The organism is Micromonospora sp. WMMA1996 (assembly GCF_002573675.1).
Classification (GTDB): domain Bacteria; phylum Actinomycetota; class Actinomycetes; order Mycobacteriales; family Micromonosporaceae; genus Micromonospora; species Micromonospora sediminicola.
Window position 1 is genome coordinate 1 of sequence record NZ_PDHU01000005.1, and the last position, 113347, is coordinate 113347.

Annotated in this window: 106 protein-coding genes, 1 tRNA gene and 3 pseudogenes (1 of these 110 cut by a window edge); 68 read left to right on the plus strand and 42 right to left on the minus strand. The window is 73.6% G+C overall.

The window, feature by feature from the left end:
• From COO58_RS31000 to COO58_RS25515, 3 pseudogenes are all read right to left on the minus strand, one after another.
• Nucleotides 1–301, minus strand: a pseudogene (locus COO58_RS31000) (hypothetical protein); the annotation flags it as partial.
• A 27-nt stretch (nucleotides 302–328) separates the two neighbouring features.
• Nucleotides 329–957 (minus strand): annotated as a pseudogene (locus COO58_RS31290) (hypothetical protein); the annotation flags it as partial.
• Nucleotides 867–2276 (minus strand): annotated as a pseudogene (locus tag COO58_RS25515) (type VII secretion protein EccC); the annotation flags it as partial. The pseudogenes COO58_RS25515 and COO58_RS31290, both read right to left, overlap by 91 nt.
• Nucleotides 2277–2375: 99 nt before the next feature.
• Between COO58_RS25515 and eccD the strand changes: the two are divergent.
• Entirely contained in the window at nucleotides 2376–3764 is a 1389-nt protein-coding gene (eccD, locus tag COO58_RS25520; protein ID WP_098747588.1) for a type VII secretion integral membrane protein EccD, read from the plus strand.
• A 56-nt stretch (nucleotides 3765–3820) separates the two neighbouring features.
• Here the strand turns inward: eccD and COO58_RS25525 are convergent, their stop codons facing one another.
• Complete coding sequence (locus tag COO58_RS25525; RefSeq protein ID WP_013288994.1) at nucleotides 3821–4327, minus strand: inorganic diphosphatase; 507 nt, start codon at nucleotides 4325–4327, stop codon at nucleotides 3821–3823.
• Nucleotides 4328–4693: 366 nt separating this feature from the next.
• Between COO58_RS25525 and dacB the strand changes: the two genes are divergently transcribed.
• From dacB to tilS, 3 genes are all read left to right on the plus strand, one after another.
• A complete protein-coding gene (gene dacB / locus COO58_RS25530; protein WP_176558992.1) occupies nucleotides 4694–6205 on the plus strand; it encodes a D-alanyl-D-alanine carboxypeptidase/D-alanyl-D-alanine-endopeptidase in 1512 nt (503 codons plus the stop codon).
• 66 nt (nucleotides 6206–6271) lie between these two features.
• Nucleotides 6272–7339 (plus strand): zinc-dependent metalloprotease, encoded by a 1068-nt coding sequence (locus COO58_RS25535; protein ID WP_098747868.1) that lies wholly within the window; start codon nucleotides 6272–6274, stop codon nucleotides 7337–7339.
• A gap of 61 nt (nucleotides 7340–7400) precedes the next feature.
• Nucleotides 7401–8351 carry a tRNA lysidine(34) synthetase TilS gene (tilS, locus tag COO58_RS25540; protein ID WP_091576850.1) on the plus strand — a complete coding sequence of 317 codons (951 nt, stop codon included), beginning with the start codon at nucleotides 7401–7403 and terminating at the stop codon, nucleotides 8349–8351.
• Between the two features lie 20 nt (nucleotides 8352–8371).
• On the opposite strand, the gene COO58_RS25545 is transcribed toward tilS, so the two are convergent.
• Nucleotides 8372–9331 (minus strand): GlxA family transcriptional regulator, encoded by a 960-nt coding sequence (locus COO58_RS25545; RefSeq protein ID WP_091568625.1) that lies wholly within the window; start codon nucleotides 9329–9331, stop codon nucleotides 8372–8374.
• Between the two features lie 150 nt (nucleotides 9332–9481).
• Between COO58_RS25545 and COO58_RS30395 the strand changes: the two genes are divergently transcribed.
• The 4 genes from COO58_RS30395 (at nucleotide 9482) to folE (ending at nucleotide 13380) form a co-directional block, all read left to right on the plus strand.
• Nucleotides 9482–9619, plus strand: a complete 138-nt coding sequence (locus COO58_RS30395; protein WP_172967895.1) for a hypothetical protein — start codon at nucleotides 9482–9484, stop codon at nucleotides 9617–9619.
• Nucleotides 9620–9718: 99 nt separating this feature from the next.
• A complete protein-coding gene (gene hpt / locus COO58_RS25550; protein WP_091568626.1) occupies nucleotides 9719–10294 on the plus strand; it encodes a hypoxanthine phosphoribosyltransferase in 576 nt (191 codons plus the stop codon).
• A 378-nt stretch (nucleotides 10295–10672) separates the two neighbouring features.
• Nucleotides 10673–12679, plus strand: coding sequence for an ATP-dependent zinc metalloprotease FtsH (gene ftsH / locus COO58_RS25555; protein ID WP_091568628.1), 2007 nt, complete (start codon nucleotides 10673–10675; stop codon nucleotides 12677–12679).
• An 83-nt stretch (nucleotides 12680–12762) separates the two neighbouring features.
• Nucleotides 12763–13380 carry a GTP cyclohydrolase I FolE gene (gene folE, locus COO58_RS25560; protein WP_091568630.1) on the plus strand — a complete coding sequence of 206 codons (618 nt, stop codon included), beginning with the start codon at nucleotides 12763–12765 and terminating at the stop codon, nucleotides 13378–13380.
• Nucleotides 13381–13443: 63 nt separating this feature from the next.
• Here the strand turns inward: folE and COO58_RS25565 are convergent, their stop codons facing one another.
• Together COO58_RS25565 and COO58_RS25570 are read right to left on the minus strand one after the other, a co-directional pair.
• Nucleotides 13444–14145, minus strand: coding sequence for a hypothetical protein (locus COO58_RS25565; protein WP_098747592.1), 702 nt, complete (start codon nucleotides 14143–14145; stop codon nucleotides 13444–13446).
• Nucleotides 14146–14200: 55 nt separating this feature from the next.
• A complete protein-coding gene (locus COO58_RS25570; protein ID WP_176558973.1) occupies nucleotides 14201–16729 on the minus strand; it encodes an FtsK/SpoIIIE domain-containing protein in 2529 nt (842 codons plus the stop codon).
• A gap of 224 nt (nucleotides 16730–16953) precedes the next feature.
• Between COO58_RS25570 and COO58_RS25575 the strand changes: the two genes are divergently transcribed.
• Nucleotides 16954–17514: a hypothetical protein gene (locus tag COO58_RS25575; RefSeq protein WP_098747595.1), complete on the plus strand. Its 561-nt coding sequence runs from the start codon at nucleotides 16954–16956 to the stop codon at nucleotides 17512–17514.
• 7 nt (nucleotides 17515–17521) lie between these two features.
• Here the strand turns inward: COO58_RS25575 and COO58_RS25580 are convergent, their stop codons facing one another.
• The 7 genes from COO58_RS25580 to COO58_RS25610 are packed head-to-tail and all read right to left on the minus strand — an operon-like array spanning nucleotide 17522 to nucleotide 25948.
• Nucleotides 17522–18121, minus strand: coding sequence for a hypothetical protein (locus tag COO58_RS25580; RefSeq protein WP_091568637.1), 600 nt, complete (start codon nucleotides 18119–18121; stop codon nucleotides 17522–17524).
• A 10-nt stretch (nucleotides 18122–18131) separates the two neighbouring features.
• Nucleotides 18132–19307, minus strand: a complete 1176-nt coding sequence (locus tag COO58_RS25585) for a M23 family metallopeptidase (RefSeq protein ID WP_098747597.1) — start codon at nucleotides 19305–19307, stop codon at nucleotides 18132–18134.
• A complete protein-coding gene (locus tag COO58_RS25590; protein ID WP_098747598.1) occupies nucleotides 19304–19864 on the minus strand; it encodes a hypothetical protein in 561 nt (186 codons plus the stop codon). The genes COO58_RS25585 and COO58_RS25590 overlap by 4 nt, the downstream gene beginning before the upstream one ends.
• On the minus strand, nucleotides 19861–21804 hold the full coding sequence (locus tag COO58_RS25595) for an MFS transporter (protein ID WP_098747599.1): 1944 nt from the start codon (nucleotides 21802–21804) through the stop codon (nucleotides 19861–19863). The genes COO58_RS25590 and COO58_RS25595 overlap by 4 nt, the downstream gene beginning before the upstream one ends.
• Nucleotide 21805: 1 nt before the next feature.
• Nucleotides 21806–25207 carry an ATP-binding protein gene (locus COO58_RS25600; protein WP_098747601.1) on the minus strand — a complete coding sequence of 1134 codons (3402 nt, stop codon included), beginning with the start codon at nucleotides 25205–25207 and terminating at the stop codon, nucleotides 21806–21808.
• 49 nt (nucleotides 25208–25256) lie between these two features.
• Nucleotides 25257–25619, minus strand: a complete 363-nt coding sequence (locus COO58_RS25605) for a hypothetical protein (protein WP_091317037.1) — start codon at nucleotides 25617–25619, stop codon at nucleotides 25257–25259.
• Between the two features lie 14 nt (nucleotides 25620–25633).
• Complete coding sequence (locus tag COO58_RS25610) at nucleotides 25634–25948, minus strand: hypothetical protein (protein WP_091568645.1); 315 nt, start codon at nucleotides 25946–25948, stop codon at nucleotides 25634–25636.
• A 357-nt stretch (nucleotides 25949–26305) separates the two neighbouring features.
• On the opposite strand from COO58_RS25610, the gene folP reads away from it, so the two are divergent.
• The 7 genes from folP to COO58_RS25645 all read left to right on the plus strand — a co-directional run bounded on the left by folP (nucleotide 26306) and on the right by COO58_RS25645 (nucleotide 30885).
• On the plus strand, nucleotides 26306–27181 hold the full coding sequence (gene folP / locus COO58_RS25615) for a dihydropteroate synthase (RefSeq protein ID WP_098747870.1): 876 nt from the start codon (nucleotides 26306–26308) through the stop codon (nucleotides 27179–27181).
• Nucleotides 27178–27537, plus strand: a complete 360-nt coding sequence (folB, locus tag COO58_RS25620; RefSeq protein ID WP_091568647.1) for a dihydroneopterin aldolase — start codon at nucleotides 27178–27180, stop codon at nucleotides 27535–27537. The genes folP and folB overlap by 4 nt, the downstream gene beginning before the upstream one ends.
• Entirely contained in the window at nucleotides 27534–28061 is a 528-nt protein-coding gene (gene folK / locus COO58_RS25625; RefSeq protein WP_091568648.1) for a 2-amino-4-hydroxy-6-hydroxymethyldihydropteridine diphosphokinase, read from the plus strand. The genes folB and folK overlap by 4 nt, the downstream gene beginning before the upstream one ends.
• A gap of 38 nt (nucleotides 28062–28099) precedes the next feature.
• On the plus strand, nucleotides 28100–28588 hold the full coding sequence (locus COO58_RS25630) for a DUF3180 domain-containing protein (RefSeq protein WP_172968059.1): 489 nt from the start codon (nucleotides 28100–28102) through the stop codon (nucleotides 28586–28588).
• A gap of 116 nt (nucleotides 28589–28704) precedes the next feature.
• Nucleotides 28705–29934: an ABC transporter permease gene (locus COO58_RS25635; RefSeq protein ID WP_091568652.1), complete on the plus strand. Its 1230-nt coding sequence runs from the start codon at nucleotides 28705–28707 to the stop codon at nucleotides 29932–29934.
• Nucleotides 29935–30009: 75 nt separating this feature from the next.
• Nucleotides 30010–30312 (plus strand): hypothetical protein, encoded by a 303-nt coding sequence (locus tag COO58_RS25640; RefSeq protein WP_091568655.1) that lies wholly within the window; start codon nucleotides 30010–30012, stop codon nucleotides 30310–30312.
• An 81-nt stretch (nucleotides 30313–30393) separates the two neighbouring features.
• The gene (locus COO58_RS25645) at nucleotides 30394–30885 is read left to right on the plus strand and encodes a hypothetical protein (RefSeq protein WP_098747603.1); all 492 of its coding nucleotides are present in this window, start codon (nucleotides 30394–30396) and stop codon (nucleotides 30883–30885) included.
• 63 nt (nucleotides 30886–30948) lie between these two features.
• Here the strand turns inward: COO58_RS25645 and COO58_RS25650 are convergent, their stop codons facing one another.
• Nucleotides 30949–31947, minus strand: a complete 999-nt coding sequence (locus tag COO58_RS25650) for an ABC transporter ATP-binding protein (RefSeq protein ID WP_091568659.1) — start codon at nucleotides 31945–31947, stop codon at nucleotides 30949–30951.
• A gap of 2 nt (nucleotides 31948–31949) precedes the next feature.
• On the opposite strand from COO58_RS25650, the gene COO58_RS25655 reads away from it, so the two are divergent.
• The 4 genes from COO58_RS25655 (at nucleotide 31950) to COO58_RS25670 (ending at nucleotide 36668) form a co-directional block, all read left to right on the plus strand.
• Nucleotides 31950–32636, plus strand: a complete 687-nt coding sequence (locus COO58_RS25655) for an ABC transporter permease (protein ID WP_091568662.1) — start codon at nucleotides 31950–31952, stop codon at nucleotides 32634–32636.
• Complete coding sequence (locus tag COO58_RS25660; RefSeq protein WP_091568664.1) at nucleotides 32633–33355, plus strand: ABC transporter permease; 723 nt, start codon at nucleotides 32633–32635, stop codon at nucleotides 33353–33355. The genes COO58_RS25655 and COO58_RS25660 overlap by 4 nt, the downstream gene beginning before the upstream one ends.
• A 211-nt stretch (nucleotides 33356–33566) precedes the next feature.
• Nucleotides 33567–34571: a glycine betaine ABC transporter substrate-binding protein gene (locus COO58_RS25665; RefSeq protein WP_098747605.1), complete on the plus strand. Its 1005-nt coding sequence runs from the start codon at nucleotides 33567–33569 to the stop codon at nucleotides 34569–34571.
• A gap of 129 nt (nucleotides 34572–34700) precedes the next feature.
• Nucleotides 34701–36668 (plus strand): hypothetical protein, encoded by a 1968-nt coding sequence (locus COO58_RS25670; protein ID WP_098747606.1) that lies wholly within the window; start codon nucleotides 34701–34703, stop codon nucleotides 36666–36668.
• 13 nt (nucleotides 36669–36681) lie between these two features.
• Here COO58_RS25670 and COO58_RS25675 read toward each other — a convergent pair whose 3' ends face one another.
• Both COO58_RS25675 and COO58_RS25680 read right to left on the minus strand, forming a co-directional pair.
• On the minus strand, nucleotides 36682–37851 hold the full coding sequence (locus COO58_RS25675; protein ID WP_176558974.1) for an NADH-quinone oxidoreductase subunit D: 1170 nt from the start codon (nucleotides 37849–37851) through the stop codon (nucleotides 36682–36684).
• Nucleotides 37848–38813, minus strand: a complete 966-nt coding sequence (locus tag COO58_RS25680; protein ID WP_098747871.1) for an SAM-dependent methyltransferase — start codon at nucleotides 38811–38813, stop codon at nucleotides 37848–37850. The genes COO58_RS25675 and COO58_RS25680 overlap by 4 nt, the downstream gene beginning before the upstream one ends.
• Nucleotides 38814–39069: 256 nt before the next feature.
• Here COO58_RS25680 and COO58_RS25685 point away from each other — a divergent pair, with 256 nt between their 5' ends.
• From COO58_RS25685 to COO58_RS25715, 7 genes are all read left to right on the plus strand, one after another.
• Nucleotides 39070–39999, plus strand: a complete 930-nt coding sequence (locus COO58_RS25685; RefSeq protein ID WP_098747607.1) for a Rossmann-like and DUF2520 domain-containing protein — start codon at nucleotides 39070–39072, stop codon at nucleotides 39997–39999.
• Nucleotides 40000–40054: 55 nt separating this feature from the next.
• The gene (gene panC / locus COO58_RS25690) at nucleotides 40055–40903 is read left to right on the plus strand and encodes a pantoate--beta-alanine ligase (RefSeq protein WP_091568673.1); all 849 of its coding nucleotides are present in this window, start codon (nucleotides 40055–40057) and stop codon (nucleotides 40901–40903) included.
• Nucleotides 40904–40932: 29 nt separating this feature from the next.
• Nucleotides 40933–41361: an aspartate 1-decarboxylase gene (gene panD, locus COO58_RS25695; protein WP_091568676.1), complete on the plus strand. Its 429-nt coding sequence runs from the start codon at nucleotides 40933–40935 to the stop codon at nucleotides 41359–41361.
• 212 nt (nucleotides 41362–41573) lie between these two features.
• Nucleotides 41574–42467, plus strand: a complete 894-nt coding sequence (locus COO58_RS25700) for a septum formation family protein (RefSeq protein ID WP_098747609.1) — start codon at nucleotides 41574–41576, stop codon at nucleotides 42465–42467.
• A gap of 61 nt (nucleotides 42468–42528) precedes the next feature.
• Complete coding sequence (locus COO58_RS25705) at nucleotides 42529–44217, plus strand: L-aspartate oxidase (protein WP_098747610.1); 1689 nt, start codon at nucleotides 42529–42531, stop codon at nucleotides 44215–44217.
• Nucleotides 44214–45110: a carboxylating nicotinate-nucleotide diphosphorylase gene (gene nadC, locus COO58_RS25710; protein WP_098747612.1), complete on the plus strand. Its 897-nt coding sequence runs from the start codon at nucleotides 44214–44216 to the stop codon at nucleotides 45108–45110. The genes COO58_RS25705 and nadC overlap by 4 nt, the downstream gene beginning before the upstream one ends.
• 70 nt (nucleotides 45111–45180) lie before the next feature.
• The gene (locus tag COO58_RS25715) at nucleotides 45181–45939 is read left to right on the plus strand and encodes a type III pantothenate kinase (RefSeq protein ID WP_091568686.1); all 759 of its coding nucleotides are present in this window, start codon (nucleotides 45181–45183) and stop codon (nucleotides 45937–45939) included.
• Between the two features lie 52 nt (nucleotides 45940–45991).
• Here the strand turns inward: COO58_RS25715 and COO58_RS25720 are convergent, their stop codons facing one another.
• On the minus strand, nucleotides 45992–46732 hold the full coding sequence (locus COO58_RS25720; RefSeq protein ID WP_098747613.1) for a class I SAM-dependent methyltransferase: 741 nt from the start codon (nucleotides 46730–46732) through the stop codon (nucleotides 45992–45994).
• 94 nt (nucleotides 46733–46826) lie between these two features.
• Between COO58_RS25720 and lysS the strand changes: the two genes are divergently transcribed.
• The 3 genes from lysS (at nucleotide 46827) to COO58_RS25735 (ending at nucleotide 51808) form a co-directional block, all read left to right on the plus strand.
• On the plus strand, nucleotides 46827–48335 hold the full coding sequence (lysS, locus tag COO58_RS25725; protein WP_091568691.1) for a lysine--tRNA ligase: 1509 nt from the start codon (nucleotides 46827–46829) through the stop codon (nucleotides 48333–48335).
• A 117-nt stretch (nucleotides 48336–48452) separates the two neighbouring features.
• Complete coding sequence (locus COO58_RS25730) at nucleotides 48453–48803, plus strand: Lsr2 family protein (protein WP_172967898.1); 351 nt, start codon at nucleotides 48453–48455, stop codon at nucleotides 48801–48803.
• A gap of 467 nt (nucleotides 48804–49270) precedes the next feature.
• Nucleotides 49271–51808 (plus strand): ATP-dependent Clp protease ATP-binding subunit, encoded by a 2538-nt coding sequence (locus tag COO58_RS25735; RefSeq protein ID WP_091568696.1) that lies wholly within the window; start codon nucleotides 49271–49273, stop codon nucleotides 51806–51808.
• Between the two features lie 223 nt (nucleotides 51809–52031).
• Here COO58_RS25735 and COO58_RS25740 read toward each other — a convergent pair whose 3' ends face one another.
• On the minus strand, nucleotides 52032–52931 hold the full coding sequence (locus COO58_RS25740) for an A/G-specific adenine glycosylase (RefSeq protein ID WP_091568699.1): 900 nt from the start codon (nucleotides 52929–52931) through the stop codon (nucleotides 52032–52034).
• Nucleotides 52932–53027: 96 nt separating this feature from the next.
• Here COO58_RS25740 and COO58_RS25745 point away from each other — a divergent pair, with 96 nt between their 5' ends.
• The 3 genes from COO58_RS25745 to COO58_RS25755 all read left to right on the plus strand — a co-directional run bounded on the left by COO58_RS25745 (nucleotide 53028) and on the right by COO58_RS25755 (nucleotide 54977).
• On the plus strand, nucleotides 53028–53540 hold the full coding sequence (locus COO58_RS25745) for a glycine cleavage system protein R (protein ID WP_091568702.1): 513 nt from the start codon (nucleotides 53028–53030) through the stop codon (nucleotides 53538–53540).
• The gene (locus COO58_RS25750; RefSeq protein ID WP_091568705.1) at nucleotides 53537–54100 is read left to right on the plus strand and encodes a peptide deformylase; all 564 of its coding nucleotides are present in this window, start codon (nucleotides 53537–53539) and stop codon (nucleotides 54098–54100) included. The genes COO58_RS25745 and COO58_RS25750 overlap by 4 nt, the downstream gene beginning before the upstream one ends.
• 130 nt (nucleotides 54101–54230) lie before the next feature.
• Nucleotides 54231–54977: a hypothetical protein gene (locus COO58_RS25755; protein ID WP_091568708.1), complete on the plus strand. Its 747-nt coding sequence runs from the start codon at nucleotides 54231–54233 to the stop codon at nucleotides 54975–54977.
• A 6-nt stretch (nucleotides 54978–54983) separates the two neighbouring features.
• Here the strand turns inward: COO58_RS25755 and disA are convergent, their stop codons facing one another.
• The 4 genes from disA to COO58_RS25775 all read right to left on the minus strand — a co-directional run bounded on the left by disA (nucleotide 54984) and on the right by COO58_RS25775 (nucleotide 59626).
• Complete coding sequence (gene disA, locus COO58_RS25760; RefSeq protein WP_091576858.1) at nucleotides 54984–56174, minus strand: DNA integrity scanning diadenylate cyclase DisA; 1191 nt, start codon at nucleotides 56172–56174, stop codon at nucleotides 54984–54986.
• A gap of 141 nt (nucleotides 56175–56315) precedes the next feature.
• On the minus strand, nucleotides 56316–57767 hold the full coding sequence (gene radA / locus COO58_RS25765; RefSeq protein ID WP_091568710.1) for a DNA repair protein RadA: 1452 nt from the start codon (nucleotides 57765–57767) through the stop codon (nucleotides 56316–56318).
• A gap of 103 nt (nucleotides 57768–57870) precedes the next feature.
• Nucleotides 57871–58644 (minus strand): hypothetical protein, encoded by a 774-nt coding sequence (locus COO58_RS25770; RefSeq protein ID WP_091568713.1) that lies wholly within the window; start codon nucleotides 58642–58644, stop codon nucleotides 57871–57873.
• Nucleotides 58645–58786: 142 nt separating this feature from the next.
• Nucleotides 58787–59626 carry a UbiA family prenyltransferase gene (locus COO58_RS25775; protein WP_098747615.1) on the minus strand — a complete coding sequence of 280 codons (840 nt, stop codon included), beginning with the start codon at nucleotides 59624–59626 and terminating at the stop codon, nucleotides 58787–58789.
• Nucleotides 59627–59671: 45 nt separating this feature from the next.
• Here COO58_RS25775 and COO58_RS25780 point away from each other — a divergent pair, with 45 nt between their 5' ends.
• The 4 genes from COO58_RS25780 (at nucleotide 59672) to COO58_RS25795 (ending at nucleotide 63472) form a co-directional block, all read left to right on the plus strand.
• Nucleotides 59672–60427 (plus strand): methyltransferase domain-containing protein, encoded by a 756-nt coding sequence (locus COO58_RS25780; RefSeq protein WP_091568718.1) that lies wholly within the window; start codon nucleotides 59672–59674, stop codon nucleotides 60425–60427.
• 42 nt (nucleotides 60428–60469) lie between these two features.
• Nucleotides 60470–61636 carry an acyl-CoA dehydrogenase family protein gene (locus COO58_RS25785; protein ID WP_098747616.1) on the plus strand — a complete coding sequence of 389 codons (1167 nt, stop codon included), beginning with the start codon at nucleotides 60470–60472 and terminating at the stop codon, nucleotides 61634–61636.
• Nucleotides 61637–61790: 154 nt separating this feature from the next.
• Nucleotides 61791–62840 (plus strand): type III polyketide synthase, encoded by a 1050-nt coding sequence (locus tag COO58_RS25790; protein ID WP_091576860.1) that lies wholly within the window; start codon nucleotides 61791–61793, stop codon nucleotides 62838–62840.
• Nucleotides 62841–62872: 32 nt separating this feature from the next.
• Nucleotides 62873–63472: a hypothetical protein gene (locus COO58_RS25795; protein ID WP_091568723.1), complete on the plus strand. Its 600-nt coding sequence runs from the start codon at nucleotides 62873–62875 to the stop codon at nucleotides 63470–63472.
• 7 nt (nucleotides 63473–63479) lie between these two features.
• On the opposite strand, the gene COO58_RS25800 is transcribed toward COO58_RS25795, so the two are convergent.
• Nucleotides 63480–64169, minus strand: coding sequence for a hypothetical protein (locus COO58_RS25800; protein WP_091568727.1), 690 nt, complete (start codon nucleotides 64167–64169; stop codon nucleotides 63480–63482).
• Between the two features lie 327 nt (nucleotides 64170–64496).
• On the opposite strand from COO58_RS25800, the gene COO58_RS25805 reads away from it, so the two are divergent.
• The 5 genes from COO58_RS25805 (at nucleotide 64497) to COO58_RS25825 (ending at nucleotide 68653) form a co-directional block, all read left to right on the plus strand.
• Nucleotides 64497–64982 carry a CarD family transcriptional regulator gene (locus COO58_RS25805; RefSeq protein ID WP_013288937.1) on the plus strand — a complete coding sequence of 162 codons (486 nt, stop codon included), beginning with the start codon at nucleotides 64497–64499 and terminating at the stop codon, nucleotides 64980–64982.
• Nucleotides 64983–65035: 53 nt separating this feature from the next.
• Nucleotides 65036–65731 carry a 2-C-methyl-D-erythritol 4-phosphate cytidylyltransferase gene (gene ispD, locus COO58_RS25810; RefSeq protein WP_098747619.1) on the plus strand — a complete coding sequence of 232 codons (696 nt, stop codon included), beginning with the start codon at nucleotides 65036–65038 and terminating at the stop codon, nucleotides 65729–65731.
• 207 nt (nucleotides 65732–65938) lie between these two features.
• Nucleotides 65939–66421, plus strand: coding sequence for a 2-C-methyl-D-erythritol 2,4-cyclodiphosphate synthase (ispF, locus tag COO58_RS25815; RefSeq protein ID WP_091568732.1), 483 nt, complete (start codon nucleotides 65939–65941; stop codon nucleotides 66419–66421).
• Nucleotides 66422–66463: 42 nt separating this feature from the next.
• Complete coding sequence (locus tag COO58_RS25820) at nucleotides 66464–67462, plus strand: tetratricopeptide repeat protein (protein WP_098747621.1); 999 nt, start codon at nucleotides 66464–66466, stop codon at nucleotides 67460–67462.
• A 150-nt stretch (nucleotides 67463–67612) separates the two neighbouring features.
• Nucleotides 67613–68653 (plus strand): NAD(P)-dependent alcohol dehydrogenase, encoded by a 1041-nt coding sequence (locus COO58_RS25825; RefSeq protein ID WP_091568738.1) that lies wholly within the window; start codon nucleotides 67613–67615, stop codon nucleotides 68651–68653.
• Between the two features lie 54 nt (nucleotides 68654–68707).
• On the opposite strand, the gene COO58_RS25830 is transcribed toward COO58_RS25825, so the two are convergent.
• Nucleotides 68708–69874 (minus strand): homogentisate 1,2-dioxygenase, encoded by a 1167-nt coding sequence (locus COO58_RS25830; protein WP_091568740.1) that lies wholly within the window; start codon nucleotides 69872–69874, stop codon nucleotides 68708–68710.
• 94 nt (nucleotides 69875–69968) lie between these two features.
• On the opposite strand from COO58_RS25830, the gene COO58_RS25835 reads away from it, so the two are divergent.
• From COO58_RS25835 to COO58_RS25855, 5 genes are all read left to right on the plus strand, one after another.
• Nucleotides 69969–70835, plus strand: a complete 867-nt coding sequence (locus COO58_RS25835) for a hypothetical protein (protein WP_176558976.1) — start codon at nucleotides 69969–69971, stop codon at nucleotides 70833–70835.
• A gap of 53 nt (nucleotides 70836–70888) precedes the next feature.
• Complete coding sequence (gene fahA / locus COO58_RS25840; protein ID WP_098747873.1) at nucleotides 70889–72088, plus strand: fumarylacetoacetase; 1200 nt, start codon at nucleotides 70889–70891, stop codon at nucleotides 72086–72088.
• 148 nt (nucleotides 72089–72236) lie between these two features.
• Entirely contained in the window at nucleotides 72237–72446 is a 210-nt protein-coding gene (locus COO58_RS25845) for a DUF397 domain-containing protein (protein ID WP_091568746.1), read from the plus strand.
• A gap of 111 nt (nucleotides 72447–72557) precedes the next feature.
• Nucleotides 72558–73040 (plus strand): SRPBCC family protein, encoded by a 483-nt coding sequence (locus COO58_RS25850; protein WP_091568749.1) that lies wholly within the window; start codon nucleotides 72558–72560, stop codon nucleotides 73038–73040.
• A gap of 68 nt (nucleotides 73041–73108) precedes the next feature.
• Entirely contained in the window at nucleotides 73109–74362 is a 1254-nt protein-coding gene (locus tag COO58_RS25855) for a PQQ-binding-like beta-propeller repeat protein (RefSeq protein ID WP_098747624.1), read from the plus strand.
• A 119-nt stretch (nucleotides 74363–74481) separates the two neighbouring features.
• Here the strand turns inward: COO58_RS25855 and hisC are convergent, their stop codons facing one another.
• The 4 genes from hisC to hppD form a co-directional block, all read right to left on the minus strand.
• Complete coding sequence (gene hisC / locus COO58_RS25860; protein ID WP_091568753.1) at nucleotides 74482–75585, minus strand: histidinol-phosphate transaminase; 1104 nt, start codon at nucleotides 75583–75585, stop codon at nucleotides 74482–74484.
• Nucleotides 75582–76598, minus strand: coding sequence for an RDD family protein (locus COO58_RS25865; RefSeq protein ID WP_098747626.1), 1017 nt, complete (start codon nucleotides 76596–76598; stop codon nucleotides 75582–75584). The genes hisC and COO58_RS25865 overlap by 4 nt, the downstream gene beginning before the upstream one ends.
• A gap of 82 nt (nucleotides 76599–76680) precedes the next feature.
• Nucleotides 76681–77394, minus strand: coding sequence for an RDD family protein (locus tag COO58_RS25870; protein WP_098747627.1), 714 nt, complete (start codon nucleotides 77392–77394; stop codon nucleotides 76681–76683).
• Nucleotides 77395–77404: 10 nt separating this feature from the next.
• Nucleotides 77405–78610 (minus strand): 4-hydroxyphenylpyruvate dioxygenase, encoded by a 1206-nt coding sequence (gene hppD, locus COO58_RS25875; RefSeq protein WP_098747629.1) that lies wholly within the window; start codon nucleotides 78608–78610, stop codon nucleotides 77405–77407.
• A gap of 140 nt (nucleotides 78611–78750) precedes the next feature.
• Here hppD and COO58_RS25880 point away from each other — a divergent pair, with 140 nt between their 5' ends.
• From COO58_RS25880 to COO58_RS25905, 6 genes are all read left to right on the plus strand, one after another.
• Nucleotides 78751–79257, plus strand: coding sequence for an Lrp/AsnC family transcriptional regulator (locus COO58_RS25880; protein ID WP_098747630.1), 507 nt, complete (start codon nucleotides 78751–78753; stop codon nucleotides 79255–79257).
• A 139-nt stretch (nucleotides 79258–79396) separates the two neighbouring features.
• Nucleotides 79397–80794 (plus strand): PQQ-binding-like beta-propeller repeat protein, encoded by a 1398-nt coding sequence (locus COO58_RS25885; RefSeq protein WP_369700224.1) that lies wholly within the window; start codon nucleotides 79397–79399, stop codon nucleotides 80792–80794.
• A gap of 76 nt (nucleotides 80795–80870) precedes the next feature.
• Complete coding sequence (locus COO58_RS25890) at nucleotides 80871–82538, plus strand: fumarate hydratase (protein WP_091568770.1); 1668 nt, start codon at nucleotides 80871–80873, stop codon at nucleotides 82536–82538.
• A gap of 265 nt (nucleotides 82539–82803) precedes the next feature.
• Nucleotides 82804–85785, plus strand: coding sequence for an AfsR/SARP family transcriptional regulator (locus tag COO58_RS25895; RefSeq protein WP_098747632.1), 2982 nt, complete (start codon nucleotides 82804–82806; stop codon nucleotides 85783–85785).
• Nucleotides 85786–85828: 43 nt separating this feature from the next.
• The gene (locus tag COO58_RS25900; protein WP_176558977.1) at nucleotides 85829–87238 is read left to right on the plus strand and encodes a class II fumarate hydratase; all 1410 of its coding nucleotides are present in this window, start codon (nucleotides 85829–85831) and stop codon (nucleotides 87236–87238) included.
• Nucleotides 87239–87301: 63 nt separating this feature from the next.
• The gene (locus COO58_RS25905; protein ID WP_091568777.1) at nucleotides 87302–87895 is read left to right on the plus strand and encodes a GNAT family N-acetyltransferase; all 594 of its coding nucleotides are present in this window, start codon (nucleotides 87302–87304) and stop codon (nucleotides 87893–87895) included.
• Here the strand turns inward: COO58_RS25905 and COO58_RS25910 are convergent.
• The gene (locus COO58_RS25910; protein WP_091568780.1) at nucleotides 87862–88407 is read right to left on the minus strand and encodes a CGNR zinc finger domain-containing protein; all 546 of its coding nucleotides are present in this window, start codon (nucleotides 88405–88407) and stop codon (nucleotides 87862–87864) included. The two genes, COO58_RS25905 and COO58_RS25910, sit on opposite strands and share 34 nt — an antisense overlap.
• 72 nt (nucleotides 88408–88479) lie before the next feature.
• Here COO58_RS25910 and COO58_RS25915 point away from each other — a divergent pair, with 72 nt between their 5' ends.
• From COO58_RS25915 to COO58_RS25925, 3 genes are all read left to right on the plus strand, one after another.
• Nucleotides 88480–89442 (plus strand): EamA family transporter, encoded by a 963-nt coding sequence (locus COO58_RS25915; RefSeq protein ID WP_091568782.1) that lies wholly within the window; start codon nucleotides 88480–88482, stop codon nucleotides 89440–89442.
• The gene (locus tag COO58_RS25920; RefSeq protein ID WP_091568784.1) at nucleotides 89439–90137 is read left to right on the plus strand and encodes an HAD family hydrolase; all 699 of its coding nucleotides are present in this window, start codon (nucleotides 89439–89441) and stop codon (nucleotides 90135–90137) included. Before COO58_RS25915 ends, COO58_RS25920 begins: the two co-directional genes overlap by 4 nt.
• 88 nt (nucleotides 90138–90225) lie before the next feature.
• Entirely contained in the window at nucleotides 90226–91914 is a 1689-nt protein-coding gene (locus COO58_RS25925; protein ID WP_176558978.1) for a S8 family serine peptidase, read from the plus strand.
• Nucleotides 91915–91982: 68 nt separating this feature from the next.
• Here the strand turns inward: COO58_RS25925 and COO58_RS25930 are convergent, their stop codons facing one another.
• Nucleotides 91983–93038, minus strand: a complete 1056-nt coding sequence (locus COO58_RS25930) for a hypothetical protein (RefSeq protein WP_172967903.1) — start codon at nucleotides 93036–93038, stop codon at nucleotides 91983–91985.
• Between the two features lie 268 nt (nucleotides 93039–93306).
• Entirely contained in the window at nucleotides 93307–93954 is a 648-nt protein-coding gene (locus COO58_RS25935) for an IclR family transcriptional regulator (protein ID WP_091568796.1), read from the minus strand.
• Between the two features lie 62 nt (nucleotides 93955–94016).
• Here COO58_RS25935 and cysS point away from each other — a divergent pair, with 62 nt between their 5' ends.
• Together cysS and rlmB are read left to right on the plus strand one after the other, a co-directional pair.
• Complete coding sequence (gene cysS / locus COO58_RS25940; protein ID WP_091568798.1) at nucleotides 94017–95432, plus strand: cysteine--tRNA ligase; 1416 nt, start codon at nucleotides 94017–94019, stop codon at nucleotides 95430–95432.
• A complete protein-coding gene (gene rlmB / locus COO58_RS25945) occupies nucleotides 95432–96547 on the plus strand; it encodes a 23S rRNA (guanosine(2251)-2'-O)-methyltransferase RlmB (RefSeq protein WP_091568801.1) in 1116 nt (371 codons plus the stop codon). Before cysS ends, rlmB begins: the two co-directional genes overlap by 1 nt.
• Before the next feature lie 60 nt (nucleotides 96548–96607).
• On the opposite strand, the gene COO58_RS25950 is transcribed toward rlmB, so the two are convergent.
• A complete protein-coding gene (locus COO58_RS25950; protein ID WP_098747634.1) occupies nucleotides 96608–97699 on the minus strand; it encodes an ABC transporter ATP-binding protein in 1092 nt (363 codons plus the stop codon).
• A gap of 364 nt (nucleotides 97700–98063) precedes the next feature.
• Between COO58_RS25950 and COO58_RS25955 the strand changes: the two genes are divergently transcribed.
• A tRNA-Thr gene (locus tag COO58_RS25955) sits at nucleotides 98064–98140 on the plus strand.
• Between the two features lie 303 nt (nucleotides 98141–98443).
• Here COO58_RS25955 and COO58_RS25960 read toward each other — a convergent pair.
• From COO58_RS25960 to COO58_RS31295, 3 genes are all read right to left on the minus strand, one after another.
• Entirely contained in the window at nucleotides 98444–99106 is a 663-nt protein-coding gene (locus COO58_RS25960; protein ID WP_098747635.1) for a hypothetical protein, read from the minus strand.
• A 783-nt stretch (nucleotides 99107–99889) separates the two neighbouring features.
• Entirely contained in the window at nucleotides 99890–101026 is a 1137-nt protein-coding gene (locus COO58_RS25970) for a hypothetical protein (RefSeq protein ID WP_141561955.1), read from the minus strand.
• Nucleotides 101027–101514: 488 nt separating this feature from the next.
• Nucleotides 101515–102021 carry a tyrosine-type recombinase/integrase gene (locus tag COO58_RS31295; RefSeq protein ID WP_369700225.1) on the minus strand — a complete coding sequence of 169 codons (507 nt, stop codon included), beginning with the start codon at nucleotides 102019–102021 and terminating at the stop codon, nucleotides 101515–101517.
• 40 nt (nucleotides 102022–102061) lie between these two features.
• Here COO58_RS31295 and COO58_RS25980 point away from each other — a divergent pair, with 40 nt between their 5' ends.
• On the plus strand, nucleotides 102062–102442 hold the full coding sequence (locus COO58_RS25980; RefSeq protein ID WP_098747640.1) for a hypothetical protein: 381 nt from the start codon (nucleotides 102062–102064) through the stop codon (nucleotides 102440–102442).
• 214 nt (nucleotides 102443–102656) lie between these two features.
• Here COO58_RS25980 and COO58_RS25985 read toward each other — a convergent pair whose 3' ends face one another.
• From COO58_RS25985 to COO58_RS25995, 3 genes are all read right to left on the minus strand, one after another.
• The gene (locus tag COO58_RS25985) at nucleotides 102657–103550 is read right to left on the minus strand and encodes a tetratricopeptide repeat protein (RefSeq protein ID WP_098747641.1); all 894 of its coding nucleotides are present in this window, start codon (nucleotides 103548–103550) and stop codon (nucleotides 102657–102659) included.
• A 41-nt stretch (nucleotides 103551–103591) separates the two neighbouring features.
• On the minus strand, nucleotides 103592–104296 hold the full coding sequence (locus tag COO58_RS25990) for a hypothetical protein (protein ID WP_098747643.1): 705 nt from the start codon (nucleotides 104294–104296) through the stop codon (nucleotides 103592–103594).
• Nucleotides 104297–104544: 248 nt separating this feature from the next.
• Nucleotides 104545–105009 (minus strand): carboxymuconolactone decarboxylase family protein, encoded by a 465-nt coding sequence (locus COO58_RS25995; RefSeq protein WP_218012424.1) that lies wholly within the window; start codon nucleotides 105007–105009, stop codon nucleotides 104545–104547.
• Between the two features lie 125 nt (nucleotides 105010–105134).
• Here COO58_RS25995 and COO58_RS31300 point away from each other — a divergent pair, with 125 nt between their 5' ends.
• The 4 genes from COO58_RS31300 to COO58_RS26015 all read left to right on the plus strand — a co-directional run bounded on the left by COO58_RS31300 (nucleotide 105135) and on the right by COO58_RS26015 (nucleotide 106897).
• The gene (locus COO58_RS31300) at nucleotides 105135–105347 is read left to right on the plus strand and encodes a hypothetical protein (protein WP_255292775.1); all 213 of its coding nucleotides are present in this window, start codon (nucleotides 105135–105137) and stop codon (nucleotides 105345–105347) included.
• Nucleotides 105344–105745: a helix-turn-helix domain-containing protein gene (locus COO58_RS26005; RefSeq protein ID WP_091568979.1), complete on the plus strand. Its 402-nt coding sequence runs from the start codon at nucleotides 105344–105346 to the stop codon at nucleotides 105743–105745. Before COO58_RS31300 ends, COO58_RS26005 begins: the two co-directional genes overlap by 4 nt.
• Before the next feature lie 35 nt (nucleotides 105746–105780).
• On the plus strand, nucleotides 105781–106215 hold the full coding sequence (locus tag COO58_RS26010) for a VOC family protein (RefSeq protein ID WP_091568982.1): 435 nt from the start codon (nucleotides 105781–105783) through the stop codon (nucleotides 106213–106215).
• A 67-nt stretch (nucleotides 106216–106282) separates the two neighbouring features.
• On the plus strand, nucleotides 106283–106897 hold the full coding sequence (locus COO58_RS26015) for a histidine phosphatase family protein (protein ID WP_098747874.1): 615 nt from the start codon (nucleotides 106283–106285) through the stop codon (nucleotides 106895–106897).
• Nucleotides 106898–106957: 60 nt separating this feature from the next.
• Here COO58_RS26015 and COO58_RS26020 read toward each other — a convergent pair whose 3' ends face one another.
• Complete coding sequence (locus COO58_RS26020) at nucleotides 106958–107614, minus strand: type 1 glutamine amidotransferase domain-containing protein (RefSeq protein WP_091568986.1); 657 nt, start codon at nucleotides 107612–107614, stop codon at nucleotides 106958–106960.
• Nucleotides 107615–107685: 71 nt separating this feature from the next.
• On the opposite strand from COO58_RS26020, the gene COO58_RS26025 reads away from it, so the two are divergent.
• The gene (locus COO58_RS26025) at nucleotides 107686–108570 is read left to right on the plus strand and encodes a LysR family transcriptional regulator (RefSeq protein ID WP_098747645.1); all 885 of its coding nucleotides are present in this window, start codon (nucleotides 107686–107688) and stop codon (nucleotides 108568–108570) included.
• 9 nt (nucleotides 108571–108579) lie between these two features.
• Here COO58_RS26025 and COO58_RS26030 read toward each other — a convergent pair whose 3' ends face one another.
• A complete protein-coding gene (locus COO58_RS26030; protein ID WP_141561957.1) occupies nucleotides 108580–109035 on the minus strand; it encodes a protealysin inhibitor emfourin in 456 nt (151 codons plus the stop codon).
• Nucleotides 109036–109207: 172 nt separating this feature from the next.
• Between COO58_RS26030 and COO58_RS26035 the strand changes: the two genes are divergently transcribed.
• The 3 genes from COO58_RS26035 (at nucleotide 109208) to COO58_RS26045 (ending at nucleotide 113123) form a co-directional block, all read left to right on the plus strand.
• The gene (locus COO58_RS26035; protein WP_098747648.1) at nucleotides 109208–111607 is read left to right on the plus strand and encodes a M4 family metallopeptidase; all 2400 of its coding nucleotides are present in this window, start codon (nucleotides 109208–109210) and stop codon (nucleotides 111605–111607) included.
• Nucleotides 111608–111684: 77 nt separating this feature from the next.
• The gene (locus tag COO58_RS26040) at nucleotides 111685–112452 is read left to right on the plus strand and encodes an enoyl-CoA hydratase/isomerase family protein (protein ID WP_098747649.1); all 768 of its coding nucleotides are present in this window, start codon (nucleotides 111685–111687) and stop codon (nucleotides 112450–112452) included.
• Between the two features lie 59 nt (nucleotides 112453–112511).
• Nucleotides 112512–113123, plus strand: a complete 612-nt coding sequence (locus COO58_RS26045) for a hypothetical protein (RefSeq protein ID WP_098747651.1) — start codon at nucleotides 112512–112514, stop codon at nucleotides 113121–113123.
• On the opposite strand, the gene COO58_RS26050 is transcribed toward COO58_RS26045, so the two are convergent.
• Nucleotides 113098–113347: the end of a peroxiredoxin-like family protein gene (locus COO58_RS26050; protein ID WP_098747653.1), read on the minus strand. It continues 302 nt past the right edge of the window; only the last 250 of its 552 coding nucleotides appear in the window; its start codon lies beyond the right edge, outside the window; it ends in the stop codon at nucleotides 113098–113100. The two genes, COO58_RS26045 and COO58_RS26050, sit on opposite strands and share 26 nt — an antisense overlap.

The following is a 113347-nucleotide window of genomic DNA, read 5'->3' on the forward strand; positions in this document are numbered from 1 at the left end:
CGCGATCATCAGGTACGGGTCCTTGGACAGGCATCCGCCGCCGACGTAACCCGGCCGGGCCAGGTCGGGTCGGGGTAGTCGCGTTGGCGGCGGCGATCACCTCCAGCGGATCGAGGCCGTGTCGTCCGGCGATCAGCGCCAGTTCGTTGCCGAACGAGTAGATCAGATCCGTGTGGCAGTTGTTGGCGAGCTTCACCAGCTCCGCCGCCTCGAGGCTGGACACCGGCACGAGCTGGCGGACGAGCCCGCCGAGGAACGCCTGTCCCGCCTCGACGCTGGCGTCGTCCAGCCCACCGACCACCTGCGGCAGCTCGACCAGTTCCCGCAACGCCTGACCCTGGATGGTCCGCTCCGGCGCCATGACCAGCCGGACGTCGGCACCCCACGCCTCGGTCAGCACGGGCAGCACGACCCGCCTGGTGGTGCCCACCGGCACGTGCTCCGCACCACGACCAGGGTGCCGGGCCGGCAGGTCCGTGCGACGTACGCCGCCGCCTCGGCCAGGTTCTCCAACCGGGGCTCGTGGGTGTCCTCGTCGACCGGGGTGGAGACACAGAGCACGACGGCGTCCACCTCGGCCGGGAGGTGCTCGTCCACCAGCAGGGTCCGCCCCACGTGCCGGGCGAACACCTCCTCCACGCCGGGCTCGTACAGATGCGGACGCCCCGCGCGCAACGCCTGCCGGACCCGGGGCTGGGCGTCCACCCCGTGCACCGGTAACCCTTGTCCGCCAACGCGGCGGCGAGCGTCACACCGACGTAGCCAAGCCCGACGATTCCGATTCTGCGGTACACGATCATCCCTTCGAGGAGGTGAGAGAAAGGTCGTCCGACGCCTCGGTCCAGACGGCACGGACGGTCTCACGCCGACTCCTTCAGGTCGAGGTCGATCGCCCCGCCGTCGGCGCCCACCCCGATCGGCACCCGCAGCCGGTCCCGCGCGGCCCGGGCCGCCCACCCCTGCTCGGCGGTGAAGCCCTCCGGGTCGCCGAGGCCGAGCAGCTCGGGCAGGCCCGGCTCGGCGCCGGGCGGCGCGTCCGGCCCGCGTACCGTGCCGGCCAGCCGCAGCGGCGCGAGTCGCCGGGCCACCGCCTCGGCGTCGGCCGCCGGCAGCGCGTCGGCGGCGCCGACCTCGGCGTGCCCCTCCACGGAGTGCGAGTGCAGCCGGCCGTCGATCAGGTCGAGCAGCAGCGCGTAGCGGTCGAGCAGCCGTGGGGGCGGGGTGTCCAGGTCGAGCACGGTGACCGCGTCGATGCCGCCGTCGCCGGCCAGGTCGGCGGCGCCGGTCAGGTCGCCGCCGTCGAGCACCACGACCACGTGCGGCCCGTCCGTGGCCGGGCCGTGCGGGCTGAACCGGGACCGGCTGCCGAGCACGTCGGCGAGGAGCCGTTCCAGGTCGGCGGCGGAGCTGGTGACCAGGCGCACCGCGCCCAGGGCGTCGGTGCGCGTCGGATGGTGGGCGTGCGGCAGCCACTTCACCCACTCCCACCGGTCCCGGCGCTCCGGCCCGGCGCAGACCGCGACCAGCAGCTCGTCCGGGGCGTGGAAGACCGCGAGCTGGGTGAGCACCGCCCGGGCCAGGGCCTGCGCGGCGGGCGAGCCGGCCCCGCGCACCGGGCCCGCCGGACCGCGCACGAAGACCCGGGCGAAGCTGCGCAGCGACAGCGCCACCGGCAGGTCCGGCACCACCGAGTACGCGTCCAGGAAGCGCCGCAGCGCCCCGGCCGTCATCGGCTCCAGCTCCTCCAGCGGCCGGGTGACCGGCGGAACCAGTGGCGTGGCCAGCGTCTGCGGCCCGACACCGACCCGGACCACGGCGAAGTCGGGGTCGGCCGGCCGGCGCTCCCAGACCCGGTGGCTGTCCACCGTGGACCAGAGCCGGCCCGGCTCGGGGTGGCGGTAGGAGAGCCCGGCCCGCTGGGCGCCGGCGGTCTCCCGGACCCGGCGGCGCAGCGTGGCCAGGTGGCGCAGGTATTCCCGGCGGGCGGCCATCAGCTCGGACTTCTTCGGGCCGGCGCTGCCCCAGGTGGTCACCAGCATGGCCAGCGAGGAGAGCCCGAACATGCCGCCCACCGCGTACGAGTAGGCCCCGCCGCCCCGGCCGAACATCATCGCCATGGCCACCGTCCCGCCGAGCATCGGCAGCACCATCAACGCCTGCTGCCAGCGCCCCCCGGTCGCCACCGGGATCTCCGGCGGCGCCTCGACGGGCAGCTCGCCGACCGGGATCTCCGGGGCCGGGCGGCGCGGCGGCCGCTTGATGACGACAGTGGACAACGATCCTCCCATGGCTCTCGGTAACCCGAGCCTGGCTCATAGTAGGTAAAGTCCTGTCGTCCGTCAGCCACCGATCCGGTCCGGGATGGAGATACGTCGATGACAAGCGGCCTTGCCCGGGTCACCATCAGCGCGCCCCGGCGCCGCGTCGACGTGGCCCTGCCGGAGCAGGTCCCCCTGGCCGAGTTGCTGCCCGAGGTGCTGCGGCACGCCGGCGAAGGGCTGGCCGACGACGGGGAACGGCACGGCGGCTGGCTGCTGCGCCGCACCGACGGCGCGGTGCTCGCCACCGCCCAGGCGCTGCTGCCGCAGGGCGTCCGGGACGGCGAGGTGCTGCACCTCGTGCCGGCCCGCGCCGAGTGGCCCGAACTGGAGTACGACGACGTGGTCGAGGCGATCGTCGACGGGGCCCGACGCCGGGGCGCCGCCTGGTCCGCCCCGGCCACCCGGGCCGCCGCGCTGGCCGGGGCCGGCGTGCCGCTGGCCGTCGGGCTGGTTGCCGTGCTGACCGCCGGCGCCGGCGCCGGGGGCCGGGACTGGCCGGTCGCCGCCGCGGTCGCCCTGATCCTGGTGCTCGCCGCCACCGCCGCGTCCCGGGCGTACGGGGACGGCCCGGTCGGCGCCACCCTCGGCGGGTATGCGCTGCCCTGGGCGGCGACGGCCGGCGCGCTGGCGGTCGGCTCGGGCGACCCGGTCGGTCCGATCCCCGGGCTTCGCTGGATCGGCGCCCCCGAACTGCTCGTCGGCTCGGTGGCGCTGCTGCTGGTGGCGGTGCTCGGCCTGCTCGGGGTGGCCAGCCGGTCCCGGGTCTTCGTGGCCGGCGTGACAGTGGGCGCGGCCGGGGCGGTGGCCGCGCTCGGTGGGCTGCTGCTGACGCCGGCCGGCACCGCGGCCGTGCTGCTCGCCGTCCTGGTCTTCGCGCTCGGCGGGCTGCCGCTGCTGGCCATCCGGGTCGGCAAGCTGCCGCTGCCGCCGCTCACCCTGCCCGCTCCCGCCGGCACCCGTGACCTGCCCGACCGGGGACGGGTGCACGCCGCCGTGGCCCGCGCCGAGGAGGTGCTGACCGGGATGCTGCTCGGGCACGCCGCGCTGGCCGTCGGCGCGATCGGGGTGCTCGTCGCGGTCGGCGGGACCGCCGCATGGCTGCTGGTCGCCGTCGGCAGCGGGGTGCTGCTGCTGCGCTCCCGGCTCTTCGTGGCGGTGCGGCACCGGCTGCCGGCCGTCGTCGCCGGGCTCGCCGGGTACGCCCTGCTCGGCGCGGTGCTGGCGGAACGGGCCGGTCCGGGCGGGCGACTCGCGCTGACCGTCGGCGGGCTGGCCCTGGCCCTGGTGGCGGTGACCGCCGGCGCCACGTACGCCCGGCGACCGGTGTCCCCGTACCTCGGCCGGCTGGCCGACCTGACCGACACCGCCCTGGTGGTCGCGGTGGTCCCGGTGGCCTGCGCGGTGCTCGATCTCTACGACCGGGCCCGCGGCCTGCTCGCCTGAGTACGCGACGGCCCGGATCGCGACGTGCGACCCGGGCCGTTCGAGAAACCTGACCGTCAGTGCAGCGTCTCGCCGCGCTCCTCGGCCTCCTTGGCGCGCCGGTAGGACGCGGCGATCTCGGCCTCGGCCTCGACCCGGCCGACCCAGGTCGCGCCCTCGACCGACTTGCCCGGCTCCAGGTCCTTGTAGACCTCGAAGAAGTGCTGGATCTCCAGGCGGTCGAACTCGCCCAGGTGGTGGATGTCCCGCAGGTGCTCCTGGCGCGGGTCCTCGTAGGGGACGCAGAGGACCTTGTCGTCGCCGCCCTTCTCGTCGGTCATCCGGAACATGCCGATGGTGCGGCAGCGGATCAGGCAGCCGGGGAAGGTCGGCTCGGGCACCAGCACCAGCGCGTCCAGCGGGTCGCCGTCCTCGCCCAGGGTGCCCTCGATGAAGCCGTAGTCGGCCGGGTACTGCGTGGAGGTGAAGAGGGTGCGGTCCAGCCGGATCCGGCCGGTCGCGTGGTCCACCTCGTACTTGTTGCGGTGACCCTTGGGGATCTCAACCGTGACGTCGAAATCCATTTCCCACGCTCCCTCGTTTGCCCACGCTGGCTAACGGAAACCAGCGGCTCGCCGCCCGCACGGGTGAACGCCCCCCGCCGGCTCCGGCCGCCGCATAGTGTTCGGACCGAAGTAGTGTCACCCAAGGTGATTTCGAGCGGGGAGGAGGGGGCCGTGGGGAGGGAAGATTCACACTACCGCCCCGAGGGGGTTGACGGGCGACGGTCCGTCGGATCCGGTTCCGGTGGAGCCACCGGGCGGGTGTCCGTCCCCGGCGCCAACGTTCCCCATCGTCCGGCCCCGGCCAGCGGATCGGCCCGGGTCACCCCGACCGGCGACCCGGCGGCGGCCCCGGTGAGCTGGCCCGGCGCGCCGGGTCCGATCCCGGTGAGCCCGCCGGTCCCGCCGGTCGGCGCCGCCCCGCCGCCGCCCCCGCCCGCCGTTCCGCCGCGCCGCCGTCGTGGCCGCCTGGTCGCGGCGCTGGCGGGCGTGCTGGTGCTGGTCCTCGCGGTGGCCGGGCTGGCGGTGCTCCGCCCGGGTCCGGTCGCCCGTCTGCTGGGCGGCGAGGCCACCCCGTCCGGTGCCACCGCCGCGCCGCCCGAGCCGGACCCGCCGGCCGTGCTCGCCGGCCCCGACGGCAACGCGCCGCTGCCCACCGAGGCCGGGATCCGAGCCGCGTTGGAACCGCTGGTGGGCGCCGCCGCGCTCGGCGACCGGGTGAACGTCTCGGTGGCGGACGTGGCCACCGGCGAGACGCTCTACGGCAAGGGACCGGACGCGCCGACCGTGCCCGCCTCGGTGACCAAGCTCGCCACCGGTGTCGCGGTGCTCGCGGCGCGTGGCCCGGCTTACCGGATCCCCACCCGCGCGGTGGCCGGCCCGAACCCCGGCGAGGTGGTGCTGGTCGGTGGCGGCGACCCCACGCTCGCGGTGGACAAGAACGGCTTCTACCCGGGCGCGGCCCGGCTGGACGACCTGGCCGCCCAGGTGCGCGACGCGCTCGGCGGCACCGCACCGACCAAGGTGATCGTCGACTCGTCGCTGTTCAGCGGTCCGGTCTTCGAGCCCGGCTGGGACGCCGACATCCCCACCGGCGGCTTCGGCGCGGCGATCACCGCGCTGATGACCGACGGCGCCCGCAAGGACCCGGCGCTGGCGCGGCGCACCGCCGAGGAGACCAACCACGCCGCCGAGCGGGTGCCCCAGCCGGACCTGACCGCCGGCCGGCAGTTCGCCAAGCTGCTCGGGCTCACCGGTGGCGCCGCCCAGGTGACCCGGGGCGCGGCGCCGACCGCCGGGGGTTCCGGGTCGGCCGGCCCGGCGCCCGGCACCGAGCTGGGCAAGGTCGAGTCCCTGCCGGTGATCCGGCTGGTCGACATCATGATCAGCGACAGCGACAACGTGATCGCCGAGGCGATGGCCCGCCAGGTGGCGCTGGCCAAGGGCAAGCCCGGCTCGTTCACCGGGGGTGCCGCCGCCACCGACCAGGTGCTCGGCGAGCTGGGACTGCCGGCCGGCGAGATCAGCCTCGCCGACGGCAGCGGGCTGTCGCGCACCAATCGCATCAGCCCGTCCCTGCTCACCGAGCTGATCACGCTCGCCGGGAACGGCAGCCACCCGGAGCTGGCGGCGATCTTCGGTGGGCTGCCGGTCGGCGGCTGGTCCGGCACGCTCGACGAGCGCTACCGGGCGGCCGCCACCGCCGCCGGGGCCGGTGTGGTGCGGGCCAAGACGGGCACGCTGACCGGGGTGAACGCCATCGCCGGGACAGTCCTCACCGCCGACGGGCGGCTGCTCACCTTCGCCGTGCTCACCGACCGGACGCAGGGCTCGCTGGACGAGACCCGGCAGGCGCTCGACCGGATCACCTCCGCGCTGGCCGGCTGCGGCTGCCGCTGACCGACCGACGTCGATCGGCCGACGCGAGCCCGGGTGGGGGTGTCGCGGCGCGGGTACGGTGGGTTCATGGCGCAGTTCGTGGACTGGGATCTGGCCGCCGCGACCGCGGGGGCGCTGGGCAAGTCGGGCCCCCGCGTGTCATACGCGGAGGCCACCGACGTGGTGGGCGACCTGCGCCGGCTGACCGAGGAGGCCGCCGGTCACGTGGCCGACTACACCGGGCTGCGCGCCCAGGTGGCCCACCCGCCGGTGCGCGTGGTCGACCGCCGGGACTGGGCGGCGGCCAACATCGCCGGGCTGCGCGAGGTGGTCACGCCACTGGTCGAGCGGCTCTCCGGGGACAAGCGGCCCGGCGCGCTCACCGAGGCGATCGGCTCCCGGCTCACCGGCGTGCAGGCCGGCACCGTGCTGGCCTACCTCTCCGGCCGGGTCCTCGGCCAGTACGAGGTCTTCGCCGGCGACCCGGGCCAACTGCTGCTGGTGGCCCCGAACATCGTCGAGGTGGAGCGGAAGCTCGGCGCGGACCCGCGCGACTTCCGCCTCTGGGTGTGCCTGCACGAGGTGACCCACCGGACCCAGTTCACCGCCGTGCCGTGGATGCGCGCCTACTTCCTCGGCGAGGTGCAGGCGTTCGTGGACGCCTCGCAGGGCGGTGAGCACCTGCTGGAGCGGCTGCGCCGCGGCGTGGCGACACTCTCCGACGCGGTGAAGGACCCGGAGAGCCGGGCCAGCGTGCTCGACATCGTGCAGACCCCGGCGCAGCGCGCCGTGCTGGACCGGCTGACCGCGTTGATGACGCTGCTGGAGGGGCACGCCGAGTTCGTGATGGACGGCGTCGGCCCCGAGGTCATCCCCAGCGTCGGCGCGATCCGGGGCGCGTTCAACCGCCGCCGGGAGTCCGGCAACCCGCTGGAGAAGGCGATCCGCCGGCTGCTCGGCATCGAGGTCAAGATGCGCCAGTACGCCGAGGGCCGCAAGTTCGTGCACGGCGTGGTCGACCGGGTCGGCATGGCCGGCTTCAACAAGATCTTCTCCTCCCCGCTCACCCTGCCCCGGCTCGACGAGCTGGGCGATCCGGACGCCTGGGTGAACCGGGTGCACGGGCCGGCCGGTGCCACCCCGGCCGCCGGCTGACCCGGCCGCTCCGGCCCTCCGGCCGCCGGTCGGCCCGGCGCCCGCGCCGTCCGTGGCCGCCGTGCGGCTCGCCGTGCGGCGCCTGCTGACCGACCTGCCCGCCGCCGGACCGGTCCTGGTGGCCTGCTCCGGCGGGCCCGACTCGCTGGCGCTCGCCGCCGCCACCGCGTTCGTGGCTCCCCGGCTCGGCCGCCCGGCCGGACTGGTCACGGTCGACCACGGCCTCCAGCCCGGCTCCGCCGAGCGGGCCGACGCGGTCGCCGCCTGGGCCCGCACGGCCGGGCTCGACCCGGTCGAGGTGCTCCGGGTGCGCGTGGACGGGCGGCCCGGCGGTCCCGAGGCGGCCGCTCGCGAGGCCCGCTACGAGGCGTTGGTCGAGGTCGCCCGCCGGCACGGCGCGGCCGGGGTCCTGCTCGGGCACACCCGCGACGACCAGGCCGAGACGGTGCTGCTGGCGCTGGCCCGGGGCGCCGGCCCGCGCGGACTGTCCGGCATGCCGGAACGGCGCGACCTCGACGGGGTGCCGCTGCTGCGCCCGCTGCTCGACGTCGCGCGCGACGACACCCGGTCGGCCTGCGCCGCGCTCGGGCTCGACCCGTGGAGCGATCCGCACAACACCGATCCCGCGTACGCCCGGGCCCGGGTGCGGGCCGACGCGCTGCCGGCGCTCGTCGCCGCGCTCGGCCCGGGCGTGGTGGCGAACCTGGCCCGGACCGCCCGGCTGCTCGCGGCGGACACCGCCGCCCTGGACGCGTTGGCCGACGCCGCCTTGGCCGACGTCCGGGCCGGCGATGAGGGGTTGTCGGTCGACGGGCTGGCCGCGCTGCCCGCGGCGGTGCGCACCCGGGTGCTGCACGCCTGGGCCCGGGAGCTGGGGGCCGCCCCGGCTGCCCTGTCGCAGCGGCACGTGGCGGCGTTGGACGCCCTGGTCACCGGCTGGCGGGGGCAGGGGCCGGTGCACCTGCCCGGCGGTCGTCCGGTCCGCCGTCACGCCGGCCGCCTGCTCGGCTGACCGTCGCGGCGGGGCGGCGGTCAGGCGTCGGCGCGCTCGCGGAACGTGGTCCGGTAGGCGTGCGGGGTGGTGCCGACCCGGCGGGTGAAGTGGTGCCGCAGCGCTGCCGCGTCGCCGAAGCCGGCCTGGTCGGCGACGCTCTCCACGCTGAGCCGGGTGTCCTCCAGCAGTCGTCGGGCCAGCAGCACCCGTTGGTTGGTCAGCCAGTCGTGCGGGGTGGTGCCGGTCTCGGCCCGGAACCGGCGGGCGAAGGTCCGCGGTGCCATGTCGGCCCGGGCGGCCAGCTCGTCCACGGTCACGGTGCGGTCGAGGTGGCCCATCAGCCACTCCAGCACCGGTTCGAGCGTGGGGGCCTCCGGCGCGCGGGGGATCGGCGCCTCGACGTACTGGGCCTGCCCGCCGTCGCGGTGCGGCGGGACGACCATCCGCCGGGCCAGCCGGGTGGCCACGGCCGAGCCGTGCGCCTGGCGGACCAGGTGCAGACAGGCATCGATCCCGGCGGCGGTGCCGGCGCTGGTGAGCAGCCGGCCGTCCTGCACGTAGAGCGAGTTGCACCGGACCCGGGCCGCCGGGAAGCGCTGCTGGAGCTCGTCGACGTGCCGCCAGTGGGTGGTGCAGTCGCGTCCGTCGAGCAGGCCCGCCTCGCCCAGCACGAACGCGCCGGCGCAGACGCTGAGCAGCCAGGCGCCCCGGTCGGCGGCGCGGCGCAGCGCGGCGAGCACCGGCTCGGGCACCGGCGTCCCCTCGGCGTGCGCCGGCACCGCCACCAGGTCGGCCTCGTCCACGGGCGCGAGGTCGGCGGTGGGGGTGAGCAGGAAGCCGGAGCGGCTGCGGACCGGCGCGCCGTCGGCGGTGCAGACGTCGAACCGGTAGCCGGGGAAGCCGTCGACCGTGCGGTCGGTGCCGAACACCTCGGCGACGACGCCGAGTTCGAACGCGGCGACCTCGTCGAGGGCGATGACGGCGACGGAGCGGAGCATGTGACGAGGGTAACCCGAGAGGTGGCAGGAAATCGAGGCCCGCTGGCATTCCTGCCACTGTCCGGACCGGACGGCGGGCCGGAAACTAGGTGGTGTCCGGTGCGCACCGGCGGCGAAAACCATCCGAACCACGCGAAAGCGAGCGCCGCCATGACCGTTCTTCTGCTTCTGCTCTTCCTGCTCCTCCTCGTCGGCGCCAGCGCCCTCGGGCTCACCGCCGACACCCGCGACTCGGCCGACTGGAAGCCGACCGACGACGGGCGGCGCTGGCGCTCCCGCACCTGCTGAGGTGATTTGCCTCGTTCGCGCCGAAAATCCCCGGCGGGACCGCGCCAAAAGGGGCGGCCCCGCCGACGGAGGCCATCCGGCGTACGGCAGGCTAGGAGCATGGCTGACGGCTCCTGGTACGACGCCGACATCGACCACGTGATCATCTCCGAGGCGCAGATCCGCGAGAAGACCGCGGAACTGGCCAAGCAGGTCTCGGCGGACTACGCACACGTCGAGGACGGTCTCCTGCTCGTCTGCGTGCTCAAGGGCGCGGTCATGTTCATGGCCGACTTCGCCCGCGCGCTGGGCCGCCAGGGCCCGCCCGCCGAGCTGGAGTTCATGGCCGTCTCCTCGTACGGCCAGGGCACCACCTCGTCCGGCGTGGTCCGCATCCTCAAGGACCTGGACCGCGACATCGCCGGCCGGCACGTGGTCGTCGTCGAGGACATCGTCGACTCCGGCCTGACGCTCTCCTGGCTGCTGCGCTACCTGGAGTCGCGCTCGGCGGCCAGCGTCGAGGTGGTCGCGCTGTTCCGCAAGCCGGACGCGGTCAAGGTCGAGGTGCCGGTGAAGTACGTCGGCTTCGACATCCCCACCGAGTTCGTCGTCGGTTACGGCCTCGACTTCGGCGAGCGCTACCGCGAGCTGCCCTACGTCGGCGTGCTCAAGCCCGAGGTCTACGCCCGCGCCTGAGCGCCGTCGGGCCGCTCGTCAGCGGACGTTCAGCGGGCTTTCAGCCTTTCGGTCTACGGTAGAGACCGGTGACGTGGAGGCACCCTCCACGCCCGACCCCTCGAGCCGCGTGACCGGGCGGTGTGGGCGGGTCGGGTGCGGAGCTCCCCGCCACGCCGGCTCAAACCCTGGTTCGCCCTACGCGTAAGTGCCGGGCTCACAAGCTCACATCTCGCTCGTACGGTGTACCGTCGAATGACCGTGGTGCGGCAGTTCGCGTGCCCCGGGGGTCGGGCCGGCCCGCACGGCGGCCACGGCCGCCGCCCGAGGCGGCGACACCATTCAGACGGTCAGGACGTCGATCAGGAGGATGCGGGCGTCTCGGCGCCCGACGACAGCATGGAACGTACGCGTTTCTTCCGCCGACCGGTGGTCTGGATCATCCTGGTCATCCTCGGCGCCGTTGTGCTCAGTCAACTGTTCACCGCTGGTCCCAGCTACCACCGCGTGGACACGTCCGTCGCGCTCGACCAGCTCAACAAGGGCGGTATCGAGAAGGTCGTCTTCCAGGACAAGGAGCAGACGCTCCAGCTCGACCTGAAGGACAAGGCCAAGTTCGGCGACACCAACACCGACAAGATCGAGGCGCAGTTCCCGTACGAGGTCGGCGGCCAGGTCTGGAACCAGGTGCGCGAGGCCGAGGCGGCGGACCGGATCACCGGCCCGGTCGACACCAAGGTGTCGTCGGACAGCATCTGGGTCAGCCTGCTGGTCAATCTCCTCCCCATCGCGCTGCTCGTGCTCCTGCTGCTGTTCTTCATGTCGCAGATGCAGGGCGGCGGCTCGCGGGTGCTCAACTTCGGCAAGTCCAAGGCGAAGATGATCACCAAGGACACGCCGAAGACCACCTTCGCGGACGTGGCCGGTGCGGACGAGGCCGTCGAGGAACTGCACGAGATCAAGGACTTCCTGCAGAACCCGGCGAAATACCAGGCCCTGGGCGCCAAGATCCCGAAGGGCGTGCTGCTCTTCGGCCCGCCCGGCACGGGTAAGACGCTGCTCGCCCGCGCGGTGGCCGGCGAGGCCGGCGTGCCCTTCTACTCCATCTCGGGTTCCGACTTCGTGGAGATGTTCGTCGGCGTCGGCGCCAGCCGGGTCCGCGACCTCTTCGAGCAGGCCAAGTCGAACGCGCCGGCGATCGTCTTCGTCGACGAGATCGACGCGGTCGGCCGGCACCGTGGCGCCGGCATGGGCGGCGGCCACGACGAGCGGGAGCAGACCCTCAACCAGCTGCTGGTCGAGATGGACGGCTTCGACACCAAGGGCGGGGTCATCCTGATCGCCGCCACCAACCGGCCGGACATCCTCGACCCGGCGCTGCTGCGCCCGGGCCGCTTCGACCGGCAGATCCCGGTCGACGCCCCCGACATGGAGGGCCGCAAGGCCATCCTGCGGGTGCACGCCAAGGGCAAGCCGTTCACGCCCGACGTCGACCTCGACGCGGTCGCCCGGCGTACCCCGGGCTTCTCCGGGGCCGACCTGGCCAACGTGATCAACGAGTCCGCGCTGCTCACCGCCCGCAAGGAACAGCGGGCGATCACCAACGACTCGCTGGAAGAGTCGATCGACCGCGTGATCGCCGGTCCGCAGCGCCGGACCCGGGTGATGAGCGACCAGGAGAAGAAGATCACCGCGTACCACGAGGGTGGGCACGCGCTGGTCGCCTGGGCGCTGCCGCACGCCGCGCCGGTGCACAAGGTGACCATCCTGTCCCGGGGCCGGTCGCTGGGCCACACGCTGGTCCTCCCCACGGAGGACAAGTACACCCAGACCCGCGCCGAGATGATCGACACCCTGGCGTACGCGCTGGGCGGCCGGGCGGCCGAGGAACTGGTGTTCCACGAGCCGACCACCGGCGCCGGCAACGACATCGAGAAGGCCACCCAGCTGGCCCGCGCGATGATCACCCAGTACGGCATGAGCTCCAAGCTCGGTGCGATCAAGTACGGCACCAGCGGCGACGAGCCGTTCCTCGGCCGCAACATGGGCCACGAGCGGGACTACTCCGACTCGGTCGCGGCCGAGATCGACGGCGAGATGCGTGCGCTGATCGAGCTGGCGCACGACGAGGCCTGGGAGATCCTGGTGGAATACCGGGACGTCCTGGACAACATGGTCCTGGAGCTGATGGAGAAGGAAACCCTCTCCACCGCCGACATGGCCCGCATCTGCGCCCGGGTGGTCAAGCGCCCGCCGATGGCCCCCTACCACGGCTTCGGCAAGCGCCAGCCCTCGACCGAGCCGCCCGTGCTCACCCCGGCCGAGAAGGACGCGCTGCAGAAGCAGGCCACGGCCGACGGCATCTCGGTCGGTGGTTCCAGCAACAACTCGGACGGTACGCACTGAGCACCGACCCGACGGCCGGCTCCCCTGACCGGGAGCCGGCCGTTTCCGCGACCGAACCCGACGGCGACGACGCCCTCGACTACGTGGCCGCGCGCCTGATCAGCGGCAAGCTGACCGGTGGCCCGGTGGAGCAGAGCGTCGACCTCGCCCGGATCGAGAAGGCCGTCCGGGAGATCCTCATCGCCGTCGGGGAGGACCCCGACCGGGACGGCCTGCAACAGACACCGGCCCGGGTCGCCCGCGCGTACGCCGAGCTCTTCGCCGGCCTGCGGGTCGACCCGGCGCAGGTCCTCCGCACCACCTTCGAGGCCAACCACGAGGAACTCGTGCTGGTCCGGGACATCGACGTGATGAGCCTGTGCGAGCACCACCTGCTGCCGTTCCGGGGCAGCGCCCACATCGGCTACATCCCCGGCCCGGACGGCCGGATCACCGGCCTGTCCAAGCTGGCCCGGCTGGTCGAGGTGTTCGCCCGCCGGCCGCAGGTGCAGGAGCGGCTCACCTCGCAGATCGCCGACCTGCTGATGTCCAGCCTCGCGCCGCGCGGCGTCATCGTGGTGCTCGAGTGCGAGCACATGTGCATGGCGATGCGCGGCATCCAGAAGTCCGGCGCCAAGACCATCACCTCGGCGGTCCGGGGCGGCCTGCAGAACGACGCCAAGTCGCGGGCCGAGGCCATGGCGCTGATCATGCACCGCTGACCCGGCAACCTCGACGGCCGCGTGCTCCCACCCGGGAGGCGCGGCCGTCGCCGTCCCGGGACGTCAGCCGGGCAGCATGGCCAGCAGCAGCCCGGCGGCGGTGAGCACCGCCGGGATCAGGCAGACCAGGGCACCGAAGCGAGGAGTCCGGTCCACCCGGTCGGTCGGGCGGGGGCGGAAGAGCCGCCCCACCGCAAGCCAGCCCAGCATGAACGCGACCGCCGGCAGCGGCAGCCCCACCAGCAGCGCCAACGCGGTCACCGGCCCCGCGCCGGCCAGCGCGTACAGGGTGAGCTGGAGCAGCGGCACCACCAGCGCCAGCGGCCCGTACACCAGCAGGTTGCGCGGGCGGGCCGGCCAGCGGGCCAGCCGGGGCAGACCCCGAGCGCTCAGCGTGTCGTCCGCCGCGTCCGCCCACCCTCCGGCGGCACGCAACGCCGCCAGCACCGCGGCCGGGCCGCCGGCCATCGACCGGGCCGCCTCGCTCACCTCCGGCGGCGTCGGCACCAGGGAGATCGCCGGTACGCCCAGCTCACGCAGCCGGGCCTGCTGCGGCGCCAGCCGTTCGCGTACCGCGGTCAACTCCTCGCGGGCCGCCGCCACCGACCGGGCCTGCTCCCCGGCGGCGGTGGCCGCCGCCCGTCGTACGCCGTCGAGCTGCCGCGCGGCCGCCACGTAGTCCGCCCAGGCCGACTCGGCCGGGTCCACGGCCACGGTCGCGCCACCGGCCCGGGGCCCGGGCACCGTCGTGCCGGTCTCGCTCACGTGGCTACTTCCGTTCGCGACTGCGGGGCTCGCAACCCCGGCTCACTCCTCGCGCTCACCCGGTCATCTCCCCGGTACCGAAGGGCACGAAGACCGTGCCCTGCTCGTCCGGGCCGTCCCAGAGCACCGCGCGGCCCGGCCGCGGCCGCCACCACACCGGCCGGTCGAAGAGCTGCTCCAGGCGCCCGCCCGGCACGTCGGTGACCGCCACGGCGGTGAGCTTGTCCACCTCGCCCTCGGGACCGAGCAGCCCGGCCAGCGGCGCCGGCGTCCGCCACCAGCCGAGCAGGTGCCGGCCGGCCGCCGGGCCCTCCAGCAGCAGCGACCGCAGCAGCTCCGGCGGCAGCTCGGCGGCGTCCGGCACGTCCAGCCCGAACACCACCAGGTAGCCGGGCTCGTCCGACTCCATGGCCGACCGCAGCCCGGCCGCGTCGACCGTCTCCACCCGGTGCCGCCCGGCCAGCTCGGCGGCGAGCACGCCGGCCGGCTCGGCCGACCCGTTCGCCAGGGGCGCCAACACGAACCGCGCCGCGCCCGCATGGGCCGCCGCCGCGCTGCGCACCGCGGTGACCAACAAGCGCTCGGCCTCCTCGTCGCGACCCAGCACGGCCAGGTTCCGGCCGGCGGCCGGCCCGAGCGGGACGGCCACGGTGCTGCGCCGGACGTCCACCGCCCGGCCGAGCAGCGCGGCCGGCCCGTGCGCCCGACCGGCCAGGGCGGCCCGGTGCCGGGGGTCGTTGGCGAGCAGCGGGCGGGCGTAGCCGGCGAAGACCACCGGGGGGACGGCCTCCTCGGTCCGGTCCGACCAGAGTCGCCGCCGCAGGTCCGCCAGCACCTGCGGATCCTCGTACGGGTCGGGGAAGCGGATCATCCGCTCGTGCCCCCGGGTCGCGCCGCGCGGACCGCCCAGCCCGCCGGCCGTGTTCACCACCGCGCTGCCCACCGGCAGGCCGGCCGCCGAGTCGTTGGCCGGCTCCAACACCGCCGAGCCGCCCGGCAACGCCACCCGCACCGGAAACTGACCCAGCAGCGGGTCACGCGGACCACCGATGCCCAGGTCGCCCTCGCCGGCCAGCACCAGGTGGACCCCGTACGACCGGGCGGTACGGGCCAGCGCGTCCAGCCGGGCCAGCACGTCGGCGGCGAGCCGGTCCCGGTCGCGCAGCAGCAGCGGGAAGTTGTCGATCACGCAGACGATCCGGGGCAGCGGCTGGTGCTGGCGCAACTCGGCGTAGCGCTGTCCGCCGGCCCGCCGGGACGCCTCCTCACGGCGGCGCACCTCCGCCTCCAGCTCGCCGAACAGGTCGGCGACGTACTCCCGGTCGGCGGCCATCCCGGCGGCCCGCACCTGCGGCACCCAGCACCGGTCCCGCTCGGTCTGCAGGAACTCCACGAAGGACTCGCCGTCGCCCAGGTCGGCCAGGTAGAGCGTCAGCTCCTCCGGCCCGTACCGGGTGGCCAGGCCGAACAGCGCGTCGGTGAGGAACGCCGAGCGGCCGGCCTGCGACCGGCCACTGACCAGCCAGTGCGGGGTCAGCTCGGTGAAACCGAGGCTGACCGGACGCCCGGCGGCGTCACCGACCGTGGTGCTCAGCCCGTCGACCGAGTCCGCCGTCCACAGCCCGTCGGCGGGCAGCAGGTCGGCCAGGGCGAGCCGGGAACCGTCCTCGATCTGCCGGGCCAGCCGGCGGCACACCTCGGTGACCAGATCCGTGGGTGGATCCTCGTCCAGGAACACCGGCGAGTGGAGACCACCCGGCGGTTCGGCGCCCGGGCTGCTGAACCCGGTGAGCGGCGGGTCACCGACCAGCGCGTACGCCGTGCGCACCGTGAGCGGCGTGGCCCGGGGCAGCGGGTCGCCGTCGGGCCATCCGGCGACCACCAGGTGCAGCCCGGCGCGCGGCCCCCGGTCGGCCAGGTCGGCGAGCCGGTCCAGGTCGGCGGTGGTCGCGCCCTCGGGCAGGGCGGCCACCACGAGCAGCAGCGTACGGTCGTGCCCGCGCTGCCGCGAGGTCCCGGCGGCCACCCACTGCTCCGCCTCGGCCAGCACCGCCCGGAGGCCGGTCAGGTCGGCGGTGGGCGGGGGCAGCAGGCCCGCGTCGGCGAGCGCCGCGAATCCGGCGAAGGTGTCGCCCGGACCGCCGTCGACCGCCCGGGCCAGCAGCGCGCCCGCCGGCGTGGCCGCGAACAGGCGCAGCAGCAGGGCTCGGAGCAGCCCGGCCACCCGAGGGTCGGCGGCGTCGGCGTCGACGCTCAGGTGACCGCTGCCGAACAGCGGGACCAGCGCGGGGAAGCGGGCGTCGTCCAGCGGCGCGGCGGCGCCCACCCGGACCCGGGCCGGCGGACCGTCGCCCGGCGGCGTCGCCGGCGTGAGGGCCTCCACCGCCGCGCCGGCCCACCCGGGCGCCGCCCGCTCGGCCGCCGCCCGCAGGCGTTCGGCCAGCTCGTACTGTCGGTGGTGGTCGGCGGGGGCGGGCCGGATCTCGTCGAGGATGCCCGCCGCCGCAGTCGCGGCGGCCTCGGCCCGGCGGTGCAGCGCGGCGGCCCGACCGGCGCGCGCCTTCGGAGTCGCCACCGCGTCCACCTCTCTTCCCGAGGCCGACATCTCCTCCCGAGCAGTGACGGTAACCCAGGCGCGGGCCGTCCACCGGGATGTCGGTCGGCGCGGTGAGCTGCGCGGCGGTGAGCAGCCTCACCCCGCGCCGGCCCGCCCGCCGGGCGGCGTCCGTCCGGCGGTTCGCCACGATCCGCCAGTTCTGAGGCATTGGGTACGCGGCGCGCAGCCGATAGCCTCAGGAGGTGGAATCAGTGCAGCCCCCCGCCGGTTCCCAGGTCTCCCGCGTACCGGCGCAGCGGACCCCGCCGGAGCAGATGGCGCCCCCCGCGCCGGCTCCGCTTCCGGTACGCCCCAAGCGCCCGCTGCGCACCGTGCTGATGGTCGTCGCGGGGGTGCTCGCGTTGCTCTGCACGGGGGGAGCGGTGGTCGGGTTCGTCCTCTACGACCGCGCGACAGCCCCGGACCGCAGCGCCCCCGACGTGGTGGTCGACAACTACCTTCGAGCTTTCTTGGTTGACCGCAACGACACGAGGGCACAGGAGTTTGCCTGTGCATCTGAGGCTGACCTGGACGCAGTTCGCGCGCTGCGTGCGGAGGTAGAGCAACGCGAGGCCAACTTCGATGTTGTCGTGAGAGTTAGCTGGGGACCGTTGAGCACAGTCAAGAGGGGCGTTGATGAGGACGTGTCCACGACGTTGACCATCTCCAGCTCGGCCAACGGACAGAGTCGGAGTAGCCGGCGTGAGGACTGGCGGTTCCGTGTGGTCGACCGGAATGGCTGGCGTGTCTGCGGGGCAGAGAAGGTCGGCTAAACGAAAGTTACTCCAGCCAGAGCAGGTGAACCGGAACTTCCAGGGTGGTCGGTGCCTGGCCGCGCCAGGCCCACCGGTACCACTCCAACTCCGACGTCACCCGGACGCAGATGTCGCCGTCCGCGCCGGAGTAGGTCTCGGTGACCGCGCGGAGGTCGCGTCGTTCCACACCGCCGTCCACGTGCACCACGCGCCGTCCGGTCACCGCGTCGGCCTCGAACGCCGGGGTGGGCGGCCGGCGGGTGGGCGCGTCGAGCGAGACCAGCCTGATGCCCGCCCCGGACGCGGCGGCCGGTGGCGGCCGGTCACCGATCGTCTCCACCCAGACCCGCTCCACGGGCACCAGCGGCGCGAACACCTCCACCTGCTCGGACTCGGCCCGGTACCACTCGTGCTCCGGGATGACCGGCACGTAGGTGCGGCTGCCCTGCACCACCCGCTCGTCGGCCCGCAGGTCGCCACGCCAGCCGAGACCGGGCAGACCGACCAGCACGCGGCGGCCGCGCAGGTCGGTCCCGCCGGTGGCCGGCACGATCTCGACCGGCCGGGGTGGCAGCGGTGCCCAGTCGGGACGGTCGGCGAAGGGGTCGGGCAGCGGGTTGCTCATGCGGGGCGCCTCACTCGGACTTGCCGAGGGGCGCGCCCCTTTTGCGCATGAACGGCAGCGGATCCTCGGCGCCGCGACTGGACCGGTCGCCGCTGTTGTGCACCTCAAAGTGCAGGTGCGGGCCGGAGGAGTTGCCGCTGCTGCCGGAGAGCCCGATCACCTCGCCGGCCTCGACCGCCTGACCCGGCGTGACCCGAGGCCGTTCGATCATGTGGCAGTAGCGGGTGATGAACCCGCCGGCGTGCAGGATGTCCACGAACCATCCGCAGCCACCCTTGTCCGGCCAGCCGTCCCGGTCGCAGTCCCGGCGCCCCGAGCGGTCCGGATCGCAGCGCGCGACCAGCACCCGCCCCGCCGACGCGGCGTGGATGGGGGTGCGTTTCCCCGCGGCCAGGTCCACCCCGTTGTGGCTCGGGCGGGCGGCGGTGCGGAAGCCGGACACCACCCCGCCGGGCAGCGGGGCGGTCCATCCGGAGGCCGCGATCCGGGCCCCGGCGGCAGCGTCGCAGACGGCCCTGCCGGCGATCTCCACGGTCCGGGCCGCGCCGCCGGCCAGCGCGTCGACGATCCGCCCGGCCAGCTCCTCGTGCTTCGCGTAGGCATCCGGGAACGCGCTGACCTGGACCCGCTGGGCCACCACGGTGAGCGGCCGCTGCTGCCAGTTCGGGACCTTGACCATCTTCTGGTAGAACTTGCGCGCCGTGTACGAGGGCGTCATCCGCTGCTCGACGCTGCCCCAGCCGGGACGCTGCTGGAACAGGCCCAGCGAGTCGTGGTCGGCGCCGACGCCCTCGTGCGGCAGGGCCAGCGACGCCGGGACCGTGGTGTTGGCCAGGTTGCGCAGCGCCGACTCCTGCATCGCGGTGGCCAGCGCGATGACCCAGCCACGGGCCGGGACCTTCATGTCCTGGCCGACCTTGATGATGACGGCCGCGTTGCGCAGCTGAGCCTCGCCGTACTCGGCGAAGCGCGGCATGTCCCCGGTCAGGTTCACCCGGTAGGCGGGGTCGCAGTCGAGGGCCGCGAGCTTCGGATCCTCCTGGTCGCCGCCCAGCTCCGTGAGGAAGAACGCGCCGGCGCCGCCGACGCAACAGAGCAGGGCGAGTGCGACGGTGACCGCGGTCGCGAGGACGCCGACGCGCAGCTTGCGGCGGACCTGCGCGGCGACGGCCGGCTCGCCGCTCACGACCGCTCCCAGTCGACCGCGTCCACCAGCCACGGACCGTCCTCAGCCACCAGTTCGAGCCGGAGCGTGCCGTTGTCCAGCGGGACCAGTGCCTCCACGAAGGACTCGGTGCGCGATCGCAGCGTCGGCGGGCCGGTGGTCCGCCGGGCGGGCACGGTCTCCGGATCGGCGCCGGTCATCTTCTCCACCAGCGCGGGCGTGGAGAGCGGACGCAACTTCGCCTGCCAGGCGTCGCCGGTGGTGCCGGGCCCGGTCAACCAGGCCGTGGTGAACCGGCCGGCGACCTGCTCGGGGGTGTCCTCGCCCGGCCGGGTCCGCGGGGCGACCGTCGCCGGCGGACTGGACAGCACGCCGTCGTCACCGGCCCCGGGATCCACGGTGCTGATCGGCTGGGTGGGGCGGGTGGTCAGCCCGAGACCGGAGTCGACCGGCCCGGAGACCAGTCGGGCCGCGCCGATCACGCCGAAGACCAGCACCGCGATCACCAGCGCGATGCCGAGCCGGGACCGGAGGACCCGGGTGACGAGGAATTCGAGTGCCCGTCGCACCGGTCTCACCGGGCCTCGGAACGGATCCGCGGCGCCGGGCGGGCGGGCGGCGCGGCGCGGTCCGCCGAGTCCGGCCGGTAGACCGCGTAGGAGGGCGCCTCCTCGGGCACGTCCGGCTCGGTCCAGGTGGAGGGGGCGCGACGGGGCCGGGGCGCGGCGGCGGGCCGGTCGCCCCGGCGCTCGACCACGGGCGCCTCCTCGGGCCGTTCCCGCCCGTCCGGCCGCTCCCGCTCGACCGAGGTGTCGGCGTGCGCCGGGTCCTCGTGCCGGGCCTCCGGCCGGAGGCTGCGCTGGTCGGCCGTGACGGTACGGCGCCGGCCGAACGCCGGCTCGTTGGTGCCGCCGGGCTCGGCCACGTCCAGCCGGGCGGCGATCCGCATGTCCCGGAAGAAGCGGCGGTGCCACGAGCCGGCCGAACTGACCGCCTCGCTGCTGTCCTTGCCGCCGAGCTGGGTGATCCGTCGGTACGGCCGCAGCAGCAGCCAGCCCACCACGCCGCAGAGCCAGACCAGGACCACCTGGAGCCAGCCGGGCAGCGTGGCGGTGTTCATGATCAGGTCGACCGCGAAGAGGTAGATGGCCGCACCGGTGCCGAAGATGGCGATGTTGAACACGGCAGCCACCACCGCGTTCGCCAGCCGACGCAGGCCGGCGCTGGCCGGGCGCATCAGGCCGACGGTGCCCAGAATGGGCGCGGCGATCACCGCCCACCGGAAGATCAGGAATCCGAGCAGCACGAGCAGCGACGCGGTGAGGTCGAACATGGCGAAGAGCAGCGAGGCCAGCACCGCGATGAAGCCGGCGCCGATCCGGTCCATGTCCCGGGTGCCCTGCAGGTACTCGTATGCCTCCGGGTCCTCCGTCTTGATCTGCTGGGCGACCCGGGCCCACTGCTGCTGCTTGGCCTTGATCGTGCCCTCACGGGTCGCCGGGTTCTGGCGGAGCTTCTCCGACTCCTCCCAGGTCAGTGACTTGGCGTCGTAGAGGGCCGGGCCGTACTTCTTGGCCGTCTCGCTGTCGGCCGAGCCGAGCACGCCGCGCAACCAGTTCCGGTAGAGCATGGTCTCGGTGGCGGTGTCGCTGGCCCGTACCGCCGGCGGGCGATGGTCTTTACACGCCTCGGGATTCGGGTCGTCGCACTGACCGGGAGGAGTGTCCTTCGACGACGGGCCGACCGCGTCGTGCACCACGCCGAGCGTCGTGATCAGCGTGCTGTCGGCCATGTTCGCGGACTTGACCGGCCACGCGGCCAGCGCGGTCACCGCCACCATCACGAGCAGCGCCCAACCGGCCGTGGTCATCGCGTTGCTCATGTCCGACTGGCGGGAGCGCCACAGCAGGTAGAGGCCGACGACGCAGATGGTGATGATGCCGAAGACGCTGAACACCTTCTGGTAGACGGCCTTGGTGGCCTGCTCGACCAGCGGGTCCGCCCAGCGCCACATGGTCCGGGGGTCCCAGGCCCGTTCGCGCAGCGCGTTCGACGCGCCGATGACCGCGTTGGCGAACATGAACTCGCCGTTCGCCACCATGGTGGTGAAGCGGTAGTCGGGGTGGAGCACGGACGAGGCGCAGCCGCCGTCCACGTCGTACGTGACGTAGCTGTAGCCGGCGTACCCGTAGTCGCTGTAGAGACCCTTCGGGCCGGGCTCCTTGGCCGAGTCGGGGCGGGACGCGAACCAGCCGGCCAGGCCGGAGTCCGGCGCTGCCGGCACCGGCGGCTTGCGGCACTCGATCTGGTCCTCGCTGACCGCCTGGAGCCGGTTCACGCAGGCGCGGAAGTCGGCCTGCCACTCCTTGGTGCTGCACAGCTCGGCCCGGGCCTGCGTGGTCGGGCCGGCGGCGTACGCCGGTGTGGCGCCTCCGATCACCGGCCAGGAGATCGTGGCCCCGGCGAGTACGCCGAGCGCGAGGAGGAGCGCCGCGATCCGTGCCCGGGCCCTCGCCATGTCACGCCTCCAGATCAGCCAGGACGGTCGGCAGTTGCCCGGCGGCCGGGGCGACCGTGCCGGGGGTGGTGTCCAGGTGTTCCAGCAGCCCGTTGACGTACGACACGTCGACCCGGACCTTCTGCACGCGGCCGTCGACGTCGCGCATGACGAACTCGCGGAAGCCGAGGCGGGACGCCGAGCCGCTGTCGGCCTGGCTGAGCGAGGCGAGAGTGGCCTCGTAGCCGTCGTCCACCGGCACCCGCAGCAGCCGCAGCGCCTCGGAGGCGATCTCGCTGTCCTCGGCGATCCGGCCGACGAAGACGGTGGAGACGAGGTTCTGGACGTCGAGACCGAGGATGTCCTTCGGGTTCTGCGAGGCGACCAGCGCGGCCAGGTTCCACTTGCGGGAGTCGCGGGCGAGGCGGACCAGGAACGAGCGCCCGGACCGCCAGCCCTCCATGAAGTGCGCCTCGTCGAGGCCGACCAGCTTGCGGGAGGACATCGAGCCGCCGTAGCAGCGGCGGACCGCCAGCCGGTGCGCGGTGTGCAGCATCGGCAGCGCGAGGGCCTCCTCGGCGGACCAGTATTCCCGCTCGATCTTCAGGTCGGGGAGCCGGAGCCCGGCCATGGTGATGACGGTGAGCGCGGCGTCGGCGCCGAGCAGCCCCTCCGGCGGCCGGCCGAAGAAGAGCATGGCCAGCGGCATCTCGGCGGTGTCGAGCAGCAGGTGGGCCAGTTCGCGTCCGGCGTCGTCGTCGAGCCCCTGGAGGCAGGTGACCACATCGTCGAGCGTGGAGGTCTCCTCGGCCGGCACCTGGCGTACGGCGTGCCGGAACAGGGTGGCCGTGGACGCCTCCCGGGCCACCTGTGGCGGCACCAGCATCATGCAGATGTCCTGCACCAGCATCCGGCGCTCGGCGCGGGCGTTGGAGACCGCGATCTCGAACTCCCGGTCGCCGGCCGCCCCGGCGGCGAACTCGCTGCGCAGGGGCGTGGGGATCAGCGCGTACGGCGCCAGGGTGCCCTGCTCCGAGCCGGTCAGGTTGAGCACCCGCGAGTAGGGCGCCAGCTCGGGCATGGCGCAGAGCCGGGCCAACGGGCCGGACGGGTCGAGCAGGGTCACCTGCACGCCGCGCCGGGCGGCCAGGTAGCCGAGCGCGCCGAGCAGCGTGGACTTGCCGCCGCCGGGTTCGGCGACGAAGACGGCGAGGCCGGAGCGCTCGCGTACCTCCATCGGGAAGTGCATGTCGAGGAAGACCGGGCGACGGCAGGTGCCGGCGGTGCGGCCGATCAGGTCGCCGCGCCGGTCGCCGACGGTGGACGCGGCCTGGGGCAGCGCGGCGGCCAGCAGGTTGACCGGCATCCGCCGGACGTAGCCGGTGTTGGCGATCGGCTCGCCGGGGATGAACTCGCGGGCCAGCCAGTCCTGGTTCTTCGGGTGCTGGAGCGAGATGCGCAGCTCACGGGAGTAGAGCTGGATGAGGCGGCGGGCCCGTTCCAGGCACTCCTCCCGGGTCCGGCCGCCGACCGCGATCCGGTGCCACCCGTGCGCGCGGGCCGAGTCGACCGGCAGCCCGGTGGTCATCTCGTCGCCGATCACCAGGGCGCGCTTGGCCAGGCGTTCCAGCTCCGGCGGGGCGTCGATGCCGTGCTCGGCGTAGTCGAGCTGCTGGGAGCGGATCATCCGGAGCCGGTGTTCGAGGTTCCGGAAGGAGTCGTTGGGGCCGAGGATGTCAACCCGGGTGGAGAGTTCCATCGGCCAGGGCAACCGCTCGTGGAAGTGCAGCCACGGCTCGTGTCGCTCGGGGATCTCCAGCGGTTCCATCCGGCCGACCGCGAGCACGGCCACGTGCCGCTCCTCGCCGGTCATCCGGTTGACCAGCTTGACCGTCGAGCCGTAGGGCGTGCGGTAGCGCTCGACCTGTTCGGTCAGGGCCAGCAGGTCGCCGCGTTCCCAGCGGCCGTTGGTGATCGGGGAGAGCACGCCGGGCGGCGCCATGCAGAGCGCCACCGAGCGGTAGAGCAGCCACTCCAGCTCCGGCGCGGTGACCCGGCGCCCGCGCATCCCGAACGCGCCGAGCACCTCGTCGAACTGCTCGACCGTACGGCCCAGCCGGCGGCGCTCGCCGTCGGCGGTGCCCCGGCCGAACGTGCGCAGCAGGCGCTCGGTGAGCGAGTCGCCGAGTGACCGGCGGGCGAAGGTGACGCCCAGGTAGGTCTGGCCCTCGGCGTGGTTGACCGCCATCAGGTGCCGCTGGGCGGCGACCAGGTGGTCGGCCCAGCCGGTGGTGCCGGGCACGTCCGGCAGCGGGGCGGCGGTGTGCGTGTCGATGGTGCGCGCCCACTCGTCGGCCGGGAACGGCCGGGTGGTGCGGCGCAGGTGCAGCCGGAACCCGGCCAGGCCCGCGTACTGCTCGGAGATCGCCGAGAGCAGCGCCTCGCGTTCGGCGTCGGGCCGGAACGCCCAACGGACCTCGGGCAGCCAGTACCAGGCGGTGACCGTGTTGGGGGTGAACGTGAGGTGCCCGGCGATCTCGGTGATGGCCAGCTCGACGGCGGGGTCGCGGTCGCCGAACTTGATTTTCGGGGCGCGTACCCGGACCGGCTTGGTCGGCTTGTCCCGGCGGGCGGCGGACCGCTGCCGGGGCGGCGCCACCTCGCGGTGCGCCGGCCGCCCGACCTCGCGGGTCGGCGCCGGCGCCGCCGCGTACGGGTCCGGCAGGTCGTGGTCCGGCTCGCGCCGGTCGACGCGGCGCGCGGGGGCCGGCGTCTCGACCGGCGCCGGGGCCACGGCCGCCTCGTGGAGCGGCTCCGGCTCGGCCGGGGGCCGGAGCGCGGGGAGGCGGTCACCGGCCTGCTGCGGCACCCGCGTGCGCGGCGGGGGCGGCGGGTCGAGCGCGGGGGGCTGAACGGGCTCGGGCAGGGCGTGTGCCGGCTCCGGCCGGGGACGGCCGACGGCGCGTACGCCGGAGCTCTGCTCCCGGGCCGGCGGCGCGGGTTCGGGTCGGTGCGGTTCGACCGGCGCGGCGTGCTGGTGCGGGATCGGCAGGGCCTCGCGGCCGACACCGCGGCGGGGCGGTGCGACCACCGGTTCGACCGGCGCGGCGGGCGGAGTCGTCCCGGCGGGCGGGCCGGCCGGCCGGCGGACCCGGGGCTGCGCGCCGCCGAACAGGTCGAGGAAGGGCGAGTCGATGTCGCCCTCGGGGCGGATCGGCTCGCGGGGTTCGGCGCCCCGAGGGCTGAGCGGACGCGGGGGCTGGAATACGCCGACCCGCCCGTGGCCGGGAGTGGTGACGAGCGCCGGGTCGAGGACGATCTCGTCGAGGTCCTCGTCCGGTGGGTAGTCGAACGATCGCGCACGGTTACCGGGCGATCCGCCCGGGTGCCCGGCCGGGGAACCCGGCGTGGAAGAGCGACTCATGCGACCGCCTCACCCGCGTCGTTCGTCTGCGCCGTCGGCGTACGCCCGGTCATGCCAGTTCCTCCCGGATCCTGATCCGGCTCGCGACGAGGCGCGGGTCCCGCAGCTCGGCGGCCGGCTCCCGGGTGCGTCGCCAGTCGGTCAGCGCGGTCCGGATGACCATGCGCGCCGGCCGGTCCGGGTCGACGTACCGGAAGATGAACGAGGTCGTCACGATGGCGAGCGAGATCTCCCAGGCGGGGAACAGCTCGACCTGGAGCGTGAACAACCAGTGGATGAACATGTAGAGGGGTACGAGCAGCATGAACAGGCCGTACTGGGCGTACGGCAGGTGGACGGGAAGGGTGTAGCCGGGCGGCCCCAGGTAGACGAGGCGAGCCCGGTAGATGTCGTCGTCGGTGCGCAGCCGCATCGTCGCCCAGCGCCCTATTCGAAGATCAGCTTGATCAGGTAGTCACCGACGAAGAAGAGTGTGGCCGCGCCGGCGATGAAGGCCAGCCCGATGATGGCGATGGCCGAGCTGGTCAGCACCTTGGAGATCTCACCCCGGCTGGCCCGGCCGATGAAGATCACCCCGAGCACGGCGAGCAGGATCGGCGCGATCTTGCTGGCGAAGAAGGTGACGACGTTGTCCGTGTCGATGCCCTTGGGCGCCGGCTCGGCGAGTGGAGTCGACGCCAGGGTGTGGAGCGCGTGGTCGACGGCGGTGGACGCCGTTGCCATGAGCTCGATGGCGATCACTGGAAACCTCCCCAAGGTCGCGGCCGGCGGCGCCGCGTTGGTGCAAGTAGGCAAGCCTGGCGGGATGATGCTCGTCAGAGACAGCGCCGTCGACGCTGGGTCCGTCACTCACCACGGAGCGTGGCGAGTTTTGGGGGGATTCTTCCCGCTTCGGCCCTCCCTCCAGGCTTCGCCATCTCGATGCTGGGCAATTCCAAAGCGTACGGGCCGGCCACCTTTGCGACAAGCCGCGAAGAGTGGACCCCGAACGACCCGGACGACCGATCGTACACCTGTTCCAATGCGCACGTCAGGGCGCGCGCTCCGGTGCTCGCCCGGCCGCCGGAAGGCCTGCTGGCGAACGGTACTGTCGGGTCCGTGACCGATCTGGTACGGGCGGAGACCCCGGTGGTGATGGGCGTCCTCAACGTCACGCCCGACTCCTTCTCGGACGGCGGCAGATACGCCGATCTGGACGCCGCCGTCGCACACGGCGTGCGACTGCGCGCCGACGGGGCGGACCTGGTCGACGTGGGGGGCGAGTCCACCCGGCCCGGCGCCGACCGGGTGGACTCGGAGACCGAGACCGCCCGGGTGCTGCCGGTGGTGCGGGAGCTGACCGCCGCCGGCATCCCGGTCAGCATCGACACCAGCCGGGCCCGGGTCGCCGAGGCCGTCCTCGCCGCCGGCGCGGCCGTGGTGAACGACGTGTCCGGCGGGCTCGCCGACCCGGACATGGCCCGCGTGGTCCGCGACGCCGGGTGCCCGTGGGTGCTCATGCACTGGCGCGGTCACTCCCGCGAGATGCGCGACCTGGCCCACTACACCGACGTGGTGGCCGACGTCCGGGCCGAGCTGGGCGCGCGGGTCGACGCGGCGCTCGCCGCCGGCGTGGCCGCCGACCGGATCATCGTCGACCCCGGGCTCGGCTTCGCCAAGACCGCCGCGCACAACTGGGAACTCAGCGCCCGCCTGCCCGAGCTGGTCGATCTCGGCTTCCCGGTCCTGTTCGGGGCCAGCCGCAAGTCCTACCTGGGCCGGCTGCTCACCGACCCGACCGGCGCGCCCCGCCCCACCGCCGGCCGGGAGGCCGCGACGATCGCGACCAGTGTGCTCGCCGTGGCCGCCGGCGCCTGGGGGGTACGCGTGCACGACGTCCGGGGCACCGCCGACGCGCTCGCCGTCTGGCGTGCCACCGGCCGCCCCCGGTTGGCCACCGCGGGCGCCGGCGCGACCGGGGGAGGGGACCGATGACCGACCGCATCGAGCTGACCGGCCTGCGCGCGCACGGCCGGCACGGGGTCTACGACTTCGAGCGCGCCCAGGGCCAGGAGTTCGTCGTCGACGCCGTGCTCGAACTCGACCTGGGTCCGGCCGCCCGTTCCGACGAGGTGACCGACACCGTGCACTACGGCGAGCTGGCCGAGCGGCTGGTCGCGGTGATCACCGGCGACCCGGTGAACCTGATCGAGACGCTCGCCGACCGGCTGCTCGCGGTCTGCCTGGCCGAGCCGCTGGTCGCCGCCGCGACGGTGACCGTGCACAAGCCGGAGGCCCCGATCCCGCACGCCTTCCGGGACGTGGCGGTCACCATGCGGCGTACCCGGTGACCCGGGCCGTGCTGTCGATCGGCAGCAACCTCGGCGACCGCCTCGACCACCTGCGCGGCGCGGTGGCCGCGCTCGGCGACGGCGTCCTGCTGGTCTCCGGCGTCTACGAGACTCCACCGTGGGGGGACGCGGACCAGCCCGCGTACCTGAACGCGGCGGTGATGGTCGCGGACCCGGCGGCGACGCCGGGCGACTGGCTGGCGCGGGCCCGGGCCGCCGAGACGGCGGCCGGGCGCACCCGCGACGCGGACCGGCGGTACGGGCCGCGCACGCTCGACGTGGACGTGATCGCGGTCTGGGACGACGCCGGGCGGCCGGTGCTCAGCGACGACCCCGAGCTGACCCTGCCGCACCCCCGCGCCCACCTGCGCGCCTTCGTGCTGCGGCCGTGGATCGACATCGAGCCGCACGGCCGGCTGCCCGGGCACGGCTGGCTGACCGACCTGCTCAACGCCGAGCCGTTGGCCGCCGACGCCCTGGAACTGAGCCCGCGACCGGATCTGACGCTAGAGTCGGACACATGAGTACGACCCGGTCCCCACAGGATCCCGACCGCTTCCGGATGGGTCCGACCCGGGTCTCCACGCTGGTGGTGGCCGGTCTGGCCGCCGCCGCCGTGGCCTGGCTGCTGATCAGCAACTTCTACGGCGACTTCGCCGCCGACCTGCCCTGGCTGCCGGTGATCACGCTGGCCGGGCTGGCCGTGCTGGAGGGCTACGCGGCGGTCAACACCCGGGGCCGGATCGAACGGCGACCCGGACGGGAGCCGGTGAACCCGCTGCTGGTCGCCCGCTTCGTGGTGCTCGCCAAGGCGTCCGCGCTGGCCGGAGCGATCTTCGCCGGCTTCTACGCCGGGCTGGCCGGCTGGCTCTTCGTCGAGCCGACCAACGCCGCCGTCGGCGACCGCCCCGCCGCGGTGGCCGGGCTGGTCGCCTCGCTGGCCCTGGTCGCGGCGGCGCTCTGGCTGGAACGGTCGTGCCGGGTGCCTGAGCAGGAGGACGACTCCGACCGCGAGCCGGGCGACCGGGAGACCCCGCGCGGGCGCCTCTGATCAGGGGGTTCCCCACACCCCGGCCCGCAGGTACCGTCCCTGGCGACCGGAGAGCGACGGCCGCCACCGGTCCGCCCGCCCGTGGGCCGGACGCGGCCACCTGGGAGGCGCGGCCAATGGGGTACGACGAGGCGGACCGGACCGCGTCACCGGAGACCTCCTCCGGCGTACCGGCCGCCGTGCTGGAGAACGTCTTCGACGACCCGTCGCACGGCGAACCCGGCCGGGACCGGATCGCGGTGCACGTGGTCTGGGAGTTCCTGCTGCTGGCCGGGCTGGCCGCGGTGACCTGGCTGCTCTGGCGGGAGGACGCGGACGCGCTGCGCGGCGGCGCGCTCAAGACGCTGCTCGTCGACGTGGCCGGGCTCGGCCTGCTCACCCTGGCCGCCGGACTGAGCCTGCGGGCCGCCGCGGTGAACCTGGCGGTCGGTCCGGTCGCGCTGGCCGCCGCGATGCACTTCGCCGAGCAGGGCGACCGGGGTGCCCGGGAGGCGCTGCTCCCGGCGCTCGCGGTGGCCGCGGTCGGCGGGCTGGCGCTCGCCCTGGTCGTGGTGGTGCTGCACGTGCCGGGCTGGGCGGCGAGCCTGGCCGGCGCGGCCGGCGTGATCGTCTACCTGGAGCGGCGGACCGCCCCGGTCGCGGTCCAGGGGGACTACGACCCCCGGCGCACCGCGCTCTACCTGTTCGTCGGCTTCGCCGCGGTGGCCGTCCTCGGTGGCCTCTTCGGTGCGATCAAACCGGTGCGCCGGCTGATCGGCCGGTTCCGTCCGGTCGCCGACCCGGCCCGGCGGCGCGGGGCGGTCGCCGCCGTCGTGACCGCGCTGGCGCTCGTCGGCTCCACGGTGCTGGCGATGCTCGGCGGGGTCCTGATCGCCGCGAACGGGGACGGTCCGGTGGCCCCCGGCACCGGGCTGGACTGGACGGTGCTGGCGGTCGGCACGGTCCTGCTCGGCGGCACCAGCGCGTACGGCCGGCGCGGCGGTGTCTTCGGCACGCTGATCGCGGTCAGCCTGGTGGTGGTGTTCCTGGCCTGGACCGTGGCGCACGACTGGTCGATCGGCCGGTGGGCCCTGGGCGGGGCGGTGCTCGGCGCCGGGCTGCTGGTCACCCGGCTGGTCGAGACGTTCGGCCGGCCCCGCCCGGCCCGGCAACTGACGGCCGTGCCCGGCCCGCCGCGCCCGGTCGGGGACGGCCGGATCAGCACCGGCTGGACGACGACCCCGACGCCCGAGCCGACCGACACCTGGCCGTCGGTGCTGCCCGTACGCGAGACCGACACCCCGGTCGACGCCTGGGAGGCGCCCCGCTGGGAGAGCGAGCCGCGGCGCTGGGACGCCGACCGCTGACGTCGACGAGGGTCGGCTCCGGCGGGGGTAGCGTCCGGCGGGCCGAAGCTGATCTCGCCGGTTAGGCTCGGCGGCATGAGCGAGACTCCTGCCCCCGGCGGCCGTACCTTCGACGAGCTCGACAAGCTCTCCACCGAGGAGCTGCGCGAGCAGGCGTTCCACCTGGCCCGGGAGCGTCGCGACGTGGGGTTCTTCTGGTCGGTGCTGCGGCACCTGCCGAACGCCGACGAGGCTGCCGCCCTGGACGGCGCGCCGAACTCGGTCGGGCCGACCATCGACGAGGCCAACGCGCTGTGGCGGGAGCTGACCGGGCACGGCTACGACGAGTCCGCGCCGCTGCTGCGCGCCGCCTTCATCGACTACCTGATGAAGCACTGACCCGTGGCCGCCCGCCGGCCGACGGCGGTCGCGCGGACGCGCAGGTTTGCCCGGCGCGGCGGCCCGGGAACTGACCGCTCCATGGCCCTCACCAACCGCCCCCGCACCGTCCCCCGGTACGGCACGGCCGCCGGCACCGGCACGCTCGCCGCGTTCCTGCTCGTCGCGGTCGGCGGCAGCCCGATGTACGGGGACTGGGCGCAGGGCAGCACCGATCCGACCGGAGCCGGTGGCTGGTTCCTGCGGCTGCTCTACTGGCCGGCCTGGCGGTGGCACGCCGACGAGGGGTTGCTCACCACCAACCTGCGGGCGATCCTGCTGCTCGTGGTCGCCGCGGCGCTGCTCTACCTGCTGCCCGGCCCGCAGGTGGACCGGGTGGCCGCCTCGGGCAGCCAGTTCCTCTCCGGTTGGGGCGCGTACGCCCTGGCCGGCGGGATCACCGCCCTGCTCGCCACGCTCCTCGGACCGCACGGCACGCTCTTCGCCGCCTTCCAGGCCGCGAGCGGCGGCGTCACGTACGGCTTCTTCGCCGGCTGGATCGTCGGTCTGGCCAGCCTGGGCGGCCGGGCCTGACTCGTCGTACGGCGGGCCGGGCCCGATCCTCCGGTGACCGGTCCGGCCGGCCGCGCGGGCCGGTCAGGCGCCGTCCACCGCGCCCAGGCTCAGCACCCGGCTGCGCGCGATCAGCCCCACCGGGCTGCCGTCCTCGGTGACCAGCGCGTGGTCGGCGCCGGAGGTGAGCAGCGCGCCCAGCGCGTCGTAGGCCGAGTCGCCGAGCGGCACCGTGGGCAGCCCGGTCCCGCCGTCGGCCGGGAGCGGGTCGAGCACCGCGCGGGTCAGCGGGGTGACCGCCAGCCGCCGGATGCCCCGGTCGGCGCCGACGAACTCGCGGACGAACGCCGACGCGGGCGAGCCGAGCAGCGCGGCCGGGCTGTCGTACTGCTCCAGCACGCCACCCTCGGAGAGCACCGCGATCCGGTCGCCCAGCCGGACCGCCTCGTCGAGGTCGTGGGTGACCAGCACGATGGTCTTGCGCACCTCGGCCTGGAGCCGCAGGAACTCCTCCTGGAGCCGGGTCCGCACGATCGGGTCGACGGCCGAGAACGGCTCGTCCATCAGCAGCACCACCGGGTCGGCGGCGAGGGCGCGGGCGACGCCCACCCGCTGCCGCTGCCCGCCGGAGAGCTCGTGCGGGTAGCGCCGGCCGAACTGCGCCGGGTCGAGGCCGACCAGTTCCAGCAGCTCACCGACCCGGGCGCGGGTGCGTTCGCGCGGCCAACCGAGCAGCCCCGGCACGGTCGCCACGTTGGCGGCGACGGTCTGGTGCGGGAACAGGCCGACGTTCTGGATCACGTATCCGATGCGGCGGCGCAGGGTCACCGGGTCGACGCGGGTGACGTCGTCGTCGCCGAGCAGGATCCGGCCGTCGGTCGGTTCGATCAGCCTGTTGATCATCCGCAGCACCGTCGACTTGCCGCAGCCGGACGGGCCGATCAGCACCACCAGCTCGCCCGCCTTGACCTCCAGGCTCAGCTCGCGGACCGCCTCGGTGCCGTCCGGGTAGCGCTTGCGGATGCGCTCCAGCGTGATCGAGGCGGCGCCGTGACCGGCGGTGGTGCCCGGGGTAACGTCCACGTGTGTTCCTCCACCTGAGCTACCGGGCCGCCCCGGGCAATCCGTGGTTCTCCTGGCAGTACGTGCGGGACAACTCTGACACCATCCTCGCCGCGCTGCGCGAGCACACCTGGTTGACCGCCCGGGCCGTGGTGATCGCCGCGCTGGTGGCGCTGCCGCTCGCGGTGGCAGCGTACTGGTTCCGCTCGCTGGCCGCGTCGATCCTGGCGCTGACCGGGGTGCTCTACACGATCCCGTCGCTGGCGCTGTTCGCCTTCCTCGCGCCCTACCTCGGCATCGGGGCGATCACCGTGCTCACCGTGGTGGCGCTCTACGCGCTGCTGGTCATCGTGCGCAACACGCTGGCCGGCCTGAACCAGGTGCCACCGGAGGTGCGGGAGGCCGCCGAGGGCATGGGCTACGGCCGCTGGGGCCGGCTGGTCCGGATCGAGCTGCCGCTGGCGCTGCCCGGCATCCTCACCGGCGTACGGCTGGCGACCGTCTCCACGGTCGCGCTGGTCACCGTGGGCGTGGTGGTGGGCCGGGGCGGGCTGGGCCAGCTCATCTTCGCCGGCTTCCAGAACAACTTCTACAAGGCGCAGATCATGACCGGCACGGTGCTCTGCGTGCTGCTGGCGCTGGTGCTCGACCTGGTCCTGGCGGGGGTGGGCCGGCTGCTCACCCCGTGGCTGCGCGGACGGGTCTCATGAATCCGGTGCAGCAGGCGGTGCTCTGGCTGAACGACCCGCTGAACTGGACCAACCCCGGCGGCGTGCTGGACCGCCTCGGCGAGCACCTGAGCATGTCCGCCCTGGCGGTGCTGCTGGGGTGCCTGGTGGCATGGCCGATCGGTCTCTGGCTCGGCCACAGCGGCCGGGGCGGCGGGCTGGTGCTGCTGGTCTCCAACGTCACGTTGGCGATCCCGACCCTGGCCCTGCTGACCATCCTGCCGCTGACCTTCCTCGGGTTCGGCCGGTCGGCCGTGGTGGTGGCGCTCGCGGTCTTCGCGGTGCCGCCGCTGCTGGCGAACGCGTACACCGGGGTGCGGCAGGCCGACCCGGAGGCCCGGGACGCGGCGCGCGGCATGGGGCTCTCCGGCGGGCAGGTGCTGCGCCGGGTGGAGTTGCCGCTCGCGGTGCCCTACCTGGCGGCGGGGTTCCGCACCGCGGCCGTGCAGGTGGTGGCGACCGCGGCGTTGGCCTCGTTCGTCAACGGCGGTGGGTTGGGTCAGATCATCCGGGCCGGCTTCGGGCTGGACATCGCGGCCGGCGGCGGCCAGATCATCGCCGGCGGTGTGCTCGTGGCGGGCCTGGCGCTGCTGGTCGAGGGGATCCTCGCGGTGCTGGAGCGGGTGGTCACGCCGCGCCCGCTGCGACGGGTCAGCCGGCGGGCGAACCGCCGTGCGGCGGCGGCCACGGCCGGCAACTGATCTTCCGGCGGCTCCTCGCCGGCCCGTCGGTGAGTCGGGCATCACAGCGCATCCGACCCGCTGGTGACGATCGGATGACGAAAACCGCTCCAAGTTTGTCGGTCGGGTCCGGAGGATGTTGGGTGAAGTCACGGGCGGCCGTCCGGATCGCCCGTCGGACACGCGGCCGGCCCCATCGGGGGCCGCGCCGGGACACGGAAGGCGGGCACTGATGCGCGCACGTGCACGGCTGGCCGCGGGGGCCTTCGGCGCCCTCGCCGCGGCAACTCTCCTCACGGGCTGCGGTGACGCCGGCTCCTCCGGCACCGACGCTCCCGAGGCGGGCGCCTCGGGTGCCGGCTGCGCCCCGGTGGCGGGTGACCAGCTGGTCGTCCTCACCGACGACAAGAAGCTGCAGAACACCGACAACGTCCTCCCCGCGATCAACAAGAAGGCGGCGACGCCGCAGCTGGTCGCCGCGCTGGACAAGGTCTCGGCGAAGCTCGACACCCCCAAGCTGATCCAGCTCAACCGGGCGGTCGACGTCGACCGGAAGACGCCCCAGGTGGCGGCGCAGGAGTTCGCCGCCGCCAACGGTGTGACCGACGGGATCGAGAAGGGTCCGGGCGGCCAGGTGACGGTGGGCGCGGGCAACTTCAGCGAGAGCCAGACCGTCGCCGAGCTCTACAAGATCGCGCTCACCGCGGCCGGCTACCAGGTCAAGGTGCAGACCATCGGCAACCGGGAGCTCTACGAGCCGGCCCTGGAGAAGGGCCAGGTCCAGGTCGTCCCGGAATACGCCGCCACCATGGCCGAGTTCCTCAACACCAAGGCCAACGGCAAGGACGCCCAGCCGGTCTCGTCCCCCGAGCTGGAGAAGACCGTCGCCGCGCTCAAGACCGAGGGCGACAAGGCGGGCCTGGTGTTCGGCCAGCCCTCCCAGGCGCAGGACCAGAACGCGTTCGCGGTGACCAAGGCCTTCGCCGAGAAGTACGGCCTGTCGACGCTCTCCGACCTGGCCGCGAAGTGCTCCGGGCAGGCCACCGTGCTCGCCGGTCCGCCGGAGTGCCCGCAGCGGCCGAAGTGCCAGGCCGGGCTGGTCGAGGTCTACGACTTCAAGGCCGGCTCGTTCAGTTCGCTGGACGCGGGTGGCCCGCAGACCAAGAACGCGCTGAAGACCGGCGCCGCCAGCGTCGGGCTCGTCTTCTCCTCGGACGCGGCGCTCGCCACGAGCTGATCCGTCGCCGCCGGCCGGTCGAACCGGCCGGCCGGCGGCGATCCCGGGCGGGGTCGCTGGTCAGCGACCGTGCATCCGATCGCGCCGACCCGTTCCCCTCCGGTGGAACTCTCGGTAATCTGCTCAGCCATGCCCGCCTCGGTCGCCCCCGCCGACAAGCGCACCCCGACGCCACTGACCGTCCTGTTCTGGATCGGCGTGGGGTTGGCGCCCCTGGCGGCGCTCATCCTGCTGGTCGCCGATGGCAACGGCACGCTGCGCTTCGGCGCCGTGCTGGCGATCCTCGCCGTGGTGCTGATCGGCCTCTCCATCGCGCTGCGGGCCGAGAACGGCTCCGGTGACGCCGGGGCCGAGGAGCTTCGCGAGGAGCTGGAGCAGCTCCGGCGCGAGTTGCGCTCCGAGATCGTGGCCGCCGCCCAACGTGGCAATCAGGCGCTCGACCAGGCCCGGCGGGCGGAGGAGACGGCCGGCGCGGTGCGTCAGCGGCTCGACGCGGCAGCCGCGGGGCTGGCCGCCGCGCCCGCCGAGGAGCGCCCGGGCGGACGGGCCCGGGTGCCGGTGGCCGGCGCGTACGACGCGGGACGGGCGCACCCGGCCGGCCGCGACGAGGACGCCCCGGGCCGGTCGTCGGGCACGCGCTACGGCGCCGACGACGCGTCCCGGCCCGACGTCGACCGCCCCGACGCTCACGCCGGTACGGGCTGGGGCCGGCCCGAGCCGTACGACGCCGACCCGTCGGGCCCGTACGCCGGGGAGCGCGCGGAGCCGGGCGGCTACCGGGCCGACCCGGACCGCTCCGGCGCGGACCGCCCGGGTTTCGCCGGCTACGGCGCCGACCCGGCCCGGTCCGACCCGCGCGGCACGGAGTGGCCGTCCGCCGGCACGCCGGGCGCGGACCGGCCGTCGGCCGCCGGATACGGCCAGGACCGGTCGTCGACCGGCGGATACGGCCAGGACCGACCGTCGGCCGGTGTCTACGGCGCGGCGCGGGTGGCCGAGCCGGCCCGGCCGGAGCAGCCCCGCCCCGTCGGCGTGGTTCACCACACCGAGACGGTGCACGTCACCACCCGGCACACCATCGTGGACGGTGGCGAACCGGCGGGTGGCCGGTACGGCGGGTTCGCCGGCCGCTGGTCACCGGGAGCGGAGGACCGGCCGCGGGGTGCGGAGGCGGCCGACCACCGGGGCGTCGGGCACCGCGAGTCGGGCCGGGACGAGCCGGCCCGATCCGGCTGGTCCGGCTCGGAGGAGGACGGCTGGCTGGGCGGCCTGCGGTCCGGTCCGGGCGCGGAACGGACCTGGCCCCGCGACGACGGCGCCCGCGACGACGGCTACCGGGCCGGCGCGCCCGGTGACGCCTACCGGGCCGCCCCGGCGGAGGACGCCTACCGCACCGGCCCGTCCGGTGACGGCTACCGGGCCGCACCCCCGGACGACGGCTACCGACCGAGCCCGTCCGGCGACGGATACGCGCGGACCGGTGACGGGCGCGAGCACCCCTGGGCGGGTGTCGGCCGGGCCGCGGGCGGCCAGCGGGGCTGGCCGGCGGACGACGGCTGGTCGCGGGGCCCGGGATCGGACCGGCCGGCGGACGAGCAGCGCGACTGGTCCGGCCCGGGTGACGACCGGACCGGTCCGGTGGCGGGCGGGGCGCGAGGCGACCGCTCCTGGCCGCCGGTGGAGCAGGCCGGGCGGGCGCAGGTGGCCGAGCCGGACGGCGCGCACTGGTCGCAGGTGCGGGCCGCCGGCAACCGCTGGGCGGCGGTCCGCGACGACGACCGGGGGCGGGAGATCCGGGTCGGGGAGCGGCGGGCCGCGGTGCACGAGGACGGCGGGGGCACCGAGTACCGGGTCGAGGACCGGTGGGCCTCCGTCCGTGGCGAACCGGCCGGCGGCTGGTCGCCGGAGAGCCACCCGGCGCTGCCGGCCGGTGGGGTCCCGGTGCCGCAGGAGTGGCGACCGCCGACGCAGCGCAGCGGCCAGCCGGAGTGGCGCGAGGTCGAGCCGGAGTGGCGGCAGCCCGAGCCGGAGTGGCGCCGGCCGGAGCCCGGCGGCTACGGTCACCCGCCCCGCGACGCCGACGACCGCTGGCGCTGACCGCGCCCCGGACTCACTTGTCGATGTCGCCGACCACGAAGAACATCGAGCCGAGGATGGCGATCAGGTCGGGGACCAGGCACCCGGGCAGCAGCGTCGACAGCGCCTGCACGTTCGCGTACGAGGCGGTGCGCAGCTTGAGCCGCCACGGCGTCTTCTCGCCCCGGGAGACCAGGTAGTAGCCGTTGATGCCGAGCGGGTTCTCGGTCCAGGCGTAGGTGTGTCCCTCGGGCGCCTTGACCACCTTGGGCAGCCGGGTGTTCACCGGCCCGGAGATCCGGTCCACCCGGTCCAGGCACTGTTCGGCGAGGTCGAGCGAGGCGTACACCTGGTCGAGCAGCACCTCGAACCGGGCGTGGCAGTCCCCGGCGGTCTTGGTCACCACCGGCACGTCGAGCTGGTCGTAGGCCAGGTAGGGCTCGTCCCGGCGCAGGTCCAGGTCGAGCCCGGAGGCCCGGGCGACCGGCCCGGACGCGCCGAACGCGGCGGCGTCGGCCGCGGAGAGCACGCCGACCCCGACGGTGCGGGCCAGGAAGATCTCGTTGCGCCGGATCAGGTGGTCGAGGTCGGGCATCCGGCGGCGTACCTCGGCGATGGCGGCGCGGGCCCGCCCGGTCCAGCCGGCGGGCACCTCCTCCTTCAGGCCGCCGACCCGGTTGAACATGTAGTGGATCCGGCCGCCGGAGACCTCCTCCATCACCGCCTGGATGGTCTCCCGTTCCCGGAACGCGTAGAACATCGGCGTGATCGCGCCGATCTCCAGCGGGTAGGAGCCGAGGAACATCAGGTGGTTGAGCACCCGGTTCAGCTCGGCCAGCGCCATCCGCAGCCAGGTGGCGCGCTCCGGCACCTCCATGCCCATCAGCCGCTCGACCGCGAGCACCACGCCCAGCTCGTTGGAGAACGCCGACAGCCAGTCGTGCCGGTTCGCCAGCACGATGATCTGCCGGTAGTCGCGAACCTCGAAGAGCTTCTCCGCCCCTCGGTGCATGTAGCCGACGATCGGCTCGGCGGCGATCACCCGCTCCCCGTCGAGCACCAGCTTCAGCCGCAGCACGCCGTGCGTCGAGGGGTGCTGCGGCCCGATGTTGAGCACCATGTCGGTGCCGAGCTGCTCACCGCCGGCGCCGGTCCCGACGGTCAGCTCGCGGAGGTCGCCGGCGTCCGTGGTCATGCCCGTCATCGTGCCATGGTCGCCTCGGGCGCGACGCCGACCGGCTGCCGCAGCCACCAGTGCCCGCCGAGGCCGGCCGGGTCGGTCAGCTCGGCCGCCGCCGACGCGCCGGCCAGCGCGCGCAGGTAGCCGGCCGGGTCCCGGGAGGCCAGGGCCAGCGGTGGTCGGCCGCCGTCGGCTCCGAGCGCCCGCAGCGCCTCCCGCTGCGACACCAGGGTGTACGCACACCCCGCGACCCGCGCGCCGGCGGCGGCCACCGAGTCCATGGCGACGTGCGCGGTCACGTCGCACGACCCGTCCGGCACCGGCGGCACCTGCCGCCCGTCCCGGTACCCGGTCAGCGTCCCGTCCAGGGGCCGGGCGTCCCGCAGGTGCCCGTAGTCCACCGCCAGCGCCAGCCCTCGCTCGACCCGCCCCACCGCCTCCGCCCACGCCTCGTCCCGAGTCCTCCCCATCTCCGCCCGCGTCGGGGTGGGGGGCCACCAGTGGGTCAGCCAGGTGGTGTCGGTGGGGGAGACGGCGGGGCCGGGGGTCTCGTGGCCGGTGGTGGGGTCGACCAGCAGGTGGCGCCAGCCGTCCGGGGTGGGGGTGGCGACGTCCAGGGGGACGTTGTCCAGCCACTCGGTGGCCAGCAGCAGGCCGGTGATCCCCTCGGGGATCTCGTGCCGCCAGTCGATGCCGGGTGGCAGGTCGGCGGGGCGTTCGGCGCGTTCCACCGCGACCGGGTGGATCCGGTCGGCCAGGTCCGGGTCGGCCCGCGTCAGCAGCGCGCGGAGCAGCTCGCCCCGGCCGGCGCCCACGTCGACCACGTCCAGCCGGGCCGGCCGCCCCAGCGCCTCGTCGACGGCGGTGAGCTGCCGCAGCAGGCAGGCGGCGAAGACCGGTGAGGCGTGCACGCTGGTGCGGAAGTGGGCGGCGGGGCCGGGGCCGGCCACGAAGAAGCCGTCCGGCCCGTAGAGGGCCTGTTCCATCGCGTCGCGCCAGCGCAGCGCGGGGTACCCGGACGTCACCGGGCCGACCCTACGGCCCGCCCTGGCCGGTGCCGTCCGGCGACCCGCCGGCCCGGCGTGGAGCGGCGCGGACGTACCCGTACGGGGGGTTCCTCCGCCACCGGAGCGGGCGCTCCGGGCGGTCGGTGAAGGTTTTCACACCTTCTTGTTTCCGGTCTGTCACCCGGGCGCATACTTGCCATCGACCGGTACCCCCTTCGAGGACTGGATCGCTGCCATGAGCGCACCGCTGCGCCCGCGGGCCACTCGCGCCCCGCTCGTCTTCCCCCGCACCCTCACCGTCGGCGTGCTCGGCGCCGGCCGGGTCGGTTCCGTGCTCGGCGCGGCCCTGGCCGCCGCCGGTCACCGCGTGGTGGCCGCCTCGGGCGGTTCCGGCGCCAGCCGGGCCCGGGTGGCGCTGCTCCTGCCGCAGACCCCGCACCGCTCCGCCGCCGCCGTGGCCCGGGCCGCCACCGACCTGCTGATCGTGGCCGTACCCGACGACGCCCTGGCCGACGTGGTCGCCGACCTGGCCGCGAGCGGCGCGCTGCACCCCGGCCCGGTGGTCGCGCACACGTCCGGCGCGCACGGGCTGGCCGTCCTGGCCCCGGCCGCCGCGGCCGGCGCCCGGCCGCTCGCGCTGCACCCCGCGATGACCTTCACCGGTACGCCGGACGACCTGTCCCGCCTCGCCGGCAGCTCCTACGGCGTGACCGCGCCGGCCGAGCTGCGCCCGTTCGCGGCCCGGTTGGTGGCCGACCTGGGCGGCGTGCCGGAGTGGGTGGGGGAGGCCGACCGGCCGCTCTACCACGCGGCGTTGGCGCACGGCGCGAACCACCTGGTCACCCTGGTCAACGAGGCGGCCGACCGGCTGCGCGACGCCGGGGTGGACCGGCCGGAGAAGGTGCTCGCCCCGCTGCTGCGGGCGGCCCTGGAGAACGCGCTGCGGCTCGGCGACGACGCGCTCACCGGCCCGGTGTCCCGGGGCGACGCGGGCACCGTACGTCGGCACCTGGACCGGCTGGCGCGGACCGCGCCGGAATCCGTACCGGCCTACCTGGCGTTGGCCCGACGGACGGCGGACCGCGCCGTCGCGGCGGGCCGGCTGCGCCCGGCGGACGCCGCGTCGCTGCGGGACGTGCTGGACGGGATGGAGGTTGTGGCGTGAGCGCGAGGAGTGAGCCGGGTCTGCGAGCCCCGCAGTCGCGAACCGGGAGGCCCTGATGGTGGACGTGCTGCACACGCGCAAGGAGTTGGCGGCGGCCCGGGAGGGGCTGACCGGCACCGTCGGCGTGGTGATGACCATGGGCGCGCTGCACACCGGGCACGAGACGCTGCTGCGGGCCGCCCGCGAGCGGGCCGACCACGTGCTGGTGACGATCTTCGTGAACCCGCTGCAGTTCGGCCCGAACGAGGACTTCGACCGCTACCCGCGCACGCTCGACTCCGACCTGGAGATCTGCCGGCGGGCCGGGGCGGACCTGGTGTTCGCGCCGTCGGTGGCCGAGATGTACCCGGAGGGCCAGCCGACGGTGCGCCTGAACCCGGGCCCGCTCGGCGAGGACCTGGAGGGACTGAGCCGGCCCGGCTTCTTCCACGGCGTGCTCACCGTGGTCCTGAAGCTGCTCCAGCTCACCCGCCCCGACCTGGCCTTCTTCGGCGAGAAGGACTACCAGCAGCTCACCCTGGTGCGCCGGATGGTCCGTGACCTCGACGTGCCGACCGAGATCGTCGGGGTGCCGACCGTGCGGGAGCCGGACGGCCTGGCGCTGTCCAGCCGCAACCGCTACCTGTCGGCCGACGAGCGGCGGGCCGCGCTGAGCCTGTCCGCCGCGCTGCGCGCGGGTGTCGCGGCGGCCGAGCGGGGCGACGACGCCGGGGCGGTGCTGGCCGCCGCGCACCGGGCCTTCGACCCGGGTACGCCGGACGCCCGCCTCGACTACCTGGTGCTCACCGACACCGACCTGGAGCCCGGTCCGGTCTCCGGCCCGGCCCGGCTGTTGATCGCCGCCTGGGTCGGCGCCACCCGACTGATCGACAACACGGCGCTCCACCTCGCGCCGCGTCCCTGACCCCACCACGAATGCGGAAAGGCACCCCGATGCTCCGGACCATGCTCAAGTCGAAGATCCACCGGGCCACGGTGACCCAGGCCGACCTGCACTACGTCGGTTCGGTGACGGTGGACGAGGACCTGCTCGACGCGGCGGACCTGATCCCCGGCGAGCAGGTCGCGATCGTGGACATCACCAACGGCGCCCGGCTGGAGACGTACGTGATCCCGGGCCGGCGGGGCAGCGGCGTGATCGGCATCAACGGCGCCGCCGCGCACCTGGTGCACCCCGGTGACCTGGTCATCCTCATCTCGTACGGCCAGATGGACGACGCCGAGGCGCGCGCCTGGCAGCCCCGCGTGGTGCACGTCGACGCGGACAACAAGGTCGTCGACCTGACCGCCGACCCCACCACCGCCGCCCCCGGCACCGCCGGCGACCCCGTCCCCAACCCCCTCGCCGCCGCCCTGAACTGACCCCCTCGTCCCCCGCCCCCGCCCCCGCCCTCCCCCGTCGATCTTGCACTTTCGGCCCCTCGTTCGCCCGGTCTGCACCTTTCATCCGGGCCGCAACTGCAAGATCCACGGGGTCGGAGGTGGGGGCCGGCGCGGTCTGTTACCGGAAGGTCATTTTCGGCTACCCTGAGCGGACCGTCGGAATCGACGGTCGTCGGGCTGGGGGAGGCGCGATGGGCCGTACGCTGGGGAGCCTCGTCGCCGCCGTGGTCGCGACAGCGGCGCTGGTCGGGTGCGCCTCCTCGGGCGGGCTGGACGGGGACCTCACCGACGACTGGGCGTCGATGGGTCGGCCCGGTCCGTTCACCCCGGCGGCCGGGGTGTGCCAGGTCGCCGACTTCACCCCGACGGTCGGCCTGGCCGCGTACGCCCCGGTCGGCTGCGACCTGCCGCACCGGGTGGAGACCGTGCACGTCGGGGCGTTCACCGTCGGCCGGGCCACGCCGCCCCCGCTCGACTCACCCGAGCTGCGCACCGCCTTCGCCGAGTGCGACACCCGGGCCAGCGGCTTCGTCGGCGACGACTGGCGGGCCGGGCGGCTCCGGCTGGCCGTGGCGGTGCCCACCGGCGCCGGCTGGACGGCCGGCTCCCGCTGGTTCCGGTGCGACCTGACCGAGCTGAACACGGTCGAGGCGGCGGCCACCGTGGTGACCCGCACCGGCAGCCTCCGAGACGCGCTCAAGCCGCCGTCCCCGCTGCGTCTGGGCTGCCAGCGCACCGGGCAGGACCGGCGGCGGGTGCAGACGCTCACCCCGGTCGACTGCGCGGTGGCGCACGACGCCGAGTTCGTCGGCGTCTGGCTCGCGCCGGCCCGCCCGTACCCGAGCAGGCCGGCGGACTGGGCGCCGCTCTACGACGGCTGCTACGGCGCCGTCGCGCGCTGGACCGGCGTGCCCGCCGACCCGGTCCTGCGCTACCGCAGCGGCGTGGTGGTGCGCCCGCCCGGCGCGGCCCGCTGGGCGGTGGGCGACCGGGGCGTCCGGTGCTACCTGTGGCTCAGCGACCGCACCGTGACCGCCTCGTTGAAGGGCGCCGGCCCGGCCGGGCTGCCGCTCCGGACGAGGTAGCCGAAACCACTCGTCCCGCCCCCGTGGCCCGGAGCGAGGACGCTTCGGGTTGACTGTCCGCATGGACCTATCCACCGTCGACCTGCCGGCGCTGCCCCGGCTGCTCGCGGCGCCCGCGCCCGGTTGGGTGGAGACGACCGACGTCATCGTGGTCGGCTCCGGGGTCGCCGGGCTGACCGCCGCGCTGCACCTGCGCGAGGCCGGCCTGCACGTCACCGTCGTCACCAAGGTCGACATGGACGAGGGCTCCACCCGCTGGGCGCAGGGCGGCATCGCCGCGGTGCTGGACCCGACGGACAGCCCGGGCGCGCACGCGTACGACACGGAGGTGGCCGGCGTCGGCCTCTGCGACCCGGCCGCGGTGCGGGCGCTGGTGGAGGAGGGCCCGACCCGGCTCCGCGAGCTGATGCGGATCGGGGCGGAGTTCGACCGCAACCCGGACGGCTCGCTGATGCTCACCCGGGAGGGCGGGCACCGGGCCGACCGGATCGTGCACGCTGGCGGCGACGCCACCGGCGCCGAGGTGCAGCGGGCGCTGCACGCGGCGGTACGCCGCGACCCCTGGATCCGGCTGGTCGAGCACGCGCTGGTGCTGGACCTGCTGCGCGCGCCCGGCGACGGGCCGGGCGGCCTCGGTCCGGCCTGCGGGATCACCCTGCACGTGCTCGGTGAGGGCAGCGAGGACGGCGTCGGCGCCGTCCTCGGCCGCGCGGTGGTGCTGGCCACCGGCGGGATGGGGCAGATCTTCGCCGCCACCACCAACCCGGCGGTCTCCACCGGCGACGGGGTGGCGCTCGCGCTGCGCGCCGGCGCGGCCGTCACCGACCTGGAGTTCGTCCAGTTCCACCCGACCGCGCTGATCGTGCCGGCCGGCGGGCCGGGCGCCGGCCTGGCCCAGCAGCCGCTGGTCTCCGAGGCGCTGCGGGGCGAGGGTGCCCACCTGGTCGACGGCGACGGCAAGCGGTTCATGGTCGGCCAGCACGAGCTGGCCGAGCTGGCCCCCCGCGACGTGGTGGCCAAGGGCATCCACCGGGTCCTGCTCGCCACCGGCGCGGACCACGTCCACCTGGACGCCCGGCACCTCGGCGGCGACTTCCTGGCCCGGCGGTTCCCCACCATCGTGGCGTCCTGCCTGGCCATCGGCGTGGACCCGGCGACCGACCTGATCCCGGTGGCCCCGGCCGCCCACTACGCGTCGGGCGGCGTCCGGACCGACCTGCGCGGCCGCACCTCGATCCCCGGCCTGTACGCCTGCGGCGAGGTGGCCTGCACCGGGGTGCACGGCGCCAACCGGCTGGCCAGCAACTCGCTTCTGGAGGGGCTGGTCTTCTCCCGCCGGATCGCCGAGGACATCGCCGCCGGTCTGCCCGAGCAGGCCCGCCCGGCGGAGACCGGCGCCTGGGTCGGCGGGCAGGGCTGGCTGGTGCCGGCCGGGGGCACGCCGGACCTGCAACGGGCGATGACCCGGGGCGCGGGCGTGCTCCGCTCGGCGGACACGCTGGCCGGCACCGCCGCCGCGCTCACCGCGCTGGGCGCGGGTCGGGGTGTGCCGCGTACCGCCGACTGGGAGGCGACGAACCTGATCACGGTGGCGTCGACGCTGGTCGCCGCCGCGTACGCCCGGCGGGAGACCCGGGGCTGCCACTGGCGGGAGGACTTCCCGTCGGCGGACGACAGGTGGCGGGGCCACCTGGTGGCCGAGGTGGGTCCGGACGGGCGGCTGACCGAGAACTGGGAGGATGTTTCGTGATCGAGTCGACGCGGCGGGCGCTGCGGGACGGCGGCCTGGACCCGGAGTCGATCCGGCGGATCGTCGTCGACACCCTGGCCGAGGATCTCGGCCCGGACTTCCTCGACGTCACCAGCGTCGCCACCATTCCGGCCGAACAGCAGGACACGGCCGACCTGGTGGCGCGCGCGGACGGCGTGGTGGCCGGGCTGCCGGTGGCGGCCGCGGTGTTCGAGCTGGTGGGCGAGGTGACCGGCGCCGACCGTACGGTCGAGGTGTCGTTGGTGGCCCACGACGGGCAGCGGGTGGCGCGCGGCGATGTGCTGGCCACCGTGACCGGGCCGACCCGGCTGCTGCTCACCGCCGAGCGGACGGCGCTCAACCTGCTCTCCCGGATGTCCGGGGTGGCGACCCACACCCGGGCCTGGGCCGACGCGCTCGCCGGCACGAAGGCCATGGTGCTCGACACCCGCAAGACCACGCCGGGGCTGCGCGCGCTGGAGAAGTACGCGGTCCGGGCCGGCGGTGGCACCAACAAGCGCATGGGCCTCTACGACGTCGCCATGATCAAGGACAACCACAAGGTGGCCGCGGGCGGGATCGGGGCGGCGTTCCGCCGGGTCCGGGCGGCGTTCCCGGAGGTCCCGGTGCAGGTGGAGGTGGACACCCTGGCCGAGGCGGTGGAGGCGGTCGAGGCGGGGGCCGGGTTCCTGCTGCTGGACAACATGACCCCGGCGCAGCTGCGCGAGGTGGTGGCCGCGGTCGGCGACCGGGCGGAGCTGGAGGCGACCGGCGGGTTGACCCTGCCGGTGGCGGCCGAGTACGGGGCCACCGGCGTCGACTACCTCTCCGTCGGCGCGCTCACCCACTCGTCGCCGATCCTCGACATCGCCCTCGACCTGCGCGAGGAATGACGTGCGGCTCGCCACCCCGGCTCACTCCGCGCGCTTCGACCGCGGCGCGAGCGCCGTCTAGGCTGCCGCTGTGCTGCTCTGCATCGACATCGGAAACACCAACACCGTGCTGGCGACCTTCGACGGCGACAAGCTGGTGCACTCCTGGCGGATCAAGACCGACGCCCGTTCCACCGCGGACGAGCTGGGCCTGATGTTCCGCGGGCTGCTGGCCGGTGACGCCGTGGAGATCACCGGGGTGGCCGCCTGCTCGACCGTGCCGGCGGCGCTGCGCTCACTGCGCACCATGCTCGGCCGCTACTACGCGGACCTGCCCAGCGTGATCGTCGAGCCCGGCGTCCGTACCGGCGTGCAGCTCGCCATCGACAACCCGAAGGAGGTGGGCGCGGACCGGGTGGTGAACACGCTGGCCGCGTACACGCTCTACGGCGGGCCGTCGATCGTGGTGGACTTCGGCACCACCACCAACTTCGACGTGATCAGCGACCGGGGCGAGTTCCTCGGCGGGGCGTTCGCGCCCGGCATCGAGATCTCCTTCGACGCGTTGGCCGCCCGCGCCGCCCAGTTGCGCAAGGTGGAGGCCACCCGTCCCCGCTCGGTGATCGGCAAGAACACCGTCGAGTGCCTCCAGGCCGGCCTCTACTTCGGCTTCGCCGGCCAGGTCGACCGGATCGTCGAGCGGATGTCCGAGGAGTTGGGCGACGTCAAGGCGGTGATCGCCACCGGCGGCCTGGCCTCGCTGGTGCTCGGCGAGTGCCGCACCATCACCCACCACGAGCCGATGATCACCTTGATCGGCCTGCGGATGGTCTACGAGCGCAACACCTGAGGTGCAAGGAAGGGCCCCCTATTAACGCCTCCGGTAGAGGAAGGGCCCCCTGTTAACGCCGGCGGGCCCGGAGCACGAGCGTCCGGTACGGCAGCTCGACGGTGTCCCGGCCGACCAGGTCGGGGTGGCCGGCGAACAGTTCAGCCAGCCCGTCGTCGACCCGGGCCCGCTCGGCCGGGGTGGCGGTCAGCCAGTACGACCGGGTGTGCAGCATGCCCACCACCTGGTCCGGCGTGAGCGTGGTCGCGTGCGCGAACTCGCCCACCTCGACCGGCGTGAAGGCGGGACCGAAGTCGGCGTACCGGCCGGTCACGTCACCGGCGGTGTCGCCGAGGTGGGCGATCCGGGTCAGCTCGGCCACCCAGGCGACCCGCTCGTCCCGGACGTTCCACACCGGCGCGAACGTGCCGCCCGCGCGCAGCACGCGGGCGATCTCGACGTGCGCCCGCTCCCGGTCGAACCAGTGGTAGGCCTGCCCCGCCAGCACGGCGTCCGCCGACGCGTCCGGCAGCGGCACCGCCTCCGCGCCGCCCGCCAGCGCCGTCGTGCCCGGCGTGGCGGCCGCGAGTTGCGCCCGCATCCCCGGATCCGGCTCCACCGGTACGACGTGCTGCCCGAGCGCCAGCAGGCCCCGGGTGAGGATGCCGGTACCGGCGCCGAGGTCCACCACCCGGGCCGGGGCGTCCAGCCCGTCCAGCGCCCAGCGCAGGGCCGCCTCGGGATAGCGGGGCCGGAACCGGTCGTACGCGGCGGCGGCGGCGCCGAACGAGAGCGCCGGAGTGGGGTCGGTCATGGCGGGCAGGTTATCCCGTAACGGTCGCCACGCCGCTTGAGTACGCTCATGGGCTGACCCCGCCGTTGTTCCCCAAGGCCTGAGGAAGCGTGCCGTGACCGAGCAGAACGCCCTGCCCACCGACCCCGCCGACGACCTTCCCGAGCAGATGAAGGTCCGCCGGGAGAAGCGGGACCGGATGCTCGCCGAGGGGGTCGAGCCGTACCCGGTCGGTTTCCCGCGGACCACCACGCTCGCGCGGCTGCGTGAGCGCTACGCCGAGCTGCCCACCGACACGGCCACCGGGGACCGGGTCTCGGTCACCGGTCGGGTGATCTTCATCCGCAACACCGGCAAGCTCTGCTTCGCCACCCTGCGCGACGGCGACGGCACCGAGCTTCAGGCGATGCTCTCGCTGGACCGGGTCGGCGCGGAGCGGTTGGCCGACTGGAAGCGCCTGGTCGACCTCGGTGACCACGTCGGCGTGACCGGCGAGGTGATCACGAGCCGGCGCGGCGAGCTGTCGGTGCTGGCCGACGAGTGGGCGGTCACCGCGAAGGCGCTGCGCCCGCTGCCGGTGGCGCACAAGCCGCTCAGCGAGGAGTCCCGGGTCCGCCAGCGGTACGTGGACCTGGTGGTGCGCCCGCAGGCCCGGCAGATGGTGCGCACCCGGGCCACCGCGGTGCGCAGCCTGCGCGACACGCTGCACGGGCAGGACTTCATCGAGGTGGAGACGCCGATGCTGCAGTTGCTGCACGGTGGCGCGGCGGCCCGCCCATTCGTGACCCACAGCAATGCGCTCGACACCGATCTGTATCTGCGAATCGCGCCGGAACTGTTTCTCAAGCGCGCGGTGGTCGGTGGCGTGGACCGCGTCTTCGAGATCAACCGCAACTTCCGTAATGAGGGCATCGACTCCTCGCACTCACCGGAGTTCGCGATGCTGGAGACCTACCAGGCGTACGGCGACTACGACACGATGGCGGAGCTGACGAGAAATCTCGTGCAGCAGGCCGCCGTCGCGGTCGCCGGCTCCACGGTGGTGACGCACGCCGACGGCCGGGAGTTCGATCTGGGCGGCGAGTGGCGGTCGGTGACGCTGTTCGGTGTTCTTTCCGAAGCGCTCGGTGAGGAGGTCACCGTCCGCACGGAAAGGTCACGCCTGGTCGAGTACGCGGACAAGGTCGGTCTCTCCGTCGACCCGAAGTGGGGGCCGGGCAAGCTCGCGGAGGAGTTGTTCGAGGAACTGGTGGTGCCGTCCCTGCAGGCGCCCACGTTCGTGCGCGACTACCCGGAGGAGACCAGCCCGCTGACCCGGGCCCACCGCAGCGAGCCGGGCCTGGCCGAGAAGTGGGACCTCTACGTGCTCGGTTTCGAGCTGGGCACCGCGTACTCGGAGCTGGTCGACCCGGTCGTGCAGCGGGAGCGGCTGGTGGCCCAGGCGCAGCTCGCGGCGCGCGGCGACGACGAGGCGATGCGACTCGACGAGGACTTTCTCCGGGCCATGGAGTACGGAATGCCGCCGGCCGGTGGTATGGGAATGGGAATCGACCGGCTCCTGATGGCCTTGACCGGCCTGGGAATTCGGGAAACCATCCTGTTCCCGTTGGTCCGGCCCGAGTAGGCGCGCAAACCTTCTCCGGCTCGTTACCCGGTCCTATTGACGGAGCAAGCATCGGGCGGGTTATCGTGCTTGCGAGTATTCGCAGGAGCGTGACCCTGCTCGAAAGGAATGTGGGACGTGGCCAAGCAGATCATTCACAAGCTGGTCGATGACCTGGACGGCGGGGACGCTGACGAGACTGTCAAGTTCGCGCTCGACGGCGTGCAGTACGAGATCGACCTCTCCGCCTCCAACGCTGAAAAATTGCGCGACGTATTCGCGCCGTACATCGCGCACGGCACGCGGGTGGGTCGTGGGGGTGTGGTCGTGGGCGGCCGGGCCGCGCGGGGTCGGGGTGGCGCCACCGCCGACCGTGAGCAGAACCGTGCCATCCGCGAGTGGGCCAAGAAGGCCGGCAAGGACATCTCCGACCGGGGCCGGATCCCGCAGGAGATCGTGGACGAGTACCACGCGAAGGCGGGGCACTGACCCCGACCCTCGCGAGACGGGCGACCCGACGCCGGACCGGAGTGCGACTCCGGGCCGGCGTCGCCGTTTCCGCCCCGCGGTGCCGCGTGTCCGGTTCCGGGCCGACCCCGCGCCGGCGGGAAGAAAACCCCGTGCGGACCGGTTGTCCACAGGCGGTGGAGATTCCGTCCACAGGCTGTGGACGACCGTGGCGGGCGCGTACACCCCGCCCGAACCCCCCGACCGGGACTTTCCACCGCCGGTCGAATTTCGCTCTGCGCGTACAGGTAGGGGTCCCGGAACACCTCCTGAGCGTGGACGGTTGTCAGAAACGACGTCGGAACGGTCATTCGCGGGGACACACGACCTCAGCGGAGACGGTCCGCGGCGATAGAGTAAGGAGGCACGGACGCCGTCCCGGACGTCCGCGCACCGGCCCCGCCGAGATCTGACCATCAAGGCGCACGGCACGTGAGGAGCACGAGGGCATGTTCGAGCGGTTCACCGACCGAGCGCGACGGGTTGTCGTCCTGGCCCAAGAAGAGGCCCGGATGCTCAACCACAACTACATCGGTACGGAGCACATCCTGCTGGGCCTCATCCACGAGGGTGAGGGCGTCGCCGCCAAGGCTCTGGAGAGCCTGGGCATCTCCCTGGAGGGCGTGCGCCAGCAGGTCGAGGAGATCATCGGCCAGGGCCAGCAGGCGCCGAGCGGGCACATCCCGTTCACGCCGCGGGCCAAGAAGGTGCTGGAGCTGTCGCTGCGCGAGGCGCTGCAGCTCGGCCACAACTACATCGGCACCGAGCACATCCTGCTCGGCCTGATCCGCGAGGGTGAGGGCGTCGCCGCCCAGGTGCTGGTCAAGCTCGGCGCCGACCTGAACCGGGTCCGCCAGCAGGTGATCCAGCTGCTCTCGGGCTACCAGGGCAAGGAGCCCGCCGCGGCCGGCGCCGCGCCGGGCGAGGCCGCGCCGTCGACCAGCCTCGTGCTGGACCAGTTCGGCCGCAACCTGACCCAGGCCGCCCGCGAGGGCAAGCTCGACCCGGTCATCGGGCGCGAGAAGGAGATCGAGCGGGTCATGCAGGTGCTGTCCCGCCGCACCAAGAACAACCCGGTGCTGATCGGCGAGCCGGGCGTCGGCAAGACCGCCGTGGTCGAGGGGCTGTCCCAGAAGATCATCAAGGGCGAGGTGCCCGAGACGCTCAAGGACAAGCAGCTCTACACGCTCGACCTGGGCGCCCTGGTGGCCGGCTCCCGCTACCGCGGTGACTTCGAGGAGCGCCTCAAGAAGGTGCTCAAGGAGATCCGCACCCGCGGTGACATCATCCTGTTCATCGACGAGATCCACACCCTGGTGGGTGCGGGTGCGGCCGAGGGCGCGATCGACGCCGCCAGCATCCTCAAGCCGATGCTGGCCCGTGGCGAGCTGCAGACCATCGGCGCCACCACCCTCGACGAATACCGCAAGCACCTGGAGAAGGACGCCGCCCTCGAGCGCCGCTTCCAGCCGATCCAGGTGGGTGAGCCCTCGCTGGCGCACACCATCGAGATCCTCAAGGGCCTGCGGGACCGCTACGAGGCGCACCACCGGGTGAGCATCACCGACGCGGCCCTCGTCGCGGCGGCCACCCTGGCCGACCGCTACATCTCCGACCGCTTCCTGCCGGACAAGGCGATCGACCTGATCGACGAGGCCGGCGCGCGGATGCGGATCCGCCGGATGACCGCGCCGCCGGACCTGCGTGACTTCGACGAGCGCATCGCCCAGGTGCGCCGCGACAAGGAGTCCGCGATCGACGCGCAGGACTTCGAGCGGGCCGCGCAGCTGCGCGACAAGGAGAAGCAGCTCCTCGGCCAGAAGGCGCAGCGGGAGAAGGAGTGGAAGGCCGGTGACCTGGACGTCGTCAGCGAGGTCGACGACGAGCAGATCGCCGAGGTGCTCGGCAACTGGACCGGCATCCCGGTCTACAAGCTGACCGAGGAGGAGACCTCGCGCCTGCTGCGCATGGAGGACGAGCTGCACAAGCGCGTCATCGGCCAGGAGGACGCGGTCAAGGCGGTCTCGAAGGCGATCCGGCGGACCCGGGCCGGCCTGAAGGACCCGAAGCGCCCGTCCGGCTCGTTCATCTTCGCCGGCCCGTCCGGTGTCGGTAAGACCGAGCTGTCCAAGGCGCTGGCCGAGTTCCTCTTCGGTTCCGAGGACGCGCTGATCCAGCTGGACATGTCCGAGTTCCACGACCGGTACACGGTGTCGCGGCTGGTGGGTGCCCCTCCCGGCTACGTCGGCTACGACGAGGGCGGGCAGCTGACCGAGAAGGTGCGTCGCCGGCCGTTCTCGGTGGTGCTGTTCGACGAGATCGAGAAGGCCCACCCGGACGTGTTCAACACGCTCCTGCAGATCCTCGAGGACGGGCGCCTCACCGACGGCCAGGGCCGGATCGTGGACTTCAAGAACACGGTCATCATCCTGACCACCAACCTCGGCACCCGTGACGTCGCCAAGGCCGTCTCGCTGGGCTTCCAGGCCTCTGAGGACTCCGAGTCGAACTACGACCGGATGAAGCAGAAGGTCAACGACGAGCTCAAGCAGCACTTCCGGCCCGAGTTCCTGAACCGGATCGACGACACCATCGTCTTCCACCAGCTGCGCGAGAACGAGATCCTCTCGATCGTCGACATCATGATCCAGCGCATCGAGGGCCAGCTGCGCAACAAGGACATGGGTCTGGAGCTGACCGACAACGCCAAGAAGTACCTGGCGAAGAAGGGCTTCGACCCGGTGCTGGGCGCGCGGCCGCTGCGTCGCACGATCCAGCGCGACATCGAGGACAACCTCTCCGAGCGGATCCTGTTCAACGAGCTGACCCCGGGTCAGATCGTGGTGGTCGACTGCGAGGGCGACCCCGAGAACATCGACAAGTCCAAGCTCGTCTTCCGGGGCGCGGACCGGCCGGACGCCGTGCCGGACGCGGTCCCGGCGGACCTCGGCGGCACCGCCGCCACCGGCGCGGACGACGCCGCGTAACTGGAACACCAAGGGCGGCGGCCCCGGCTGGCGAAAGCCACCGGGGCCGCCGCCTTTCCCATGCCCACCGCACCTCGCTCCCGATACCGCCCGCCCTCCCGCCCCGCCCCGCCCCGCCCTCCCGCCCTCGCCCCGTCGATCATGAAGTTGACCGCACGTGGCGTCCGATTTGTCGCCGCCAACTTCATGATCGACGGGGCGGGTCCTGGGTGGGGGAGGGTGGTTAGGGGAGGGGGACCGGGGGGCCGTCGCCGGCCAGGCGGAAGGACTCCTCGCCCACCGGTTCCACCAGGCCGTCGGTCACCAGGCCGGCCAGGGCGCGGGCCCGCTGCACGTCGTCCTGCCAGACCTGGTCCAGCCGCTGGTGCGGCACCGGACCGGTGGCGTCCCGGAGCACCGCGAGGAGCAGCCCGCGTACCTGCCGGTCGGTGCCCGCGTAGCGCTGCGGGCGGCGGGTCGGGCCGGCCGGCGCCGCCTGGCCGGACGCCCGCCAGGCACAGCTCGACTCGACCGGGCAGACCGCGCACCGGGGCGCGCGGGCGGTGCAGACCACCGCGCCGAGTTCCATGAAGGCCGCGCTGGCCAGGGCGGCGGCGGTCGGCTCGACCGGCAGCAGCTCCTCGGTGGCGACCAGGTCGGCGGGGCGGGTGGTCGGTCCGGCGTCGGCTTCGCCGGCGATCGCCCGGCACACCACCCGCCGGACGTTCGTGTCCACCACCGGGTGGCGCTGCCCGTAGGCGAACGCCGCCACCGCCCGGGCCGTGTACGTGCCCACGCCGGGCAACGCCAGCAGCTGGTCCAGTCGGTCGGGCACCACGCCGCCGTGCCGCTCCACGACGGCCACCGCGCACTCGCGCAGGCGCACCGCCCGACGGGGGTAGCCGAGCCGGCCCCACATCCGGATCGCCTCGGCCGGGGTGTCCTCCGCCAGCGCGCGCGGCTCCGGCCACCGGGCCAGCCACGCCTCCCACGCGGGCACCACCCGGACCACCGGGGTCTGCTGGAGCATGACCTCGCTGACCAGGATCGCCCAGGCGCCGATGCCGGGCCGGCGCCACGGCAGGTCGCGGGCGTTGCGCTCGTACCAGCGGCTGACCTGGGCGGCGAAGGTGGGCTCAGTCATGGCGCTGACGATGATGTCACGGGCGGAGATCCCGCTGGTTGGGCGACCCGGGTGGGCCGGCGCGGCCGATCATGGGCGGCGGGGCAGAATGTCCGAATGAACGAGCTCGCGATCACCGTCATCGGCCGGGACCGGCCGGGCATCGTCGCCGACGTCGCGGAGGTCCTCGCCCGGCTGGGTGCGAACCTCACCGACTCGACGATGACCCGGTTGCGGGGACACTTCGCGATGACCCTGATCTGTGTCGGCCCGGCCGCCGCCGACGTGGAGGCCGCGCTGGCCCCGCTCGCCGCCGACGGGCACCTGCTGGCCACCGTACGCGCGGTGACCCCGGACGGCGGCAGCACGGCCGCCGGCGAGCCGTACGTGCTCGCGGTGCACGGCGCGGACCGGATGGGCATCGTCGCGGCGATGACCCGGGTGCTGGCCGACGCGGGCGGCAACGTGACCGATCTGAGCACCCGGCTCACCGGATCGCTCTACGTGGTGGTCGCCGAGGTCGAGCTGCCGCCGGGCAGCGCGGACGAGGTGGCCGGCCGGCTCACCCGCGCCGCCGCGGAGCTGGGCGTCGGGGTCAGCCTGCGCCCGGCGGACACGGACCTGCTGTGACCGCCGAGGAGTACGCCGGGTTGGGCGGCTGGACGCCGGAGAAGCTGGGCGTCCCCGGCGAGGTACGTCCCGTGGTGGCCGCCCCGGAGCCGGTGCTGAGCCGGCCGGGCCCGACGGTCGACCCGACCTCGCCCGAGGTGGTGCGACTCGCCGCCGACCTGGTGGCCACGATGCGGGTCTCACCGGGCTGTGTGGGCCTGGCGGCACCGCAGGTCGGGGTGAGCGCCCAGGTGTTCGCGGTGGACGTTACCGGCCATCCGAAGGCGGTCACCGTGCACGGCACGTTCGTGCTGTGCAACGCCCGGGTGGTGGAGGCGACCCGCTGGAAGGCCGGTCGCGAGGGCTGCATGTCGGTGCCGGATCTGACCGGGGACGTGAAGCGGGCGAGTCGCCTCGTGGTGGAGGGGGCGCTGCCGGGCAGCGGGGAGCCGGTGCGACTGGTCACCGACGGCTTCGAGGCCCGCGCGCTGCAGCACGAGATCGACCACTGCGCCGGGCTGCTCTTCCTCGACCGGGTGGCCGGGGCGCACGCCGTCTACCAGCGCCAGGTCTATCTCTGACCGGGAGTGGTCCGGCGACGGCGCTCGGTGAACGTCGGCCTCCACAGTGGATGCTTCAGGCCGGGCGGCGCGGTGTTACCGGCGCGTCGGACCCGCGCGTCGCGCACCGCGCGGATACGGTAGGCGCATCATGCGTCTGACGGTCGGCCCCCTGCCCCCCGCCGTGTACTGGCGGCGTCGTGCCGTCGTGCTCGGTGCGGGGCTGCTCTTCCTGATTGTCCTGCTCTATTCCTGCACCGGCACGGATCGCAACGCCGGGACGCCGTCCGGCAACCCGTCGCCGAGCGGCACCGCGGGGGCGGCCCCGGGCCCGTCGGGCTCGGTGCTGAGCCCGCAGTCGGGCAGCCCGTCGCCGACACCGGGCGCCTCGGGCGACACCGGCTCGGACGGCGGAGGCACGAGCAGCGGCGGCGGCACGAGCGACGGGGGTGGCTCGGGCACGGGCGACGGCGGGGCGTCCGGGCAACCGGTCTCCGACGACGGCACCTGCGCCGACTCGGAACTGCTGGTGACGCCGGTGGCGGTGCCGGCCAGCGCCCAGCGGGGCACCGTGGTCACCCTGCGCCTGAAGGTCAAGAACGTCTCGGACCGCACGTGCAGCCGGAACGTCGGCGCCGACCTGCAGGAGCTGTACGTGAAGGCCGGCGCGGAGAAGGTCTGGTCGTCGGACACCTGCGGCACCGGCAAGGGCAACGACGTGCAGTCGTTCACACCGAACTTCGAGCGCGCCTACGAGCTGGGATGGAACGGCCGGCTGGACAACCGGTGCGCCGGCGGGCTGGCCAACGGCGAGTACGCCCCGATCGGCACGTACCAGGTCTTCGCCCGGGTGGGCACCAAGATCAGCGAGCCGGTGAAGTTGACCGTCACCGGCTGAGCCGGGTCAGACGTACCGCTCCAGGATGGACGCCTCGGCGAGCCGGGACAGCCCCTCGCGGACGCCCCGGGCGCGGGCGTCGCCCACGCCCTCGACCGCCTGGAGGTCCTCCACGGTCGCACCGAGGAGCCGCTGGAGGCTGCCGAAGTGCACGACCAGTCGGTCGACCACGGCCGCCGGGAGCCGGGGCACCTTGGCCAGCAGGCGGAACCCGCGCGGGCTGACCGCCGCGTCGAGCGCGTCGGAGGCGGACGGGTAGCCGATCGCCTTCGCCACCGCCACCAGGTCGATCAGCTCGGTGGCGGTGAGCAGGTCGAGTTCGACGAGCGCCTCGTCGAGGGTGCGCGACTTGCGGCCGACGGGCAGGTAGTCGCGGATGACCAGGGTGCGGTCGGCGTCCACGCCGGCCATCAGCTCGTCGAGCTGGAGCGCCAGCAGTCGGCCGTCGGTGCCCAGCTCGACCACGTAGCCGGCGATCTCGTCGGCGATCCGCCGGACCATCTCCAACCGCTGCACCACGGCCACCGCGTCGCGGACGGTGACCAGGTCCTCGATCTCCAGCGCGGAGAGGGTGCCGGAGACCTCGTCCAGCCGCAGCTTGTAGCGTTCCAGCGTGGCCAGGGCCTGGTTGGCCCGGGACAGGATCGCCGCCGAGTCGTCGAGCACGTGCCGCTGGCCGTTGACGTAGAGGCTGATGATCCGCATCGACTGGCTGACCGAGATGACCGGGTAGCCGGTCTGCCGGGCCACCCGTTCGGCGGTGCGGTGCCGGGTGCCGGACTCCTCGGTGGGGATGGACGGGTCGGGCATCAGGTGCACGCCGGCCTGGACGATCCGGGTGCCGTCGCTGGAGAGGACCACGGCGCCGTCCATCTTGCACAGCTCGCGGACCCGGGTGGCGGAGAACTCGACGTCCATCGGGAAGCCGCCGGTGCAGATCTGCTCGACCACCTTGTCGTAGCCGAGCACGATGAGCGCGCCCGTGCGGCCGCGCAGGATCCGCTCCAGGCCGTCCCGGAGCGCGGTGCCCGGTGCCATCAGGGCGAGATTGGCCCGCAGCGGATCGCCACCGGCTCCACCGACGCTCCCGGTGACGGTCACGCTGATGGCGGCACGGGCGGGGTTCCCGCTCACGGCGCCGGTGCGGGCGTGCGGCGTCGCCGTTGCGGGCTTGGTGGCATCGCGGTCGATCGGCACGGGCACAGTCTACGGACTGCGGTGCGGTGGGTGCTCTCGTGGTTACTGTGATGTGTCACGATGCCCGGCTCCGGGGCTCGCCGCCCGCTTGCGCGACCTGTCCGATTCGCCCGACCGCTCCCGCCCCAGCGCTACCCACCGTCACTCCGCCGACGCCCGGGCGGCAGCCTGGAGCGCGGTGCGCACGTCAGTGACCTCGATCACGCGCATGTTCTCCGGGGCGACGCCGCTGCTGCCCGGGCCGCAGCCGGGCGGCACCAGGGCCAGCCGGAAGCCCAGCCGGGCAGCCTCGGCCAACCGTCGGGGGACCGCGCCGACCCGGCGCACCTCGCCGGTCAGCCCGACCTCACCGATGGCGACCAGGTGCGCGTTGAGCGCGAGGTTGAGCCCGCCGGACGCGACGGCGAGCGCCACGGCCAGGTCGGCCGCCGGCTCGACCACCCGGATGCCGCCGACCGTGGCGGCGAAGACCTCCCGGTCGTGCAGCGTCAGCCGCTCGGTGCGCCGCTGGAGCACCGCGAGGACCATGGCCAGCCGGGCGCCGTCGAGACCCGAGACGGTGCGCCGGGGCGAACCGGCGACGGTGGCCCCGATCAGCGCCTGCACCTCGGTGACCAGCGCCCGCCGCCCCTCCATCGCCACCGTCACGCAGGTGCCCGGCACCGGCTCGGAATAGCGGGTCAGGAAAAGGCCGGACGGGTCGGCGAGGCTGCTGATGCCGCCCTCGTGCATCTCGAAGCAGCCCACCTCGTCGGCCGCGCCGAACCGGTTCTTCACGCCGCGCACCATCCGCAGCGAGGAGTGCTTGTCGCCCTCGAAGTGCAGCACCACGTCGACCAGGTGCTCCAGCACCCGCGGGCCGGCCACCTGGCCGTCCTTGGTGACGTGCCCGACCAGCACGGTGGCGATGCCCCGCTCCTTGGCCACCGCGACCAGCGCCGCGGTGACCGCGCGCACCTGGGTGACCCCGCCGGGCACGCCCTCGGTGCCGGTGGTGGAGATGGTCTGCACCGAGTCGAGCACCAGCAGCCCCGGCTTGACCGCGTCGAGGTGGCCGAGCACCGCCGACAGGTCACTCTCGGCGGCCAGGTAGAGCTGGTCGTGCAGGGTGCCCATCCGCTCGGCGCGCAGCCGCACCTGGCTGACCGACTCCTCGCCGCTGACCACGAGCGACGGGCTGCCCGCGCCGGCGGCCCACTGCTGGGCCACGTCGAGCAGCAGGGTGGACTTGCCGACGCCGGGCTCGCCGGCCAGCAGCACCACCGCGCCGGGGACCAGGCCGCCGCCGAGCACCCGGTCGAGCTCGCTGACCCCGGTGGGCCGGGCACGGGCCGGAGCGGCGCTGATGGTGGCGATCGGCCGGGCCGGCTCGGCCGGCATCCGGGAGCTGACCACCCGGCCGGAGACCACCGGGCCGGTGACGGTGCACTCGACCACCGAGCCCCACTCGCCGCACTCGGGGCACCGGCCCACCCACTTCGGCGGCTGGTGACCGCACGCGTCGCACTCGTAGGCCGGGCGGGGTTCGCGGGCGGCGGCGCGACCGCGGCCGGCGCCGGCACGGGAGGAGGTCGATCGGGGCGAGGTCACCACAGGACGCTAACCGGACGGTACGACGAACGCCCACCTCCAGACGACGACACCGCCGGCGTGGCGCTGGCCACGAGCGGCGGTGTCGGCGGAACGGAGAACGGCGTCAGCCGTGGCTGCCGCCCTCGACGCCACCCTCTTCGCCGGCGTGCTCGCGCGGGTTGACCACCGCGGACGGCTCGGCCTCGGGGGTCAGCGGGACGCCGATCGGGGCCGGGGTCTTGATCACCTTGCCGCCGCCGAAGTCGAAGGTCAGGTTGACCTGCTGGCCGACGAGCAGCTTCTGGTTCAGGCCGACCAGCTGGAGGAACTGCGGGTTGCCGCTGTTCAGCTGGGCGTAGGAGAGGGCCGGGATCTCGATCCGGGCCGGCTGGCCGGCGGGCGCCGACTCGCTCTCCGACGGCGACGGGCTGGCCGAGGCGGACTCGCCCGCCGACGGCGAGCCGGTGACGTCGAGCGACTGGCTGGGCGAGGCGCTCGGGTCGGCGGCGGTCGGCGAGGCCGAGGCCGGCTCGGTCGGCGAACCGGTCGGGGTGGCCGCGCCGCTGGACCCGGCACCGCCGGTGAGCAGGATCTCGCGGGCGCTGTCGGTGGTGACGGTCACGGTCACCGGGGCCTGGCTGTCGTTGTAGATCACGACGTTGAGCGGCGCGGTCGCGCCCGCCTCGTAGCCCTTCGGTCCCGGGAACTGCACGTAGAGCCCGCGCACCTTGTAGAGGTTGTCGGAGGTCTGGACGTTGACGCCCTGTACCGACGGGATCTTGTTGGCGGTCTCGGCGATCTGCCCGGCGCCGCACCCGGACAGCAGCAGGCTCGCCGCCGCCGCCGTGCCGGCCAGCAGCAGGGCCGGCCCCCGGGAACCCCTGATCGAGCGCGTCACGTCGGTCCTCCTCGTCACGATCCCCGCCCGGTCGACCCCCGGGCACGGGGTGGCCATACCCGCGCAGACCGCGCTCCAGGGTAGTTGGAGCTGATCGAGGCCCGCACGCGGACCCGGCAATGCCCCCCGCGCAGGGGACTTCTCAGACCACCCGGCCGTTCGCCACCAGCAGCACCACATCGATCAACGCCACCACCAGCACCGCCCGGAAGGCGGTCACCGGCCGGTCGCCGGCCCGGGCGGCGGCGCGTCCCGCGTACCAACCGAGGGCCGGCACCGCGACGGCGGCGGCGACCGCCGACAGGCCGGTCCACGACGGCGGCCCGGGTGGTCCGAACACCAGCGCGACGGTGGCCGCGAGGAGCAGCCCGGCGGCGGCCAGCCGGCTGCCCCCGGACCCCAGCCGGTGCGGCAGTCCGCGCACGCCGGTCCGGGCGTCGTCGGCCAGGTCCGGCAGGACGTTCGCGAAGTGCGCCCCGGCGCCCAGCAGCGCGGCGGCGGCCACCAGCCAGGCCGGTGGCGCGGGCGAGCCGGGCAGGGCCAGCACCACGAAGGCGGGCAGCGCGCCGAACGAGACCGCGTAGGGCAGCACCGACACCGGCGTCGACTTCAGCGGCCGGTTGTAGAGCAGCGCGGAGACCAGTCCCAGGGTGGCGCACGCGGCCGCGGCCGGTCCGCCGGCCAGCGCCAGCAGCGGGGTGGCGACCGCGGCCACCGCGGTGGCGCGGACCAGCGTCGGCCGGGCGACCGCGCCGGTGGTCACCGGCTTGTCGGTACGCCCCACCGCGGCGTCCCGCTCGGCGTCGATCAGGTCGTTGCTCCAGCCCACCGCGAGTTGGCTGGCCAGCACCGTCGACGCCACCACGGCGACGCCGACGGCGGAGTGCCCGACGCCGGCCGCGAGCAGCGCGGCGACCACGACGACCGCCGCCGCCGGCTCCGGATGGCTCGCCCTGACCAGCCCTAACACCCGCGTCGACATAAGGGAAGTCTGGTCGTTACCGGGGAGTCGTGCCACGCTCGGACCATGCCAGAAGCGTCCCCGGTGTCCACACCGCACCGGGTGCTGCCGCCGAACGACCCCCGGCAGTACGACGACCTGGCCGGGGAGTGGTGGCGGCCGGACGGCGCGTTCGCGATGCTGCACTGGCTGGCCCGCGCCCGCGCGGCCCTGGTGCCGCCCGCGTCCACCCCGGACGACCTGCTGGTCGACCTCGGCTGCGGAGCCGGGCTGCTGGCGCCGCACCTGGTCGGGAAGGGCTACCGGCACGTCGGGGTGGACCTGACCCGCTCCGCGCTCGACCAGGCCGCCGCGCACGGTGTGACGGTGCTCCAGGGCGACGCCACCGCCGTGCCCCTGGCCGACGGCTGCGCCGCCGTGGTCTCCGCCGGCGAGCTGCTGGAGCACGTGCCGGACTGGCGGCGGGCGGTGGCCGAGGCGTGCCGCCTGCTGCGCCCCGGCGGCCTGCTGGTGCTCGACACGCTCAACGACACGCTGCTGGCCCGGCTGGTCGCGGTGGAGGTGGGCGAGCGGCTGCCCACCGTGCCGCGCGGAATCCACGACCCACGGTTGTTCGTGGACGCCCGCGCGCTGGTCGCCGAGTGCGCCCGGCACGGCGTGTCGCTGCGGCTGCGCGGGGTCCGGCCGGAGCTGGGCGGCACGCTGGCCTGGCTGCTGCGCCGGTGGCGCGGCGGTGACCGTCCGGCCCGGACGGAGCCGCGCATCGTGCCGACCCGGTCCACCGCCGTGCTCTATCAGGGCAGGGGGCGCCGGAGCGGGTAGCCGGGACGGCCCGGGGTAAAGGGACGCCGAGAAGGGGGCGACATGAGTGTGCACGCGCTGGAGGCGGCCCGCCGGTTGGCGCCGCGACTGGCCGCCCGCGCGGCCGAGCACGACCGGGACGGCTCGTTCCCGGTGGACGACTTCGCCGACCTCCGGGCGGCCGGCCTGTTCGGGCTGATGGTGCCGCAGGCGCTGGGCGGCCGGGGCGCCAGCTTCGCCGAGTACGCGGCGGTCGCCACCGAGTTGGCCCGGGGCAACGGCGCGACCGCGCTGGTGTTCAACATGCACGCCTCGGTCACCGGGGCGCTGGGCGCGGTCACCGAGGAACTGGCCGAGGCGCTCGGCGTACCGGACGAGGCGCTGGCCGCCCGCGACCGGCTGCTGCGCGCGGCGGCCGACGGCTCCTGGTACGCGGTGGCGATGAGCGAACGCGGCGCCGGCGCGCGACTGTCCCAGCTCAGCACGGTCTACGAGCCGGTCGACGGCGGCTGGCACATCAAGGGCAGCAAGACCTTCTGCTCCGGCGCCGGCCACCCGGACGGCTATCTGGTGGCCGCCCGCAGCGCCGCCGACCAGTCGGTGGTCTCCCAGTTCCTGGTCCCGGCCGGCGAGGGCATCACGGTCGAGCCCACCTGGGACTCGCTGGGCATGCGGGCCACCTCCTCGCACGACCTGCACCTGGACGTGACGGTCCCGGCCGACCGGCTGCTCGGCGGGGTCGAAGGGCTGGCCCTGGTGGTCGCCCAGCTCATGCCGCACTGGCTGGTCGCCAGCTACGCGGCCGTCTACGTGGGGGTGGCGCGGGCCGCCATCGACGCCGCCGCCGAGCACCTGAACGCCCGCAACCTGGCCGGTCTGCCGGCGGTCCGGGCCCGCCTGGGCCGGGCGGACGCGGCCGCCGCCGCCGCCGAGCTGGTGGTCGCCGAGGCGGCCCGCCGGGTCGACGAGGCCCCCGGCGACGCGGAGACGAACCGCTGGGTGTGGCGGGCCAAGCTGCTGGCCGGCACCACGGCGGCGGAGGTGGCGGCGTCCATGCTGGAGGCCGCGGGCACCTCGGCGACCCGCCGGGGCCACCCGCTGGAGCGGCTCTACCGGGACGCCCGCTGCGGCTCGCTGCACCCGGCCACGTCCGACGTCTGCGCCGACTGGCTCGGCATCGCGGCGCTCGGCGGCGACCCGGACCGTGACGGCTCGACCCCTCGCTGGTGAGCGCGAGGAGTGAGCCGGGGTTGCGAGCCCCGCAGTCGCGAACGAAGGACGGCCCGGTGAGCGCGAGGAGTGAGCCGGGGTTGCGAGCCCCGCAGTCGCGAACGAAGGACGGCCCGGTGAGCGCGAGGGCTGAGGGATCCGAGAGGTGGGGGACGTGGACGTACCGGTGATCGCGGGTATGGGTACGGCGCAGCCGCCGGCCGCCGCGCAGGACGAGCTGTGGACGGGCTTCTTCGCGCGGCACTTCTCCGGGACCACCCGGGCGCTGGCCGAACGGATCTTCGCCAACTCCGGCGTGACCCGCCGGCAGGCGGCGGTGAACCCGTTGCTGGAGGACGTCTCGGAGTGGCCGACCGAACGGCGGATGCGCCGCTACCAGGTCGAGGCGCTGCCGCTGGGCAAGGAGGCGGTGGGGCGCGCGCTCACCGCGGCCGGCCTCGACGCCGGTGACGTCGGCCTGTTCGTGGTCTGCTCCTGCACCGGGTACGCGACCCCGGGGCTGGACATCCTGCTCGCCCGGGACCTCGGCATGGCCCCGGGCACGCAGCGCATGTTCGTCGGGCACATGGGCTGCTACGCGGCCCTGCCCGGGCTCGGCGCGGCGAGCGACTTCGTCACCGCCCGGGGTCGGCCCGCGCTGCTGCTCTGCGCGGAGCTGACCAGCCTGCACATCCAGCCGCCGGGCGCCCGGGTGGACACCCAGCAGATCGTCTCGCACGCGCTCTTCTCCGACGCCGCGGTCGCCGCCGTGGTCGTGCCCGGCGGCCGGGGGTACGCGCTGCGCGAGGTCACCTCGGTCACCGACACCTCCACCGCCGACCACATGACCTGGGACGTCACCGACACCGGCTTCCGGATGGGCCTGTCGCCGAAGGTGCCGCAGGTGCTGTCCCGCTACGTCCGGGACCTGGTGGACGACCTGCTAGCCCGGCACGGGTACGACCGTTCCGAGGTGGACGGCTGGGCGGTGCACCCGGGCGGCCCGCGGATCCTCAACGTGGTGGAACGTGAGCTGGACCTGCCGCCCACGGCGCTGGCCGCGTCCCGGGAGACGCTGGCCGAGCACGGCAACTGCTCGTCGCCGACGGTGCTGCTGATCCTGGACCGGCTGTGCCGTGCGCAGCGCCCGCCCCGGCGGGTGGTGATGCTGGCGTTCGGCCCCGGGCTGACGCTCTACGCGGCACTGCTGGAACGGGCGGGCTGACGGACCGCCGTCGCGTCGATAGCCTGGCGGGCATGGCCTCCGAGGAGCGGACCCGGTTGGCGCTGCTGGCCGGCCTGACCGCGCTGGCGTTGGTGCTCGGCGGGTGGTGGTGGCGGTCGACGGCGCCCCGGGTCGGCGCGACCCCGGGCGGTTCCGCCGACGACCTCGTCCGGTCCCGCGTCGATGCCGCGACCGGGAGGGACTGGCCGGGACCATCGAGCGGATCGGACGCGACGGTGGTCGCGGTCGATCCCTCCTCCGGCGAGCTGGGCTCCGATCCGGACCGCTCGCTGATCATCCAGGTGGAACCCGACGGGGCGGCGCGTCCGCTCCAGGTTTCGCACGTGGTGTGGCGGGAGACGTCCCGGCTGACGCCCGGCGGGTCGCCACTCGTCCGGCAGGCGAACCCGTCGCAGGGCGACAAGTACCGGCTGTCGGTGGGCTGCTCGGGCGACGGGGTGGTCACGGTGGGCTTGTCCGGTGCGGGATCCGACGATGTCGAGCGGGTGCTGCGCTGCGGGGGGCGGCTGGACATCCCGTTGTTGGACGGCAACGGCACACCGATGATGGTGCGGTTCGCCGTCCTGCGGGGTCAGGCCACGCTCGACGCCCGGCTGGAGGCGCTCTACTGAGCCCGGCTCAGCCGCCGAGCCGGACCAGGTCGTCGCGGTAGTCGGTCGCCGGGCCCAGCTCTGGCACCAGCCGGACCAGCGTGCCCTGCCGGTCCACCAGCAGCGCGGCGGCGGTGCCGGGGTGGGCGACGAGGTGCAGGTAGGACCGCAGTCCGCCGGCCGGGTCGCCGAGGGGCCGCACGCCGGGGACGGTGGCGGGGCCGGCGCTGCGGCCCTCGGTCACGGTCACCACGGTGACCCCGGCAGGTGCGGCCGCGGCCGCCGTGCCGACCTGGTCGGCGCAGGTGCAGGCGTCCACCAGGATGATCATGGCGGGTAGCAGGCTGCGCAGCGGCACCGGCGTGTCGTCGCCGCCGACCAGGTCGAGCGCGGGGAGCGGGCCGACCGCCAGCGGCGTGGCCGTGGTCCGGGGCAGCACGGTCGGGGCGCCGGAGCGGTTGGACCGGGGCCAGGTGACGGCCGCCAGGCCGGCGAGCGTGACCAGCACCGAGACCAGCAGCGCGAGTGCCGGAAGCCCGATCCGGACCGGGCCGGGCCGGGGCGCCGGCCGGGGGTCGCGGCGTAGCTCCCGGCGAACCTGCCGGGCCTCGTCGGCCAGCGCGGAGGCGTCGTCGGGGACGACCACCCGGCCCCATTCGGGCGGGAGCCCGGGCAGTCCGTCCGGCGGCCCCTGGCCGTCTGCGTCAGGCACGCCCATCGGACCCCCAGGAACGTCTCGGTGAGCGGACGTCGCGTCCTCCACCAGCGTCCCGCACCGAGGGCCGTACCGCCACACCTGGGCGCGAGTGGAGTTACGGAGCTACCATGGAAGAAGCGCATTGCCCTAGATCTGGACGCTCCCGTCACCCGTGCCAGGTTGTCATTCGTTCGTCACGGAGTGTGTTGAAACCATCGGCTTGACCGCCTGTCAAGCCGAAGAAATACCTCTCACAGGGCCCCTGAGCTGCGCCAACGGTCAGGACAGCGGTGAGACATCGGTGCCTGAGCGTGTTACCCTAGACACAGCGAAAGGGGTTTCGAACCTATGGTTTTCAGTGTCGGCGAGACCGTTGTTTACCCCCACCACGGGGCCGCACTCATCGAGGCAATCGAGACTCGGGTCATCAAGGGCGAGCCAAGGGAATACCTCGTCCTGAGGGTCGCGCAGGGTGACCTGACGGTCCGGGTGCCCGCCGAGAACGCCGAGATCGTGGGTGTGCGCGAGGTGGTCGGCGAAGAGGGCCTGGGCAAGGTCTTCGACGTGCTCCGTGCACCGCACACCGAGGAGCCGACCAACTGGTCGCGGCGTTACAAGGCGAATCTGGAGAAGCTGGCCTCCGGCAACCCGCTGAAGGTGGCCGAGGTCGTCCGCGACCTGTGGCGCCGGGAGCGGGAGCGGGGCCTGTCGGCGGGCGAGAAGCGCATGCTCGCCAAGGCCCGTGACATCCTCGTGGGCGAGGTCGCGCTGGCCGAGAAGAGCACCAAGGACGAGGCTGAGACTCTGCTCGACAAGGTGCTGACCGAGGCCTGATCCACACCTCTGCCTCTACCCGTCCCGCAGCGAACGAATCCGAGGACCGCGACGTGACCGCGCAGCTCAATCCGCGCGGTGACGTCGCGGTCCTCGTTCCTGCGGCCGGTGCCGGGGTACGCCTCGGTCCCGGTGCCCCGAAGGCGCTTCGGCTGCTCGCCGGCGAACCACTGCTGGTGCACGCCGTACGCCGGATCGCCGCCGCGCCCTCGGTCCACACGATCGTGGTGGCCGCGCCGGCCGCCGACGTCGAGTCGGTGCGGGCGATGCTCGGCGCGGTGGCGCCGGTGACCGTGGTGCCGGGAGGCGCCGAGCGCCAGGCGTCCGTGGCGGCCGCGCTCGCCGCCGTCCCCACCGGGCCGGGGATCGTCCTGGTGCACGACGCGGCCCGCGCGCTGACCCCGCCCGACCTGGTCGAGTCGGTGGCCGCGGCGGTCCGCGAGGGGCACGACGCGGTGATCCCGGTGCTGCCGGTGGTCGACACGATCAAGGAGGTCGACGTCGCCGAACGGGTGCTCGGCACGGTCGACCGGTCCGCGTTGCGGGCGGTGCAGACGCCCCAGGGCTTCCGCCGGTCGGTGCTGACCGCCGCGCACGAGGCGGCCGGCGATTCGCTCACCGACGACGCCGGTCTGGTGGAGAAGCAGGGCGTCGCGGTGGTCTGCGTACGCGGTTCCGAGCTGGCCCTGAAGATCACCCGCCCCTTCGACCTGGCCCTGGCCGAACACCTGCTGACCACAGGCGCCTGACCCGCGCCGCCCCCGGCGCGTGGCTTCGAGATCTTGGTACGAATCGACCTCTATGGGGGCCCTTTCGTGCCAAGATCTACCCGGATCCTGGGATCTGGAACGTGGATCCCATTTCGGTCGATGGTTGATCGGCGCGCTGGGGCGTACGAGAACCAGTGCTGACCACAGTCCGGGCCGCAGCCAAGGCGCGGCGCGTACCCTCTGGTCATGATCGTTCCTCGGGTGGCCGTCGGCACCGACGTGCACGCGTTCGAGGCCGGGCGGCCCTGCTGGGTGGCGGGCCTGCACTGGCCGGACCAGGACGGCCTGGCCGGTCACTCGGACGCCGACGTGGCGGCGCACGCCGCCTGCAACGCGTTGCTCTCCGCGGCCGGCCTCGGCGACCTGGGCGCGAACTTCGGGGTGGACCAGCCGGAGTGGGCCGGCGCGTCCGGGGTGGCGTTGCTGGCCGAGAGCGCCCGCCGGGTGCGTGCCGCGGGCTTCCGGATCGGCAACGTCTCGGTCCAGGTGATCGGCAACCGGCCCAAGATCGGCCCGCGCCGGGACGAGGCGCAGCGGGTTCTCTCCGAGGCGGTCGGCGCGCCGGTGACGGTGTCCGCGGCGACCACGGACGGCCTCGGCTTCACCGGCCGCGGTGAGGGCCTGACCGGCATCGCGGTGGCCCTGGTCTACGAGGCTCCGGCGGACTGACCCGCTCCGCGCGGCGGGGTGACGGCGGTTACGCTCGCCGGGATGCCGAGTGACGCCGCCCCCGACCAGTCCGCCGCCGACGGCTACCTGCAGCGTGCCCACCTCCTCGCCGAGCTGGGCCGCTACGACGAGGGGATCGACGAGCTCACCGCCCTGATCGCGGCGCAACCCGCGCATCTGGAGGCGCTGACCATGCTCGCCCGGATGCAGCTCGCCGCCGCCCGTCCCGCGGAGGCGCTCGCCGCGTCCGAGGCGGCGTCGGCGACCGCACCGGGCACCGTGCCGGCGCTGGTGGTACGCGGTCTCGCGCTGCTCGACCTGGAGCGCTGGAAGGCCGCCGCGGCCACCGCGGACGAGATCCTCGCGCTCGGGCCGACCGACGCGTACGCGCAGCGCGGCGCCGCCGCGATCCTGTCCGCCTCGCGGAACGGGCAGGCGGCGCTCGACGCGGCCTGGCGGGGTGTCGAACTGGCGCCGGACGAGCCGGAGGCGCACCTGGTGCTCGGCCTGGTCGCGGTGCGCCTCGAACTGTTCGACCTGGCCGAGCGGGCCTACCGGGAGGCGTTGCGGTTGGACCCGGAACTGGCCGGGGCGCGGCAGGACACCGGCGTGGCCCGGCTGGAGCGGCGCCGCTACGCCGAGACGCTGGAGGACCTGACCGAGGTGGTCGACCTGACCCCGGCGCGGGTCGATCCGGCCCGCACCGCGGACGCCGGGCTGCGCCGGCTGGTGCTGTCCGCCGCCGGCTGGTCGTTGGGCGCCGCCGTGCTGGTGGCGGTGCTGGCCCCGGCCGCCCCGGGCGCGTCCCGCCTGCTCGCCGTGCTGGCCGCGGTCGGTGCCGGGTTGCTGTTCTGGCGGCCCGCGTCCCGGCTGCCCGGGCTGCGCGACGCGATGGCGCGCGGCCTGGCCCCGGCGATCTACGCGGCGGCCGCCGCACCGCTGCTGCTGGCGGTGTACGCGCTGGTCGGCGGCCCGTGGCCGCTGGTGGGGGCGGTCACCGCCACCGTCGTCGCGGGTTTCACGGTGCTCGCCCGCCGCTGAGCCGGGCCGCTATTCCCGTCCCCGGGGTGAGGAAGCGAACGTGTCGACCGGGGTGGCCCGGGGGTAGGAAACCCGGAGCGACAGGCTGTGTCGCGGGCCGGGCGTGTCCCGGCGCGGAAGGAAACCACCGGCTGCAGGAAGCGGGAATCCGTGTTCACCGTCAATGCCTACGCGGCGACGTCCGCGACCGAACCGCTCGCCCCGACCACCATCGAGCGGCGGGACCTCGGACCGGACGACGTCGCGATCGACATCAAGTTCTCCGGCATCTGCCACTCCGACATCCACACCGCGCGCAGCGAGTGGGGCCCGACCACCTATCCGATCGTGGTCGGTCACGAGATCGCCGGCGTGGTCCGGGAGGTCGGCTCCGCGGTGACGAAGTTCGCCGTCGGTGACCGGGTCGGCGTCGGCTGCATGGTCGACTCCTGCCGGGAGTGCGACAACTGCCGTAAGGGCCTGGAGCAGTACTGCCTCAAGGGCAACATCGGCACGTACGGCGGGGTGGGCCGGGACGGCGAGCCGACCCAGGGCGGCTACGCGCAGGCCATCGTGGTCACCGAGGACTTCGTGCTGCGCATCCCGGACGGCATCGAGCTGGACGCGGCCGCGCCGCTGCTCTGCGCCGGCATCACCACCTACTCGCCGCTGCGGCACTGGAACGCGGGCCCGGGCCGCCGGGTGGCCGTGATCGGCCTGGGCGGTCTGGGCCACATGGCCGTCAAGCTGGCCCACGCCATGGGTGCCGAGGTGACCGTGCTGTCCCAGTCGCTGAAGAAGCGGGAGGACGGGCTGCGGCTCGGCGCCGACCACTACCACGCCACCTCGGACGAGGCGACGTTCACCGACCTGGCCGGCTCGTTCGACCTGATCGTCAACACGGTCAGCGCGGCCATCGACCTGGACGCGTACCTGGGCCTGCTGGCCGTGGACGGCACGCTGGTCAACGTGGGCGCGCCGGAGGACCCGCTGTCGGTGCGCGCGTTCTCGCTGATCCCGGCGCGGCGGTCGTTCGCCGGCTCGATGATCGGCGGCATCGCCGAGACCCAGGAGATGCTCGACTTCTGCGCCGAGCACGGGTTGGGCGCCGAGATCGAGGTCATCCCGGCCGAGAAGATCAACGAGGCGTACGAGCGGGTGCTCGCGTCCGACGTGCGCTACCGCTTCGTCATCGACGCCTCGACGTTCTGACGACTCCGTGCGAGGGGGCCGCGTCCGTGCCGGGCGCGGCCCCTTCGGCGTACGTCAGGGCTTGCGCGCCCAGGTCCAGGCGTAGCCGTCGTCCTCGCAGGCGGTCGCCGCGTCGCAGAGGTCCAGCGGGCGGAACGTGTCCACCATGACCGCCAGCTCGTCGAAGAAGTCCGCCCCGATCGACCGCTCGGCGGCGCCCGGCTGGGGGCCGTGGGTGAAGCCGGACGGGTGCAGCGAGATCGAGCCCTGCTCGATCCCGGAGCCGCGCCGGGCCTCGTAGTTGCCGCCGGTGTAGAAGAGCATCTCGTCGGAGTCGACGTTGTGGTGGTTGTACGGCACCGGGATGGCGGCCGGGTGGTAGTCCACCTTGCGCGGCACGAACGAGCAGATCACGAAGTTCGGGCCCTGGAACGTCTGGTGCACCGGCGGCGGCTGGTGGATCCGCCCGGTGATCGGCTCGAAGTCGTGGATGGAGAACGCCCACGGGTACATGTGCCCGTCCCAGCCGACCACGTCGAACGGGTGGTTAGCGTAGACGTACCTCGTCCACCCACGACGGTGCTTGACCAGCACCTCCACCTCCTCGCCGTCGACCAGCAGCGGGGTGTCCGGTCCCCGGACGTCACGCTCGCAGTAGGGCGAGTGCTCCAGGAACTGCCCGCGTACGGAGAGGTAGCGCTTGGGCGGGCCGATGTGGCCGGACGCCTCCACCGCGAGCAGCCGGGTCGGCTCGTCGCCGGTGGGCACCAGGCGGTGGATGGTCGAGGTGGGGATGACGACGTAGTCGCCGGCCACCGCGTCGAGCACGCCGAACGGCGACTCCACCCGCAGCGAGCCGGACTCCAGGTAGAGGCAGTGGTCGCCGGTGGCGTCGCGGAACAGCGGTGAGGGCCGGTCGGCCAGCACGTACGCGATCCGGACGTCGTCGTTGGCGAGCAGGTACTGCCGGCCGAGCACCGGGTCCGCGCCGGCGCCGTCGAGTTTGTGCGTGCGCAGGTGGCGCGGTTTGAGCGGCAGGTTCGGCACCCGGGTGACGGCGGGCGGGGCGAACTCCTCGGCGGCGAGGATCGCGGTCGGCGCGTGCCGGTGGTAGAGCAGCGAGGAGTCGGAGGAGAAGCCCTCCTGGCCGACCAGCTCCTCCGCGTAGAGCGTGCCGTCGGGCTGCCGGAACTGGGTGTGGCGCTTGCGGGGCACCTCGCCGACGCTGCGGTAGTACGGCATCTCGCCTCCCGTTATGTCCCGTTCTCCGGCCGGTGGCGTCCGATAATCGGACGCGGTTGTCCGTTCCTCGTAGCGTCCCGTACATTCTTGTCTCGTGTCAACGCAGGTGCCCCGCCTCCTCGCCGGCCTGGTCGACGACGCCGCGGTCTTCCCGCCCGGCAACGCCGCGCTGCCCGACGCGGTCACCGCGCACCGCCGGCACCGCGCGGCCTGGTACGCCGACCTGGTCGGCCCGCTGCTGCTGCCCGCCTCCGACCTCCAGGCCGGTGCGTTGACCGGCCTGGTCGACCCGGCCGAGGGCCTCGTCATCGGCCTGATCGGCGACACCGGCCTCGACGGGCTGCCCGCCGCGCTGTCGGCCCTGGCGCCGGACGGCGTGACCGCCCGGCAGGTCGAGGCGCCGGTGGCCAAGCGCGGCGAGGACCCCGCCCCCGGTGTGGCCGAGCTGGTCGCGCTCGCCGGCCGGCTCGACGGCGCCTCCGTGTACGCGGAGATCCCGCTGACGCTCGGCCTGATGGACGCGCTGGACGCGCTCGCCCGGGCCCGGGCCGGCGGGCTCCCGGTGGCGGCCAAGTTCCGCACCGGCGGGCTGGCCGCCGAGTTGTTCCCGACGCCGGTCGAGCTGGCCGCGGTGATCTGCGCCTGCCGCGACCGCGAGCTGCCGTTCAAGCTCACCGCCGGGCTGCACCACGCGATCCGGCACCGTGACCCGGAGACCGGCTTCACCCACCACGGCTTCGTCAACGTGCTGGCCGCCACGCTGGCCGCGGTCGAGGGCGCCCAGGTGGACGCCGTCGCCGAGCTGTTGGCCGCGACCGACCCGCTGCGCGTGGTCGAGTCGGCCCGGGCCCGCCGCGAGTCCGCGCGACCGCTCTGGGTCGGCTACGGCTCGTGCAGCATCTCCGAACCATTGACCGATCTGATCCGGCTGGGGCTGGTGAACGGGGGATACGAGGCATGAGCGAACGCACCGAGCGGAGCGAGGGCCGTGAGGCCATGCCCGGCCAGCACGACGTGAGTTGGGTTTCGGGTGCGGCGGGCTCGCCGTACGGGGTGACCAACCTGCCGTACGGGGTGTTCCGGCACGGCGACCGCGAGCCGCGGATCGGCGTCCGCATCGGCGACTTCGTGCTCGACCTGGCCGGCGCGGAGACGGTCGGGCTGGTGCTGGCCGGCGGGGCGCTCGGCCGACCCACGCTGAACGCCTTCCTGGCGCTCGGCCGCCCGCAGTGGACCGCCGTCCGGCAGCGGGTCGTCGAGCTGCTCACCGACCCGGCGCACCGCCCGGCGGTGGAGCCGCTGCTGGTGCCGCTGCGCGAGGTCGAGCTGCTGCTGCCGTTCGAGGTCGCGGACTACGTCGACTTCTACTCCTCGGAGCACCACGCCGGGAACGTCGGGCAGATCTTCCGGCCCGGCCAGCCGCCGCTGCTGCCGAACTGGAAGCACGTGCCGATCGGCTACCACGGCCGAGCCGGCACGGTGGTCGTCTCCGGCACCCCGGTGGTCCGCCCCTCCGGGCAGCGGGCCAGCGCGCAGGGCCCCACCACGGGCGCGTCCGTACGTCTGGACATCGAGGCCGAGGTGGGTTTCGTGGTCGGCGTGCCGAGCCGGCTCGGCGAGCGGGTGCCGACGGCCGACTTCGCCGACCACGTGTTCGGCGTGGTGCTGGTCAACGACTGGTCCGCACGGGACATCCAGGCCTGGGAGTACCAGCCGCTCGGCCCGTTCCTGGGCAAGTCGTTCGCCACCTCGGTCTCCGGCTGGGTCACCCCGCTGGAGGCGCTCGCCGACGCGTTCGTGCCCGCGCCCGACCAGGACCCGCCGGTGCAGGACTACCTGCGGGACACCCCGCACCTCGGGCTGGACCTGACCCTGTCGGTGGAGTGGAACGGCGAGCGGGTAGCCGAGCCGCCGTTCGCCACCATGTACTGGACCCCGCCCCAGCAGCTCGCCCACCTCACCGTGAACGGTGCCTCGCTGCGCACCGGCGACCTCTACGCCTCCGGAACCGTCTCCGGCCCCGAGCGCGCTCAGGTCGGCTCGTTCCTGGAGCTGACCTGGGGCGGGTCCGAGCCGGTCAAGCTCGCCGACGGCAGCGAGCGGACGTTCCTGGAGGACGGCGACACGGTGACGATCACCGCCACCGCGCCCGGCCGGGACGGCACCACCATCGCCCTGGGCGAGGTCACCGGGACGGTCCTGCCCGCCCGCTGAACCACCTGCCGGCCGGACGGCCTCGATCGCACATCGGGTGCGATCGAGGCCGTTTCCTTCCGCGTTGATCGACTCGGATCGCGTACGCCCCGGGCGGCCACTCCGGGGCGCGCCCGAGTCGGAAGAAGCCGAACAGGAAGGACCGAGCATGACCGAGCTGACCGGAGCCGTCTGGCGCACCAGCAGCCGCTCCAACGATCAGGGCCTCTGTGTCGAGGTGGCGACCAACGTGGTCACCGCGCACGGCGTGGTGGGCGTACGCGACTCGAAGGACCCGGACGGTCCGGCGCTCGCGGTCAGCCCGCCGGGCTGGACGGCGTTCGTCACCGCGCTGCGGGGCGGAACGCTCCGCGGCTGACCGCTCGTCGGATGCCCCGGTGCCCCGCTCGGGGCACCGGTGGTGGAAATGTCACCGCAAGGCTCCCGGTTTCCGGTGACGGCCCGTACCGTGGACGACACGGGAGGTGCCATGTCGACGGTGACGGTTTCCGCATTCATCGAAGCGCAGGACGACGACCTGTGGCGCCTGCTCACCGACCTCCCGGCCCGCGCCGACTGGCTCTCGGCGGTGGGCGCGGTCGAGGTCCTCGGCGCCGGCGGCTTCGCGCCCGGCACGGTCTGGCGGGAGACCCGCCTGCGGCCCGACGGCGGCACCGAGCCGGAGGAGTACGAGGTGGTCGAGGCGGTGGCGCCGGCCCGTCTGGTGCTCGACTCGCGCGGCGCGGGCGTCGACTACCGGATCACCTGGACGCTGCGCACGGTCGAGCGGCGGCGGCGCGGGTGCACCGAGGTCACCGTCGAGCAGGAGGCGGTGCCGACCCGGCCGTACGGGCGGGTGCTGGCCCTGATCCTCGGCGGCCTGGCCGCCCGCGCGGTGGAGGGCGCGCTCCGGCGTGACCTGGCCGACCTGGCGCTGGCCGCCGGCCCCGCCCGTTCCGCCGAAGCGGCCTGAGCCGACCCGACCGCTCCCCGCACCCCGGCCCGGACCCGGCCGGTAGGGTGCCGGGGCGGAGGTGGCGGATGGCGAAGGCCGCGAGGCGGCGGATCCTGACGACGCTGCTGGCGGTGCTGGCCGTCGCGGCGTCGGTCGCCGTGGTCGTCCGGGTGTTGGCGCCCGCCGAGGTCGAGACCGTCGCCCGGGACCCGTACCCGGCCGCGCCCGCGCCGACCGCCGGGGTGATCGCGCGGCTGCCGGTGGCGCCGCTGGTCGTGGACGGCCGGCTCCGGGTCTACGCCGGCACCCGCCAGGTGTACGCGGACCAGCCGGTCACCGGGCGGCACCGGGTCACCCCGTTCTGGTCCTACCGCCGCTGGCCGGCGACGCTCGTCGGGGTGCTCGCCGAGGGCACCACGGTGGTCAGCCGCTGGTCCGACGGGACGCTGGTGGCACTGGACGCGCGGACCGGCCGGGTGGCCTGGCGCGCGGACGGCCCGGAGCCGGGGTCGGTGCCGGAGCCGCGCCGCACCTACGCCGGCACGGTCTGGGACCCGGCCGGCCTGCACGTGGCCCGGACGGCGGCCGGCCGGACCGTGCTGCTCGCCGCCGGTCCGGGTGCGCTCGGCGGGTACGACCTCGGCGACGGCCGCCGGCTCTGGCACGTCGACATCGGGCGCGGCTGCCGGACCGACGTGGGCACCACGGCCAGCGGCGAGCTGGTCGGGGTGGACCGCTGCGCCGGGCCGGCCGCGGTCGAGCTGCGGGACGCGGCGACCGGCGCGGTACGGACCCGTTGGCGGCCGCCGGACGCGCCGGACCAGCTGGTGGTCAGCCCGGTGGGTTGCCGCGACGGGCACTCCGGCTGCCGGGGACTGCGGACCGCCGGGCCGGGCGGCGAGAACAGCCGGGGCTGGCTGGTGGCGGACCCGGGTGAGCCGACCGCCGCGCCGGGCCTGGACGGTGCGGACACGGCGCTGGACGGCGAGCGGGTGGTGGACACGTCCGGCCCGGTGGTGGTCGGGCGGTCGCCCCGCACCGGCGAGGAGCTGTGGCGTCGGGCGGACATCCACCCGGCCCGGGTGCTGGCGGTCGAGCCGGGGCGGGTGCACCTGCTGACCGACCGGCGGGAGCTGGTCACCGTGGATCCGATCACCGGCGCGACGCGGTCGACGTCCGTGCTGGACCTCGGGCGGGACGGGATCGCCTGGCGACCGGGCCGGGCGTACGCGGTGGACGGTTACGTCGCGGTGGAGCGGCTGCGGGAGCGGGCCCGCCCGGAGGACGACGACCAGGGGTACTTCCTGATGGCGGAGCCGGTGCTGCTCGCCGCCACGTGACCGGATCTGCCAACAAAACGGACAAAAGCCACTACAGTGCTCTCATCCGATGGTCGTCGGACGAGACGTCCGAGGCCGGTCCGTAGGGGGTTGACGGACCGGCCCCGGACGCGCTCCGGTCAGGCCAGCGCGGCCTCGGCGGCGGCCAGGAACGCGTCGTTCTCGGCCGGGGTGCCGATGGTGACCCGCACCCCGTCGCCCGGGAACGGCCGGACGATCACGCCGCGCGCCTCGCACGCCTTGCCGAACGCCACCGCGCGCTCGCCCAGCGGCAACCAGACGAAGTTGGCCTGGCTCTCCGGCACGTCCGGCACGAACTTGCGCAGCGCCTCGGTGACCCGGTCCCGCTCGGCCACCACCAGCGCGCAGCGCCGCTCGACCTCGTCGGCCTGCGCCAGCGCGGCCAGCGCGCCGGCCTGGGCGGCCATGCTGGTGGAGAACGGCGTCACCACCTTGCGCACGGCGGCGGCCACGGCCGGCGCGGCCACCAGCCAGCCGATCCGCAGCCCGGCCAGACCCCACGCCTTGGACAGCGTGCGCAGCACCGCCACGTTCGGCCGGTCCAGGTAGCTCAGGCCGTCCGGCACCTCCGGATCGGTGACGAACTCCCGGTACGCCTCGTCGATCACCACGAGCACGTCGTCCGGCACCGCGTCGAGGAAGCGGTCCAACTCGGCCCGGCGCACCGCCGTACCGGTGGGGTTGTTCGGGTTGCAGACCAGGACCATCCGGGTCCGGTCGGTCACCGCCGCCGCCATCGCGTCCAGGTCGTGCCCGTGGCCGGCGTCGTTCGGCACCCGCACGCTGGTCGCGCCGCTGGTCGCCGCGATGATCGGGTACGCCTCGAACGAGCGCCACGAGTAGAGCAGCTCGTCACCGGGCAGGCAGGTCGCCCGCACCAGGTGCTCGGCCAGCGCCACCGACCCGCAGCCGGTGGCGATCCGGTCGGCGTCCACGCCGTACCGCTCGGCCAGCGCCTGGCGCAGCGCCACCACGCCCATGTCCGGGTAGCGGTGCGAACCGGCGACCGCCTCGGCGACCGCCTCCACCACACCGGGCAGCGGGCCGTACGGGACCTCGTTGCTGGCCAGCTTGATCGCCTCGGGCAGGCCCAGCTCCCGGGCCAGGTCGGCCGGGCTGCGGCCGGGCACGTAGTTGGGCAGCGCGTCCAGGTCGGCGCGGGTGAGCCGCAGCGGAGGCTGGTGACGTCCGGTGTCGGTCATGGGGTGTCTCCCGGGGGGTCGGCGCGGTCGCGCGGGGCGGTACGGGGGTCGGTCCGGTCGCGGGGGAGCTGGACCACCACGGTCTGCGCCCGCTTGTCGTGCAGAGCCTGACGCAGCGGCTGGTCGAACAGCGGCGAGACCGCGTCGACGAACTGGAGCAGCAGGCCCAGCCCGCAGCAGTACCAGAGCAGCGTGGGCAGGCCCATCGTGCTCCAGCGCCGGGTGGCCCGGCCGAAGCCGAGCGGCTGGTCCGCCTCGATCGGCACCGCGCGTACGCCCATCAGCCGCTTGCCGAAGGTCTGCCCGCGCGCCGCCATCGACGGCACCTCGTACGCGTACCAGAGCGCGGTGGCGATCAGCAGGATGGCGATCTGCAACCCGCCGGCCTGCTCGTCGATCTGCGGCAGCCCCTCGGTGGAGGTGTCCCCGTTCAGGGCCCGGCGCATCGACTCGCGCAGGTAGGGCGAGACCGCCTCGAAGTAGCGCCAGACGAACCAGCCGTTGACCACGGCGTTGAGCAGGAACACCACGCCGAGGTCGATCAGGCGGGCGACCAGTCGCGAGCCGTACGAGGCGAGCGGCAACCCGTGCGGACGCGGCGCCGGCGGACGGCCCGGCCAGTGCGGGTACGGCCAGCCCGGCGGCGGCCCCTGCGGCCCTGGCCACGGCCCGGCCTGTCCGGGTTGCCCGGGCTGCCCCGGCCATCCCCCGTTCGGGCCCGGCTGCCCGGGAGCGGCGGTCGGCGGGAGCGGGTACGGCCCGGCCGGCGGCTGGCCCGCGCCCGGCCCGGAGACCGGCGGGACGGCCGCGCCACCGGTCGCGCCCGAGGTCGGCCGGGCGGCGGTGGGGTCGGCGCCCGCCGCCACCGGGGTCGGCTCGGGCTCGGCGGGTGGGGGGCCGTCGGGCGGGGTGACGTCGACCGGGATCGGCGCGCCGATCCAGCCCTCACCGTCCCACCACCGGCGGGTCTCCGGATCGGCCGGGTCGACGTGCCAGCCAGGTTCCACACTCACAGCTGTGCCTTCGGGTGCGCGCTCACGGCGCTCGCCTTGGTTCCCGACTGCGGGGCTCGCAGGCCCGGCTCACTCCTCGCGCTCACGGTGCAACCTTAACGACGACCGTGCCGGCCGCCTTGTCGTGCAGGCACTGCTGCCAGGGCTTGTCCCAGAGCTGCCAGAAGCCGTCCAGGTAGTTGAGGAACGGCACGAACGAGCCGGCGACGAACTCGACCAGGTACCGCTTGCCCAGGGCGCCCCGGGTCAGCGGCGCGTCCGGCTGGAGCGGCACGATCCGCAGTTTCATCACCTTCTTGCCGAGCGTCTGGCCGGTCCGGCGGGCGTACTCGACGTGGTAGAGCCAGTAGAAGACCAGCAGGAGCAGGAACAGCACCAGTTCGGCCAGGAGCAGCGGCAGGAAGACGTCGCTGAAGATCACCGACGGGTCGGGCTCGGCCACGGTGCCGTCCGGTCCGGCCGCTGGCATCCGGTCCATCATCCGGAGGACGAGCCAGACGAAGACCGGCGCGAAGAGCACCATCAGCACCGCCGACGCGAGAGCCGTGTCGATCAGCCAGGCCACCAGCCGTTCCCCGAAGCCGGCCAGCGGTTGACCGTTCGGGGCAAGGGCCGGCGGCACGAACCCGGCGTGCGGCGCGTACCCCGGGGGCGGGGGCGGATAGCCGGGCAGGTGGGCGTACGTCGGCGGGGTGTGCTGCGCGGGCACCGCGGGGGCGGTGGGCGGCGCGAAGCCGCCGCCCGCGGGCGGGGGCCCGGCGGGCGGCGGCGTGCTGTTCGGGGGAGGCTCGATCACGCCGACAGTGTTACAGGTTGCCGCGCTTCTCCTGCTCCCGCTCGATCGCCTCGAACAGGGCCTTGAAGTTGCCCTTGCCGAAGCCGAGGGAGCCGTGCCGCTCGATCAGCTCGAAGAAGACGGTGGGGCGGTCCTGCACCGGCTTGGTGAAGATCTGGAGCAGGTAGCCGTCCTCGTCCCGGTCCACCAGGATCTTGCGGGACTGAAGTTCCTCGATCGGCACCCGGACGTTGCCGATGCGGGCACGCAGCTCCGGGTCCTCGTAGTAGGAGTCCGGGGTGTCCAGGAACTCGACGCCGGCCGCCCGCATGGCGTCCACGCTGGCCAGGATGTCGTTGGTGGCCACGGCGACGTGCTGGGCGCCCGGGCCCTGGTAGAACTCCAGGTACTCGTCGATCTGCGACTTCTTGCGGGCCACGGCCGGCTCGTTGAGCGGGAACTTCACCTTGCGGGTGCCGCTCGCCACCACCTTGCTCATCAGCGCCGAGTAGTCGGTGGCGATGTCGTCGCCGACGAACTCGGCCATGTTGGTGAAGCCCATGACGCGCTTGTAGAACTCGACCCACTCGTCCATCCGGCCCAGCTCCACGTTGCCGACCACGTGGTCGACGGCCTGGAAGAAGCGCTTCGGCTGGAGGCCGGCGTCGATCATCGGCTGCCGGTCCACGATCGGGCCGCGGGCGACGAAGCCGGGCAGGAACACCCCGGTGTAGCGGGACCGGTCGACCAGCGTGTGCCGGGTGTCCCCGTACGCGCCGATGGACGCCATCCGGACGGTGCCGTGCTCGTCGCTGACGTCGTGCGGCTCGACCAGACCGGTCGCGCCCTGCGCGGTGGCGTGCGCGTACGCGGCGTCCACGTCCGGCACCTCCAGCGCGATGTCGGAGATGCCGTCGCTGTGCTTCGCCACGTGCGCCTCGCCGTCGGCGCCCGGGCGGACCACGCCGGTCAACACGAACCGGGCCGAGCCGCTGGTCAGCACGTACTGGGCGTGGTCCCGGTAGCCCTGCTCCGGGCCGCGGTAGGCGACACAGGTCATGCCGTAGGCGGTGGAGTAGTAGTGCGCCGCCTGCTTGGCGTTGCCGACCAGGAAGTGCAGGTGGTCGAGGCCCTTCACCGGGAACGGGTCCCGGCTGATGTCGTGGTCGACGGCGCCGACGAGAACGTCGGCGTCGACGTCCTCGGTCGACTGGGGTCGGTCGATCGCCTGGGTCATGGTGGCCTCCCTCGCGTACCGGCCGGCCTCGTGGGCCGCCGTGGATGTGCTCTTCCGGCGAGGATCTACGGCCGACCGTAAGGTGGGCAATAGTTGGCGATATTCCTGGTCAGGTTGCGCATTCGGTACGGTTGGTCGCCATGAACACTGGTCAGGATGCACAGCTCGACGAGCTGGACGCCCGCTTGATCGAACTGCTCGCCGAGGAGCCCCGGATCGGGGTGCTGGAGTGCTCGCGGCGGCTCGGCGTGGCCCGGGGCACGGTCCAGGCGCGGCTCGACAAGCTCGTCGGTCGCGGGGTGGTGGGCGGGTTCGGGCCGGACATCTCCCCGGCCGCGATCGGCTTCGGGGTGACCAGCTTCGTCACCCTGGAGATCAGCCAGCGGCACGGCCACGACCAGGTCACCGCGCACCTGGCCGCCATCCCGGAGGTGCTGGAGGCGCACACCATCACCGGCTCCAGCGACCTGCTCTGCCGGATCGTGGCCCGGTCGAACACCGACCTCCAGCGGGTCATCGACCAGATCGTCGCCTCGGAGGGGATCCGGCGCGCCTCCACCATCATCGCGCTGGCCGAGCAGATCCCCTACCGCACGCTCCCCCTCGTCCGCTCCGCCGCCCGGGGGGAAGGAAGGGCCCCCTCTTAACGCATCCGGTAGAGGAAGGGCCCCCTCTTAACATCCGAACCCGGGCAAGAAGCGGCGCGACACGCCCCGCGGGCGGCCCGGGGGAGCGGTGATCGTCGCTACCGTGTGCGGTGTGAAGGGCCTAGGCGTACGCGGCTGGTTGCTGCTCGGGCTCGTCACCGTGGTCGTGCTCGCCGCCACCGGGGTCTGGAACCCGTTCCCCGGCCTCTGGGACTGGGTCGACCGGAGCAAGCCGATCTCCGAGCCGGACGTGGTCTGGCAGCAGCGCGTCGGCGGCACCCCGCGCAGCGTCACCATCGCCGGCGACACCGTGATCGTGGAGCAGCGCACCCGGATCGAGGCGCGCACGCTCGCCGACGGCAGCCAGCTCTGGGAACGCAAGGCCGACTGGTCGGCGGTGGCGGGCAGCGGCCGGGAGTCCGTCGTCGCGGTGGGCAAGCTGCTGGACAAGGGGTACGAGGTGCTCGACCCGGTGACCGGCGTGACCCGCCGCCGGGACGAGCGGGCCATCGCCGTCTGGACCTACCGGAACCTGCTGCTGGACGCGTACTGCGTGCAGGCCACCGACTGCACGCTGCGGGCCTGGGAGCCGCGCGGGACGACTCCGCTGTGGAGCGCGTTCCTGCCCGGCGTGCACAGCGGCGTGCTCGCCGACAACCCCGAACTGCTCGGCACCCGGCGACTGGGCGCGACCCGGATCGACGGCGGGGTGGCCGGGCCGGAGTCGGTCCCGCCGCTGCTGGGCTTTCCGGTCGACGGTCGGGTGCACGTGGTCGACACCGCCACTGGCCGGGTGCTGCAGAACGTCCAGCCCGGGCGGGAGGAGCGCCTGGCGGTGGTCGGCGGGCGGCTGCTCCGGATCGCGGCGACCTCCCGGGACGGGAGCTGCTACTTCGTCGTCACCGCCGTCGACCCGGCCACCGGGCAGCAGGTGTGGCGGCGGGCCGGGATCAACCTGCGCACCGCCGACTACGCCGGCTGCGTGCAGCGGGAGGATCCGCAGGGCGCCCGCAACGTGCTCATCGGCGTCGCCCCGGACGGGCGGGAGGCGGTCCTCGACGGCTACGACGGCCGGCTGCTCCTCCTCGGCGCGGAGGGCGAGAAGCTGCTCGCGGTCGACGACCGGTACGCGGTGGTGCGCAGCGCCGACAAGGACTCGCTGCTCGGCCGGGAACTGTCCGCCGACCGGACCCGGTGGACCCGGCCGGCCGGCGGCAAGAGCGGCGCGGCGCTCACCCCGTATGCGGCAGTGATCAGCGAGGAGAAGCCGTCCCGGCTGGTCGCGGTCGAGCCGCGTGGGGGTCGGGTGCTGGTCGAGCTGCGTACGTCGGCGAACGCGTTGGCGGTCGGCCCGAACGGCATGATCATCGGCGAGGGACGGGAGATCGGGTACGTGCGCTGGGGTGCCGGGGCCGCCGGAGCGCCGCCGCCGAACGAGGACGCCGTGCCCGCGCCCGACCCGGGTGACACCTGGCGTCCGCCGACTGACCAGGGCAGCTGCGGTCCGAAGCGGGAACTCTGCGCCGACGGCAAGTGACGCCGGGTGAGAGCGCCGTCCCACGACCGACCTGCGGGTGTCACCGATCGACGGCTCTGCCCTAGGCTTTTCGGTCATGAGCAGTGCCGCCGCCTTCTCGTACGCACCCCTGCTGCCGACCGGTCCCGACCAGACGGAGTATCGCCTGGTCACCGACGAGGGCGTGGACGTCGTCAACGGCCCGGGTGGCCGCCGGTTCCTCACCGTGGAGCCGGCCGCGCTGACCGCGCTGACCGCCGAGGCGATGCACGACATCGCCCACTTCCTGCGCCCGGCGCACCTGGCCCAGCTCCGGTCGATCATCGACGACCCGGCGGCCTCGCCGAACGACCGGTTCGTCGCGCTGGACCTGCTGCGCAACGCCAACATCGCCGCCGGCGGCGTGCTGCCGATGTGCCAGGACACCGGCACCGCGATCGTGATGGGCAAGCGTGGCCGGCACGTGCTCACCGACGGCGCCGACGCGGAGGCGATCTCGCGCGGCGTCTACCAGGCCTACACCCGGCTCAACCTGCGCTACTCCCAGCTCGCGCCGCTGACCATGTGGGACGAGCGGAACACCGGCAGCAACCTGCCCGCCCAGGTGGAGCTCTACGCCGAGGACCCGGACGGCCACCCGGACGCCTACAAGTTCCTGTTCATGGCCAAGGGCGGGGGTTCGGCCAACAAGTCCTACCTCTACCAGGAGACGAAGGCGCTGCTGAACCCGACGCGGATGATGCAGTTCCTGGAGGAGAAGCTGCGGCTGATCGGCACCGCCGCCTGCCCGCCCTACCACCTGGCGATCGTCATCGGCGGCACCTCCGCCGAGTACGCCTTGAAGACCGCCAAGTACGCCTCCGCGAAATACCTGGACGCGCTGCCGACGCAGGGCTCGATGAGCGCCCACGGCTTCCGCGACCTGGAGTTGGAGGCCGAGGTGCTGGAGCTGACCCGCAACTTCGGGATCGGCGCGCAGTTCGGCGGGCGCTACTTCTGCCACGACGTGCGGGTGGTCCGGCTGCCCCGGCACGGCGCCTCCTGCCCGGTGGCGATCGCGGTCTCCTGCTCGGCCGACCGACAGGCGGTCGCCAAGATCACCCCGTCCGGCGTCTGGCTGGAGCGGCTGGAGACCGACCCGGCGCGGTTCCTCCCCGACGTCACCGACGAGACGCTGGAGACCGAGGAGGTCGTCCGCGTCGACCTGAACCGGCCGATGGACTCCATCCGCGCCGAGCTGTCGAAATACCCGGTGAAGACCCGCCTGTCGCTGACCGGCCCGCTGGTGGTCGCCCGGGACATCGCCCACGCCAAGATCGCCGAGCGGTTGGACGCCGGTGAGCCGATGCCGCAATATCTGCGCGACCACGCGGTCTACTACGCCGGCCCGGCCAAGACGCCCGAGGGCTACGCGTCCGGCTCGTTCGGCCCGACCACGGCCGGCCGGATGGACGCCTACGTGGAGAAGTTCCAGGCCGCCGGCGGTTCGATGGTGATGCTGGCCAAGGGCAACCGGTCCGGCCAGGTCACCCGCTCCTGCGCGGCCCACGGCGGCTTCTACCTCGGCTCGATCGGCGGACCGGCGGCCCGCCTCGCCCAGGACTGCATCAAGCACGTCGAGGTGCTCGAATATCCCGAGCTGGGCATGGAGGCGGTCTGGAAGATCGAGGTGGAGGACTTCCCCGCCTTCATCGTCGTCGACGACAAGGGCAACGACTTCTTCGCCGAGGTCACCAAGCCGGTGCTCACGGTCGGCCGGCGCTGACCCGCTGACGGCGCGAGGGGCGCCCGGGAGTCCTCCCGGGCGCCCCTCCGCGTGTCCGCTGTGCACCGACATCGGTGCGCCCGCCCGGCTGGACGGCCGGACGGGCGCACCGCCCCCGTCGGATGCCGTCACCGACAACCCGGGTCGAGTCTGGTCGTCGTCGCTGTCGATCCGCTATCACATCGCTATCGCCTCGACAGGGCGTTCCGTGACCGTCGGGCTACGCTGCTGGAAGTTGCACTCACGGGGGCGGGTGGTGGCACAGATGCGCTTCGGGATCCTGGGACCCCTGCGGGTCGGCGGTGGTGAAGCCACCGTCACCGCGGGTCGGGACCGGATCGTGCTCGCCATGCTGCTGCTGCGCGCCGGGCGGGTGGTGTCGACCGAGGAACTGGTCGACGCGGTCTGGGAGGAGCGCCCGCCGGCCACCGCGCGGGCTCAACTCCAGATCTGCGTGTCCCGACTGCGGCAGCGGTTCGCCCTGCTCGGGCTGCCCGCCGAGACCATCGTCACCGACCCGGCCGGCTACGGCATCCGGGTCGAGCCGGACGACCTCGACGCCGAAGTCTTCGCCCGCGGGGTGGAGACGGCCCGCGCGGCGGCGGCCGGCGGCCGGATGGCGGACGCGCGGCGGCGCTACCGGGCGGCCCTGGCGCTCTGGCGGGGCCCGGCGCTGGCGGGCGTCCCGGCCCGGAGCGTCCGGCGGCGGGCCCAGACGCTCGACGAGCAGCGGCTCGCGGTGCTGGAGGAGTGCGTCGACGTGGAGCTGCGGCTGCGGCGGGCGGCCGACCTGGTCGACGAGCTGGCCGAGAACGTCGAACGCCACCCGTTGCGCGAGCGGCTGCGCGGGCAGCTGATGCTGGCCCTGTCCGCGCTCGGACGCCAGGCGGACGCGCTCGCCGTCTACCGGGAGGGCCGGCGGATCTACGCCGACGAGCTGGGCATCGAACCCGGTGCGGCGTTGCAGGAACTGCACCAGCGGGTGCTCGCCGGCGACCTGGCGCTGGGCGGGTCGGAGACGCGCGCCGCCACGCCGGTGCGGGCGCTGCCCCGGGCCATCAGCGACTTCACCGGCCGGCAGCAGACCGTGGCCCGGCTGGTCAAGGAGATCGACCAGGACGGGGTCCGGGTCCACCTGGTCGACGGCATGGCGGGCAGCGGCAAGACCACGCTCGCCGTCCAGGTGGCGACCGCGCTGGGCGAGCGCTTCCCGGACGCGCAGCTCTTCGTCGACCTGCACGGGCACAGCGAACGCAGCCCGTTGAGCACGGCCGCCGCGGTGGCCACCCTGCTCCGGCAGCTCGGTGTGCCGGCGGAACGCGTACCGGTGGACCTGGCGGACCGGCTGGCCATGTGGCGCTCCGAGCTGGCCGGACGGCGGGCCGTCGTGGTGCTCGACAACGCGGCGGACGCCGCCCAGGTCGCACCCTTGCTGCCCAACGGCCCGGACTGCCTGGTGCTGATCACCAGCCGTCGGCGGCTGATCGGCCTGGACGGCGGTCGGCCGTCCTCGTTGCCGGTGCTCGACGCCGACGAGGCGGTCGAACTGCTCGCCCGGGTGGCCGGCGCGGAGCGGGTCTGGGCGGAGCCCGACGCCGCCGCGGAGGTGGCCCGCCGCTGCGGCCACCTTCCGCTCGCCCTGCGACTGGCCGGCGCCCGGCTCGCGCACCGGCCGCGGTGGCGGGTGGCCGACCTGGCCGAGCGGCTGGCGACCGCGGCGGATCCGCTGGCCGAGCTGACCGCCGGGGAGCGTTCGGTGGCCCGGGCCTTCGCCCTGTCGTACGAGCAGGTGGCGCCGGCCGCGCAGCGCGTCTTCCGCCTGATCGGGCTGCACCCCGGCACCCGGGTGGACAACCGGGTGGCGGCGGCGCTCGCCGACCTGTCGCTGCCGGAGGCGCAGGACGCGCTCGACGACCTGGTCGACGCGCACCTCGTCGAGGAGGTGGAACCGGGCCGCTACGGGCTGCACGACCTGATCCGGGAGTACGGGCGCACGCTCGGCGCGGACCGGGAGACCGCGGCGGAGCGGCGGGCGGCGCTGGAACGGCTCCTCGAATACCACGTTCAGGTCGCTCTCGCCATCGCGCGCGTGATGGAGCTGCCCGGCAACGGTCACCTGATCGACCTGCCCGAGCCGGCCCGGCCGGACCTCGTGGCCGCCGTCGCCCCCCTCGGCCGGCCCTGGTTCGACGAGAACGGGGCCGCCCTGCTCGCCCTGATCCGGCTGGCGGAGGTCGAAGGACTTCCGCGGTACTGCTGGCAGCTCGCCCGCGCCTGCTGGAAGGCGCACTTCGACGGGGGCCACCTCGACGAGCTGGTCGAGGCGCACACCATCGGCCTGCGCGCCGCCCGGGCCCTCCAGGACGACGAGGCCGTGGCGATGACGCTCAACTACCTCGCCTCGGCGCACTTCCGTCGGGCCCGCTTCGCCGAGGCCGTACGGCTCACCGAGGCGTCGGTCGAGGTCTACCGGCGGCTCGGCCGGCGCCACGCGCTCCGCAACTCACTGAACAACCTGGGCACCGCCTACTCCCACAACGGCGACCACCGGCGGGCGATCGAGACGTACGCGGCCGCCACGCAGCTCGCGCGGGAGCTGGACGAGGCCGCGGCGCTGGCGAACGTGCTCAACAACACGGCGCTGTCGTTGCTGTTGTGGGGGCGGTACGACGAGGCGCTGGAGGTGTCCCGCCGGCATCTCGTGCTGGCCCGGGAGACCGGTGACTTCCGGCAGCTCAGTCAGGCCGTGGGGCACGTCGCGATGGCCCGGCACCGGCTGGGTCACCTGGGCCCGGCCCGGCGGCTGCTCCACGTCGCGTTGCGCCTCAAGCGCCGGGCCGCCAACCGCTACGGCGAGGGCGAGGTGCTCAACGAGATCGGCGTGCTGGAACGCGAGGCCGGCTTCCCGGACCGGGCGGCCGCCCGGCACCGGACCGCGCTCGCCGCGATGACCGACGCCGGCGACGTGATCGGGCAGTGCGCCTCCCGGAACCTGCTCGCCCGGGCGATCGGAGACCAGGGCGACGTCAGCAGCGCGTTGGACCTGCACCGCCGGGTGCTCACCGACGCCACCCGGCTCGGCGCGCGCTACGAGCAGGCCCGGGCGCTGGACGGCATGGCCCGGTGCCTGCGGTACACCGACTCCGACCAGGCGCGGCGGTACGCCAACCGGGCGGTGGCGCTGTTCCGTCAGATCGAGTCGCCGGACCGGTGGGCCACCGAGGAGTTGCTGGCCGAGCTGGGTTGAGCGCCCCCCGCTTTCCCTGCACGCCGGCGGCCGGCGCGGCAGGATGGTATGCGTGACGACTCCAGAGGCGACCGGTTACCGGATCGAACGCGACTCGATGGGCGAGGTGGAGGTGCCCGCCGAGGCACTGTGGCGGGCGCAGACCCAGCGCGCGGTGCAGAACTTCCCGATCTCCGGACGCGGGCTCGAACCGGCCCAGATCAAGGCGCTGGCGCAGATCAAGGGTGCGGCGGCCCAGGTCAACGGTGAGCTGGGGGTGATCGACGCGGACGTGGCGGAGGCGATCGCCACCGCCGCCGCGCACGTCGCCGACGGCGGCTACGACGACCAGTTCCCGGTGGACGTCTTCCAGACCGGCTCCGGCACCTCGTCCAACATGAACACCAACGAGGTCATCGCCACGCTGGCCGGCCGGGAGCTGGGCCGCGACGTCCACCCGAACGACCACGTGAACGCCTCGCAGTCCAGCAACGACGTCTTCCCGACCTCGATCCACCTGGCCGCCACGCAGTTCGTGGTGGAGGACCTGATCCCCTCGCTGAAGCAGCTCGCGGGCGCGCTGGAGGAGAAGGCGGCCGAGTTCGAGACGGTGGTCAAGGCGGGCCGCACCCACCTGATGGACGCCACGCCGGTCACGCTCGGGCAGGAGTTCGGCGGCTACGCCGCCCAGGTCCGCTACGGCGTGGAGCGACTGGAGTCGGTGCTGCCCCGGCTGGCCGAGCTGCCGCTGGGCGGCACCGCGGTGGGCACCGGCATCAACACCCCGCTCGGCTTCGCCGGCAAGGTGATCGGCCGGCTGCGGGACTCCACCGGCCTGCCGCTCAGCGAGGCGCGCAACCACTTCGAGGCGCAGGGCGCCCGGGACGCGCTCGTGGAGACGTCCGGCCAGCTCCGCACCATCGCGGTCGGCCTCTACAAGATCGCCAACGACGTACGCTGGATGGGCTCCGGGCCGCGCGCCGGCCTGCGCGAGCTGCGCATTCCCGACCTCCAGCCCGGCTCGTCCATCATGCCGGGCAAGGTGAACCCGGTGGTGGCCGAGGCGATGCGTCAGGTCTGCGCCCAGGTGATCGGCAACGACGCGGCGGTGGCGTTCGCGGGCTCGCAGGGCGACTTCGAGTTGAACGTGATGCTCCCGGTCATGGGCCGCAACCTGCTGGAGTCGATCAAGCTGATCGCCGCGTCGAGCCGGCTGTTCGCCGAGCGCCTGGTGGCCGGCCTGGTCGCGGACGCCGAGGTCTGCCTGGCGTACGCGGAGGGGTCGCCGTCGATCGTCACCCCGCTCAACCGCCACCTGGGCTACGACGAGGCCGCCTCGATCGCCAAGGAGGCGCTGGCCAAGCAGGTCTCCATCCGGGAGGTGGTGATCTCCCGGGGGCACGTCGACTCGGGCACGCTCACCGAGACCCAGCTCGACGAGGCGCTGGACCTGCTCCGGATGACCCACCCCTGAGCGGGACGCCGCGACGCCGGTAATTGCCTCGCCCCGTCACCAGGTGCGCGGGATGATCCGACCGTGCCTGACGACGGGGTGTTGCTGGAGACCGCGCGGCTGACGCTGCGCCGGTTCACCATGGACGACGTGGACCGGCTGGTCGAGCTGGACGCCGACCGGGAGGTCATGCGGTTCCTCACCAACGGTGAGCCGACGCCCGCCGGGACGATCCGGCACGAGGTGGTGCCCCGGCTGCTGGGGCAGTACGGCCGTCACCCCGGGCTCGGCCGCTGGGCGGCGCTCGACCGGTTCACCGGCGAGTTCCTGGGCTGGCTCGCGCTCGACCCGTCCGACGACGGTGCCGAGGGGGAGCTGGGCTACCGGCTGCGCCGCGCCGCGTGGGGGCACGGCCTGGCCACCGAGGGGGCGCGGGCGCTGGTGCGGCACGCGTTCGAGACGGTCGGCGTGCGGCGGGTGTGGGCCGAGACCATGGCGGTCAACGACCGCTCGCGCGCGGTGATGGCCCGCGCGGGGTTGCGCTACGTGCGCACGTTCCACCTGACGTTCGACGACCCGATCCCGGGTACGGAGCACGGTGAGGTGGAGTACGAGCTGCGCCGCGAGGAGTGGCCCGCGGCGCGTCAGGAGTGGGACGCCGCCCTGCGGGCGCGGTAGGCGCTCACCGCGGCCCGGTTGCCGCAGCCGGCGTCGCAGAACCGGCGGGACCGGTTCTTCGACAGGTCGACCAGCACGTTGGCGCAGTCCGGGTGGTCGCAGTGCCGCAGCCGGCGCAGTTCACCCATGCGGATCAGGTCGGCCAGGGCCATCGCGGCCTCGACGGCCATCCGGGTCGCCAGCGGCGCGTCCCGCGGCACGGCGTGCAGATGGTAGGGCTCGTCGTCGTGCCGGATGAGCTGCGGCAGCGCGTGCGACTCGCGGAGCAGGCCGTTGACGATCTCCACCACCTCGTCCGCGTCGGCGTGCCAGACGCGGTGCAACCGGGGCCGCAGGGCGCGGACCTGGCGCAGCTCGACGTCGGTGTGCTCGTGCCGGCCGCTGAAGCCGTGGACGCTGACGAAGTCGTCGAGGGCCCCCACGTCGGACAGCTCGTCCCGGCCCGGACCCGCCGTGTTCACCAGTGCGGCGGCGGCAACCAGCGCGCACTCCGTGTCATGAGCAAAGAGCACCTTGACTCCTGTCGGGAGTTCCGCCTAGCGTCATCAGCATAACGCTTTTTTACTCATGACCAGGAGTTGCCCATGCGTGAACGGCCCCGCGCCGGGCTCGGTCTGGCCCTGCTCTCCGCGCTCGCGTTCGCCACCTCGGGCACGTTCGCCCGCCCCCTGCTCGCCGGTGAGTGGTCGGCCGCCGCGGTGGTGATCGCCCGGGTCGGTGTCGCCGCGCTGGTGCTGGGCGTGCCCGCGCTGCTCGCGCTGCGCGGCCGATGGCCGGTGCTGCGCCGCAACGGGGTCGCGGTGGTGCTGTTCGGTCTGCTCGGCGTGGCGCTGGCCCAGGCCTGCTTCTACAACGCCGTCCAGTACCTGCCGGTCGGGGTGGCGCTCATGCTGGAGTACCTCGGCATCGTGATGGTGGTCGGATGGATGTGGCTGGTTCACGGGCAACGTCCACGGCTGCTGACCGTGGCCGGCTCGCTGGCCGCCCTGTGCGGGTTGGCGCTCGTCCTCGACCTCACCGGCGCCGGCGGCATCGACCCGGTGGGCGTGCTCTGGGGCCTGGGCGCCGGCGTCGGGCTGGCCGGTTACTACGTCATCGCCGGCCGCGTCGACGCCGAACTGCCGTCGGTGGTGATGGCCAGCGGCGGCATGGCCGTCGGGGCGCTGGTGCTGCTGCTGCTCGGCGCGGTCGGGGCGTTGCCGCTGGCCGCCGGCACCGGGGACGTCAGCTTCGCCGGGCACCGGATGAGCTGGCTGGTGCCGATCGTCGGGCTGTCGCTGATCGCCGCCGTCGTCGCCTACCTGGCCGGCGTCGCCGGGGCCCGGCTGCTCGGTGCGCGGCTCTCCTCCTTCATCGGGCTGACCGAGGTGATGTTCGCGGTGCTGATCGCCTGGCTGGTGCTGAACGAGTTGCCCAGCGGGATCCAACTGGTCGGCGGCGTCTTCATCGTCGGCGGCGTCGCGCTGGTCCGGATGGACGAGTTGCGGGCCGGACCCGGGCCGGCGGCACCCGCTCCGCCCGCGCCGGCACTGGCCGGCGAGCGATGAGCACGCCCCGCGCCGCGGTCGTCTTCGACGCCGACGAAACCCTGATCGACCTGCGCCCGGCGGTCACCGGCGGGCTGGTCGCCGTACTCGAGGAGATGCGGCGGCGGACCCCGGCGGCGGCCGACGTGTCCCTCGCGGACCTGGAGGGGGACTGGGGTGCGGTCTTCGGCGCGCTCAGCGCCGCACCGGTGCAGGAGATCCGACGGGCCGCGCTGGCCCGGTCGCTGGCCCGGGCCGGGCTGGACGCGCACCTGGACGAGTTCGCGACGCTGTTCTTCGCCCGCCGGTACGCGCTGAGCAGGCCGTTCCCCGACGCGCTGCCGGCGCTGGCCGCGCTGCGCCCGCACCACCTGCTGGGCTTCGCCACCAACGGCAACAGCCGCGCCGAACGCTGCGGCCTGCCCGGCCAGTTCGCCTTCGAGCTGTACGCGCACGAGGGCGGCCTGCCGAAGAAGCCGGCGCCGGCGTTCTTCGCGGCCGTGGTCGCGGCCGCCGGGCTGCCGGCCGCGCGCATCGTCCACGTCGGCGACTCGCCGGAGCACGACGTGGTCGCCGCCCAACGGGCCGGGCTGCGCGCGGTCTGGCTCAACCGGGGCGGACTGCCCCGCCCGCACGGGCTCGACCCCGACGCGGAGGTGTCCACGCTGGCCGAATTGCCCGAGGTCATCGCGGCGTTGACAAGTGCGAATGCCTGATTGGGGTCTATACCGGACGTGGATCTGGCGGAACTCGCTCCCGTGATGTGGGATGACACCACGTCCCTCAACGAGAGGATCTGATGTGGTGAGCAAGCGCTTCACCGCCGGCGCGGTCGCGGCTGCGGCCTCGCTGGCACTCACGGTGACCGGCCTGGGCGTTCCGGCGGCCGCCGCGCCGTCCAGCACCCGTACCTTCACCGTGCTGGCCGAGAGCGGCGTCTCCAACGACGCCGCCATCGCCGCGATCACCGCGGCCGGTGGCAAGGTCGTCTCCCGTACCGACGACGTCGGCCTCTTCCAGGTGACCAGCGACCGGGCGGACTTCGCCAGCCGGGCCAACGCCGCCGGCGCGCTGCTCGGTGCGGCCGAGGAGAAGGCGATCGGCAGCAAGCCGAAGCTGGACCGGGTCGAGCAGGAGCACCTGCTGGCCGCCGTCGCGAGCAAGGGCAAGGCCGCCAAGGGCAACGCCAAGAAGATGGACCCCCTGGACGACAAGCTCTGGGGTCTGGACATGATCCGGGCCGACAAGGCCCGCACCATCGAGCCGGGTGACCGTCGGGTGACCGTCGGCGTGCTGGACACCGGCGTCGACGCCAGCCAGCCGGACCTGGCCCCCAACTTCAACTGGGCGCTGTCGCGCAACTTCGCGCCGGACCTCGTCGACGTCGACGGCCCGTGCGAGGTGGCGAGCTGCCTCGACCCGGTCGGCACCGACGACGGCGGGCACGGCACGCACGTGGCCGGCACCATCGGCGCCGCCGCCAACGGCTTCGGCCTCTCCGGCGTGGCGCCGAAGGTCTCCCTGGTCGAGCTGAAGGGTGGCCAGGACAGCGGCTACTTCTTCCTCAACCCGGTGGTCAACGCCCTGGTCTACGCGGGCCGTTCCGGCCTGGACGTGGTCAACATGTCCTTCTACGTCGACCCGTGGCTCTACAACTGCACCGCCAACCCGGCCGACTCGCCGGAGGCGCAGGCCGAGCAGCGGACCATCATCGAGGCCATGAAGCGGGCGCTCACCTTCGCGCACCGCAAGGGCGTCACGCTGGTCGGCGCGCTGGGCAACAACCACGAGGACCTCGGCAACCCGCGCACCGACGTGAGCAGCCCGGACTACGGCTCCGACCCGTACCCGCGGCCGATCGACAACGCGAGCTGCTGGGACCTGCCCACCGAGGGCCCGCACGTGATCGGCGTGTCGGCCGTCGGCCCGTCCGGCAAGAAGGCCGACTTCTCGAACTACGGCACCGAGCAGATCTCGGTGGCGGCCCCGGGCGGTTGGTTCCGGGACGGCTTCGGCACCGACACCTACCGCGCCGACGCCAACATGATCCTCTCCACGTACCCGAAGAAGGTGCTGCAGGAGGAGGGCTCGGTCGACGAGGCCGGCAACATCGTCGCCGGCTTCGAGAACTCGGTGTTCAAGCAGTGCACCGCCAAGGGTGAGTGTGGCTACTACACCTACCTCCAGGGCACCTCGATGGCGTCCCCGCACGCCGCGGGCGTGGCGGCGCTGATCGTCAGCCGCTACGGCAAGCAGCAGGGCCGCAACGGCTTCGGCATGTCGCCGGACCTGGTCGAGCAGCACCTCTACCGGACGGCGGCCGAGCACGCCTGCCCGGAGCCGCGGCTGCAGACCTACACCAACGAGGGTCGGGACGCCGAGTTCAACGCGTACTGCGCGGGCTCGCTGAACTTCAACGGCTTCTACGGCTACGGCATCGTCGACGCCTACGCCGCGGTGAAGACCCCGCTGAAGCCCAACGCTCGCCCGTAACACCCGTTCGACCGTCGTGGCGGTGTCCGGTACTCCCGGGCGCCGCCACGTCGGCTTTCTCGCGCTCGTCACGGCCGCCAGCCCCGGGCCACCAGGGCAGTGCGGATCTCCCGGACCAGCGCGGGGAACTCCTTGCGCAGGCGACGGCCGGTCACGTGCAGCACCAGCCAGCCGGCCTCGACGAGCTGGTTGAGGCGCCGCCGGTCCAGGTGCATCCGGTCGGCGTCGGAGTGCCACTGGCCGTCGTACTCGACCGCGACCCGGAACTCCGGCCACGCGAGATCGGGATGCAGGATCAGGCCGGTCGACACGCGCACCGGATGCTGGGCCACCGGACGAGGCAGGCCGGCGAACATCAGCCGCACCCGCAGGTGGGACTCGGGCGGAGACTGAGCCAGCCCGTCGGTCAGGCCGAACACCCACGCCGCCCGTCGGCCTCCGGGGCGACCGACGTTCCGGGCCGCCTCGCTGGCCAACTCCGCGCGGCCCACCGAGCCGGTGCGCAGCAGGCCGTCGATGATGCCGACCGCCTTCACCGGCTCGGCCCAGACCGCGGTCTCCCAGGCACAGGTCACCGGATCGGTGCGGGGCGGTGGCTCGGTCATGACCAGGGGCAGGCCCGATGATCGGTCCGCCGCAGGCGACGAGGTCGTGCGAGCGGGCGGACCGGTGCGCCTGGTCGGCGTGGTGCCCGCGGCCGCGCCGGTGACGGCGGCCCTGGTGGTGCCGGGGGTTGTGGCTGTGCCGGCCGGGACCAGGAGGCCGCAGCGGGTGGTCGACATCGGGGCATGGTGCACCCGCACACCCGGTTGCGAGTCGGCCCTGACCGTGGCCGGCAGCAGGACGTGCACGTCGTCCGTGAAGCCGGCAGCGTGCTCGACACCGTGCAGGTAGGCCGCAGAGGGGCCGGCGACCAGAGTGCCGGGTGGCATGCGCAGCAGAGCCGCGCGGCAGGTCAGCGCGTGATCACGGTCGAGCCGCGCGTCGGCGTAGACGTCCTGCCGGAGCCGGATCCAGGACGCCCCCCGGAGGTGGTGTCGGGACAGCAGGCCGCGCCGGATCGCGGCCGAGCCCCGGAAGACCTGCCAGGCCAACTCCGCTGGTCGATGAGGATGAGGTGGCATGCGACCAGCCTGGCGTGGTCGGGGCGGCACTCGACACCCCTGTGGACAGCCGCGGCCGAGCCATCCACCGCGACCTGTGGACAACCGCCTTACCCAGCCGCCGGTGTGGTAACGCCTCGCGCTCGGGCCGCAGGGTGATCGACTGCGGTTCTGTCGTTGATCGTCTGCGGTTCGGCGAGGTGGTGGCGTCCGGGCTGTGGTGATGCCGCCACGTCGGCGGACTGGCGTGGGCCGCCCGGCCAGGCCTCGTGTCGGCGGGTGAGGCGGATCAGGAGAGAGCGGCGGCGACCGCCTCGGCGGCGGCGGTGACCTGGGCGCCGACCTCGGTCACGTCGAGCGGGGTCAGCGAGACCACCCCCACGCTCCCCTCCAGCCCGGGCACCCCGAGCACCGGCGCCGCCACCCCGTACGCGCCGGACTGCAACTCGCCGCTGGTGCTGACCGGCCCGAACTCGCCGGCCCGCCCGGCCAGCACCGCCCGCCCGGCCGCGCCCCGCTCCAGCGGATGCCGGGAGCCGGTGCGATAGGCCACGTGGAAGGCGGTCCAGCTCGGCTCGACCACGGCCAGCGCCACCCCCTCGCCACCCTCGACGACGGTCAGGTGGGCGGTCGCCCCGGTCCGCTCGGCGAGCCGGCGCAGCGCGGGCAGCGCCCCCTCGGCGAGCAGGGGCTGGGCCCGGCGGGCCAGGTGCAGCACACCCATGCCGATCCGGAGCCGGCCCTCGCCGTCGCGCCGGAGCATGCCGTGCCCGGTCAGCGCGCCGACCAACCGGTAGACCGCCGCGCGCCCGATGCCGAGCCGCTGCGCCGCCTCGGTGACGGTCAGCCCGCCCGGGGCGTCCGCCACGAGGTGCAGCAGGCGCAGCCCGCGGTCCAGGGTCTGCGCCGTCTCACCCGGGCGTGCCGCCGTGTCCACGCACGCAGCGTACGGCCCGGCTCCGCCCAACCTGGAAATGTGCGGACGGCTACGCTTGTGAGGTGACGCTACGCCTGTATGACACCGCCACCCGATCGGTGCGGGACTTCGTCCCGCGGGAAGCCGGCAAGGTGGGGGTCTACCTGTGTGGTCTCACGCTCCAGGCCCCGCCGCACATCGGTCACCTTCGCTCCGGCGTCAACTACGACGTGCTGCGCCGCTGGCTGCTGAGCAAGGGCTTCGAGGTCACGTTCATCCGCAACCTCACCGACATCGACGACAAGGTCCTGGCCAAGGCGATGGAGCAGGGGCGACCGTTCTGGTCGATCGCCTACGCGAACGAGCAGCTCCTCACCGCCTCCTACCGGGCGCTGAACGTGCTCCCGCCGACCTACGAGCCGCGGGCCACCGGTCACGTGCCGGAGATGCAGGAGCTGATCGCCCGGTTGATCGAGACCGGGCACGCCTACCCGGCCACTGACGGCTCCGGCGACGTCTACTTCGACGTGGCCTCCTGGCCGGCCTACGGGTCACTGTCCGGCCAGTCGCCGGCCGACATGCAGTCCGCCGGGGACGCCCCCGACCGGGGCAAACGGGATCCGCGTGACTTCGCGCTCTGGAAGGGCGCCAAGCCGGACGAGCCGGCCGACGCCTACTGGTCCTCGCCGTGGGGTCGCGGCCGGCCCGGCTGGCACATCGAGTGCTCGGCCATGTGCTGGCGCTACCTGGGCGCCGAGTTCGACATCCACGGCGGCGGGCTCGACCTGACGTTCCCGCACCACGAGAACGAGATCGCCCAGTCCCAGGCCGCCGACCTGCCGTTCGCCCGCTACTGGGTGCACCACGGCCTGCTCGGCATCGGCGGCACCAAGATGGGCAAGTCGTTGGGCAACACGCTCGACCTCGACTACGTGGCCTCGCTCGGGGTCCGCCCGGTGGAGCTGCGCTACTACTACGTCGCCGCGCACTACCGGTCCCACATCGACTACTCCGAGGACGCGCTGCGCGAGGCCGCGGTCGCGTACCGGAGGGTCGAGGGCTTCGTGCAGCGGGCGGTCGAGCGGGTCGGCGCCGCCCGGCCCGGCGACCTGCCGGCCGGTTTCGCGGCGGCGATGGACGACGACCTGAACACCTCGGCGGCGCTGGCGGTGCTGCACGAGGTGGTCCGGGACGGCAACACGGCGTTGACCGCCGGCGACGATGTGACCGTCCGCACGACGCTCGCCGCCGTGCGGGCGATGCTGGATATCCTCGGCGTCGACCCCCTGGACCCGGCATGGACCGGCGGTGGGCGCACGGACGACCTGCGTGGTGTGGTGGACTCGCTGATCGCGCTCGCCCTGGAGCAGCGCGCCCAGGCCCGCAGCCGCAAGGACTGGACCGCCGCCGACGCGGTCCGCGACCAGCTCAAGCAGGCCGGCGTGGTCGTCGAGGACACCCCCCAGGGCCCGCGTTGGACTATTGGAGAGCAGGACTGATGGCCGGCAACTCGCAGCGCCGTGGCCGGCGACTGACGTCGAAGTCGGGCGCCCCCAAGGGCACCGGTGGCAAGAACAAGGACTCCCTCGCCGGGCGGGGCCGCACCCTGCCGGCGGACGAGCGGCCGTGGCACAAGGCGTACTCGGGCACCGAGAAGCTGCCCCAGCGCACCGCCTGGAAGCAGGACAAGGAGCGCCGCGCCGCCGCCGAGGAGGGGCGCGCGCCGAAGATCGGCAACCCGGGCACCAAGGACACCACCTGGGGCAAGGGCACCCGGGCCGGCGTGCCGCTGAAGGGCGGCAAGGGCAAGCCCGGCGGCCGCGGCGGCCCCCGGGTGGCGCCGGGGCGCAAGGCCAACCCGGCGAAGGACAGCCCCGAGCTGCTGGTCGGGCGGAACCCGGTGCTGGAGTCGCTGCGCACCCAGGTGCCGGCGACCGCGCTCTACACCGCGCAGGGCATCGACGTGGACGACCGGGTCAAGGAGATCGTCCGCACCGCCGCCGACCGGGGCATCGCGATCCTGGAGGTCAGCCGCGCCGAGCTGGACCGGATGACCGGCGGCGTGCTGCACCAGGGCGTCGGCCTCCAGGTGCCGCCGTTCGCCTACGAGCCCTTCGACGACCTGGTCGCCGCCGCGCTGGAGCAGGCAGCCCCGCTGCTCGTCGCGCTGGACGGGGTCACCGACCCGCGTAACCTCGGCGCCGTCATCCGGTCGGCCGCCGCGTTCGGCGCGCAGGGTGTGTTCGTACCCGAGCGGCGTGCCGCCGGGATCACCGCGACCGCCTGGCGGACCAGCGCCGGCGCGGCCGCGCGCGTGCCGGTCGCCCAGGTCACCAACCTGACCCGGTCGCTCAAGGCGTGCAAGGACGCCGGCTTCGTCGTGGTCGGCCTGGACGCCGACGGGCAGACCGACCTGTACGACCTGGAGGCCGCGGTCGGCCCGCTGGTCGTGGTGGTCGGCTCGGAGGGACGCGGGCTGTCCCGCCTGGTCGGCGAGACCTGCGACCTCACCGTCAGCATCCCGATGGTCTCGGACGTGGAATCGCTCAACGCCAGCGTCGCCGCCGCGGTCACGCTCGCCGAGGTCGCCCGCCGTCGGTCCGTCGAGGCCTGACCGCACGTACGACGAAGGGGCGGCCCGCCACGGCGGACCGCCCCTTCTCTGTCGCTGACGTCAGATCCGCTGGCCGGTGGCGGCGTGGAAGACGTGGCTACGGCCGGTGCGCGGCTTGACGAACACGGTGTCGCCCATGTTCGGCATGCTGCGCCGGTCGGTGCGGACCACGAACCGCTCGTTGTGGCCCTCCAGCGCGGCGTGGCCGTAGACGTTGGCGTCGGAGCCCAGGTCCTCGACCAGCTCGACCACGACCGGCATGCCGCCCTCGGACGGGCTGACCAGGTCGCAGTCCTCCGGACGGAAGCCGACGGTCACCTTGCCGTCGCCACCCTCGGAACGGGCCGCCTCGACCTGCTCACGGGTCAGCGGGACGATCATCTCGGCGAACGCGCCGCCCTGGTCGGTCAGCTTCACCGTCTTGATGTTCATGGCGGGGGAGCCCATGAAGCCGGCGACGAAGACGTTGGACGGGGTGTCGTAGAGCGCCCGCGGGGTGTCCACCTGCTGGAGCACGCCGTCCAGCATGACCGCCACCCGGTGACCCATGGTCATGGCCTCGACCTGGTCGTGGGTGACGTAGACCGTGGTGACGCCGAGCTTCGCCTGGAGCGAGGCGATCTGCGTACGGGTCTGGACGCGCAGCTTGGCGTCGAGGTTCGACAGCGGCTCGTCCATGAGGAAGACCTGCGGCTCGCGGACGATCGCGCGGCCCATGGCGACACGCTGGCGCTGACCGCCGGAGAGCGCCTTCGGCTTGCGGCTGAGGAACTCCTCCAGCTGGAGCAGCCCGGCCGCCTCCTTGACCCGGCGGTCGATCTCCGACTTCGAGGTCTTGCGCAGCTTGAGGGCGAACGCCATGTTCTCGTACACCGTCATGTGCGGGTAGAGGGCGTAGTTCTGGAAGACCATGGCGATGTCGCGGGCCTTCGGCGGGAGGTGGGTGACGTCCCGGTCGTCGATGTAGATCGCGCCGTCGTCGACGTCCTCCAGGCCGGCGAGCATCCGCAGGCTGGTGGACTTGCCGCAGCCGGACGGGCCGACCAGGACGAGGAACTCCCCGTCACCGATCTGGAGGTCGAGCTGGTTGACGGCGGGGCGCTCGGTGCCCGGATAGATCCGGGACGCCTTCGCGTAGGTGACCGTAGCCATGATGGAGCGCTTCCTTTCACCGGCAGGAACGTGCCGGACGATCCGAGTGAAGGAGCGACCGGCGCCCAAGGCACCGGCCAACGGGGTCGTCGCCCGGGCAGCCGAGGCCGACCGGAGTGTCGTCCGTGTCACTGCACCGTAAACGGCTTTCGCGGCCGTGCCAAGACGAGGAACAGCGGGTGGGACGGACGGCATACACATTTCGGTCACCCGGGCACGGCGAGGCATCAATCTCCCCGTCCGGAGCGCGTCAGACCGACGATCCGTCGGCGCCGCCGGTCGGGAAATTGACGTTTTCCGTGCTCGGGAGCCCTGCCAGGCGGGATTTCCGGAGGCCACTCGCTATGCTGAGCCCGTCACACGCGCCCCTGTAGCTCAGCTGGCCAGAGCACTCGCCTTGTAAGCGAGATGTCGCCGGTTCGATCCCGGCCGGGGGCTCCAATTCCACAAGGCGATGCCGGCCGGTGGCCGTCGTGATCTCCCCGGTTGACAGCCACGCTGACAGCAACGGGGTTCACGACAGTCACCCGTCGAGCTTGTCGAGCGCCTGACGGGCTCTCGTGCCAGGACACGACCCGGCTCGGGCGCCACATCGTGGGTACGCCCGACCCGTCGCGTCAGGCTCCGGCATCTGGCCCCGCTGCCGGTAGTTCGTCACGGTCGCCACCTTGACGCCGAGGTACGCAGCTACGTCGGAGGTCGTCCACCACTCCGCGGTTGTGTCCGGGCCAGTTCCCGCGGCCATCATTCTGGCATCAATGGCTCTGTCCCGGCCGATACCAAGGGCACCTGCTTGGCCCAGCGCACGCCGTCGTTCCAGTACACGAGCGCGAGCATCAGATCCCGGGCGGGATCCCATGACGGCTGCTGCTTCCGGCCTAGGTCGAACACGGCCATGACGGTGCCGGTGGCGGCAGCGGGGGTGCCGACTGCCATGGGGCCCTCCCAGATCGAGGGCTCGCCGTAGGCGTTGTCGACCGGGGGTGTGACGCCGGCGAGCCAGGCGTACCGCTCGGCCAGGATGTTCAGATTGCTGCCCCACTCGCTGCCGATGTCGCCACTGGCGTCCCGGCCATAGGTCGGGTTCAGCACACGGGGCGGGGCCGACCGGCGGTCGAGGGCGATCAGTTCGAACCTGCCGTCGCGTGATGCGCCGGTCCACGCGACGCGAACGACGAGAGCTTGGTCCCCGAGCACCCCCCTCTCTCCTTCGACTGGCCAGCCAAGCGCGCGGGCGGCTTCCGTTACGTCGTTCTTTCCGGCAGACCGGTAGTCCACGTTGACCGTGACCGCATCGCCGCCGTGGGCCCATTCCTTTTCGCGGCGAGTGTGGAGCACGGTGGCGGTGACCATGAGTGCGACTAGCGCGATCGCGGCGAGGTTGGTCAGCAGGAGGGGACGGCGCATCGGTGGATCATCCCGGGGCGGAACGTCCCCCGCCACCCCGTCCGCCTCATGCCCGTTCGGCAGGTGCCGGATCAAGCTCCATCACGCGTCCTCGCGCAGTTCGGCGCCGATGTCGAAGACGTCGGCATGCCATCCCGAAGTGCCCGCTGGCTACCGGGACCGCCGGCGGTTGGACTCCTGCCGAACCGCCTCGGTGAGATCCCGCCAGGTGCCGGCCGAGGTCTTCATCATTCGCTCGAACTATCTGGCGGGCGGAGGCTTCGTCGGTGAAGTCGTAAGACACCTCCTGCCCGCCGTCACCACCGAGGCGGCCACGGACGCGCCAGAGCCGGCTGTCCGAGAGCAGCCAGATGTCGCGCCGGGCCATGCGGCCCCACGCACCGTTCCACGACCGACCTCGTACCTCCACCCGCAGCAGCCTGGTCAAACATGTGTTCGACCAGCCGGCTAGCTCGCCGGCGCGGCCAGCGTGCGCTTTCCTACGCCGCGTGCTCTTGGCCGGGCGGCCCGACCGGCTGCCGGCCCATCACCTCACCGGTCAACGACCTGCCGTCATGCGGCGGCCCACCGGGCTTCCCGCTGTTCGCGCCAGCCGCCGGGCGTGTTGCGTGGCCGGAGTTGGAGCGCCAGCGCAGCGAAGGACACGCGCCCAGGCTGACGTGCTCCATCTTCTTGAGCAAGAAGCACGTTCTGAGCTGAACGTCTTATTGGCAGGTGGTGCAGCATGAAAGCAGACCGTTGTAGATGTGGTGTCGGCAACTAGGGTCTGTCAAGCAGCGGCCGTCATCTTTGACCTTGCTCCTTGCGGTAGGTGCCGAGTGCGTCATCGAATCGCGTGCCGTTCCAGGGCAAGGTGTGGGTGTGGGTTTCGCCTGTAGAGCGATGCATCACCTCGACCGTAAGGGTGTCCCCCTCTACCTTCCAGCCGCCTGGGATTACGTATTGCCCGGCGTTCGCGATAGGCACGTCAAGTACAACGAACTTGTCTGCGCCCTGGCCGAACAAGTAGAGAGAGTCGAAAGATCCCGTTGTATCTGTGCATTGCACCTGAGCTAGAAGCTCTTGGTTGCCGTCGTGGTCGAAGTCGGTAGGCCTGATTTGGCTGGTCACCCTGTACATCGCGCCGTCAATTTGCAGCCCATGTACGTCGAATCGTGCGGTTCGACCCGGGCAGACGGGCGCACCGTCCCGCAGGATCGTTGCCAGCTCCACGGGTGATCCAACCGATTGCTCCAATGACATCAAAAGCAGGGGGGACGTTCGGCCAGCCACCTGTGTGAATTCGGTGCCGTTCCATTGGTAGGTGCGGGAGTGGGCCGGTGCGTACACCGCATTGGCCCTGGCGCCAGAGCCGATCCATCCGTACTGGACCTGCGCCATGAGTTTCTGGTTCTCCACCTTGAAAGACGGGTACTCGGCGTAAGGCTGCCCGGCATAGCGTAGACCGGCTAACGAATGGTCGGCTCGCATGGTGACCACGAGAAGTTGCCCGCCCCGAAGGCCGTTCCGCAGAGCCGTTGCGGGTAGGTCACTACACAAGATGTTGAGGACGGCCTCCGGCTTACCGTCGCCGGTCAGGTCGCCATAGGCGATGTCACGGGAATTCAGGATCAGTCTTTGGCCGCGATCTTCGGCTGGAGCCCATGCGAAGTTTGCCAGGGCCTCATCGCTTCCCACCGGCTGCATGTGCTGCCTGCCCGTGGGGCAGGGCATGTCGGAGTGCGTCGGTAGGTCGATCACTGCTTGCTGCCAGCGAACCTCGCCAATCACGCTGGCAGTCGGAACGTCGCCGGGCTCGTCCCCATCATCGACAACGAAGACCCCGACAACCAGGACCACCGCCAAGCTGACGATCACCGCAATGGCCGGAAGCCACCCTGGCCAAGGCCGGCGCGCGAAAGGGGGCTCAAGCTCAGGCACGGACGGCTCCCTTGGCGACCATAGGAATCCCAACCCGAGGCTGGGTGACCTATCCTGGCACGATCCGCTGTCCAGGCCGTACCTGCCTCGTCCCGGACGAAGCTGCGAACCTACCCCGCCGATGATCAACAGCCACTGGCCGAGGCAATCGAGACGGGAACGGCAAACCCCCGAACGTGCCAGGCCCGCCAAAGACTGACAACAGGCGAGACGGAGACAGCGCTAAACCCCCGGCTGCGTAGACCAGGCAAAGGAAGTTCGCCGCGTCGCTTGGCGGCTCGACAGCAACGGCGCCACACGACAACAGTCCGACGAGCACTGGCACGGACGAAGCTTCGAACATCCAGCCGGTCCTGGACGTGTGCGGACGAGCGGCACAGAGCTTGTAAGCGATATGTCGCCGGTTCGATCCCGGCCGGGGGCTCCAATTCCATCAGGCATGTCGCAGCGGCAGCCGCTGCGATCTGGCCGGATGACAGCAACGACGGTCACGACAGCCGCCCGTCGAGCTTGCCGAGCGCCTGGCGCATCGCGTCGAGGTTGGCGTGAGCGTAGACCTTCAGTGTGACCTTGACGTCGGCGTGCCGGGCGATGGCCTGGACGACGTGCGGCGGGACGCCCAACTCCATCAGCAGTGAGACGACCCTGTGCCGCAGGTCGTGCAGCCCGCCTCCGGGCAGGCCGGCGGCTTCCCGGAGGCGGGCGAAGGAGCGGCTGAGTTGGTCGGCTCCATCGGCGTACCACGCTCGGAGGGGAGACGAGCCCGTGATCCGCCCAGACCTCGGGAGGGCATCCCGCTCCGACTGCTGGCGCTCCTGGTGCTCCAGCGGTGGGAGCTGAGCGAGGATCGCGGCGGGTGGCGGGTCTGGTGCGGCCGACGCCGACGCCAGCCGAAAACGACGGACGGGCTGACGGGGTGCGCAACCATCCGACCAGCCCTCAACGACCTTCTTCTGATTCCAAGGCCGCAGATTCGAATCCTGGCGGGCGCATATCCTGCTGGGACATCAAGGGTGGTTGATACACTCCGCGCCCATGGGGGAGCGCAACGCAGCAGCCATCCTGTCCTTGTCCCTTACGACACTTCTCACCGCCTGCACCAGCAGTGCGTCGCATGACGAGCAGATGGAGTATCTGCACAAGATGGCTCAGCGCGGAGCCGAGGCACATGCTGCGTACAAGAGTCAGGGAGACTCCGGCGACCCGGACAAGTGCGAATCCGCCTACAGACTCTACAACGGACCCAACGGGAACGACGCGCCTGACGTCGGGAACCACGACGAAGAAGTCGCCTTCCTGAAAGAGGGCGAGAGGCTGTTCATGAGCAGCTGCATGAGCGGCACGCCGTCGCCGGTCTCCGCGCGGAGTAAGCCCGCCAGCCCTTCCGCCCGACCGGCCTCCCGGGCGACCACGTAAAGATCCCATCGGCTGACGCCAGCATCTCGAGGCGGTAGGCGAGGCCTTCGGCGTGCTCCACTCCGACGACTGTCGACAGCAACGCCGTCGGACGGCAGCACTCTGACAGACGCTGACACAGACGAAGGTCCGAGTATGCAGCCGTTGCGGTGCGGCGCACAGGGTTGTAAGCGAGATGTCGCCGGTTCGATCCCGGCCGGTGGCTCCAGTTCCATCAGGCGACCCGGGCCGTCACGCGCGCCGGGCCGCCGGTGGCGTCCTCCTCCGGCAGGCGTCGCGCACGCCGGTGCCGGATCCGGAACGTGAGCGCGAAGAGCAGCGACACCGCCACAGCCGTGAGGCCGAACGCGGCGGCCATGGTCGCCGTGCGGGTACCGCCCCAGACCGCCCCGGCGGCGCCGGCCCCGGCGACACCCGCGGCCCCGACGATCCCGCGCCAGGTCAGTGCCAGTGGCACGACGCCCACCGTCCGACCGGCCGCGGCGGCGACGATCAGGACGGCCACCCCGGCGACGGTGGGCCACATCGTCCAGCCGGCGTCGGTGGAGCCGTCGTCGACGGCGAGCCAGCGCAGGAACAGCACGCACCAGGGCGGGTACACCGCGAGGAGCACCAGGGTCGCCGGGCCCCGGCGGCGGATCCGCCGGTCCACTCCGGCGCTGTGCCGCGCCGGCGCGTTGCTCGGGTCGACGGTGAGCGCCCGCCGGTAGAGGTCGCGGAACCGGGCCACGTCGCGGTCGACGGTGAGCACGTTGACGGCGAGCAGGTTCAGCCCCTCGGGATCGTCCGGGGCGAGTTCGACCGCACGTCGCGCGTCGGCGTAGGACTCCCGGTGCCGGCCGAGCAGTTGCCGGGCCAGCCCTCGGTACCGCCAGGCCACCGTGTCGCCGGGGTCGATGTCGATCGCGCGACCGGCCGCGTCGATCGCGGCGTGCTGGTCACCCAGCCCGATGAGCGCACCGGCCAGTCGACGCCACGCGAGGCTGTCGTCGGGGTGGGTCCGCAGGTGCGCGCGCAGCAGCGTGACCGCGGGCTTGAACTCCCTGGCGAGGACCAAGGCACGGGCGCGCGCGACGGCGTCCTCGACCGGGGCGGACGGCGAGTCCACGTGGCTGCTCCTCGGCGGGATGATCGGCGGGCACCGCAGTATCACCCGGCGGTTGCGGGGTCGGACGGCGGGGACGTCGAGTGGGCCACCGCCACCAGACGGATCTGGTCCAGCAGGGCGTGGTGGTCGGCCTCACCGGTGACGGTGTCCACCGGCACGTCGTTCAGGACGGTCTCGCCGCCGAGGGTGCTGGCCCAGACGCGCTCGGCATCGCCGTCGTCGGCCCGTCGGCCCCTGGCGGTCAATTCGCCCCGGCCCTTCTCGGCGTGGGCGAGCAGTTCCTTGACCAGGGGGCAGTCGCTGTCGATGCCGACCCGGCCCCGCAGGTCCAAGGTCGCCAGGTCGCCGTTGGCCTGCCGGAGCAGATGGAGCAGGCCGTCCACCCTCGGCGGCACCGTCGGTCCGTCCTCGAAGCGGAACCGCACTCGGGTGACCACGTCGACGGTCTGCCGCCAGTCGGAGAAGCGTGTCTCGCCGGTCAGCGAACGGACGTCCCATTCGTCCGTGGTCGCGTTGCGGAGGATGGAACGCAACGCCCCGGTGAACGACATGACCCTGATGTCCCGGCGGATCTGGAAGACCACCATGAGATCAGCGAGGCGAAGAGCGAACGGAGCGGCCATCCCCTCGGCCACGGCACTGGGCGTGAAGTCCTGGCTGCGGTCGTCCCACAGGTCCACGTCCACCTGCTTCTCGAAACCGAGGCGCCCGTAGACGATCCCGTCCCGGACGCTCGTCCGGCCCACGCGCCAGAGCCGACCGTAGCGCTCCTCCCGTAAGCCAGGCTGGAGTGCGTCCAGCACCTGATTCGCGGGAGTTCGGAAGAGGTTGAGCTGGCCGGGAGGGACAATCCTGGCGCGGGCGACCCGACCCCTGAGGTGTGGGGGCATAGCCCGATCTTAGAGCGAAAAGCGTCGATTTTATAGACGCTGTGTCACTGATAGACAACGCTGCGTGGCGCGGGATGCTCAGCGCCCCGCGCCACACCTGCGGATCAGCCCCAGTTCTGGGGGGCCGGTTGCCGCGTGGTCGCGTTGATCCGGTTGAAGAAGTTGGTGGTGGCGATCCAGAGCACCAACGCCGCCAGTTCCTTCTCCCCGAAGTGCCGGGCCGCCTCGTCCCACACCGGGTCCGGCACCGCGTCGCCGCGGTCGGCGAGACGGGTGGCGTGCTCGGCTAGGTCGAGCGCGGCCCGCTCGGCGTCGGTGAAGTACGGCGTCTCCCGCCACGCCGCCACCGCGAACAGCCGCTCCTCGGTCTCGCCGTTCTTGCGGGCGCCGCGCGCCCCCGAGTCGACGCACGCGCTGCATCCGTTGATCTGGCTGGCCCGCAGGTGGACCAGCTCCAACGTGCCGCCGGGCACGCCGGCCGAGTGCGCGGCCCGGTAGAGCAGGTTGACCGCCTTGACGGTGTCCGGGAGCAGCGCGGCCGGGTTCTGCATGCGGGCTTCGAGGCTCATGGTCGTCCGTCCTGTCCTTGTAGGCTGGGCGGCGTCCGTTCGCCGCCCTCCCCCGTCTGTCGACATCCGGGCCGGTGGTGTGACGGATGTGACGGCGATCACGCGGCGGTGGAGGGCGGGGGGTCGTGACCGACGCGGACCTGGTGGCCCGGCGCTTCGAGGAGCAGCGGCCCCGCCTGCGGGCGGTGGCCCACCGGATGCTCGGCTCGGCCGCCGAGGCGGACGACGGCCGGATCCGACTCGCGCTCAGCTTCGCCGTCACCGACCGGATCATCGGCATCGAGGTGGTGGCCGACCCGGACCACCTCGCCGACCTCGCCCTGGTGGTCGGCGGATGAGCCGGGCGACCGAGGAGTCCAACCGGGCCATGCTGCGGGCCCGGGACGCGATGGACCGGGCGTACGCGCAGCCGCTGGACATCCCCGCGCTGGCCCGGATCGCGCACGTCTCCGAGTCGCACTTCATCCGGACGTTCCGGGCCACCTTCGGCGAGACGCCGCACCGCTACCTGCAACGGCGTCGGGTCGAGCGGGCCATGTCCCTGCTGTTGGAGACCGACCGGGACGTCACCGACATCTGCCTCGCGGTCGGCTTCACCAGCCTCGGCACGTTCAGCCGGACGTTCCGCGACATCGTCGGCGAGTCGCCCCGCGATTTCCGGCGGCGTCGGTCCGCCGCCGCGAACGTGCCGAGCTGCTTCGCCAAATCCTGGACCAGGCCCAGCAGTTTTGGATAAGCAGCAGGTCAGGGCGGTGCTCTAGCGTCGACGGCATGACGATGACTTCGATTTCCCGCTCGCAGATCTACGTGCTCGACCAGGACGAGGCGCTCGACTTCTACGTCGGCAAGCTGGGCATGGAGGTGAACACCGACCAGGATCTCGGCTTCATGCGCTGGCTGACCGTGAACGTGCCGGGCGACGCCGAGCGGGAGATCCTGCTGGAGAAGCCCGGCCCGCCGGCGTTGGACCCGAAGACCGCCGAGCAGGTCCGCGAGCTGCTCACCAAGGGCGCCGCCGGTGGCTTCCTGTTCCTGACCACTGACGACGCGCACAAGACGTACGCGGATCTGGTGGCCAAGGGGGTCGAGGTGACCGACGAGCCGACCGACCGGCCGTACGGGATCGACTTCGGAATCCGGGACCCGTTCGGCAACCGGATCCGGATCGGCCAGATGCACCCGCGGGAGCAGTGGGCGAACGGCTGACCACGGGGCTGCGGGGTCGGGGAGCGACCGACTAGGGTCGGCCACTCCCGATCCTGAAGGGGTGTCGATGGCGAGCCGACTGTTGTTCCTGGCCCGGCACGGCGAGCAGGAGGACACCGGGACGGAGGCCCCGGAGGTCGGCCTCTCCGCGCGGGGGCGCCGGCAGGCGACGCTGCTCGGCGAGCGGCTGCGCGGCGCGCGGATCGACGCCGTGCACCACGGGCCGCTTGCCCGGGCCGCGGAGACGGCCGGGCTGGTCGCGAAGGAGCTGCCGGGTGTTCCGGTCCACGAGGACGAGCGGGCCGGCGACCACATGCCGCACGACACCGACCCGACCGGCCTGCCGGCGCGGTATGCCGAGTTCCTCGCCGAGTTCACCGAGGCGGAACGGCGGGACGGGCCGCGCGTGACGGCGGAGGCGGTGGCCCGGTTCGCCACCGCCCCCGCCGAGGGCGACGTCCGGGAGCTGGTGATCACGCACAACTTCCTGGTCGCCTGGCTGGTGCGGCACGCGCTGGAGGCGCCGGAGCGCCGCTGGATCGGGCTCAACCACGCCAACTGCGCGCTGACCGTGATCCGCTACAGCGACGCCGGCCCGCCGACGGTGGTCGCGCTGAACGACGCCGCCCACCTGCCGCCCGACCTGCGGGCCACCGGCTTCCCCGACGACTACCGGTTCTGACACCCGAACCACGCCCGCCTCGCGGAACGACGCGCGAGGGCGGGCGGCGCGCCCGACGGGTCAGCCGCGGAGCTTGACCACGGCTTCGGCGAGCGCGCGGGCCGACTGCGGGTTCTGGCCGGTGACCAGGCGGCCGTCGACCACCACGTGCTCGGTGAAGTTCGGCGCCGGGACGTGCTGCGCACCGGCCTCGGTGAGCTTGTCGGCGAGCAGGAACGGCACCTCGTCGGTGAGGCCGACGGCCGCCTCCTCGTCGTTGGTGAAGCCGGCCACCCGCTTGCCGGCGATCAGCCGCGAGCCGTCGGAGAGGGTGAGGTTCACCAGCGCCGACGGCCCGTGGCAGACGGCGGCCACCACGCCGCCGCGCTCGTAGACCGCGCGGGCGATCCGGGCCAGGTCCGGGTCGTCGGGGAAGTCCCACATCGTGCCGTGACCGCCGGCGAAGACGATCACGTCGTAGCCGGCCGGGTCGACGTCCGCGGCCTTCGGGGTATCGGTCACGCCGGCGGTGGCGAGGAAGTCGTTCTGGGTCCGGTCGTCGGTGTCCCGGCCGTCGACCGGCGGCTCGCCGCCGGCCACGGACACCAGGTCGACGTCGTACCCGGCGGCCCGGAAGACCTCCCACGGCTCGGCGGCCTCGCCGACGTAGTAGCCGGTCTTGCGGCCGGTGGCACCGAGGTCGGAGTGGCTGGTCAGGGCGATGAGTGCACGAGTCATGTCACCATGCTGGCGCGCCGATCCATAGCTGACCAATAGGCAAGAGTCACGTCGGCGATAGGTTTGCTGATGTGAAGGTGTCCCTGGACCTGCTCCGCAGCTTCCTCGCCGTGCACCGGTCCGGGTCGGTCACCGGCGCGGCCGAGCTGTTGGGTGTGGCGCAGCCCACGGTGACCGCGCAACTGCGCGCGCTGGAGGAGGCGGTCGGTCGGCCGCTCTTCGACCGACTGCCGCGCGGTGTCACCCCGACCGCGGCCGGGGACGAGCTGGCCCGCCGGGTGGCCGAGCCGCTGGACCGGCTGGCGGCCGTGCTGACCGACGAGCCGGGTGCCGCGTACGCCCGGACGGTCTTCCTCGGCGGGCCGGCCGAGCTGCTCGCGGAGCGGGTGCTGCCGGCGCTGGGCGGGCTGGTGGCCGAAGGCATGGAGCTGCGGGTTGCGGCCGGGTTGCCGGAACGGCTGCTGGACGACCTGGTGGCCGGCCGGCTCGACCTGGCGGTGACCAGCGTGCGGCCGCGTCGGCGGGGGGTGGTGGTGGAGCCGCTCTACGACGAGGAGTTCGTGCTGGTGGCGGCGCCGGCCTGGGCCGACCGGCTGCCCGATCCGGTGACCCCGGCGGCGCTGCGGGACGTGCCGCTGGTCGCCTACGGGGAGGAGGCGCCGATCCTGCGGCGGTACTGGCGGACCGTCTTCGACACCCGGCTCACCCGGACGCCGAGCCTGGTCGTGGCGGACCTGCGGGCGGTCCGGGCGGCGGTGGTGGCCGGTGCGGGGGCGAGCGTGCTGCCCGCGTACCTCTGCCGGGGTGAGTTGGCCTCCGGCGCGGTGCGGGCGTTGCTCACGCCGGCGGTGCCCCCGCTCAACACGCTCTTCCTCGCGGCGCGGCCGGCGGTGGCCGGCCGGCGCGAGGTCCAGGCCGTGCGCCGGGCGTTGCTCGCGGCGGCGCCCGGCTGGTGAGCGGGCGGGTCAGCCGGTGGCGCGGGTGAGCAGGTCGACCACCTCGGCGGTGGCGGCCGGCGGGGTGGCCTGCGGCGGGCAGTCCACGTACGAGCTGGTGGTCGGCCCGATGGTGAGCCGGTAGCTGAACGCGTCGGCGCACATGGTCGCCGGCACGGTGACGGCGGCCTCGGCGGTGAGCCGGGGGTCGGCGGCGAGCTGGCGCAACCGGTCGAGGTCCGCGTCGGCGAGCCGGCCCTCGCGTTCGGCGCCGGCCCGGTCGGTGGTCGTCCAGGTGCCGTCCGCGTGCACGGTGATGGTGTCGGTGAGCCCGGCGATGCCGCCCGACTTGACGAGCACCACCTCGACGCCGGGCAGCGGGGTGGCCTGCGGCAGCGTCGACGTCGGTGCGTCGGTCCGGGCGCAGCCGGCGAGCGGGACGAGGAGGGCGGCGACGGCGGCCGCCACGGCGGGGGCTGCTCTCATGCCGGATCGGACGCACGGCGGGGCCACCCGGTTCCGGAGCACCGCGTCCTCCTCATCCGTTCGGTCAGTGTCTCGGACGGGAAGTCGTCGACCTCTTTCACGTTCTTCGATGTATCGCTATATGTACATCAGTGACTACCCCCGTCACAACTTCGCCTTCGGAGGAGGGCCCGTGAAAAGATCCGTCGCCGCCGTCAGCGCAGCGCTGCTCACCAGCGGCGTGCTGACCTGCGTCACCACCACGGCGCACGCGGCAGCGCCCAGCGCCCCCAGCCCCGAGCCCGCCGCCGCGGCCCGGGCCGACAGCCTCGTCCGTGCCAACCCCGGCGCCGTCCAGGGCGCCAGCGGGGAGGCCTACCAGGCCGTCCGCACCAAGGTCGACCCCTCGGGGGCGGCGCACACCCGCTACAGCCGGACCTACCGGGGCCTGCGGGTCTACGGCGGTGACTTCGTCGTCCACACCGCCCCGAACGGCACCATGACCGGCACCTCGGTCGGCCTGTCCGCCCCGCTCACCCTGGGCACCACCGCCAAGGTGGGCGCGTCCGCGGCCAAGGCCAGCGCGCGCAAGGCGTTCTCCGGCACCCTCACCTCGATCGGCGCGCCGGAGCTTTTCGTCGACGCCAGCAGCGGCAAGGGCCGGCTGGCCTGGGAGACGGTCGCCACCGGGTGGAAGGCGGACAAGCAGACGCCGTCGAAGCTGCACGTGGTCACCGACGCCAGCACCGGCAAGGTGATCGGCTCGTACGACGAGATCGAGTCGGTGGTCGGCAGCGGCCAGGGCATCTACACCGGCACGGTCAGCATCGACACGACGCTCTCCGGCAGCACCTACCAGATGATCGACCCGTCGCACGGCAACGGCCGAACCTGCGACATGAACAACGGCACGTCGACCTGCACCACGTTCACCGACGCGGACAACGTGTGGGGCAACGGCGCCACCTCCAACCGGCAGTCCGCCGGCGTGGACGCCCACTTCGGCGCCGCCAAGACGTTCGACTACTTCAAGAACGTGCACGGCCGCAACGGCATCTTCGGCAACGGGCAGGGCGTGCCGAGCCGGGTGCACTACGGCAACAACTACGTCAACGCCTTCTGGGACGGGTCCCAGATGACCTACGGCGACGGCTCGGGCAACTCCCGCCCGCTGGTCTCGCTGGACGTCGCCGGGCACGAGATGAGCCACGGCGTCACCGAGGCGCTGGCCGGGCTGGTCTACTCCGGTGAGTCCGGTGGCCTGAACGAGGCCACCAGCGACATCTTCGGCAACATGGTGGAGTTCTACGCCGCCGCGCCGAGCGACCCGGGCGACTACCAGGTCGGCGAGAAGATCAACATCAACGGCAACGGTACGCCGCTGCGCTACATGTACAACCCGTCGCTGGACGGCTCGTCCGACTCCTGCTGGTCCACCAGCACGAAGAACAAGGATGTGCACTACTCCTCCGGCGTCGGCAACCACTTCTTCTTCAACCTCGCCGAGGGCACCGGCTCCACCGCGTACGGCACCTCGCCGGTCTGCGGCTCGGCTCCGGCGGTGACCGGCATCGGTCGCGCCAAGGCGGAGAAGATCTGGTACCGGGCGCTCGACGTGTACTTCACCTCGAACACCTCGTACGTCAACAACACCACCCCGTCGAACACCGCCCGGGCGTACACCCTCAAGGCGGCGACCGACCTGTACGGCAACTGCTCGACCGAGTACAAGGCCGTCCAGGCGGCGTGGACCGCGGTGAACGTGGCCGGCAACGACGCCCCGTGCAGCTCCACCGGCAACGACTTCTCCGTCTCGCTCTCCCCGACCGCCGGCTCGGTGACCCAGGGCGGGTCCGCCACCGCCACCGTCGCCACCGCCACCACCAACGGGGCCGCGCAGACCGTGACGTTCTCCGCGTCCGGCCTGCCGACCGGCGCCACCGCGTCGTTCAGCCCCGCCTCGGTGACCTCGGGCGGCTCGTCCACCCTCACCATCGCCACCAGCGCGAGCACCCCGACCGGCACCTACTCGGTGACGGTCACCGGCAGCGCCGCTTCGGGCACGAAGACCGCGACCTACTCGCTGACCGTCACCGGCACCGGCGGCGGCTGCACCGGCGCGGGTCAGAAGCTCGGCAACCCGGGCTTCGAGTCCGGCAACACGGTCTGGTCCGCCAGCTCCGGCGTGATCGGGCAGTACGGCTCCCAGGGCCAGCCCACCCACGGCGGGACCTGGAACGCCTGGATGGACGGCTACGGCAGCACCCACACCGACACGCTCTCGCAGTCGGTGAGCCTGCCGTCGGGCTGCTCGACGTACAACTTCAGCTTCTGGCTGCACATCGACTCGGCGGAGACCACCTCGAGCGTGCAGTACGACAAGCTGACCGTGCAGGTGCTCAGCTCCTCCGGCTCCGTGCTGGCGACGCTGGCGACCTACTCGAACCTGAACAAGGCCAGCGGCTACAGCCAGAAGTCGTTCTCCCTGGCCTCGTACGCCGGGCAGACGGTCACCCTGAAGTTCACCGGCACCGAGGACAGCTCCCTGCAGACCTCGTTCGTCGTGGACGACACCGCGGTCAACGTCTCCTGACCTGACCGCCCGACCCCGGGGCCCGGCGGCCACCCCACGCGGGTGGTCACCGGGCCCCTCCCGTTACGGTCGGAGCCATGTCCGACGCGGAACTGACCGTCACGGTGGACGGCCCGGTGGCGACCGTGGTGATACGCAACCCGGCCCGCCGCAACGCCATGACCCCGGCCATGTGGCGACAGCTCCCGGTGCTGCTCGACGGCCTGGAGGCCGACCCGGCGGTCCGGGTGCTGGTGCTCACCGGAGCGGGTGGCACGTTCTGCGCCGGCGCCGACCTCGGCGACCTGGACGAGCTGCTGGCCGCCGGTGACGGCAGCATCGCGGTGGCGGCCGAGGAACGGCTCGCCGCGTTCGGCCGCCCCACGGTGGCCGCGATCGAGGGCGCCTGCGTCGGTGGCGGGTGTCAGCTCGCCGTCGCCTGCGACCTGCGCCTGGCCGCGGCGGACGCCCGGTTCGGCGTACCGCCGGCGCGGCTCGGCCTGGTCTACCCGGCGCCGACCACCCGCCGGCTGGCCGGGCTGGTCGGGCCGTCAGCGGCCAAGCACCTGCTCTTCACCGGCGAGCTGGTCGACGCCGAGCGGGCGCTGCGGATCGGCCTGGTCGACGAGGTGCTGCCGGCCGACGCGCTGGCCGATCGGGTCGCGGCGCTGACCACCACGATCGCCGAGCGCTCCCGGCTGACCGTGACCGCCGCCAAGGAGATCGTCGACGGGCGCGCCGACGCCGACCGGCTGGCCTGGTGGCACGCCGAGGTGCGGGACAGCGGCGAGGCCCGCGAGGGGGTGTCGGCGGTCAACGAGCGGCGGCCCCCGCGCTTCGGCTGGACCCCGCCGGCCGCCCGCTGACCGCCGTTTGACCGGCACGCCCCGACGGGTACGTCCCGACCGTCGAACGGGGGACCATCATGGACAGTGATCCGGAGCGTCGGGAGATCCAGCGGAAGCGGCGTCGGTTCCGCCTGCTGCTGGTCGGCACGGTGCTGGCGTTCGCGCTGGTGTCGCTGCTGGTCGGGCTGATGGCGGGCGGCGCGTTCCCGGGCAGCTGGGTGGAACGCGGTGACCCGCCGACCGGGGTGGCGGTGACCGGCGGGGTCCTGGCGGTGCTCGGCCTGGTGCTCGAGATCGTCGGGCTGGTCGGCCTGGTTCGCAGCGGCAGCTACCGGGCCGACCGGGAGTCCCGGCTGTGGGCGGTGAGCTTCCGCCGCCGCCGGGAACTGGCCCGGGCCGTCCGGCGCGGTGTGGTGGACTCCCCGGACGACTTGCCCTTCCTGCGGACCGCCGCCGCGCAGATGGTCCGGCTACGGAGGCAGATCCCCATCATCGGCGGTCTGGTGACGCTGAACCTCGGCCAACTGTTGCTCAGCCTCGCCCCGATGTGGTTCCTCCTGTTCGGCGTCACCTCGGTGATGTTCGCGTTCGCCAGCTGGCAGATCCTCCGGGACGCGCCCCGGGCCGAGGCGTTCCTGCGGGAACACCCCGGCGATCCGGCGGTCACCGAGTCGACCGGCTCCCGCTGACCCGGGCCAGCAGCTCGTCCACCGACCACTGGTCGGAGGCGTGCTCGCCGTGCTTCGCCGCGAGCACCCGGCCGTCGGGGGCGATCAGGAAGTCGGCCGGCAGCCCCAGCCGACCGCCGTGCGGGGTGCGGGACGGCAGCCGCTCCCGGCCGCGCAGGACGTGCCAGGTGCCGCTCGCCACGGCGCGCAGGATCGGCAGCCAGGCGCGCGGGTCGAGCAGCGCC

Bases quoted from the DNA above. Each gene is read 5' to 3' on its own strand.
- COO58_RS25995 (WP_218012424.1), bottom strand. From the start codon at position 105,009: ATGAGCCTCGAAGCCCGCATGCAGAACCCGGCCGCGCTGCTCCCGGAC.
- COO58_RS25595 (WP_098747599.1), bottom strand. From the start codon at position 21,804: ATGGCGAGGGCCCGGGCACGGATCGCGGCGCTCCTCCTCGCGCTCGGC.
- COO58_RS25660 (WP_091568664.1), top strand. From the start codon at position 32,633: ATGAATCCGGTGCAGCAGGCGGTGCTCTGGCTGAACGACCCGCTGAAC.
- COO58_RS25820 (WP_098747621.1), top strand. From the start codon at position 66,464: ATGCCGAGTGACGCCGCCCCCGACCAGTCCGCCGCCGACGGCTACCTG.
- COO58_RS26030 (WP_141561957.1), bottom strand. From the start codon at position 109,035: ATGAGAGCAGCCCCCGCCGTGGCGGCCGCCGTCGCCGCCCTCCTCGTC.
- COO58_RS25745 (WP_091568702.1), top strand. From the start codon at position 53,028: ATGAACGAGCTCGCGATCACCGTCATCGGCCGGGACCGGCCGGGCATC.
- hpt (WP_091568626.1), top strand. From the start codon at position 9,719: ATGGCTGACGGCTCCTGGTACGACGCCGACATCGACCACGTGATCATC.
- rlmB (WP_091568801.1), top strand. From the start codon at position 95,432: ATGGCCGGCAACTCGCAGCGCCGTGGCCGGCGACTGACGTCGAAGTCG.
- COO58_RS25735 (WP_091568696.1), top strand. From the start codon at position 49,271: ATGTTCGAGCGGTTCACCGACCGAGCGCGACGGGTTGTCGTCCTGGCC.
- COO58_RS25605 (WP_091317037.1), bottom strand. From the start codon at position 25,619: ATGCGGCTGCGCACCGACGACGACATCTACCGGGCTCGCCTCGTCTAC.
- COO58_RS25635 (WP_091568652.1), top strand. From the start codon at position 28,705: ATGGGGTACGACGAGGCGGACCGGACCGCGTCACCGGAGACCTCCTCC.
- COO58_RS25755 (WP_091568708.1), top strand. From the start codon at position 54,231: ATGCGTCTGACGGTCGGCCCCCTGCCCCCCGCCGTGTACTGGCGGCGT.
- COO58_RS25780 (WP_091568718.1), top strand. From the start codon at position 59,672: ATGCCAGAAGCGTCCCCGGTGTCCACACCGCACCGGGTGCTGCCGCCG.
- COO58_RS25920 (WP_091568784.1), top strand. From the start codon at position 89,439: ATGAGCACGCCCCGCGCCGCGGTCGTCTTCGACGCCGACGAAACCCTG.
- COO58_RS25670 (WP_098747606.1), top strand. From the start codon at position 34,701: ATGCCCGCCTCGGTCGCCCCCGCCGACAAGCGCACCCCGACGCCACTG.
- COO58_RS25855 (WP_098747624.1), top strand. From the start codon at position 73,109: ATGGCGAAGGCCGCGAGGCGGCGGATCCTGACGACGCTGCTGGCGGTG.
- COO58_RS25980 (WP_098747640.1), top strand. From the start codon at position 102,062: ATGGGGGAGCGCAACGCAGCAGCCATCCTGTCCTTGTCCCTTACGACA.
- COO58_RS26010 (WP_091568982.1), top strand. From the start codon at position 105,781: ATGACGATGACTTCGATTTCCCGCTCGCAGATCTACGTGCTCGACCAG.
- COO58_RS25535 (WP_098747868.1), top strand. From the start codon at position 6,272: ATGGCGCAGTTCGTGGACTGGGATCTGGCCGCCGCGACCGCGGGGGCG.
- COO58_RS25880 (WP_098747630.1), top strand. From the start codon at position 78,751: ATGAACACTGGTCAGGATGCACAGCTCGACGAGCTGGACGCCCGCTTG.
- COO58_RS25665 (WP_098747605.1), top strand. From the start codon at position 33,567: ATGCGCGCACGTGCACGGCTGGCCGCGGGGGCCTTCGGCGCCCTCGCC.
- COO58_RS25700 (WP_098747609.1), top strand. From the start codon at position 41,574: ATGGGCCGTACGCTGGGGAGCCTCGTCGCCGCCGTGGTCGCGACAGCG.
- ftsH (WP_091568628.1), top strand. From the start codon at position 10,673: ATGGAACGTACGCGTTTCTTCCGCCGACCGGTGGTCTGGATCATCCTG.
- COO58_RS25895 (WP_098747632.1), top strand. From the start codon at position 82,804: ATGCGCTTCGGGATCCTGGGACCCCTGCGGGTCGGCGGTGGTGAAGCC.
- COO58_RS25960 (WP_098747635.1), bottom strand. From the start codon at position 99,106: ATGCGCCGTCCCCTCCTGCTGACCAACCTCGCCGCGATCGCGCTAGTC.
- COO58_RS25805 (WP_013288937.1), top strand. From the start codon at position 64,497: ATGGTTTTCAGTGTCGGCGAGACCGTTGTTTACCCCCACCACGGGGCC.
- COO58_RS25685 (WP_098747607.1), top strand. From the start codon at position 39,070: ATGAGCGCACCGCTGCGCCCGCGGGCCACTCGCGCCCCGCTCGTCTTC.
- COO58_RS26045 (WP_098747651.1), top strand. From the start codon at position 112,512: ATGGACAGTGATCCGGAGCGTCGGGAGATCCAGCGGAAGCGGCGTCGG.
- COO58_RS25525 (WP_013288994.1), bottom strand. From the start codon at position 4,327: ATGGATTTCGACGTCACGGTTGAGATCCCCAAGGGTCACCGCAACAAG.
- COO58_RS25680 (WP_098747871.1), bottom strand. From the start codon at position 38,813: ATGGAACAGGCCCTCTACGGGCCGGACGGCTTCTTCGTGGCCGGCCCC.
- COO58_RS30395 (WP_172967895.1), top strand. From the start codon at position 9,482: ATGACCGTTCTTCTGCTTCTGCTCTTCCTGCTCCTCCTCGTCGGCGCC.
- COO58_RS25785 (WP_098747616.1), top strand. From the start codon at position 60,470: ATGAGTGTGCACGCGCTGGAGGCGGCCCGCCGGTTGGCGCCGCGACTG.
- COO58_RS25950 (WP_098747634.1), bottom strand. From the start codon at position 97,699: ATGGCTACGGTCACCTACGCGAAGGCGTCCCGGATCTATCCGGGCACC.
- folB (WP_091568647.1), top strand. From the start codon at position 27,178: ATGACCGACCGCATCGAGCTGACCGGCCTGCGCGCGCACGGCCGGCAC.
- COO58_RS26020 (WP_091568986.1), bottom strand. From the start codon at position 107,614: ATGACTCGTGCACTCATCGCCCTGACCAGCCACTCCGACCTCGGTGCC.
- panD (WP_091568676.1), top strand. From the start codon at position 40,933: ATGCTCCGGACCATGCTCAAGTCGAAGATCCACCGGGCCACGGTGACC.
- COO58_RS25930 (WP_172967903.1), bottom strand. From the start codon at position 93,038: ATGCCACCTCATCCTCATCGACCAGCGGAGTTGGCCTGGCAGGTCTTC.
- COO58_RS25630 (WP_172968059.1), top strand. From the start codon at position 28,100: ATGGGTCCGACCCGGGTCTCCACGCTGGTGGTGGCCGGTCTGGCCGCC.
- hisC (WP_091568753.1), bottom strand. From the start codon at position 75,585: ATGACCGACACCGGACGTCACCAGCCTCCGCTGCGGCTCACCCGCGCC.
- COO58_RS25705 (WP_098747610.1), top strand. From the start codon at position 42,529: ATGGACCTATCCACCGTCGACCTGCCGGCGCTGCCCCGGCTGCTCGCG.
- COO58_RS25830 (WP_091568740.1), bottom strand. From the start codon at position 69,874: ATGCCGTACTACCGCAGCGTCGGCGAGGTGCCCCGCAAGCGCCACACC.
- COO58_RS25850 (WP_091568749.1), top strand. From the start codon at position 72,558: ATGTCGACGGTGACGGTTTCCGCATTCATCGAAGCGCAGGACGACGAC.
- COO58_RS25890 (WP_091568770.1), top strand. From the start codon at position 80,871: ATGAGCAGTGCCGCCGCCTTCTCGTACGCACCCCTGCTGCCGACCGGT.
- COO58_RS25675 (WP_176558974.1), bottom strand. From the start codon at position 37,851: ATGACGGGCATGACCACGGACGCCGGCGACCTCCGCGAGCTGACCGTC.
- COO58_RS26005 (WP_091568979.1), top strand. From the start codon at position 105,344: ATGAGCCGGGCGACCGAGGAGTCCAACCGGGCCATGCTGCGGGCCCGG.
- panC (WP_091568673.1), top strand. From the start codon at position 40,055: ATGGTGGACGTGCTGCACACGCGCAAGGAGTTGGCGGCGGCCCGGGAG.
- COO58_RS25915 (WP_091568782.1), top strand. From the start codon at position 88,480: ATGCGTGAACGGCCCCGCGCCGGGCTCGGTCTGGCCCTGCTCTCCGCG.
- COO58_RS25795 (WP_091568723.1), top strand. From the start codon at position 62,873: ATGGCCTCCGAGGAGCGGACCCGGTTGGCGCTGCTGGCCGGCCTGACC.
- ispF (WP_091568732.1), top strand. From the start codon at position 65,939: ATGATCGTTCCTCGGGTGGCCGTCGGCACCGACGTGCACGCGTTCGAG.
- COO58_RS25900 (WP_176558977.1), top strand. From the start codon at position 85,829: ATGGTATGCGTGACGACTCCAGAGGCGACCGGTTACCGGATCGAACGC.
- eccD (WP_098747588.1), top strand. From the start codon at position 2,376: ATGACAAGCGGCCTTGCCCGGGTCACCATCAGCGCGCCCCGGCGCCGC.
- COO58_RS25600 (WP_098747601.1), bottom strand. From the start codon at position 25,207: ATGAGTCGCTCTTCCACGCCGGGTTCCCCGGCCGGGCACCCGGGCGGA.
- COO58_RS25640 (WP_091568655.1), top strand. From the start codon at position 30,010: ATGAGCGAGACTCCTGCCCCCGGCGGCCGTACCTTCGACGAGCTCGAC.
- COO58_RS26015 (WP_098747874.1), top strand. From the start codon at position 106,283: ATGGCGAGCCGACTGTTGTTCCTGGCCCGGCACGGCGAGCAGGAGGAC.
- COO58_RS25580 (WP_091568637.1), bottom strand. From the start codon at position 18,121: ATGAGCAACCCGCTGCCCGACCCCTTCGCCGACCGTCCCGACTGGGCA.
- COO58_RS25720 (WP_098747613.1), bottom strand. From the start codon at position 46,732: ATGACCGACCCCACTCCGGCGCTCTCGTTCGGCGCCGCCGCCGCCGCG.
- COO58_RS25800 (WP_091568727.1), bottom strand. From the start codon at position 64,169: ATGGGCGTGCCTGACGCAGACGGCCAGGGGCCGCCGGACGGACTGCCC.
- COO58_RS25845 (WP_091568746.1), top strand. From the start codon at position 72,237: ATGACCGAGCTGACCGGAGCCGTCTGGCGCACCAGCAGCCGCTCCAAC.
- hppD (WP_098747629.1), bottom strand. From the start codon at position 78,610: ATGACCCAGGCGATCGACCGACCCCAGTCGACCGAGGACGTCGACGCC.
- COO58_RS25740 (WP_091568699.1), bottom strand. From the start codon at position 52,931: ATGACTGAGCCCACCTTCGCCGCCCAGGTCAGCCGCTGGTACGAGCGC.
- COO58_RS25545 (WP_091568625.1), bottom strand. From the start codon at position 9,331: ATGCTCCGCTCCGTCGCCGTCATCGCCCTCGACGAGGTCGCCGCGTTC.
- COO58_RS25775 (WP_098747615.1), bottom strand. From the start codon at position 59,626: ATGTCGACGCGGGTGTTAGGGCTGGTCAGGGCGAGCCATCCGGAGCCG.
- COO58_RS26040 (WP_098747649.1), top strand. From the start codon at position 111,685: ATGTCCGACGCGGAACTGACCGTCACGGTGGACGGCCCGGTGGCGACC.
- COO58_RS25645 (WP_098747603.1), top strand. From the start codon at position 30,394: ATGGCCCTCACCAACCGCCCCCGCACCGTCCCCCGGTACGGCACGGCC.